99 protein-coding genes and 8 tRNA genes (1 of these 107 only partly in view) are annotated in these 114,471 nt (G+C 64.5%); 67 read left to right on the top strand and 40 right to left on the bottom strand.

The window, feature by feature from the left end; translation table 11 throughout:
- The 4 genes from AC1DE1_RS02790 to AC1DE1_RS02775 all read right to left on the bottom strand — a co-directional run.
- Positions 1–299, bottom strand: the 5' portion of a protein-coding gene (locus AC1DE1_RS02790; protein ID WP_477175747.1) for an amino acid adenylation domain-containing protein. Its footprint begins 6,145 nt before the window's first position; only the first 299 of its 6,444 coding nucleotides appear in the window; it begins with the start codon at positions 297–299; the stop codon falls past the left edge of the window.
- On the bottom strand, positions 296–7,546 hold the full coding sequence (locus AC1DE1_RS02785; protein WP_477178891.1) for a hybrid non-ribosomal peptide synthetase/type I polyketide synthase: 7,251 nt from the start codon (positions 7,544–7,546) through the stop codon (positions 296–298). The genes AC1DE1_RS02790 and AC1DE1_RS02785 overlap by 4 nt, the downstream gene beginning before the upstream one ends.
- A 35-nt stretch (positions 7,547–7,581) precedes the next feature.
- Positions 7,582–8,499, bottom strand: coding sequence for a cupin-like domain-containing protein (locus AC1DE1_RS02780; RefSeq protein WP_441603194.1), 918 nt, complete (start codon positions 8,497–8,499; stop codon positions 7,582–7,584).
- 380 nt (positions 8,500–8,879) lie between these two features.
- Positions 8,880–9,731, bottom strand: coding sequence for a hypothetical protein (locus tag AC1DE1_RS02775; RefSeq protein WP_477175745.1), 852 nt, complete (start codon positions 9,729–9,731; stop codon positions 8,880–8,882).
- A 167-nt stretch (positions 9,732–9,898) separates the two neighbouring features.
- Here AC1DE1_RS02775 and AC1DE1_RS02770 point away from each other — a divergent pair, with 167 nt between their 5' ends.
- Positions 9,899–10,627, top strand: coding sequence for a J domain-containing protein (locus AC1DE1_RS02770; protein ID WP_477178890.1), 729 nt, complete (start codon positions 9,899–9,901; stop codon positions 10,625–10,627).
- Between the two features lie 106 nt (positions 10,628–10,733).
- On the opposite strand, the gene AC1DE1_RS02765 is transcribed toward AC1DE1_RS02770, so the two are convergent.
- The 5 genes from AC1DE1_RS02765 to tviB form a co-directional block, all read right to left on the bottom strand.
- Entirely contained in the window at positions 10,734–12,134 is a 1,401-nt protein-coding gene (locus AC1DE1_RS02765; protein WP_441603197.1) for a TIGR03013 family XrtA/PEP-CTERM system glycosyltransferase, read from the bottom strand.
- A gap of 186 nt (positions 12,135–12,320) precedes the next feature.
- A complete protein-coding gene (locus AC1DE1_RS02760; RefSeq protein ID WP_441603198.1) occupies positions 12,321–13,076 on the bottom strand; it encodes a 4'-phosphopantetheinyl transferase family protein in 756 nt (251 codons plus the stop codon).
- A 16-nt stretch (positions 13,077–13,092) separates the two neighbouring features.
- Positions 13,093–14,751, bottom strand: a complete 1,659-nt coding sequence (locus AC1DE1_RS02755) for a GMC oxidoreductase (protein ID WP_441603199.1) — start codon at positions 14,749–14,751, stop codon at positions 13,093–13,095.
- A gap of 102 nt (positions 14,752–14,853) precedes the next feature.
- Positions 14,854–15,864: an NAD-dependent epimerase gene (locus AC1DE1_RS02750; protein ID WP_477175743.1), complete on the bottom strand. Its 1,011-nt coding sequence runs from the start codon at positions 15,862–15,864 to the stop codon at positions 14,854–14,856.
- 11 nt (positions 15,865–15,875) lie between these two features.
- Positions 15,876–17,153, bottom strand: coding sequence for a Vi polysaccharide biosynthesis UDP-N-acetylglucosamine C-6 dehydrogenase TviB (gene tviB, locus AC1DE1_RS02745; protein ID WP_441603201.1), 1,278 nt, complete (start codon positions 17,151–17,153; stop codon positions 15,876–15,878).
- 932 nt (positions 17,154–18,085) lie between these two features.
- On the opposite strand from tviB, the gene AC1DE1_RS02740 reads away from it, so the two are divergent.
- Complete coding sequence (locus AC1DE1_RS02740) at positions 18,086–18,805, top strand: tetratricopeptide repeat protein (RefSeq protein ID WP_477175742.1); 720 nt, start codon at positions 18,086–18,088, stop codon at positions 18,803–18,805.
- Between the two features lie 59 nt (positions 18,806–18,864).
- Here AC1DE1_RS02740 and AC1DE1_RS02735 read toward each other — a convergent pair whose 3' ends face one another.
- The gene (locus AC1DE1_RS02735) at positions 18,865–19,539 is read right to left on the bottom strand and encodes a DUF2076 family protein (protein WP_477175741.1); all 675 of its coding nucleotides are present in this window, start codon (positions 19,537–19,539) and stop codon (positions 18,865–18,867) included.
- A gap of 287 nt (positions 19,540–19,826) precedes the next feature.
- Between AC1DE1_RS02735 and AC1DE1_RS02730 the strand changes: the two genes are divergently transcribed.
- The 3 genes from AC1DE1_RS02730 (at position 19,827) to AC1DE1_RS02720 (ending at position 21,616) form a co-directional block, all read left to right on the top strand.
- On the top strand, positions 19,827–20,714 hold the full coding sequence (locus tag AC1DE1_RS02730; RefSeq protein WP_477175740.1) for an EamA family transporter: 888 nt from the start codon (positions 19,827–19,829) through the stop codon (positions 20,712–20,714).
- Between the two features lie 325 nt (positions 20,715–21,039).
- Positions 21,040–21,384 carry a YkgJ family cysteine cluster protein gene (locus AC1DE1_RS02725; RefSeq protein ID WP_477175739.1) on the top strand — a complete coding sequence of 115 codons (345 nt, stop codon included), beginning with the start codon at positions 21,040–21,042 and terminating at the stop codon, positions 21,382–21,384.
- A 109-nt stretch (positions 21,385–21,493) separates the two neighbouring features.
- Positions 21,494–21,616 (top strand): hypothetical protein, encoded by a 123-nt coding sequence (locus tag AC1DE1_RS02720; RefSeq protein ID WP_441603207.1) that lies wholly within the window; start codon positions 21,494–21,496, stop codon positions 21,614–21,616.
- Between the two features lie 143 nt (positions 21,617–21,759).
- On the opposite strand, the gene AC1DE1_RS02715 is transcribed toward AC1DE1_RS02720, so the two are convergent.
- Positions 21,760–21,969 carry a cold-shock protein gene (locus tag AC1DE1_RS02715; RefSeq protein WP_121879590.1) on the bottom strand — a complete coding sequence of 70 codons (210 nt, stop codon included), beginning with the start codon at positions 21,967–21,969 and terminating at the stop codon, positions 21,760–21,762.
- Positions 21,970–22,249: 280 nt separating this feature from the next.
- Positions 22,250–22,471, bottom strand: coding sequence for a hypothetical protein (locus AC1DE1_RS02710; RefSeq protein ID WP_441603208.1), 222 nt, complete (start codon positions 22,469–22,471; stop codon positions 22,250–22,252).
- A gap of 581 nt (positions 22,472–23,052) precedes the next feature.
- Here AC1DE1_RS02710 and AC1DE1_RS02705 point away from each other — a divergent pair.
- Positions 23,053–23,241, top strand: a complete 189-nt coding sequence (locus AC1DE1_RS02705) for a hypothetical protein (protein ID WP_441603209.1) — start codon at positions 23,053–23,055, stop codon at positions 23,239–23,241.
- A gap of 192 nt (positions 23,242–23,433) precedes the next feature.
- Here AC1DE1_RS02705 and AC1DE1_RS02700 read toward each other — a convergent pair.
- Positions 23,434–23,509, bottom strand: a tRNA-Ala gene (locus AC1DE1_RS02700).
- A 58-nt stretch (positions 23,510–23,567) separates the two neighbouring features.
- A complete protein-coding gene (rnd, locus tag AC1DE1_RS02695) occupies positions 23,568–24,686 on the bottom strand; it encodes a ribonuclease D (RefSeq protein ID WP_441603210.1) in 1,119 nt (372 codons plus the stop codon).
- Positions 24,687–24,790: 104 nt separating this feature from the next.
- Here rnd and AC1DE1_RS02690 point away from each other — a divergent pair, with 104 nt between their 5' ends.
- The 10 genes from AC1DE1_RS02690 to AC1DE1_RS02645 all read left to right on the top strand — a co-directional run bounded on the left by AC1DE1_RS02690 (position 24,791) and on the right by AC1DE1_RS02645 (position 35,942).
- Positions 24,791–26,731 (top strand): SUMF1/EgtB/PvdO family nonheme iron enzyme, encoded by a 1,941-nt coding sequence (locus AC1DE1_RS02690; RefSeq protein WP_477175737.1) that lies wholly within the window; start codon positions 24,791–24,793, stop codon positions 26,729–26,731.
- 221 nt (positions 26,732–26,952) lie between these two features.
- Positions 26,953–27,037, top strand: a tRNA-Leu gene (locus AC1DE1_RS02685).
- Positions 27,038–27,121: 84 nt separating this feature from the next.
- Entirely contained in the window at positions 27,122–28,414 is a 1,293-nt protein-coding gene (gene tig / locus AC1DE1_RS02680) for a trigger factor (protein WP_441603212.1), read from the top strand.
- Positions 28,415–28,451: 37 nt separating this feature from the next.
- The gene (gene clpP / locus AC1DE1_RS02675) at positions 28,452–29,081 is read left to right on the top strand and encodes an ATP-dependent Clp endopeptidase proteolytic subunit ClpP (protein ID WP_441603213.1); all 630 of its coding nucleotides are present in this window, start codon (positions 28,452–28,454) and stop codon (positions 29,079–29,081) included.
- A 106-nt stretch (positions 29,082–29,187) separates the two neighbouring features.
- Positions 29,188–30,483, top strand: a complete 1,296-nt coding sequence (gene clpX / locus AC1DE1_RS02670) for an ATP-dependent Clp protease ATP-binding subunit ClpX (protein ID WP_441603214.1) — start codon at positions 29,188–29,190, stop codon at positions 30,481–30,483.
- A 170-nt stretch (positions 30,484–30,653) separates the two neighbouring features.
- On the top strand, positions 30,654–33,170 hold the full coding sequence (lon, locus tag AC1DE1_RS02665) for an endopeptidase La (protein ID WP_477175735.1): 2,517 nt from the start codon (positions 30,654–30,656) through the stop codon (positions 33,168–33,170).
- A 325-nt stretch (positions 33,171–33,495) separates the two neighbouring features.
- A complete protein-coding gene (locus tag AC1DE1_RS02660) occupies positions 33,496–33,768 on the top strand; it encodes an HU family DNA-binding protein (protein WP_019465590.1) in 273 nt (90 codons plus the stop codon).
- Positions 33,769–33,788: 20 nt separating this feature from the next.
- Positions 33,789–33,863, top strand: a tRNA-Val gene (locus AC1DE1_RS02655).
- 9 nt (positions 33,864–33,872) lie between these two features.
- Positions 33,873–33,949, top strand: a tRNA-Asp gene (locus AC1DE1_RS02650).
- Positions 33,950–34,037: 88 nt separating this feature from the next.
- Positions 34,038–35,942, top strand: coding sequence for a SurA N-terminal domain-containing protein (locus tag AC1DE1_RS02645; RefSeq protein WP_477175734.1), 1,905 nt, complete (start codon positions 34,038–34,040; stop codon positions 35,940–35,942).
- 95 nt (positions 35,943–36,037) lie between these two features.
- Here AC1DE1_RS02645 and AC1DE1_RS02640 read toward each other — a convergent pair whose 3' ends face one another.
- A complete protein-coding gene (locus tag AC1DE1_RS02640; protein WP_441611252.1) occupies positions 36,038–37,294 on the bottom strand; it encodes a LysM peptidoglycan-binding domain-containing protein in 1,257 nt (418 codons plus the stop codon).
- Entirely contained in the window at positions 37,291–38,055 is a 765-nt protein-coding gene (gene gloB / locus AC1DE1_RS02635; RefSeq protein WP_477175733.1) for a hydroxyacylglutathione hydrolase, read from the bottom strand. The genes AC1DE1_RS02640 and gloB overlap by 4 nt, the downstream gene beginning before the upstream one ends.
- 223 nt (positions 38,056–38,278) lie before the next feature.
- Between gloB and AC1DE1_RS02630 the strand changes: the two genes are divergently transcribed.
- The 3 genes from AC1DE1_RS02630 to dnaQ are packed head-to-tail and all read left to right on the top strand — an operon-like array spanning position 38,279 to position 40,148.
- Positions 38,279–38,962, top strand: a complete 684-nt coding sequence (locus AC1DE1_RS02630; protein ID WP_477175732.1) for a class I SAM-dependent methyltransferase — start codon at positions 38,279–38,281, stop codon at positions 38,960–38,962.
- Positions 38,963–38,985: 23 nt separating this feature from the next.
- Complete coding sequence (gene rnhA, locus AC1DE1_RS02625; protein ID WP_441603220.1) at positions 38,986–39,429, top strand: ribonuclease HI; 444 nt, start codon at positions 38,986–38,988, stop codon at positions 39,427–39,429.
- Positions 39,426–40,148, top strand: a complete 723-nt coding sequence (gene dnaQ / locus AC1DE1_RS02620) for a DNA polymerase III subunit epsilon (RefSeq protein ID WP_477175730.1) — start codon at positions 39,426–39,428, stop codon at positions 40,146–40,148. The genes rnhA and dnaQ overlap by 4 nt, the downstream gene beginning before the upstream one ends.
- Before the next feature lie 15 nt (positions 40,149–40,163).
- On the opposite strand, the gene AC1DE1_RS02615 is transcribed toward dnaQ, so the two are convergent.
- The 4 genes from AC1DE1_RS02615 to lepB (AC1DE1_RS02600) all read right to left on the bottom strand — a co-directional run bounded on the left by AC1DE1_RS02615 (position 40,164) and on the right by lepB (AC1DE1_RS02600) (position 42,468).
- Positions 40,164–40,865 carry a PP2C family protein-serine/threonine phosphatase gene (locus AC1DE1_RS02615; protein WP_477175729.1) on the bottom strand — a complete coding sequence of 234 codons (702 nt, stop codon included), beginning with the start codon at positions 40,863–40,865 and terminating at the stop codon, positions 40,164–40,166.
- Between the two features lie 99 nt (positions 40,866–40,964).
- Positions 40,965–41,258 carry an addiction module antidote protein gene (locus tag AC1DE1_RS02610; RefSeq protein ID WP_477175728.1) on the bottom strand — a complete coding sequence of 98 codons (294 nt, stop codon included), beginning with the start codon at positions 41,256–41,258 and terminating at the stop codon, positions 40,965–40,967.
- A 345-nt stretch (positions 41,259–41,603) separates the two neighbouring features.
- A tRNA-Ser gene (locus AC1DE1_RS02605) sits at positions 41,604–41,693 on the bottom strand.
- A 100-nt stretch (positions 41,694–41,793) separates the two neighbouring features.
- Positions 41,794–42,468, bottom strand: coding sequence for a signal peptidase I (gene lepB / locus AC1DE1_RS02600; RefSeq protein ID WP_441603224.1), 675 nt, complete (start codon positions 42,466–42,468; stop codon positions 41,794–41,796).
- A 139-nt stretch (positions 42,469–42,607) separates the two neighbouring features.
- On the opposite strand from lepB (AC1DE1_RS02600), the gene AC1DE1_RS02595 reads away from it, so the two are divergent.
- The gene (locus tag AC1DE1_RS02595) at positions 42,608–43,033 is read left to right on the top strand and encodes a nuclear transport factor 2 family protein (RefSeq protein WP_477175727.1); all 426 of its coding nucleotides are present in this window, start codon (positions 42,608–42,610) and stop codon (positions 43,031–43,033) included.
- A gap of 63 nt (positions 43,034–43,096) precedes the next feature.
- Here AC1DE1_RS02595 and ppsA read toward each other — a convergent pair whose 3' ends face one another.
- Complete coding sequence (gene ppsA / locus AC1DE1_RS02590; RefSeq protein ID WP_477175726.1) at positions 43,097–45,469, bottom strand: phosphoenolpyruvate synthase; 2,373 nt, start codon at positions 45,467–45,469, stop codon at positions 43,097–43,099.
- A gap of 235 nt (positions 45,470–45,704) precedes the next feature.
- Here ppsA and ppsR point away from each other — a divergent pair, with 235 nt between their 5' ends.
- Together ppsR and AC1DE1_RS02580 are read left to right on the top strand one after the other, a co-directional pair.
- Entirely contained in the window at positions 45,705–46,520 is an 816-nt protein-coding gene (gene ppsR, locus AC1DE1_RS02585) for a posphoenolpyruvate synthetase regulatory kinase/phosphorylase PpsR (RefSeq protein ID WP_441603227.1), read from the top strand.
- 16 nt (positions 46,521–46,536) lie between these two features.
- On the top strand, positions 46,537–47,016 hold the full coding sequence (locus AC1DE1_RS02580) for a DUF1249 domain-containing protein (protein WP_441603228.1): 480 nt from the start codon (positions 46,537–46,539) through the stop codon (positions 47,014–47,016).
- A gap of 141 nt (positions 47,017–47,157) precedes the next feature.
- Here AC1DE1_RS02580 and AC1DE1_RS02575 read toward each other — a convergent pair.
- The 3 genes from AC1DE1_RS02575 to AC1DE1_RS02565 form a co-directional block, all read right to left on the bottom strand.
- Positions 47,158–47,234: transfer RNA gene (locus AC1DE1_RS02575), tRNA-Asp, on the bottom strand.
- 75 nt (positions 47,235–47,309) lie between these two features.
- Positions 47,310–47,385: transfer RNA gene (locus AC1DE1_RS02570), tRNA-Glu, on the bottom strand.
- 11 nt (positions 47,386–47,396) lie between these two features.
- Positions 47,397–47,472 (bottom strand) — tRNA-Ala (locus AC1DE1_RS02565).
- A 240-nt stretch (positions 47,473–47,712) separates the two neighbouring features.
- Here AC1DE1_RS02565 and AC1DE1_RS02560 point away from each other — a divergent pair.
- From AC1DE1_RS02560 to AC1DE1_RS02540, 5 genes are all read left to right on the top strand, one after another.
- Entirely contained in the window at positions 47,713–49,482 is a 1,770-nt protein-coding gene (locus AC1DE1_RS02560; RefSeq protein ID WP_441603229.1) for a cation:proton antiporter, read from the top strand.
- Positions 49,483–49,693: 211 nt separating this feature from the next.
- Positions 49,694–50,470: an FKBP-type peptidyl-prolyl cis-trans isomerase N-terminal domain-containing protein gene (locus AC1DE1_RS02555; protein ID WP_441603230.1), complete on the top strand. Its 777-nt coding sequence runs from the start codon at positions 49,694–49,696 to the stop codon at positions 50,468–50,470.
- Between the two features lie 163 nt (positions 50,471–50,633).
- On the top strand, positions 50,634–51,971 hold the full coding sequence (locus AC1DE1_RS02550) for a UDP-glucose dehydrogenase family protein (protein WP_477175725.1): 1,338 nt from the start codon (positions 50,634–50,636) through the stop codon (positions 51,969–51,971).
- 2 nt (positions 51,972–51,973) lie between these two features.
- A complete protein-coding gene (locus AC1DE1_RS02545) occupies positions 51,974–52,192 on the top strand; it encodes a SlyX family protein (RefSeq protein WP_441603232.1) in 219 nt (72 codons plus the stop codon).
- A 48-nt stretch (positions 52,193–52,240) separates the two neighbouring features.
- Positions 52,241–52,837 carry a DUF2058 domain-containing protein gene (locus tag AC1DE1_RS02540; RefSeq protein WP_441603233.1) on the top strand — a complete coding sequence of 199 codons (597 nt, stop codon included), beginning with the start codon at positions 52,241–52,243 and terminating at the stop codon, positions 52,835–52,837.
- A gap of 78 nt (positions 52,838–52,915) precedes the next feature.
- Here AC1DE1_RS02540 and AC1DE1_RS02535 read toward each other — a convergent pair whose 3' ends face one another.
- Entirely contained in the window at positions 52,916–55,015 is a 2,100-nt protein-coding gene (locus AC1DE1_RS02535; RefSeq protein WP_477178911.1) for a 3-hydroxyacyl-CoA dehydrogenase NAD-binding domain-containing protein, read from the bottom strand.
- A gap of 192 nt (positions 55,016–55,207) precedes the next feature.
- Between AC1DE1_RS02535 and AC1DE1_RS02530 the strand changes: the two genes are divergently transcribed.
- The 11 genes from AC1DE1_RS02530 (at position 55,208) to recO (ending at position 67,399) form a co-directional block, all read left to right on the top strand.
- Positions 55,208–55,708, top strand: a complete 501-nt coding sequence (locus AC1DE1_RS02530; RefSeq protein ID WP_046971628.1) for a hypothetical protein — start codon at positions 55,208–55,210, stop codon at positions 55,706–55,708.
- 1 nt (position 55,709) lies between these two features.
- Positions 55,710–58,271, top strand: coding sequence for a putative bifunctional diguanylate cyclase/phosphodiesterase (locus tag AC1DE1_RS02525; RefSeq protein WP_477178889.1), 2,562 nt, complete (start codon positions 55,710–55,712; stop codon positions 58,269–58,271).
- A gap of 277 nt (positions 58,272–58,548) precedes the next feature.
- Positions 58,549–59,145 (top strand): RNA polymerase sigma factor RpoE, encoded by a 597-nt coding sequence (gene rpoE / locus AC1DE1_RS02520; RefSeq protein WP_046971630.1) that lies wholly within the window; start codon positions 58,549–58,551, stop codon positions 59,143–59,145.
- Positions 59,142–59,786 (top strand): sigma-E factor negative regulatory protein, encoded by a 645-nt coding sequence (locus tag AC1DE1_RS02515; protein ID WP_477175723.1) that lies wholly within the window; start codon positions 59,142–59,144, stop codon positions 59,784–59,786. Before rpoE ends, AC1DE1_RS02515 begins: the two co-directional genes overlap by 4 nt.
- A gap of 111 nt (positions 59,787–59,897) precedes the next feature.
- Positions 59,898–61,385, top strand: coding sequence for a Do family serine endopeptidase (locus AC1DE1_RS02510; protein ID WP_477175722.1), 1,488 nt, complete (start codon positions 59,898–59,900; stop codon positions 61,383–61,385).
- Positions 61,386–61,676: 291 nt separating this feature from the next.
- On the top strand, positions 61,677–63,467 hold the full coding sequence (gene lepA, locus AC1DE1_RS02505; RefSeq protein ID WP_441603237.1) for a translation elongation factor 4: 1,791 nt from the start codon (positions 61,677–61,679) through the stop codon (positions 63,465–63,467).
- A 99-nt stretch (positions 63,468–63,566) separates the two neighbouring features.
- Positions 63,567–64,469 (top strand): signal peptidase I, encoded by a 903-nt coding sequence (lepB, locus tag AC1DE1_RS02500; RefSeq protein WP_441611248.1) that lies wholly within the window; start codon positions 63,567–63,569, stop codon positions 64,467–64,469.
- Positions 64,470–64,613: 144 nt separating this feature from the next.
- Complete coding sequence (locus AC1DE1_RS02495) at positions 64,614–64,991, top strand: DUF4845 domain-containing protein (protein ID WP_441603239.1); 378 nt, start codon at positions 64,614–64,616, stop codon at positions 64,989–64,991.
- A 15-nt stretch (positions 64,992–65,006) separates the two neighbouring features.
- Complete coding sequence (rnc, locus tag AC1DE1_RS02490; protein ID WP_441603240.1) at positions 65,007–65,663, top strand: ribonuclease III; 657 nt, start codon at positions 65,007–65,009, stop codon at positions 65,661–65,663.
- Complete coding sequence (gene era / locus AC1DE1_RS02485; RefSeq protein ID WP_477175721.1) at positions 65,660–66,601, top strand: GTPase Era; 942 nt, start codon at positions 65,660–65,662, stop codon at positions 66,599–66,601. The genes rnc and era overlap by 4 nt, the downstream gene beginning before the upstream one ends.
- 87 nt (positions 66,602–66,688) lie before the next feature.
- Complete coding sequence (gene recO / locus AC1DE1_RS02480) at positions 66,689–67,399, top strand: DNA repair protein RecO (RefSeq protein WP_477175720.1); 711 nt, start codon at positions 66,689–66,691, stop codon at positions 67,397–67,399.
- Between the two features lie 2 nt (positions 67,400–67,401).
- Here the strand turns inward: recO and AC1DE1_RS02475 are convergent, their stop codons facing one another.
- Positions 67,402–68,157 carry a response regulator gene (locus AC1DE1_RS02475; RefSeq protein ID WP_441603243.1) on the bottom strand — a complete coding sequence of 252 codons (756 nt, stop codon included), beginning with the start codon at positions 68,155–68,157 and terminating at the stop codon, positions 67,402–67,404.
- Between the two features lie 44 nt (positions 68,158–68,201).
- Between AC1DE1_RS02475 and AC1DE1_RS02470 the strand changes: the two genes are divergently transcribed.
- The 13 genes from AC1DE1_RS02470 to AC1DE1_RS02410 all read left to right on the top strand — a co-directional run bounded on the left by AC1DE1_RS02470 (position 68,202) and on the right by AC1DE1_RS02410 (position 80,723).
- Positions 68,202–70,223 (top strand): AsmA family protein, encoded by a 2,022-nt coding sequence (locus AC1DE1_RS02470; RefSeq protein WP_477175719.1) that lies wholly within the window; start codon positions 68,202–68,204, stop codon positions 70,221–70,223.
- A 47-nt stretch (positions 70,224–70,270) separates the two neighbouring features.
- Positions 70,271–70,873 carry a YdbL family probable chaperone protein gene (locus AC1DE1_RS02465; RefSeq protein WP_441603245.1) on the top strand — a complete coding sequence of 201 codons (603 nt, stop codon included), beginning with the start codon at positions 70,271–70,273 and terminating at the stop codon, positions 70,871–70,873.
- A gap of 82 nt (positions 70,874–70,955) precedes the next feature.
- On the top strand, positions 70,956–72,269 hold the full coding sequence (gene rlmD / locus AC1DE1_RS02460) for a 23S rRNA (uracil(1939)-C(5))-methyltransferase RlmD (protein WP_441603246.1): 1,314 nt from the start codon (positions 70,956–70,958) through the stop codon (positions 72,267–72,269).
- 67 nt (positions 72,270–72,336) lie between these two features.
- Positions 72,337–72,864: a CYTH domain-containing protein gene (locus AC1DE1_RS02455; protein ID WP_441603247.1), complete on the top strand. Its 528-nt coding sequence runs from the start codon at positions 72,337–72,339 to the stop codon at positions 72,862–72,864.
- Positions 72,858–73,880, top strand: coding sequence for a beta-N-acetylhexosaminidase (nagZ, locus tag AC1DE1_RS02450; protein ID WP_477175718.1), 1,023 nt, complete (start codon positions 72,858–72,860; stop codon positions 73,878–73,880). The genes AC1DE1_RS02455 and nagZ overlap by 7 nt, the downstream gene beginning before the upstream one ends.
- On the top strand, positions 73,877–74,425 hold the full coding sequence (locus AC1DE1_RS02445; protein WP_477175717.1) for a hypoxanthine-guanine phosphoribosyltransferase: 549 nt from the start codon (positions 73,877–73,879) through the stop codon (positions 74,423–74,425). The genes nagZ and AC1DE1_RS02445 overlap by 4 nt, the downstream gene beginning before the upstream one ends.
- Positions 74,426–74,451: 26 nt before the next feature.
- On the top strand, positions 74,452–75,033 hold the full coding sequence (locus AC1DE1_RS02440; protein ID WP_477175716.1) for an NADPH-dependent FMN reductase: 582 nt from the start codon (positions 74,452–74,454) through the stop codon (positions 75,031–75,033).
- Entirely contained in the window at positions 75,030–75,773 is a 744-nt protein-coding gene (locus tag AC1DE1_RS02435; RefSeq protein ID WP_477178888.1) for an S-methyl-5'-thioinosine phosphorylase, read from the top strand. The genes AC1DE1_RS02440 and AC1DE1_RS02435 overlap by 4 nt, the downstream gene beginning before the upstream one ends.
- A gap of 160 nt (positions 75,774–75,933) precedes the next feature.
- Positions 75,934–76,140, top strand: a complete 207-nt coding sequence (locus AC1DE1_RS02430) for a cold-shock protein (protein WP_026633225.1) — start codon at positions 75,934–75,936, stop codon at positions 76,138–76,140.
- A gap of 104 nt (positions 76,141–76,244) precedes the next feature.
- A complete protein-coding gene (locus AC1DE1_RS02425) occupies positions 76,245–77,270 on the top strand; it encodes a glycosylasparaginase (RefSeq protein WP_477175715.1) in 1,026 nt (341 codons plus the stop codon).
- A complete protein-coding gene (locus tag AC1DE1_RS02420) occupies positions 77,270–78,004 on the top strand; it encodes a copper homeostasis protein CutC (RefSeq protein ID WP_477175714.1) in 735 nt (244 codons plus the stop codon). Before AC1DE1_RS02425 ends, AC1DE1_RS02420 begins: the two co-directional genes overlap by 1 nt.
- Positions 78,005–78,136: 132 nt before the next feature.
- Complete coding sequence (locus AC1DE1_RS02415) at positions 78,137–79,315, top strand: MFS transporter (RefSeq protein WP_477175713.1); 1,179 nt, start codon at positions 78,137–78,139, stop codon at positions 79,313–79,315.
- Positions 79,316–79,358: 43 nt separating this feature from the next.
- Positions 79,359–80,723, top strand: coding sequence for an HdeD family acid-resistance protein (locus AC1DE1_RS02410; protein WP_477175712.1), 1,365 nt, complete (start codon positions 79,359–79,361; stop codon positions 80,721–80,723).
- Between the two features lie 4 nt (positions 80,724–80,727).
- Here AC1DE1_RS02410 and AC1DE1_RS02405 read toward each other — a convergent pair whose 3' ends face one another.
- From AC1DE1_RS02405 to AC1DE1_RS02385, 5 genes are all read right to left on the bottom strand, one after another.
- On the bottom strand, positions 80,728–82,497 hold the full coding sequence (locus AC1DE1_RS02405; RefSeq protein WP_441603255.1) for an ABC transporter transmembrane domain-containing protein: 1,770 nt from the start codon (positions 82,495–82,497) through the stop codon (positions 80,728–80,730).
- 69 nt (positions 82,498–82,566) lie between these two features.
- Entirely contained in the window at positions 82,567–83,163 is a 597-nt protein-coding gene (locus AC1DE1_RS02400) for an IMPACT family protein (protein WP_441603256.1), read from the bottom strand.
- Positions 83,156–84,022, bottom strand: coding sequence for a hypothetical protein (locus AC1DE1_RS02395; protein ID WP_477175711.1), 867 nt, complete (start codon positions 84,020–84,022; stop codon positions 83,156–83,158). Before AC1DE1_RS02395 ends, AC1DE1_RS02400 begins: the two co-directional genes overlap by 8 nt.
- Positions 84,019–84,573, bottom strand: a complete 555-nt coding sequence (locus AC1DE1_RS02390; protein ID WP_477175710.1) for an RNA polymerase sigma factor — start codon at positions 84,571–84,573, stop codon at positions 84,019–84,021. Before AC1DE1_RS02390 ends, AC1DE1_RS02395 begins: the two co-directional genes overlap by 4 nt.
- A gap of 146 nt (positions 84,574–84,719) precedes the next feature.
- Positions 84,720–86,153 carry a lipase family protein gene (locus AC1DE1_RS02385; protein ID WP_477175709.1) on the bottom strand — a complete coding sequence of 478 codons (1,434 nt, stop codon included), beginning with the start codon at positions 86,151–86,153 and terminating at the stop codon, positions 84,720–84,722.
- Positions 86,154–86,297: 144 nt separating this feature from the next.
- On the opposite strand from AC1DE1_RS02385, the gene AC1DE1_RS02380 reads away from it, so the two are divergent.
- Together AC1DE1_RS02380 and AC1DE1_RS02375 are read left to right on the top strand one after the other, a co-directional pair.
- A complete protein-coding gene (locus tag AC1DE1_RS02380) occupies positions 86,298–87,053 on the top strand; it encodes a YdcF family protein (protein WP_441603260.1) in 756 nt (251 codons plus the stop codon).
- A 173-nt stretch (positions 87,054–87,226) separates the two neighbouring features.
- On the top strand, positions 87,227–88,993 hold the full coding sequence (locus AC1DE1_RS02375) for a chloride channel protein (RefSeq protein WP_477175911.1): 1,767 nt from the start codon (positions 87,227–87,229) through the stop codon (positions 88,991–88,993).
- Positions 88,994–89,044: 51 nt separating this feature from the next.
- On the opposite strand, the gene AC1DE1_RS02370 is transcribed toward AC1DE1_RS02375, so the two are convergent.
- On the bottom strand, positions 89,045–90,103 hold the full coding sequence (locus AC1DE1_RS02370; RefSeq protein WP_441603261.1) for an NAD(P)-dependent alcohol dehydrogenase: 1,059 nt from the start codon (positions 90,101–90,103) through the stop codon (positions 89,045–89,047).
- A gap of 174 nt (positions 90,104–90,277) precedes the next feature.
- On the opposite strand from AC1DE1_RS02370, the gene AC1DE1_RS02365 reads away from it, so the two are divergent.
- The 6 genes from AC1DE1_RS02365 to AC1DE1_RS02340 all read left to right on the top strand — a co-directional run bounded on the left by AC1DE1_RS02365 (position 90,278) and on the right by AC1DE1_RS02340 (position 96,132).
- A complete protein-coding gene (locus AC1DE1_RS02365; protein ID WP_477175708.1) occupies positions 90,278–91,216 on the top strand; it encodes an AraC family transcriptional regulator in 939 nt (312 codons plus the stop codon).
- 67 nt (positions 91,217–91,283) lie between these two features.
- Positions 91,284–91,877: an HAD family hydrolase gene (locus AC1DE1_RS02360; RefSeq protein ID WP_477175707.1), complete on the top strand. Its 594-nt coding sequence runs from the start codon at positions 91,284–91,286 to the stop codon at positions 91,875–91,877.
- Positions 91,878–91,965: 88 nt separating this feature from the next.
- Complete coding sequence (locus AC1DE1_RS02355; RefSeq protein ID WP_477178887.1) at positions 91,966–92,739, top strand: tetratricopeptide repeat protein; 774 nt, start codon at positions 91,966–91,968, stop codon at positions 92,737–92,739.
- A gap of 156 nt (positions 92,740–92,895) precedes the next feature.
- Entirely contained in the window at positions 92,896–93,693 is a 798-nt protein-coding gene (locus AC1DE1_RS02350; RefSeq protein WP_477175705.1) for a lysostaphin resistance A-like protein, read from the top strand.
- 39 nt (positions 93,694–93,732) lie between these two features.
- Positions 93,733–94,437 (top strand): DUF4386 domain-containing protein, encoded by a 705-nt coding sequence (locus AC1DE1_RS02345; protein ID WP_477178886.1) that lies wholly within the window; start codon positions 93,733–93,735, stop codon positions 94,435–94,437.
- A 132-nt stretch (positions 94,438–94,569) separates the two neighbouring features.
- A complete protein-coding gene (locus tag AC1DE1_RS02340; protein WP_441603267.1) occupies positions 94,570–96,132 on the top strand; it encodes a S10 family peptidase in 1,563 nt (520 codons plus the stop codon).
- Between the two features lie 69 nt (positions 96,133–96,201).
- Here the strand turns inward: AC1DE1_RS02340 and AC1DE1_RS02335 are convergent, their stop codons facing one another.
- The 6 genes from AC1DE1_RS02335 to AC1DE1_RS02310 all read right to left on the bottom strand — a co-directional run bounded on the left by AC1DE1_RS02335 (position 96,202) and on the right by AC1DE1_RS02310 (position 105,251).
- The gene (locus AC1DE1_RS02335; protein WP_441603268.1) at positions 96,202–97,221 is read right to left on the bottom strand and encodes a TraB/GumN family protein; all 1,020 of its coding nucleotides are present in this window, start codon (positions 97,219–97,221) and stop codon (positions 96,202–96,204) included.
- 177 nt (positions 97,222–97,398) lie between these two features.
- Positions 97,399–98,982, bottom strand: coding sequence for an inorganic phosphate transporter (locus tag AC1DE1_RS02330; protein WP_477175703.1), 1,584 nt, complete (start codon positions 98,980–98,982; stop codon positions 97,399–97,401).
- Positions 98,983–99,115: 133 nt separating this feature from the next.
- Positions 99,116–100,546 carry an aldehyde dehydrogenase family protein gene (locus tag AC1DE1_RS02325; RefSeq protein ID WP_477175702.1) on the bottom strand — a complete coding sequence of 477 codons (1,431 nt, stop codon included), beginning with the start codon at positions 100,544–100,546 and terminating at the stop codon, positions 99,116–99,118.
- 23 nt (positions 100,547–100,569) lie between these two features.
- Positions 100,570–102,213: an acetolactate synthase large subunit gene (locus AC1DE1_RS02320; protein ID WP_477175701.1), complete on the bottom strand. Its 1,644-nt coding sequence runs from the start codon at positions 102,211–102,213 to the stop codon at positions 100,570–100,572.
- An 83-nt stretch (positions 102,214–102,296) separates the two neighbouring features.
- Entirely contained in the window at positions 102,297–103,679 is a 1,383-nt protein-coding gene (xseA, locus tag AC1DE1_RS02315) for an exodeoxyribonuclease VII large subunit (protein WP_477175700.1), read from the bottom strand.
- Between the two features lie 117 nt (positions 103,680–103,796).
- The gene (locus tag AC1DE1_RS02310) at positions 103,797–105,251 is read right to left on the bottom strand and encodes a phospholipase D-like domain-containing protein (RefSeq protein WP_477175699.1); all 1,455 of its coding nucleotides are present in this window, start codon (positions 105,249–105,251) and stop codon (positions 103,797–103,799) included.
- 118 nt (positions 105,252–105,369) lie between these two features.
- On the opposite strand from AC1DE1_RS02310, the gene AC1DE1_RS02305 reads away from it, so the two are divergent.
- The gene (locus tag AC1DE1_RS02305; protein ID WP_477178885.1) at positions 105,370–107,313 is read left to right on the top strand and encodes an acetyl-CoA hydrolase/transferase C-terminal domain-containing protein; all 1,944 of its coding nucleotides are present in this window, start codon (positions 105,370–105,372) and stop codon (positions 107,311–107,313) included.
- A gap of 9 nt (positions 107,314–107,322) precedes the next feature.
- Here the strand turns inward: AC1DE1_RS02305 and AC1DE1_RS02300 are convergent, their stop codons facing one another.
- Positions 107,323–108,060: a Crp/Fnr family transcriptional regulator gene (locus AC1DE1_RS02300; RefSeq protein WP_441603275.1), complete on the bottom strand. Its 738-nt coding sequence runs from the start codon at positions 108,058–108,060 to the stop codon at positions 107,323–107,325.
- Between the two features lie 177 nt (positions 108,061–108,237).
- On the opposite strand from AC1DE1_RS02300, the gene ispG reads away from it, so the two are divergent.
- The 7 genes from ispG to AC1DE1_RS02265 all read left to right on the top strand — a co-directional run bounded on the left by ispG (position 108,238) and on the right by AC1DE1_RS02265 (position 113,440).
- Positions 108,238–109,494 (top strand): flavodoxin-dependent (E)-4-hydroxy-3-methylbut-2-enyl-diphosphate synthase, encoded by a 1,257-nt coding sequence (ispG, locus tag AC1DE1_RS02295; RefSeq protein WP_441603276.1) that lies wholly within the window; start codon positions 108,238–108,240, stop codon positions 109,492–109,494.
- A gap of 7 nt (positions 109,495–109,501) precedes the next feature.
- Positions 109,502–110,233, top strand: a complete 732-nt coding sequence (locus AC1DE1_RS02290) for a class I SAM-dependent methyltransferase (protein ID WP_477175697.1) — start codon at positions 109,502–109,504, stop codon at positions 110,231–110,233.
- Complete coding sequence (locus AC1DE1_RS02285; protein WP_441603278.1) at positions 110,187–110,483, top strand: DUF1905 domain-containing protein; 297 nt, start codon at positions 110,187–110,189, stop codon at positions 110,481–110,483. Before AC1DE1_RS02290 ends, AC1DE1_RS02285 begins: the two co-directional genes overlap by 47 nt.
- Before the next feature lie 101 nt (positions 110,484–110,584).
- Positions 110,585–111,403, top strand: coding sequence for an HD-GYP domain-containing protein (locus AC1DE1_RS02280; protein ID WP_477175696.1), 819 nt, complete (start codon positions 110,585–110,587; stop codon positions 111,401–111,403).
- 60 nt (positions 111,404–111,463) lie between these two features.
- Positions 111,464–111,865 (top strand): DUF350 domain-containing protein, encoded by a 402-nt coding sequence (locus tag AC1DE1_RS02275; RefSeq protein ID WP_441603280.1) that lies wholly within the window; start codon positions 111,464–111,466, stop codon positions 111,863–111,865.
- Positions 111,866–111,871: 6 nt separating this feature from the next.
- Complete coding sequence (locus AC1DE1_RS02270) at positions 111,872–112,333, top strand: DUF1190 domain-containing protein (RefSeq protein ID WP_477175695.1); 462 nt, start codon at positions 111,872–111,874, stop codon at positions 112,331–112,333.
- Between the two features lie 3 nt (positions 112,334–112,336).
- Positions 112,337–113,440 (top strand): glutathionylspermidine synthase family protein, encoded by a 1,104-nt coding sequence (locus tag AC1DE1_RS02265; RefSeq protein WP_477175694.1) that lies wholly within the window; start codon positions 112,337–112,339, stop codon positions 113,438–113,440.
- A 21-nt stretch (positions 113,441–113,461) separates the two neighbouring features.
- On the opposite strand, the gene AC1DE1_RS02260 is transcribed toward AC1DE1_RS02265, so the two are convergent.
- Complete coding sequence (locus tag AC1DE1_RS02260; protein WP_477175693.1) at positions 113,462–114,421, bottom strand: GlxA family transcriptional regulator; 960 nt, start codon at positions 114,419–114,421, stop codon at positions 113,462–113,464.
- Positions 114,422–114,471: the final 50 nt, after the last annotated feature.

Genomic DNA, 114,471 nt, shown 5'->3' with positions numbered 1-114,471 from the left:
GCGGCGATGCATAATTCGCTGCCGTCATTGGCAAAGGTGGCGCGCAGTGCCTCATGGCGTTCCACCAATTGCTGCAAGGCGGTCTGCAACGCCTCGACGTTGAGATCGCCGTGCAACCGCAAGGACACCGACTCGTTATAGGCCAGCGAAGCTTCCGGCTCCAGCGTGGAAGCAAGCCACACCTCGCGCTGCGGCGCGGTAGCCGGCGCAACTCGCGCCAGCGTGGCACCCGCAAACGGATCGTAGTCAACCGCGATCGCGTCGGCATCGGGCAGTTGGGCAGGCTCGTTCGGGTTCATGCATTGACCCTCATGAACTTGCCCGGCACGTCGGGATTGGGCACGAACCACGCGGGGTTGCCGTCCTGATCCTTGCCCAGCCGCGCGCCGACCACCGGTGGGCGATTGGCGTCGATGGCCAGCGCTTCCACGCGCTTGTTGCGCGGCAGGAATTCCGCTTCCTGCATTTCCAGCACCGATTCCTTGTACGCCTTGGCGATGGCCTGGAAATCGTGTTCGGTGTGCGCGGTGGTGAAGAAGCAGGGGAAGTTGTCCAGCATGTGGATGCCGCGACTGCGGATCATGGCGAACAGCAGGTCCTGCAGCGGATGGTCTTCGGTGAAGTTGGTCTTCCACACCGAGGCGAAGTGCACCAGTTGCAGCGGCGCACCGACGCTGGCGCAGAACGCATTGAGCTCGTCCATCAGCAGGCTGGTGCGCGCGTTGAGGCGCTCCTGCAGCGCTGCGCCGTTCTGCTTGAGATGGTTGAGCACGGCATGCGCGGCAGCCAACGCCAGCGGATGGCGCACGAAGGTGCCGGCGAAATAGGTGACGCCCACGGTGGGAATGGAGGCATCGCCGTACTGCCAGCCGCCACCGTCCAGCGCATCCATGTAGCGACGCTTGCCTGCGATCACGCCGATCGGGAAGCCGCCGCCGACCACCTTGCCGTAAGAGGCCAGGTCCGCATCGATGCCCAGCACGTGCTGCGCGCCGCGCGGATGCGAGCGGAAACCGGTGACCACTTCGTCGAAGATCAGCAAGGCGCCGGCATCGGCAGTGATCGCACGCAGCTCCTTGAGGAAGTCGCGCGGCTGGAAATCCGGACGACGGCTCTGCACCGGCTCCACCAGTACGGCGGCGATGCTCGACGCGCGCTCGCGGATGATCTGCAAGGTTTCCGGCGTGCCGTATTCCAGCACCAGCACGTTTTCGGAGGTGTTGCGCAGGATGCCCGGCGCGGCCGGCACGGAGCGCAGCTTCTTGCTGCCGCGCACGATCACTTCATCGAAGATGCCGTGGTACGAGCCGGTGAAGATCACCAGCGTGTCGCGACCGGTCACGGTGCGGGCGATGCGGATCGTGCCCATCACGGCTTCCGAGCCGGTATTGCACAGCGCGGCGCGATCGAATCCGGTCAGCTCGCATACCTGCTCGGCCACTTCGCCGGCCAGTGGATGCTGCGGGCCGATCTCGTAGCCAGCATCGAGCTGGCGACGCACGGCATCGAGCACGAAATCCGGCTGCCAGCCGAACAGGTTCATGCCGAAGCCGTTGAGTGCATCGATGTATTCGTTGCCGTCCAGGTCCCACACCTTGGAACCCTTCGAGCGGTTCACCACGATCTGGTAGATCATTTCCTTGAGCAGCGGACGGAAGCCGTTCACCACGCGCGGATCGGCCAGGTGATCGCGGTGACGCTGGGTGTATTCCTTCGAGGCGCGCGTGCGATCGATATAGCGGCGCATGAAGGCTTCGAGGCGGGCGCGCTGGCGGTCGCTCAGATCCGTTTGATTGGAGTGGATGCGCGCAATCGCGCCGAAGGCCTTCTTCACATCGTAGGTGGTGTGGGCGAGCGCGGCCTCCTCGTCCTGCGCCGGCGCCTGGGCCTGCGCGGCCTGCGCCGTGGCTGCCACGGGAGCGCTCTGCACGGGCGCCGCAGCAACGGCGTGCACGGGTGCGGCAGCCGCCGGCACAGCTGCGATGCTTGCACCGGCGAGCAGCGCCAGTTGCTGCTGCATGATCTGCATCTGTTGCTGGATCAGGTCCTGCACGATATTGCCGGTGGCGGCAACCTGCATGACCGGCGCGACGATGGCGGCGGGAGCCACGGTCGCGCCGGCTGCAGCGGGAAGGGCGGGTGTGGCCGGAGCGGAGGCATCCGGCGGCAGCATCTGGTCGATATGCATGGCGAGGCGCTCGAAGGAGGAAAACGACTCCATCAATTCGCGGAAGGTGATCTTCAACGCGAAGGTCTTCTGCAGCTGCAGCGCGACCTGGGTCAGCGAGAGCGAATCCAGGCCCAGTTCCACGAAACCCGCACTGGGATCGACGCCTTCCAGCTCGCTGCCGGAGACATCCTCGAACAGCTCGGTGAGCTGTCCGAGCAGGCGGGTGTGACGGGCCGAGCCGGCGTTGGCGCCGGAAACGTTGACATCCATGGTGAGCTCCACAACGGGTGCAGGCGTAGGGGCAAACAACGAAACGACGTTGTCGGGGATAGCGGGCGGGGCGACGGCAGCCGCAGCTGCGGCCTCGACCCAGTAGCGTTTGCGTTCGAATGGATAGGTCGGCAGCAGCACGCGGCGACGATTCGTCCGTCGATCCAGCGAGCACACCGCAACGGGCAGACCGGCGCACCACAGCTCGCCCATGGCGGCCACCCAGGCCGCGCGCTCCACCGATTCGCTGTCGGCGAGGCTGGATACGATCTGATGCTTGCGGCTCGGCGCGTGCTGGCGTGCCAGCGTGCTCAATGCGTTGCGCGGGCCCGCTTCGATGAAGACACGCGGCTGGTCGCCCAGCTGACTCAGCAGTGCAGGCGAGAAGCGCACGGTGCCGCGTAGATGGCTGGTCCAATAATCCGGCGACATCGCCTCGGCGGCGCTGAGCGGCTCGCCGGTCAAGGTCGATATGATGGAGATCGAAGGTGCGGCCAAGGCGATGCGCTCCACTTCAGTGCGGAATGGTTCGAGCACCGGATCCATCATGGCGGAGTGGAAGGCATGCGAGGTTTGCAGCACGCGGCAGGCCACGCCGTCGGCTTCCAGCTGCAGGCGGAACGCATCGACTTGCGCGGCATCGCCGCTGACGACGCTGGCGTTGGGACTGTTTTCTGCCGCCAGTTGCAGTGCATCAGGCAGACGGGTGCGCAGCGCATCGGCACCGAGGCGCACCGACAGCATCGCGCCCGACGGCATGGCCTGCATCAGGCGGCCGCGGCGAGCGATCAGGCGTGCGCCATCGGCCAGGCTCATCACGCCGGCGATCACTGCGGCGACAAACTCGCCTACGCTGTGGCCGATCATCGCCGCCGGCACGATATCCATCGACAGCCAAAGCTTGGCCAGCGCGTATTCGATCGCGAAGGTAGCCGGTTGCGTCAGCGAGGTTTCACGCAGGGCGGCCGCATCGCTATCGAACATCCGCTCACGCAGATCGAAGCCGAGTTCGCCGCGCAGCGCTTCCGCACAATCATCGATGGCGGCACGGAAAGTGGGTTCGCTCTCGTACAGCGCCTTGCCCATGCCGGCGTACTGCGAGCCCTGGCCCGGAAACAGGAACACGACTTCCGGCGCGGGCTTGGCCGATTCACGTACGTTGGATGCGGACAGCTCGCGCAGACGTGCGGCAGCCTCTTCGGCGTTGCTGGCAACCACACAAGCGCGGTGGGCAAATGCCTTGCGACCGTGCAGCAAGGTGCTGCTGACGTCGCCGAGGTTGATATCCGGGTTCGCGGCCAGATGTCCGGCCAACTTGGCGGCAGCGGCAGTGACGGCAGCTTGCGTGCGACCGGAAAGGAACAACAGCTGCGGACCCTCGGCCGCATCCGATGGAGTCATCGCCGGCGCCTGCTCCAGGATCACATGGGCATTGGTGCCGCCCACGCCAAACGAACTGACGCCGGCGCGCAGGGGCTGCTCGCCGGTCGGCCACGCGCGCAGCGCATCGTTGACGACAAAGGGCGAGTTGGCAAAGTCGATCTTCGGATTGGTCGCCTGCACATGCAGCGACGGAGGCAGCACGCGGTCGCGCAGCGATAGCGCGGTCTTGATCACGCCGGTGGCGCCGGCGGCAATCACGGTGTGGCCGATATTGCTCTTGACCGAACCAATGGCGCAGTAGCCGCAGTCGTCGGTGTGCTGGCGATACGCCGTGGTAAGGCCTTCGATCTCGATCGGATCGCCCAGCGGCGTCGCGGTACCGTGGGCCTCGACATAGGAAATGCTGCGCGCATCGACGTCGGCATCGGCCAGCGCCATGGCGATCACGGCGGCCTGGCCTTCGCTGCTGGGCGCGGTAAAGCTCGCCTTGCCGCCGCCATCGTTATTGACGCCCATGCCGCGGATCAGCGCGAGTACCTGGTCGCCATCGCGCTGTGCGTCCGACCAGCGCTTGAGCAGCACCACGGCGGCGCCATCGCTGAACACCGTACCCTGCGCGTCGGCGTCGAAGGTGCGCGTGTGCCCATCCGGCGACAGCATCGAGCCTTCCTGGGCGACATAGCCGCTGCGAGGCGGGCAGGTGACCGACACGCCGCCGGCAATCGCCATCTCGCACTGTCCGGCGCGCAGGGCCGCTACCGCCTGGCAGATCGCGACCAGCGAGGTGGAGCAGGCGGTGCTGACGTTGACCGCAGGACCGGTAAGGTTGAGCTTGTGCGCCACGCGGGTGGCGAAGAAATCCTTCTCGTTGGCCAGCGATACCAGGAATGCGCCCAGCTTCTCGATCAGGTCCGGGCGATGCGTCAGGTGATGCTGGAAATACGTGGCGTGGTACATGCCGCCAAACACGCCCACCGGCGCGTCGTGGCGATCGGGCGTGTAGCCGCCGCGCTCCAGGCACTCCCAGCACAGCTCGAGGAAGATGCGTTGCTGCGGGTCCATCAATTCGGCTTCGCGCGGCGAGATGCCGAAGAACGCGGCGTCAAAGTCCTCGACGCCGTCGATGATGCCGCGCGCCGCGACGTAGGCCGGGTCGTTGCGCATCTCGGCAGGAATGGATGCGTCCAGTTCCTCGCGGCTGAAGTGCGTGATCGATTCGCGCCCCGCACAAAGATTGGCCCAGAACGCTTCCACATCGGCTGCACCGGGAAACCGACCCGCTGCCGCGATGATGGCCACCGGTTCACCGGCATCGCCCTGGCGGCCGCGTGACAGGCGCGAAGCGAGCGCCGACTTGTTCGCGCGCCCATCGATCAGCGATGCCAATGCGGCGGGCGTGGGATCGGCGAAGAAGGCAGGGATAGTCGGCGCCTTGGAAACGGTGGCGTGCACGCGTTCCATCAGGCGAACGGCCAGCAACGAATTGCCGCCGAGGTCGAAGAAATGGTCCAGCCGGCCGACCTGGTCGATCTCCAGTACCTCGGAAAACAGCGCGCAAAGCTGCTGCTCCCGCTCACCCAGCGGCGGCGTGTAACGGTCGGCCAGCTCAGGACGGCCACGTCCGGGCGCGGGCAGGGCGCGGCGATCGAGCTTGCCATTGGTAGTGACCGGCAGCGTGTCCATGCGCACATAGGCCACGGGCACCATGTAGTCAGGCAGCGTTTGCGCAAGCTGCGCCCGCAGCGCACGCGCGGTCACGGCGGCATCCTCGGCCACGAAATATGCGACGAGCCGCTTCTGGCCCGGTTGGTCCTCGCGCGCGAGCACGGCGCTGGCGCGCACGCCGGGCAGGTTCTGCAGCGCGGCTTCGATCTCGCCGATCTCGATGCGGTAGCCGCGGATCTTCACCTGGCCGTCGATGCGCCCGATGAAATCGATGACGCCTTCGGGCAGCCAGCGCACCAGATCGCCCGTGCGATACAGGCGGTGGTCGCCACCCGCGAACGGATCGGCAACAAAGCGCGCCGCGGTCAGTTCCTCGCGCGCCATATAGCCGCGTGCAACTCCTTCGCCACCGATGTAGAGCTCGCCGATCACGCCCGGCGGTACCGGCTCGCCACGCGCATTGACCACGTACAAGGTGGTGTCGGCGATGGGGCGGCCGATGGGAATGGCGCGCAGCGAGGCATCCAGCGGATTGGGAAGCCGGAACGTGGTGGCAAACGTGGTGCATTCGGTGGGGCCGTAGCCGTTGATCAGCATGGTGCCCGGCAACAGCGACTGCGCCTTGCGCATATGCGCGACGGAGAGCGCTTCGCCACCGGTGAGCAGCTGCTCGAGTCCGCGCAGGTGACTGCCGTCCTCGTCGATGATGGCGTTGAACAGCGCCGCAGTCAGCCAGGCGATGCGGGCTTGATGATTGCGAATGGTGGCAGCCAGGCCGGCGCCACTGGGCACGCGCTCGCCATGCACGATGCACGTGCCGGCATGGAGCAGCGCACCCCAGATCTCGAACGTGGCGGCATCGAAGCCCAACGGCGCCGCATGCAACACGCGGGGACTTTCACCGAAGTCCACATAGCGTACGTCGCGCACCAGGCGGATGATCGAGCGATGACGGATCTCCACACCCTTGGGCGTGCCGGTCGAGCCGGAGGTGTACATCACATAGGCGAGCGCATTGCCGTCGATGGCGGGCAAGGCCACATCGTCGCCGGATTGCATCAGGGCCGCGATATCCAGCACGGTCGCGGCCATGCCGTCCGGCACGTCGATGCCATCGGCGACGATGACGGCCGCGGCTTGCGCGTCCTGCAACACAAACGTCAGGCGCTCCGCAGGATAGGTGCGGTCGAGTGGCAGATAGGCGGCGCCAGCCTTGAGGATGCCAAGGATCGCCACGATCGCGGCCGGTGAACGGTCCAGCAGCAGGCCGACCACGGCTCCCCGTGTGACACCCGCATGGATGAGGCCGGCCGCAACGCGATGGCTGGACGCGTGCAATTGCGCATAGCTCAGCGCGCCCAGCGGACCATCCAGTGCGATCGAGTTCGGATGGGCAAGGGCGACATCGGCAAACAGCCCGTGCACGGTGTCTTCCGTCCGGCGCGGCATGGCCGTGTCGTTCCAGCCGGCAAGCACGCGCTCGAAGGTTTCCTGGTCGAGCGCGTGAATGGATTGGAGCGCATCCTCGTGGGCCAGCGCATGCAGCAGTTGCGACAGCGCGTGAGCAAGCGTGAGCAGCATCGACTCGTCGAATACGGCTGTGTCGTAGTCCAGTTCGATATGGTCGCCGCCGGGCGACAGACTCCAGCGCAGCGGCAACGACGTGCGTGCGGGAGCGTCGTCGCTCCATGCGCCAATGGCGCTGGCCGCGGCGTCCTCAGCCGCTGCGGGCGTGGCATGCGTGAGCAGCCACGCATCCACCGTGCCCTCACTGGGCACCTTGTGGAAGATATTGCCTTGCGCCGTGCCCAGCACGATTTCCGCCTGTCCCGTGAAGCGCGACTCCAGCAAGGCCAGTGCAGCGCGCCGCAGCAGCGCGGGTGCGGCGCCCAGGCGCGCTGCCCGTGCATCGAGGCTGTGCAGTACATCGGCGTCGATCGCCATGCTCAGCCGCTGCACCGAACCCGTGACCGGGACCGGCGTCTGGCGCACCAGTACGTCGAGCAGCGACAGTTCGCTGCTGGCCGACGAGGTTGCTGCGATGTTGTGCTGATTCATGGGCGTTCACCTGCGCGCGCTTGTGGCGCGATCGATCAACCGGCGATGGCGTAGTCCGCGCCGTCCGTATAAGGCTGCTTGCCGAGCGAGCGCCGCAGCCATTCGCGTGTATCGATGGCCGAGCGGAAACCCGCGTGCAACAGGAAGTCGAGCGCTGCGTTCTGCCCCACGGCCGGCGGAGCGATGCCCCAGCCGCGCAGGCGTTCGTGCGCCGCATGCAGCAGGCTGTCGCGGCGGGTGGCGTGGGTGTAGTAGGTGAAGCTGATGGTGACCGATGCGTTGTCGCCGTTCTCCACCATATGCGGGCTGGTCGAGGGCATGTACGCGCCCTGGCCAGGCTCCAGATGAAAGACCGTGGCGCGCTCGCGCAGGCTGTCGTCCCAGTGCAGGCGGTCGCGCTCGTGGCAGGCGTGGAAGCGATCCCGGGCTTCCTCGCTGGCGGCGACCGTGTCGCGGTGATCCCACACGTAGAGCGTCTTGCGTCCGCTCACCTGCAGGATGAAATTGTGTTCCTTGTCGAAATGGAACGGCGTCACCGTGTTCGGCGAGGTGATGAAGATCCAGCCGCCGCGATAGCACATGCCGGGATCGAGGCGATCCACGCCGGGCTTCACATCGTCGAGCACTTCGTCGACCAGCGAGCGATAGGTATCGTCCGTCTGCACATTGAGCAGCGACATCCAGGCCTTGGCCTGCTCGATCTGTTGCAGCGTGCTGGCGGCCGTCATGCGATTGGGATGGAGCTTGGGCGCCGTATTGAACGGCGTGCCAGGGGTGGCGTCGCTGCTATGCGTACGTACGCGGCCGCGCGATTCGAGGCGCTTGCTCAGCTCCACCAGCGAAGGCAACTGCAGCAGCGGGTGGTCCATCAGGCGATGGCGTATCGGCTGGATACGCCACGGATCAAAACCATCCCAGTCCACCTCAATCAGCCGGTCGGCATCGGCGCTCATGTTGTTTTCCCCTGAACAAGCGTGGTTCGCGTGACTGCGAGGTCTCAACCCATCCGGTGGTCGACGGTCGCTTTATGCAGCGAGGATCGAAAGCCGATCCGTTCACGTCGTGATGGCAATCCCCCGGAGCCTTGTTCCGTTGCCTTGTCATGCAACCGCGCTGATACATCGGAACAGGGCTAGTCTCCGTCGCAGGCGTTTTTGTGTGAATACGCCCTAAGCAGCAGGGCGGACGCAATCAATTACGCCGCACAGCCCCGACGGAATAGGCTGTTAGGGGTAGCCATGCAGCGATGGCGCGAGGTCATCAAAACGCACGGCGATGCTTGCACCGTAAAAGTGATACACGCCTGTTACAGGTGCGATCCGTCGCGGCGGTTTCAGGGTGCCTGGAAGGCGAATAGCCAGAGGATGGCGCCCTGTGCCGGCGAGTCGTTCCAGGTCACCGAATAGGTGCCGGCCTTGTCCACCTGCTTGATCGCCACCGCACATTGCACGCCGCTGTTGGGCGGCAGGTGCAGGTAGCTGTCGATCACCTTGAAGCCGTCGCCGGGGACGGCGCTCATGTTGTAGATGTAGGCCTCGCCCAGCCACACGGCCACCAGCGTGGCAGGCCCGGTGGTGGTGACCGTGCCGCTGGTGAGCGTGGTGTTGGTGGTGTCAGGACCGCCGGTCATGCCTTGCCACGCACGCGTGAGCTTGTTGGCGGCGCGGGCCGTTACGCCGGGCGTGGGGTAATTCTGTGCCACGTCCTGCAGCTTGCCGGCCTGGACGATTTCGATGAACGGAATGGTGATTTCGCCGTTCGGCGAACCGGCCTTGAGCACCTGGACGGTATGGCGCTTGCCGCCATGGGCGCCGATGGCGATAAAGGCGCGCGCATTGAAACGACCGTCGTAGCCGTTGTAGGTGACCGCATCACCCACCCGTTTCCAGGTATTGGCATAGCTGTCGGTGGGTTCGGCGTCGTTGTCCGCGTGGCCGGCCACCAGGACCAGCAGCGAGCTGCCGGCATCCTGTGTGTGTATCGCCGAAGTAACAGCCGGCGAGCTGCCGTCACCTTCGGACTGGTTGAGCATGGTGTGTGCGCCAAGCGCGGGCGGGTGCTGCATGGTCGACACCACATTGTCGAGGGTGGCCCAGGCGGGCAGGGCGACAACCAGCAGCATCGCCAGCAGAGCCGCGCGCGCGGGGCGCGCACGCGCAGATAACAAGGAGAAACCTGCGTGCATGGGTGCATTCTCCTGTCGCATTGGATTGATATTGTGATTCGTGATAGGTCGTGTCAAGCTCGGGGTCACCTGTCGAATGGACGGCCAAACGACGCGACAAGGTGACCGGCGCGAGCCACACGCAGTCCTCGCGCAACGATAGTCAGGCGCCATGGTTGGGGACAGTGGTGACGCACGAGACCGATTTTCTCGACCTGTACCGGCGGCTGGGTTTGAACCCCGGTTGCGGGCTGGACGAGTTGAAGCAGGCGTACCGGCGGCATGTCGGGGCAATGCATCCCGACCGCCACGCCGGGCGCCCTGCCGACGCGCGCATGGCGTCGCGCCTGCAGCGGCTCAATGCGCAGTACGGCGCGGCCATGGATTTTCATCGCCGCTACGGACGCCTGCCCGGCGCCCCGCAAAGCTCGACGTTTACCACCATGCCCGGCAGCCGCGACCTGTCCGGCACGGTGCGCGAGATGCCCGACCCGTTTGCCGCCCGCCGAACCGCGACGGCCGCCGATGCCACGCGGCACAGCGAGCCGGCCGCCGGCGGCCGGCGCTCGCACGCCCGGCTCGCCATGTTGTTGGTGATCGTGGCGCTCGGCACCTTGGGCTGGGCGATGCATGAGGCCTCGTTGTCTACGTCCGATGGCAACGACGACGACACCAGCGTGCAGGCCGGCACCGGCAGCGTGTCGCACGAGGCCGCGGCCGAGGGTGTCGTCCTGCACGTGGGCATGTCCGCCGCCGATGTACGTTCGGTCGAGGGCGAGCCGCTCGCCGTGCATGGCGAGCTGTGGGAATACGGTCCGTCGTGGATCCGCTTCGATCATGACGAAGTGGTGGAATGGCATAGCTCGCCGTTGCACCCCTTGCACACCGAAGCGCACGCCACCTCGCTCACCCGTTGACGCAGGACCGCACGGGTCGCCAGGCGGCTGCCACACGCGATCCGATGGTAGGTCAGATCTCATCGTGTGCCTCCACCACCCGGCGGCCCGTGCGGTCGATGTTGATTCAGCGCGCTCCGCGGCCAAACAGCACCACTTCCACCGTCTGGATAAGAATCAACAGATCCAGCAGCAGGTTGTGATTCTTCACGTAGAACAGGTCGTACTTGAGCTTCTCCGCCGCTTCCTCGACGGTAGCTCCATACGGATAACTGAGCTGTGCCCACCCGGCGAGGCCGGGTTTCAGGCAATGGCGCAGACTGTAGTAGCGGATCTGCGTGGCCAGATCGGCCACGAACTGCGGTCGCTCCGGACGCGGGCCGACGATGCTCATGTCGCCCTTGAATACGTTCCAGAGCTGCGGTAGTTCGTCGATGCGCAGCTTGCGGCTGATGCGGCCGACGCGGGTCACGCGGTCATCGTTCTTCGCGGCCCAGCGTGCAATGCCATCGCGTTCGGCGTCGGTGCGCATGCTGCGGAATTTCAGCAGGAGGAAAGTGCGCCCGTGCGCACCCACACGCTCCTGGCGATAGAGGATGGGCTGGCCCGCCCCGGATTCGATGGTGATGGCCAGCGCCTCCAGCAGCATCAACGGCCAGCACAGCAGCAACAGCAGCGCCGCCGCACCAAGATCGAAGCAACGCTTGCTCAGCTGACGCAGCGGTGTGGCGTTGAAGCCGCCGGAAAACACCAGCCACGACGGATCGAGGATGGTGAGCTGCAGCCGACCGGATTCGCGCTCGAAGAATGAGGTGAGATCGGTGATGGTGATGCCCATCTGGCGGCATTCCAGCAAGTCGTCCATAGGCATATGGCCGCGACGGTCGTCCACGCCCACCACCACTTCGTCGATCTGCTGGCGCAGCACCAGTACATGCAGGGGCAGGTTGGTGCGGATCAGGTGATCTTCGGGCACGGCCACCGTCTCGTCGATGCGCGGCACATAGCCCACCACGCAGAACCCGCGGCGATCGGTGCGGCGACGCATCTGGTTGTGGATCTGCGCCGCGCGATGGCCGGCGCCAAGAATCAGCACGCGGCGCTTGAGTGCCTCCACTTCCACCAGCTGGAGGAACAGCAGGCGGATGCCGAGCACCAGGATGAATCCCAGCAGCAGTGCGATGGCCAGCACGCCGCGGCCGACATAGGCCTGCGGTACCACGTAGTAACCGACGACCAGCAGGATGCCACCCAGCACGAAGGCCACGAACTGGCGCGCGAGCAGGCCGAAGCGCGTCATGCGGATATGCGCCTGGTACTGGCCCAGGGCAATCATGCCGATCACCAGGATGCCGGCGAACACCAGCGAGCGCTCGGGCAGGTGCACGGTGAACTCGGCCAGTTCATCGGCGTTGTGCGCGTAACGGATGTAAGTGGCAAGCGTCAGCGACATGGCCAGCAACATCAGCTCGCAGATGCCGAGCAAGGCTAGCCAACGCATCGATTGCCGGCGCAGAAAACGAAGCATCCGATCCCCCTACGTCCCCGAGTATGGCCACGTCCCGTGGCGCAATGAGGAGGCTATCGCGGCGCGTTCATAGGTGTCGATGCAACTTACGGAAGAGCGAAGGCACAGCCTGTTCGGCTGTCTCAGCGCTGTTACATCCACCCGTCCGCTCACGGCAAAGCGCACAAAACCAGACGAAAACTGCAGTCAGACCTGGTGCAACGAATGGCGTGCAATGTCGTCGGCGAGCGCGAGTGCACCCACCCAGCCAACCGGCATAGCCAAGGGAGAGAGACGGCAGGGCGGCACGTCCGTCATGCCGATGGGCGGCGCGATGCCGACGCCGATGGCGGCGTCGATCGATGACGGTGGCACGCGCAGACCTACTCCAAATGCCTTGAGCAGAGCTTCCTTGCGCGTCCACAGTTCGAGCAGTGCCCGCGTGCGCGCCTCACCGTCCAGTGTGGCGATCGCCGCCGCTTCCGCCGGGGTGCACAGCACGCCGGCGATGTCATGGAGGTTGGTGCGCGGCGGGAATCCTTCGATATCCACCCCGACCGCTGCGCCTTGCGCGATCGCCACCGCCACCATGGTGCCGCTGTGACTGAGGCTGGTCACCAGGCCGGTGCCGGGCAGCAAGGGCTGCCCGTTGGGTGAGCGCGACAGCTCCACCAGCGCGGGATCGATGTTCAGCGTGATGCCTAGCGCCACGCGCCAGTAGGCATGCGCGATGGTGTAGGTGTCCTGGTCCAGCGCGTGGCGAAAGCGCACGGCGCGCGCAGCTTCCGGAGGCGACAGCAGACTGGCTGCCTCGTTGCGCAGCTGCCACCACGGGGCGCTGTCGAACACGATGACGCGTGCCTCGTCCGCACTCGGCGGCGCGAAGCGGCAGGCGCGCAGCGAGGCCGCGACGCGATGCGTGAAGCGCGAAAAGGTGGCCTGGCGAAGCATGGTCGCGTGCATTCCGTTGTCTCTTTCCTTAGAGGATGCCGGCCATCAGCAGTGCTCGCAGCTCGTCCGCAAGCCTGAGGCTGAGGGCCACGATGGTGAAGGTGGGAAAGGCCCAGCCCCCGGTGGGGAAGACCGAGCTTCCCGCGATGTGCAGGTTGTCCATGCCATGCACTTTGCAGTCCCGATTGACTACACCCTTGCCTGGGTCGTCGGACATCCGCGTGCTGCCGATGTGATGCGCCGTCCCATGCACTTCGGGCGTGGTGTGCTGGTCGGCGAGCCAGGGCGCCAGTTCGAAATGGCCGTTGCACAGACGTGCCAGTTCGTTGCCGAACAAGCTGGCCGACGTGCGATAGGTATGGAGGTCCAGCGGCGTAAGTCGCCAATCCACGCAGACTTTGCGCTGTCCCAGGGCGTCGGTCTCCTCGCCCAGCGTGATGCGGCTGTCGCGATTGGGGGCCTGCTCGAAATAGCCGACCAGTTCGACGTGGCTGTTGCGCACCGCCGGACGGTCGGTCAGCTTGTGGACCACCGCCTTGGCGATGTCGCCGATGCCCAGGCCCAGCTTCAAGGCCGTGAGACCGATGTTGTTTGGCGCGGCGACCACTTCCGACGCCGGCGCATTGCGCAGCGCCGAGGACAGCAGGGCCTCCAGTTGCGCGTTTTCGTCCTGCATCGGCTTGCGCTTGATGGAACGCAGCTCCCGCAGGGCGCGGATACCTCGCGGCAGCGGGCCCTCCACACCGAACGGATGCACGCGGCCATTGAGTACGCGTTGAGATCGTTGGTAGTCGGGCGACAGCGCGATCTCCGGAAATGCCATGGGAGCGTTCTTGCCGTGCAGGCGTTCGTAGGGTGCGGTGACGCGGTGCGACTGCTTGGCCGTGAGCGTGCCCAGCGTGCCGCTGGGATGATCCATGAAATAGCGGCCGACCACGTCGCGCTGGTTGCCCAGGCCTTCGGGCACCACCGAGTTGGAAAGCAACAGCAGGCGCGCGTTCTCAATACCGCCGGAGGCGAGCACGTAGTGGCGGGCCCGCACTTTGCTGCGATGCCCCCCTAGCGAACCGATGGCCGCTTCCCGCACACGCGCGCCATCCTGCGACGGCAGGAGCTCCATCAGGTTGGCGTGCAGCAGCACCAGGATGTTCGGCGCGTCGTCGAGCACGTCGCGGTAGGCATCGCCAAACAGGATGCCGCTGCGCGCAAACAGCTGATTGACCAGCTTGTCGTCGTCGAAAGGCAGCACCGGCCGCGCAGTGGGTGCTGTGAATGTGCCCTCGGTAAAGCCGATGTCGCCAAGCTGGCAGAAGGAGAGGGCGCGTGCGTAATACGGTTCGAGTTCGTCGTAGCCGATCGGCCAGCCGCTATCGGGCACCCAGTCGCGTGGCTTGAGATCATCGCTGCTCAGCGTGATGCAGCCGCCGCCCCACAGATTGCAACTTCCACCGAATACCCGCATGCGCGAGGTGCTGGGATCGAAGTCGACATGGCCGGCCGAGCTGCCCTCGTACAAGGCCTGGTTGCGCTGTTCCGCGCCCATGCCGCCACTCTCGAGCAGGCAGACCCGTACGGACGTCCCAATGAAACTGTGAGCAATGGCGATGCCCGCAGCGCCGGCGCCGACGATGCACAGGTCGGCTTCGACATCCTCGGGATGCACGTCGCTCAAGTAGTCGATGATCACACCAACCCCCTAGGAATCCACGTTCTTCACAACAGTGTTATTCGTGGATCTGGTCCGTGGCGCAACGCGCAGTCGCTCCGGACTGTTGGCGGCCTTAGTCGATCACACGCGATAGTACTCGCGGTACCAGCGTACAAAGTTGGCGACCCCAGTTTCTACCGACACCTGCGGCCTATAGCCAACGGTCTGTATCAGGTCCGTTACATCGGCTTCGGTGTCAGGAACGTCGCCCGGCTGCAGCGGAAGCATCTCCATGATGGCCTTGCGGCCGAGGCATGATTCGAGCACTTCGATGTACTGCAGCAGTTCGACCGGACGTTCGTTGCCGATGTTGAACAGGCGATACGGCGCGACGCCGCTGGTGGCCGGATCGGGCTGGTTGCTGTCCCAGCGCTCGTCGATCGGCGGCACCTTGTCCAGCGTACGGATCACGCCTTCGACGATGTCGTCCACATAGGTGAAGCTGCGCTTGTGCCTGCCGTGGTTGAACACGCGGATCGGCTCGCCGGCAAGGATGGCGCGCGTGAAGAGAAACAACGCCATGTCCGGTCGGCCCCACGGCCCGTACACCGTGAAAAAGCGCAGTCCGGTGCTTGGTATGCCATACAGATGCGCATAACTGTGCGCCATCTGCTCGTTCGCTTTCTTGCTGGCGGCATAGAGCGTCAACGGATGCTCGGCCGACTTGTGCTCGGAGAACGGCATGGCCGTATTGGCGCCGTACACCGAACTGGTGGAAGCGAATACCAGATGCTCCACGCCGTGATGGCGGCAGCCTTCCAGAACGTGCAGAAAACCGGTGACGTTGCTGCTGATGTAGACGTGCGGATTCTCCGCCGCATAGCGCACGCCGGCCTGCGCGGCAAGATGGACCACGCGTTGCGGCCGGTGCACGGCGAAGGCCTGCTCCATCGCCGCGCGATCGGCCAGATCGGCCTGGATATGGGTATAGCCCGGATGATCGGCAAAGCGGGCGAGTCGCGCCTTCTTCAGCGTGACGTCGTAGTAGTCGTTGAGGTTGTCCAGGCCCACCACCTCGTCGCCGCGCTCCAGCAGACGCTGTGCGACATGGGATCCGATGAAGCCCGCTGTACCTGTAACCAGCACTTTCATGATGCAGTTCCTTAGAGACGGCCGTCGACCGCTTCACGCGGCAGCACGTACTTCACGTCATACACCACCGACGACGACTTGCCGAATGCGCGGATGCCGGTGGCGCCCAGGGCCGTGAACTGACGATGGCCCACAGCAATGATTACCGCGTCGTAGTCGCCGTTATTCGGTGCTTCGATAGGTTTGAGCGCGTATTCGTGTTCTGCCTCAGCCACATTGACCCAGGGATCGTGCACGTCGACATCGGCGTTATAGCCGCGCAAGGCATGCACGATATCGACCACGCGCGTGTTGCGCAGGTCAGGGCAGTTCTCCTTGAAGGCGAGGCCGAGCACCAGGATGCGCGCGCGCACCGGATTGATGCCTTTGCGCACCATCAGGCGTATCACTTCGCTGGCCACATAGGGGCCCATGCTGTCGTTGGTGCGGCGGCCGGCCAGGATCACGTCCGGATGATGGCCGACTTCCTGTGCCTTGTGCGTGAGGTAATAGGGATCGACGCTGATGCAGTGGCCGCCTACCAGGCCCGGGCGGAACGGCAGGAAGTTCCACTTGGTGCCAGCGGCCTGCAGCACTTCCAGCGTGTCGATGCCCAGCTTGTTGAACAGGATCGACAAGTCGTTGACCAGCGCGATGTTGAGGTCGCGCTGCGTGTTCTCGATCACCTTGGCCGCCTCGGCCACCTTGAGCGAGCTGGCCTTGTGGGTGCCGGCGGTGATGATCGAACCGTACAGGCGATCGACGAAATCAGCGGTTTCCGGCGTGGAACCGGAGGTGACCTTGAGGATGCTGGTCACGCGATGCTGCTTGTCGCCCGGATTGATGCGCTCCGGGCTGTAGCCCGCAAAGAAGTCCTGGTTGAACACCAGGCCGGAGCCCTTGGCCAGCAGCGGCACGCAGACTTCCTCGGTGCAGCCCGGATACACGGTGGATTCGTACACCACGATGTCGCCGCGTTTGAGCACCTTGGCCAGGGTCTCGCTGGCGCGGATCAGCGGCGTCAGATCCGGTCGCTTGGCCGAATCGATCGGCGTGGGCACCGTGACAATGTAGACATTGCAGTGGGCGAGGTCCGCCAGCTGCGAGCTGAAGCGAAGTCGTGGCGACTGCGCCAGCTCCTCGCGGTTCACTTCCAGCGTGTGGTCGATGCCGGCGCTCAGCTCATCGATGCGGCGCTGGTTGATGTCAAAGCCTACGGTGTCGTAATGCTTGCCAAATTCCACTGCCAGCGGCAGGCCCACATAGCCGAGTCCAATAATGGCGAGCTTGGTGTCTTCCAGATTTTGCATGCCGTTGTTCCGCTGTCCGTTGGCGAGGCGTGGATTCGACCCGCAGGTTATCCGATGGATCACCCGTTAGAGAACGAACGTGCAGCCCCCTGTGTTGATGCATGCGCTCAGCGGCAGGTGTGGTTGCACGAACCGCTGCAGGCGGCGAAAGGCTAACAGGGTGGCTGTGGTTTTCCGCTAGGCCAGAGGATGCTTATCGGATGGCGTATGTGCCGATGTGAACCGGCGCACTCGATGCGTTTGTGCTGACTGATGCCACGAGGGAAGGAAGGCCGCCAAGGCGGGTGACCGGAGGGTGATGCGGCAGACTCCTGCAGGATATTGCGAATGATTCACAGTCTTGTTAACGTGAAGGCATGATCGTGCCTGACGCCAAACGGGGTGCGTCGCTCGTTGTCTCGACCCGTCGGTGGTACGGCTGGCTGGCCTCTGGGAGCCGGCGTTCGACCGTGCGAAGGACCGGGCACGACCTCCGGGAGTCTGGTGGCCTTCCCGGGCAGGCCGTCCATCCACCTTATGGCCAGCTCCCGGGGCATGGCGCTGGCGCCGCTGAAGCACGACGTCGGCGATGGCTGCAACACCCGCGATCTCGAGACGATCATTCCCGGTGCAGCCATGCGACATCGAGGGAAACTCTCCGCGGCGAGTTCGAGTGCTTCGACCGCTTCATCCATTGAGCGCGCAGGTCCTTGCGAACCATGACGACAACGAAAAGGCTTGCGACGCGCACTCTGCGCGTCGGTGGCTGCGGCACGGGTCGGCCTGCGCACAGCAAATGCCAGTTTCTGATACGGTCATGCTGATCGTGATCGGGCGCGTCCGGCAAGTTGAGATCAGGGAAACACGATGCAGCTTCACCTCCCCGAAATGCTCAATGGCGGTGCGCTCGCCCAAAGCATCTACAACAATCTGCTGCGTACGTGGTCACACCAATGAGTCACCGACAGGGCGGTGCCACCGATGAATTTCCACAGCTGCTGAGGTGCGACCCCGCGCGCGCTTTCGCCATGCTGCGCGTGCAGGCGCTCGCAGGCGACCGCGCATCGCAACTGGCGCTCGGGCAGATGTATCTGGAAGGCATCGGCTGCGAACGCAATGGTGCCGAAGCGCGTTACTGGTTCCAGCATGCCGCCCATCAAGGCGAAGCGATGGCGATGAACATGCTGGGCCGCTGCCTGGAAAACGGCTGGGGCGGCGGTGCCGATTATGAATTGGCTGCCGTGTGGTACCGCGAATCGGCGGAACACGGCCTGGACTGGGGCATGTACAACTACGCCCACCTACTGGCGAACGGTCGCGGTATTCGCGCGGATCGTGCCGCTGCCTTCGAGTGGTTTACGCGGGCTGCCGAGGCCGGGCACGGTCGCGCCATGCATTTTCTCGGTCAGTATCACGAACACGGCTGGGAGACCGCGCCCGACGCAGAGCGCGCCCGCGAGTTGTATCGTCGCTCTGCCGAAAAGGGCGACTACCGCGGACAGTGCAGCTGGGCATCCGTGCTGGCCGAACAGGGGCGCATTGATGAGGCCTGCGATCTGCTGCTGCGCGTGCTTGCCACGGCGCCGGGGTACTTCGTCGAAGCACTGCGCGAAGAGTTGAGCCAGTCACGCCACGTGGAACTGCGCAAACTGAGCCAGACAGACGCGGTGTAGAGCGCAGCCAGTCGACGACCGGCTGCGCTCCCTACGCTCATGGACGTCAACGCCGAGGCTCAGGCCCAGCCGTTGTCGTCGAAGCCACCGTCGTTGCCGTCATCGAAATCGTTGGACGGCGTGAAGTCGTTCGACGCAAAGTCGTCGCGATCACGGTTGTCGCTCAGGCGATCGTTGTTGCCGTCGTTATAGGTGTTGTTCTCGGTGATGTTCTCGATCACGGTCGGTTGACCGCCGCCACCGAAGAAGCCGCCACCGCCGTGGTGGCCGCCCAGCAGGCTTTCGATACCGTCGAAAAGGAACATGCCGCCGGCAACACCGGCAGCGGTGGTCGCTGCCTGCGACAGGAAACTGGGCGCGGCGGGCGCGGGCTGGGCCGGTGCGCCGCCGAAAAGACGATCGCGCCAGCTCGGAGCAGCCTGCGGCGGCATCGGCTGTTGCGGCGGCACCGGCGGAGGCACGGCGCCCCAGGCAGATGCCTGCTGGCCGCCCAGGAAACTGCCCCCGCCCTGCTGCGAGGCGAGTTGGGCCTGAAGCTGGGAGATCTGCGCCTTGGCGGCATCGAGCGCCTGTTGCTGCAACAGACTGCGCTGCACCAGCAGATACAGCGCATCAGGCTGGGACGCCAGGCGCTGGCGAATCAGCGCATCGGCCTGCGGGTCCTTCGCCACGCTGCCGGCGGCGGCAAGGCGCTGAAGGAAATCATCGAGTAGCTGTTGTTCCTGCGGTGTCATGACAAACAAATCTCCAGGGGACGGCGAATGGCGAACACTGTGGCGACGATTTTCTTCGGCGTGCAGTGCCAAAAGTGTGCTCTCCACGCGTGACATCAAGGGCTATCTCGCTGTCGTTTTCCTTGCAGTCAGTGAATGCGCAAGCTCTTTCGACATCGGGCCGAAGCACCGATCCCCGCGATTGCTGACGCCTGCTGTCAGCAATGAGATCGATGGGCCGATGTGCATAGTGGGCATCGCAGGAGCCTGCAGGCATCATGTCGACATCGTTTGATGGCAACGGCCCCATGTCCCCACGTTCCGCAGTTGGCCCGCTCGCCCTGGCGATCGGCGTGTTGATGATCAGCATGGTCTCGTACCAATGCGGTGCCTCGCTGGCCAAGCATCTGTTTCCCGTAGTGGGAGCACAGGGCGCGACCGCGTACCGACTGGGCCTGAGTGCGCTGATCCTGTTGCTATGGCGCCGCCCATGGCGCCGGCTGGGGCATCAGCCGAACTGGGGCGCGTTGTGGGCCTACGGGCTTTCGATGGGCGCCATGAACCTGGTGTTCTACATGTCGCTGCGCACGATCCCTCTCGGCATTGCCGTGGCGCTGGAGTTCACCGGGCCGCTCGCACTGGCGTTGTTTCATTCGCGCCGGCTGATCGATTTCCTGTGGATTGCGCTGGTCGTCGTCGGCCTGGCCTTGCTGCTGCCATTGCAGGCGACGTCGAAAGCGCTGGATCCCATCGGCGTGATGTACGCGCTCGCCGCGGGCCTGGGCTGGGCGCTGTACATCGTGTTCGGCAAGAGGGCAGGTGATGCGCACGGCGCCGACGCAGTCACGTGGGGCACCTCGATGGGCGCCTTGCTGGCCATTCCATTTGGCGTTGCCCATGCCGGCAGCGCACTGTTGTCGCCCGCCTTGTTGCCTTACGCGCTGGGCGTGGCCTTGCTCAGTTCGGCGCTGCCGTATTCGCTGGAGATGATCGCGTTGACGCGATTGCCCGCGCGCACGTTCAGCACCTTGCTCAGTCTTGAGCCGGCCATCGCCGCGGTGGCCGGCGTCGCGTTGCTCGGTGAGCGACTCACTGTCCTGCAATGGCTCGCCATCGTGGCGATTATTGTGGCGGCGGCGGGCACGGCGTTGAGTGTGCGACGCGTTGAAGTGAGCGATCCGCCCCTGGTGAATTGATCGACGCGAGCGATCGCGGTTGCACCGACGGCGCGCTGGAGCACGCATCGTCGTCTCACGCACGGATGCCTTCCGCGCCATCACATTTGCCTCGCCACCATGGTGTAACATGGCGCCGCAAGTACTTCCTCGCTTCGCGAGTGATGTGCGGCGTTCTCAAGACCGCACGCTTCGCTCCCTTTCACTTGTGCCCCGTTGTTGCGGGGACGCCCCTGGGAGCATCCATGCCAGGCTATTGCACGCTTCACGACTTTGTTCCCGCCGGGGAGCAGGGCTATTTTTCGCACGCTGTTGCCGGCGCCTGCGCCGACAAGGCGGTGCACGCATGACCGCGTCGCAACTCTCGCCAAAGAAGGTCTCCGGTTGCTCGACCTGCGATGCAGTGTGCTGCCGACTCACCGTCGTGCTGCAACCCGAAGACAAGATTCCTTCGCACCTTACCACGCAGTTGCCCAGCGGCTTGCATGTAATGAAGCACGATGAAGACGGCTGGTGCGTCGCGATCAATAGCACGAAGATGAATTGCGGCATCTACGAGACCCGCCCGTCGATCTGTCGCCGCTTCGTGATGAATGGGCCTTATTGCAAGGCCGTTCGCACCGAATATGCCGAAGAGCGTGCTTTGGCGGCCGAGCAGGCGCAAGCTTCTGTCGTAGGCAAGGTCGCCTGATCTTGCTGCCGGTCGCGAACGTCGATCCGGTGCATCCGTAGAACGTACGTGTCGATGGTGCAGTCAGCGCACTCGTCATCCTTCCCACTTGAAACTAACGAGGACTCCCTTGCCAAAGCCGAACTATTCCTTCGAGAAGCGTCAGCGCGAAATTGCAAAGAAGAAACTGCAGGACGAAAAGCTCGCCAAGAAAAAGGCAGCGAAAGACGTCGCGGTGCCCGAGAAGCGTTAACTCGCTTGAGTTGGTTTGCTGGCGGCTGCATTTGACAGATGCAGCCGATGACTCGCTACAGCCTTGCCCAGCTGAGTCATCCGAAAAAAGGCCAAAAAAAAACCCGGCTCAAGGCCGGGCTTTTTCTTGGTCGGACGGCTAGATCAGACGATCTGCACGTTCTCGGCCTGCAGGCCACGCTGGCCCTGGGTCACGATGAACGACACGTTCTGGCCTTCCTGCAGGCTCTTGAAGCCCTGCGACTGGATCGCGCGGAAGTGGACGAACACGTCCTCACCGCTCGAACGGCTGATGAAGCCGAAGCCCTTGGCATCGTTGAACCACTTGACCGTACCGGTTTCTACCTGAGACATGATTTTTTCCTTGAAACGAATGAAGCCGCAGAGCGGCGAAAAAGCTGGTCACAAGGCGGAAACGGGTACAACGGTGTAGGTAACTTCAATCTACAGCATCGGGCCACATTTATGGTGACCCTTGAAACTCAGCCCGCCCACAGTAGGGGGCAGGGCTTGAAAAAGCAAATGAATAATGACCGCGCGTTCACTTGCATCGCTTGTAAATGCGCCGTTTTGCGGCGGGAAGCGAGTCTGCGCACCGTTCTTGGCCATGCGCACTCAATGTTTGTCGCGCTCGTCAGCTCGCCGGATAAGGCATGCCATGTTGGGTGCAAATCCAGTCGATGGTGCCCAGCAGCCAGTCCGTATCCTCGGCACAGGAATGTGCAAGCACGTCGGAAAAAATGCATTCCGTCGATTGAAAGAAGTCCGCGTCGGTGGGGTGCGACGCATGCAGCATGGTGATCGATGCGTCGAGCCGACTCATCGTTTGACGCAATTGTTGACGTGACTGGTTCATGGCCTGGCCTCCGCCATTGGGCATGGGAGGCAGAGAAACGTCTCTCTCGGCGGCGCCGAGCGCACCCTGTGTCGCTCTTCTGCCGTTCGAATCTGCGCGCATCGCCGTTAGTTGAGGGTTACGAACAGCGGGGCACGCAGGGCCGGCGTTTAGCGCCTTGCCTGCAGGGTGCCGGAAAACCTAACAATCGATCGCCCAACAGAGAGTATGGTCGGAGGGGTCATGGAACATCCGAAGCGCACCGCGGGTGCGATGTGTTCCTGGGCCACTCCGGGTGAGGGATTCGCATGATGAACCCCCGCAAGATCCTGACCGCCGGGCAATGGACGTTGTTGCGTCATGTGGCGACGGCCTGTCCGTTGCCATTGAGGGCTACCGGTGGTCTTTGCGATCTCCGCTGCCTGCTTAAAGAAGGCTTTGTCTCCGTCAGGGACGCCAGAGTATGTGCAACACGGACGGGAATTGAGGCTCTTTGGTATCACTGCCTGCACTAAGTCGTCGCTGATTGGTTCCTTATGCAGTCATCGTTGTGCCCAGCCTCGGCTGGTGGGCATGCATCCGTCACCTTCCAAGGAATTCTCATGAAGCAACCTACTGAGCCGCTCTCTCTGGCCCGTATCCACGACGTCTACAGTGGAACTTCAGTCAAGCGGGAATCGAGTGACAAGAAGCTCAGCTATCAAACCACGCAGCGGTTTGCGCGCGAAGCCAGTCATCCCGGCCTGGCGCCGGGTCGTCCTCTCGCACCGAACACGCGTCATCGGCGCTAACCGCGCTGGTTGCATGGCGTGACGATTGGGGTATGGGCTGTCGTGCAGATCACGACGGCTGCATACCCCTTCGTTTATGCGCAAATCGCCTTGGTCGAGCGGCCTTGTCCGGCGCCTGGCGACTTCACGGTGTCCCAAAACAAAACAGCGCTTTACGCCGAGTGGCATAAAGCGCTGTTGTTTTGTAGAGATTGGTGGAGCCAGGGAGGATCGAACTCCCGACCTCGTCATTGCGAACGACGCGCTCTCCCAGCTGAGCTATGGCCCCACACGAGCGGAAGATAGTAGCAGCGCCGTTTGGGGTTCGCCAAGCCCCTGCCAGGACCTTACGGGAGCAGGGCGCTGAGCGGTTCGAGAAGGATCTGGCGACGCCAGCCCTCGAGGAATTCGGGCCACTGCGCAGTCACCACGTATTCCTCGAGCACCTTGCGCGGACACAGCAGGCCCGGGGGCAGGTCCAGCTCGCTGGCGGCCTTGTCCACGCAGTCCTTCATGGCGGGCAGGGCACGTTTTGCTTCCCCCTGCGGCGATTCGGGAATGGTTGCGGTCGCCGCGATTTCGTTCTCGTCCACCGGGCGCAGCAGCAGCTCCAGCAGTTCGGTGCGTTGCGGCGAGCGCAGCGCGCGCTGGCCGCGCGTGCGGCTGTCGAGTTCGGCAGCAGAGTGCGGTAGTTGTTGCACCAGGCTCATGGCGGCGGCGTCCTCCAGCAGCCAGGGGCGCGGGCGATCGAGCGTGCGCGCGGACTGGTCGCGCCACAACAGGATGCGGCGGAGCAGGGCGCGCTGGTCGGGGCGCCAGTCCGAGGCACTGCGAAAACCACGCTGCGGCTGGGGATCGCCTTCGCGATAGCAGGCGCGTTGCTTGAGTCGCTCGCAGTCTTCGGCATGCCATGCCGTTCGGTCGCGCTGGATGAGTCGCTCGGCCAGCTGTTCGTGCACTGGCTTGAGATAGACCACGTCCAGGGTGGCATAGGCGCGTTGCGATTGGGTCAGCGGACGCTGCAGCCAGTCCGAACGCGTTTCGCCCTTGTCGAGCTCGGCGCCGGTCAACTCGGCCACCAGGGCACGATAGCTGATGCCCAGGCCCATGCCGACGAAGGCTGCCGCAATCTGGGTATCGAACAGCTGGCGCGGACCATGCGGCAGGAACGGCGACAAGGCCTCCAGGTCTTCGCTGGCGCTGTGCATCACGGTCACCACATCGCCGCCGCCGATCTGCGGCTGCAGCGCATCGCCCATGTCAAAGGCCACCGGGTCGACCAGCGCGTAGCGCCCATTCCAGCCCAGCTGGACCAGGGCCAGCTGCGGATAAAAGGTATTGCGTCGCATGAACTCGGTATCGAAACCCAGCGCGGCATCGCCCGGCAGATCCGCGAGCCAGGCCTGCAGATCGTCGCGACGCTCGATCCATGCGGCGTCGGGCGCCAGGGAAGATTCTTGATGCATGCGTGATCCTGAGTCGGGACGTGCGTCTGTGCATTGTCCTGACATCGGTTTGTGCCTATGGTTTAGATCGCCCACCATAGCAGGCCGCCCAGGGACGCCCAAACATGCCGAGCAAGGAAACCGTACGACGACAGCGAGCCCTAGGCGGAGCCCTGGGTGTCGTCGTGCTGGCGCTCGCACTGGTCTATCACTTTTTCCCGCGCGTGCTCCACGTTGAGCCGTCGGCGACCGCAACGCATCGCGCCATGAACCTGGGGCCGGCGGCGGCTGTGGCGCCGGCGACGAGCACGCGGCCTGAGCCGTCCGAAGTGGATGCCGGTCCGCCGCTGACGCTGGCGCCCACCGATGTGGTGGTGGCGCGACTCAGCAAGAAGAACACCAACCTGCCCGAACAGCTCAGTGCCGATACGCCCGAGGTGGAGGCCTTGATGACGAAGGCCGACAAGGCCCTCAAGGCCGGTCAGCTGGCGGGCAACGAAAACAGTGCCGTGGCCTTGTATGAGCAGGCGCTCAAGCTCAAGCCCGACAGCCGCCGTGCCGCCCAGGGTTTGTTTGAAGTGCGCGAGCGGCTGGTGGCAGAAATCAACCAGAGCGTGGCGGTGGGCGATGCGGATGCGGCCAGCGATCTGCTCGACACGCTCAAGCTCATTCCCGACGCCACCGACGACGTGAACCAGCTGCAGGCAAAGCTGAAGACCCTGAGCCAGGTTCGCCCGCTGTTGGCCAAGGCGGCCACGCTGCTGCAGCAAGGCAATGCGGACCAGCCGCCCGGCAACAATGCATTGGAGCTCTATCGGCAGGTGCAACAGCTGGATCCGGACAACGCCGTGGCCGCCCAGGGCACCCTGCAGGTGCAGCGCGCCGTACTTGACCGCGCCCTGGCGGCGGTGGCGCAAAACGACTTCAAGGCGGCCGACCAGGCACTGACAGAGGCTGCGCAAATCGCACCGGACTCTCCCGCCATGCGCGATGTGCATACGCGCGTCGATACCATGCGCGTGGCCCGGGCCAATGGATTGCTTGGGCAGGCGCGGTCCGCGCTGGACTCGGGCAACCTGACCATGGCTCAGCAACTGGCCGACCAGGCCAAGGCGATCAGTCCCGATCTGGCCGGGCTCGACGAATTTGGCGAGCGCATTACCAATGTGCGCCTGTATGCCAGCTACAAACCGGGACAGGTCTTCACCGACCGGTTTGCCGACATGCCCGGCCAGACGCCCTCGATGGTGGTCATTCCCACCGGCAGCTTCCAGATGGGCGCGCCCGACAACGAGGCTGGCCGGGAAGATGCCGAGACGCCGCAGCACGAGGTCAGCATCGGCAAGGGCTTTGCGCTGTCGCGCACGTCGATCACCGTGGGGCAGTTCCGCGAATTCGTCCGCGCCAGCGGTTATCAGCCCGACTCGATCAAGCTCGGCGGGGCGAGCGTCTATGACGAGGGCACCGGCGCGATGCGCGACGACACCAGCGCCAGCTGGCAGGACGACTACGCCGGCCGCAATGCCGATAGCCGGCTTCCCGTGGTCAATGTGTCGTGGAGCGACGCCAAGGCCTACGTGGACTGGTTGAGCCAGCGCACCGGCAAAACCTATCGTCTGCCCAGCGAGGCGGAATTCGAATACGCCCTGCGTGCCGGGACCACCTCCCGTTACTGGTGGGGAGACGGCACGCCCAGCGGCAAGGTCGAGAATCTCACCGGCTCGGGAGATCGTTCGCCCAGCGGCCGACGCTGGAGCAATGCGTTCCAGGGTTATCGGGACGGCTACTGGGGCCCGGCGCCGGTGATGAGTTTCGCGCCCAACGCCTTTGGTCTGTATGACATCGACGGCAACGTATCGGAGTGGGTGCAGGACTGCTGGCACGACAGCTATCTGCGCGCGCCGCGTGATGGTGGCGCCTGGGTAAATCCGGGCTGCGGCTCCCGTGTGGTCCGCGGCGGTTCCTGGGGCAGCTCGCCCGAACAGGTGCGCTCGGCCTACCGGCAGGGTGTCGATGCCAGCGTGCGCAGCGGGAGAGTCGGCTTCCGCGTCCTGCGCGAGCTCTAGAGGCAGCGCGGGACGCGGCACATCAGAGCTTTCTGCAAGGGCGCTTGCCCGCTTGTGCTGCGCCCCACGCGACCCGTAAAATGGCCTGCTTTCGTGTAAGGGAATCATCGACTTAGGGGCGGAGCGCCCGGAGGCTGGCGGGGCGGGGCGTACGGGCATTTTGCCCGTCTATTCCCTTGGAAATCCGATGCTTACGGAAACTTCCTCTTAGTAGTTCTGATGCGAAAGTGGCGGAATTGGTAGACGCACTGGATTTAGGTTCCAGCGGGTAACCCCGTGAGGGTTCGAGTCCCTCCTTTCGCACCATCCCTTGAGTTTTTCTTTTTGCAGGCGGCCCCGGGCCGCCACGCGCCTTTGACGGGCGCACTTACAGGTACACCAGGAGACGTCATGCAGGTTTCGGTTGAAAACGTCGGCAAGCTGGAGCGCAAGCTCACGGTGAAATTCCCCGCGGAGCGTTTCGAGTCGCAGGTGAATGCTCGCATCGTCGAAATGGGTCGCACCGTGCGCCTCAAGGGCTTCCGTCCGGGCAAGGTGCCCACTGCAGTGATCCAGCAGCGCTTTGGCGACCAGGTGCGCGGTGAAGTGCTCTCCGACCTGATCGGCAGCACGCTGCGCGAAGCCGTCGCCCAGGAAAACCTGCGTCCGATCGCCAACCCGTCGATCGACACCACCGGTCGTCCGGTCGAAGGTGAAATCGCCTACACGGCCACCTTCGAAATCATGCCGGAATTCCCGGAAATCGACGTCGCCACGCTCGCCGTGACCCGTCCGGTCGCCGAAGTGACCGACGCCGACATCGAAAAGATGATCGAGACCCTGCGCCTGCAGCGCCGCAGCTTCGACGATGTCGAGCGCGCCTCGGCCGAAGGCGATTTCGTGATGTTCGAGTACTCGGCCCAGGCCGATGACTACCGCTTCCCGGCCGAAGGCCTGGAGCGCGCCGGCAGCGTGCTGGGTTCGGGCACCCTGTTCAAGGCGCTCGATGAAGTGCTGACGGGCCGCAAGGCCGACGAGGAATTCGACGCCGAAGTGGCCTTCCCGGCGGATTTCCGCAACGAGAACCTGGCCGGCAAGACCGCCCAGTGCCACTTCAAGATCATCAAGGTGCAGGAGCCGAAGCTGCCGGAAGTAAACGGCGAATTCGTTGCCCTGTTCGGCATCGACGATGGCGACCTGGAGAAGTTCCGCAAGGAAGTCCGCGCCAATCTCGAGCGCGAGCTCAAGGCCACCCTGATGGCCCGCCTGAAGTCCGAAGTGGCTGAAAAGCTTGCCGATGCCCACCCGGACATCGACGTGCCGAACGTGATGGTGCAGTCCGAGGCGCATGCCCTGGCCCAGAACAGCATCCCGCGCGGCCAGCAGGTTCCGCCGCAGCTGATCGAGGCCGCCACCCCGGTTGCCCGCAAGCGCGTCATCGCCGGTCTGCTGATGGGTGAGATCGCCCGCAAGCAGTCCCTGGTCATCGACCGCAGCCGCGTGGCCGAGCAGCTGGCCGCCATCGCCTCGACCTACGAAGAGCCGGAAAAGGTCATTGAACTGTACAATCGCGACCCCCAATTGATGTCTGGGCTGCAGAATCGCGTGATGGAAGACCAGGTCGCAGAATGGGTGGCGGATCACGCCTCCACCACTGTGCAGAATCTTGGCTTCGACGAGGTGATGCGCCCGGTCAACGCCTGAGGCATTCTTCAGGCCAATACACCGGAGAGCGACACGCATGGCTATGGACCCGATCCAAAACCTCAACCTGGTACCGATCGTCGTTGAGCAGACCGCTCGCGGCGAGCGCTCGTACGACATCTATTCGCGCCTCCTCAAGGAGCGCGTGATCTTCCTTGTCGGCGAGGTGAACGATCAGGTGGCCAACCTGCTGGTCGCGCAGATGCTGTTCCTYGAGTCCGAAAATCCGGACAAGGACATCCATCTCTATATCAACAGCCCGGGCGGTGCCGTCACCGCCGGGTTGGCGATCTACGACACCATGCAGTTCATCAAGCCCGATGTCAGCACCATGTGCATCGGCCAGGCCTGCAGCGCCGCGTCGCTGCTGCTGATGGCTGGCGCCAAGGGCAAGCGTTATTCCCTGCCCAATTCGCGCGTGATGATCCACCAGCCGTCGGGCGGCGCCCGCGGCCAGGCGACCGACATCGAGATCCAGGCCCAGGAAATCCTGTACCTGCGCCGCCGCCTGAACGATATCTACGTTCAGCATACCGGCCAGCCGCTGGACAAGATCGAGCGGGACATGGAGCGCGACCGCTTCATGAGCGCCGAGGCGGCCAAGGAATATGGCCTTATTGATCAGGTCCTCGATCGCCGCGCCGTCGAGACGGTGAAATCCAGCTGATTTCACGTTCCTGGTACCAGGTTTGCAAGCGGTTCCGCGTCTCGCTGCAGACGCGGAACCCTGTGCTATTCTCAAACCGCAATCGATTTATCAGCAGGATCCAGGCATGAGCGACGACCGGCAGGGCCGTTCCAACGACAGCGGCAAGATTCTCTACTGCTCCTTCTGCGGCAAGAGCCAGCATGAAGTGCGCAAGCTGATCGCGGGTCCCTCCGTGTTCATCTGCGACGAGTGCGTAGAGCTGTGCAACGACATCATCCGCGAAGAGCTTGAGGAAAAGGCCGCCTCCGGGCGCAGCCAGCTGCCCAAGCCCCGCGAGATCATGGAAACCCTCGACCAGTACGTAGTGGGCCAGACCCGCGCCAAGAAAGCGCTGGCCGTGGCTGTGTACAACCACTACAAGCGCATGGAGTCGCGTTCCAAGAGCGACGATGTCGAGCTGGGCAAGTCCAACATCCTGCTGATCGGGCCGACCGGCTCGGGCAAGACGCTGCTGGCCGAAACGCTTGCGCGCCTGCTCAACGTGCCGTTCACCATCGCCGACGCCACCACGCTGACCGAAGCCGGTTACGTGGGCGAGGATGTGGAAAACATCATCCAGAAGCTGCTGCAGAAGTGCGACTACGACGTCGACAAGGCGCAGTCGGGCATCGTGTACATCGACGAAATCGACAAGATTTCGCGCAAGAGCGAAAACCCGTCGATCACCCGCGATGTGTCCGGCGAAGGCGTGCAGCAGGCGCTGTTGAAGCTCATCGAAGGCACGCTGGCTTCGGTGCCGCCGCAGGGTGGTCGCAAGCATCCGCAGCAGGAATTCCTGCAGGTGGACACCAAGAACATCCTGTTTATTTGCGGCGGTGCGTTCGCCGGTCTGGAGAAGGTCATCCAGCAGCGTTCGGATTCCACCGGCATCGGCTTCTCGGCCGAAGTGCGCAGCAAGGAGCGCAGGGAAAACCTGGGCAAGGTGCTCGCCGATGTGGAGCCGTCGGATCTGGTGCGCTACGGCCTGATCCCCGAGTTTGTCGGCCGCCTGCCGGTGGTCGCCACGCTCGACGAGCTCGACGAGCCGGCGCTGGTGAAGATCCTCACCGAGCCGAAGAACGCGGTCACCAAGCAGTTCAAGAAGCTGTTCGAAATGGAAGGCGTGGAACTGGAGTTCCGCCCGGAAGCGCTGCAGGCGATTGCCCGCAAGGCGCTCAAGCGCAAGACCGGTGCACGCGGTCTGCGCACCATTCTCGAGTCGGTCTTGCTGGACACCATGTACGAGCTGCCGTCGCTGGAGCACGTCAGCAAAGTGGTCGTGGACGATGCCGTGATCGAAGGCCAGGCCGAGCCGTATCTGATCTATCGCGGCAACCTCAAGCAGCCGCGTGCAGCGGGTGAGGGTGGCGACGCCGCCTGAGCAGTTCACGCGCTTGAGTGATCCCATGGCCTCGGCAGATTTGCCGGGGCCATTTTGTTTGTGCCGCCGCTCATGCACTTGTGTGAGTGACCCTAAGGCACCACTTGACGTACAGATGCACCCGGCGCAGTGTCGGTGCAAAGACGACACATCACGAGAGATTCTCTTCGATGGCAAAGACCGCCCCCAATCCCCAAGCCACCGGCGCCACCCTGGATGCGCTTCCAGTGTTGCCGCTGCGTGACGTGGTGGTTTATCCCCATATGGTCATCCCGCTGTTCGTCGGACGTGACAAATCCATGCGTGCGTTGGAGCGCGCGATGGAGGGTGAGCGTCAGATCCTGCTGGTGGCGCAAAAAAGCCCGGACATCGACGATCCCAAGATCAGCGACCTGCACCAGATCGGCACACTCGCCGGCGTGCTGCAATTGCTCAAGCTCCCCGATGGCACCGTGAAGGTGCTGGTCGAGGGCCAGTCGCGCGTCGAGATCGAAAATTACAACGAAGACGGCGGCATGCTGACCGCTACGTCGCGCGTGATCGAGCCGGTGTACAGCTCCAAGGAACGCGAGCTCGACGTGGTGTCTCGCACGCTGATCTCGCTGTTCGAACAGCTGGTCAAGCAGAGCCGCAAGCTGCCGCCGGAAGTGCTGGCGACGCTGTCGGGCATCGATGATCCCTCGCGCGTCGCCGACTCGATCGCGGCGCACTTGTCCGTGCGCATGGCCGACAAGCAGAAGGTGCTGGAAACCTCTGACGTGGGGCAGCGCCTTGAATTGCTGATCGGCCTGGTCGACGGCGAAATGGATTTGCAGCAGGTGGAAAAGCGCATCCGCGGCCGCGTCAAGTCGCAGATGGAAAAGAGCCAGCGCGAGTACTACCTCAACGAACAAATGAAGGCCATCCAGAAGGAGCTCGGCGAGAGCGAGGAAGGCCCCAACGAAATCGAAGAGCTGCAAAAGAAGATCGAAGCCGCTGGCATGCCCAAGCCCGTGCTCGCCAAGGCGCGCGCGGAGTTCGGCAAGCTGCGCCAGATGTCGCCGATGTCGGCCGAAGCCACCGTGGTGCGCAACTACCTCGACTGGCTGGTGGGCGTGCCGTGGAAAAAGCGCAGCAAGGTCCGCAAGGATCTGCAGCTGGCGCAGGAAGTGCTCGACGCCGACCACTTTGGCCTGGAGAAGGTCAAGGAGCGCATCCTCGAGTACCTCGCCGTGCAGCAGCGCGTGAACGCGATGAAGGGCCCGATCCTGTGCCTGGTCGGTCCGCCGGGCGTGGGCAAGACCTCGCTGGGTCAGTCGATCGCCAAGGCGACCAATCGCAAATTTGTCCGCATGAGCCTGGGTGGCGTGCGCGACGAGGCCGAGATCCGCGGCCACCGTCGCACCTACATCGGCTCGATGCCGGGCCGCATCGTGCAAAATTTGAACAAGGTGAGTTCGAAGAACCCGCTGTTCGTGCTCGACGAAATCGACAAGATGTCGATGGACTTCCGCGGCGATCCGTCCTCGGCGCTGCTGGAAGTGCTCGATCCCGAGCAGAACCACGCCTTCAACGACCATTACCTCGAGGTTGATCTGGACCTGTCCGAGGTGATGTGGATCGCCACGGCCAACTCGCTCAATATCCCGGGCCCGCTGCTGGACCGCATGGAAGTCATCCGCATTCCGGGGTACACCGAGGATGAGAAGCTCGGCATCGCGCAGAAATACCTGCTGCCCAAGCAGCTGAAGGCCAATGGCCTGAAGTCGGACGAGCTGAGCATCGACGAGGAAGCGGTGCGCGACATCGTGCGTTACTACACGCGCGAATCGGGCGTGCGCAACCTCGAGCGTGAGATCTCCAAGATCTGCCGCAAGGTGGTCAAGGAACTCACCCTTGGCCAGATCAAGAAGGCTGCCTCCAAGGGTGCCGCAGCGAAGCCGGTCGCAGCCGTAAAGACGGCCAAACCCAAAGCCAAGACGCCGGGTCGGGTCGCGGTCACGTCGGCCAATCTCGAGCAGTATCTGGGTGTGCGTCGCTTCGACTTCGGCCGCAAGGAATTGCAGAACGAAGTGGGCCTGGTCACCGGTCTGGCCTGGACCCAGGTGGGCGGCGACCTGCTCAGCATCGAGGCCTCGGTGATGCCGGGCAAGGGCCGTCTGGTGCATACGGGCCAGCTGGGCGACGTCATGAAAGAGTCGATCCAGGCGGCCTTGTCGGTGGTGCGCGCGCGCGCCGATCGCCTGGGTATCGAGCCGGATTTCCACGAGAAATACGACATCCATATCCACGTGCCCGAGGGTGCGACGCCGAAGGACGGCCCGAGTGCTGGCATTGCCATGTGCACGGCGCTGGTGTCGGTGTTGACCAAGGTGCCGGTGCGTTCCGAAGTCGCGATGACCGGCGAGATCACCCTGCGCGGCCGCGTGCTGCCGATCGGTGGCCTCAAGGAGAAGCTGCTGGCGGCGCATCGCGGCGGCATCACCACCGTGATCATTCCGGAAGAAAACAAGAAAGACCTTGCCGACATTCCGGACAACATCACGTCCTCGCTGGATATCCATCCGGTGCGCTGGATCGACGAGGTGCTGGACATCGCGCTGGAGCGCCCTCTGCATCCGCGTCAGGCCGCCGACGGTGACAAGCCGAAGGTGGACACGCCGCACGAGGAGGCGCAGGACCAGGAGGCTTACACGCGGCCTCATTGATCCGTGACAAGCATCACCAAAGACGGGCGGGAAACCGCCCGTTTTTGTGCCTGGATCACAGCCCGCTGTGCCGCTGTCGCATAGCGTTTCAGCACACACTTTGCAAGCGTTCGCGGACCATGCTGAACCGCGCGAACCCTTGGTATTGCTTGTCATTGCGGACCCTTGGGGCCACTGGTATAAAGGCGACACCGCAGCCTGACGCCAAGCATGGTGCGCAGTGATGCGGGATTGCTTGGTGATGTCCCGGTGTCTGCCATGAGGTGACGTCGCCTGGTCCCAGAATGACCATGCGGGCTGCATAACCGTTTAAGGGAGTGTCTCAATGAATAAAACCGATCTGATCAATGCCATTGCCGAGAAGGCCGAACTCACCAAGGCTGACGCCGGCCGTGCTCTCGAAGCGTTCTTCGAGACCGTGCAGAAGGCGCTGAAGAAGGGTGACGATGTGTCGGTGGTCGGCTTTGGTACCTTCACCGTGCGCAAGCGCGCTGCCCGTACCGGTCGCAACCCGCGCACCAATGAGACGATCAAGATCAAGGCCTCGAAGGTTCCGGCATTCAAGGCTGGCAAGACCCTCAAGGATGCCCTAAACTAAGCGGCTACTTGCTTAGTTTCGGGTGCTTAGCTCAGCGGTAGAGCGTCGCCCTTACAAGGCGAGGGTCGTAGGTTCGATCCCTACAGCACCCACCAGTAATAAGTGGAGCGGTAGTTCAGTCGGTTAGAATGCTGGCCTGTCACGCCGGAGGTCGCGGGTTCGAGTCCCGTCCGCTCCGCCACAGTTCGCAAGGGCGCCCGTGTGGCGCCCTTGCCATTTGCGTACCCCGCACTTTGTGCGCCGAACAACGAGAGCCCGGGAACATCTCCATGCTGCAGGCATTGCGTACCAAGCTTCACGGATGGCCGTCCATCGTCATTCTGGGTATTTGCGTTTTCGCCATCTCGTTTTTCGGCATCGAATCGTATTTCTCATCGCGGAACGACACGTATGTCGCGATGGTCGGAAAGCACGAAATCAGCCAGCGCGATTACCAGGACCGCGTCAACGAAGCGCGCCGGGACGCCATGGCTCGCGCAGGCGAGCAGTTCGATGCGGCCGAGTTCGAAAAGCCCGAAACCAAACGCCTGATCCTCGATCAGCTGATCAACGAACAGCTGCTGCGCCAGACCAACGACGCACTCGGCCTGCGGGTTTCCGCCGTCGAGCTGCGTGACCGCATTTCCAGCCAGCAGGCTTTCCTGGTCAACGGCCAGTTTGATCCGGCGACCTATCGCGCCATTCTCGCTGCGCAGAACATGACGCCGGCGATGTTCGAGAACAGCCAGCGCGCATCGCTTGAGCCGGGCATCTTGCCGCGCGCCATCATCGCCAGCACCATCGTCACCGACGCCGACATGGACCGTTACCTGGGCCTGCTGTACCAGCGTCGCGACCTGCGCTGGTTCGCGCTGCCGCGTCCCACGCTGACCGACACGGAAGTGACTGACGCCCAGCTCGATGCCTATTACAAAGAGCACCAGGCCGACTTCATGAGTCCGGAGCAGGTCTCGCTGAAGTACATCGAGGTCAATGGCGCCGATCTGAAGATCGATGCCCAGCCCAGCGAAGACGAGCTCAAGAAGCGTTACGAAGATCAGAAGCAGCGCTTCGTGCAGCCCGAGCAGCGCCTGGTCTCGCACATCCTGGTGAACGTGCCCAAGAACGCCACGCCGGATCAGCAGAAGGCCGCGTTGGCCAAGGCGGAAAAGATTGCCGCCGAAGCGACCACGGACAACTTCGCCAAGCTGGCCGAACAGGACTCCGACGACCTGGGTTCCAAGCGCTCGGGCGGCGACCTGGGCTGGCTGGAGAAGGGCGTGACCAACGCCTCGTTCGACTCCGCGCTGTTCGCCTTGCAAAAGGGCCAGATCTCCAAGCCGGTGTTGTCCGACGAGGGTTACCACGTGCTGTGGCTGCGCGATGTGCGCAGCGGCGATGCCAAGCCGTTCGCCGAAGTGCGCGATCAGATCGCCAAGGATTACCTGAGCACCGAGCGCGACCGCCAGTACAACGAACTGGCCGGCAAGCTCACCGACCAGACGTACCAGAACCCCTCGACGCTGGACCCCGCCGCGCAGGCGCTGAACCTGCCGGTGAAGACCACCGAGCTGTTCTCCCGCAAGGGCGGCCAGGGCATCACGGCCGATCCCAAGCTGGTCCAGGCCGCGTTCTCCGATGACGTGCTGCTCCAGGGCAACAATTCGAGCCTGATCGATCTGGGCTCGGATCACGCCGTGGTGGTGCGCGTGGACAAGCACCTGCCGGCTGCAGCCCGCCCGCTGGCCGACGTGCGTGACCAGGTGCGCCAGAAGATCCTCGACGAGCGTACGGCTGCTGAAGAGCAGAAGCGCGCCGACGCCTTGCTGGCCCGCGTGCAGAAGGGCGAAGACATGCAGGCAGTCGCGGCATCGGCCGGTGCGACCGTACAGGCTGTGCCGGAGGCGATCCGCATGCAGCAGGGCGTGGCTCCGGAGGTGCTGGAGCAGGCCTTCCTGCTGCCGCATCCGGCCGCCGGCAAGGCGCAGTTCGCCCGCGTCGCGCTGCACGATGGCAGCTATGCCCTGGTGGGCGTGGACAAGATCCAGGACGGCGACCTGAGCAAGATCTCCGCCGAACAGCGCAGCACGCTGCGTCAGCAGATGGGCCAGGCTTACGGCATCCTCGCCACGCAGGCCTACATCGACGCGCTGAAGGCGAAGACCGAGATCAAGATTGCCGCCGATCGCATGTAAGCGAGTTGCCGGCAGACAGAACAAGGGCGACCCATGGTCGCCCTTTTTTTATGAGGTGACGGCGCGTGATGCGGGCGCCGTCAACGAGCCCGGCTTCAACCCGGTGCGCTGATCTTCAGCACCTGTCCGGGCTTTACCACCGCGCCTTGCAAGTGGTTCCACAGTTCCAGCTGCTTGATGTCCACCGAGTAGCGACGCGCGATGGACCACAGGCTCTCGCCGGATTTCACCGTGTGGGTGCGTTTGGTTGAATTGGCCTTGCCCGATGCTGCGCTGCTGTCGTCATCCTGATCGGCCGCGCTCAGTGCCGCGCCCAGGGGCGGAAGCGTCGCCGTGCCCGGCACGGTCTGGGCATTTGCGTTGCTCTGTGCCGACAGCGAATTGCGGAACTGCTGCACCTTGTTGCTCGGCAGCATCAGATAGGGCGAGGCGTTGGTGTCGACCACGCCATTGCGAAACGCCGCATTCATGTCTTTCAGATCATCGGTCGACATGCCGGCATGGCTGGCAGCGCGAGCGATCGGCATGGAGTTGTCGATGTCTACCTTGACCAGCCGCTGCTCGGAAGGCAGCGTCGGCAGGCTGACGTTGAAGCGATCGGGTTCGCGGATGACGCAGGCGATGGCGAGCAGCTTGACCAGATGCTCACGCGTCACCGGCTTCACCGGCATCTTCGGGATCACCGGTTCGTCAGGCGGCGCGCCATGTTGGCTCACTACGCGCTTGATGCCGAACTCGCCTGCATTGAACGCATAGTCCACCAGTCGCCAGTCGCCGAGGTCGTCGTGATAGCGGCTTAGCAGCGCCATGATGGCGTCGGTGGCTGCGGGTACATCGAGGCGGCCGTCGAAGTTCCGGTCGACGCGTATGCCCATGGCATTGGCCGTGGACGGCATGATCTGCCACATGCCCGAGGGCATGCCTTTGCCGCCGGAGATCGGGCGATATTGGCTTTCGACCCAGGGAATCAGGGCAAATTCGCCGGCCACGTTGTGTCGCGCCGCCACCTGTTGCACATAGGCCAGGCGCGGAGCGGCGGCCGCGATCTGATCTTCGAAGCGCTGCGGGTTGCTGGTGTAACGGCGAGCCCACGCGACGATGTTCGGGTCGGCATCGCAGTCGGCCATGGCGAAACTGTTGCGCAGGTTCTGCCAGATATTTCCATCATCCACCACGTTCGCTGCGGCAGGCGCAGGTGCCGGGCGAATGGTGGTGCCGTGCGAGGATCCGGTTTGCGGTGCCGGCGTTGGAGCGGGAGTCGGCGGCGCCTTCTGCGCGGGGCCGGTAGCGCACGCCGCCAGGAAGACCGACGTGGCGAGGGGCAGGGGACGCAGGCGGCGGCTGATCTTCATCCGGTAAACACATCCTTGTTGGCCCGCAACGCCGCAAAACGCGCCACGCGATCGCCGGCCACGCCATGGCGTTGGCTCCATGCGATCACGGCATCGTGGTCCGTGCGGAGGAAGGGGTTGGTCGCATGCTCCGTGGCAAGCAAGACAGGCAGACTGGGTTGGTCGTGCGCTCGCAGTGCGGCCACTTCCTGCTGGCGCGCTGCAAGTGCGGGGTTGTGCGGCTCGATGGTTTGCGCAAAGCGCGCGTTGGCGGCGGTGTATTCGTGGGCGCAACACACCAGCGTGTTGGCCGGCAGCGCCGCCAATCGATCCAGCGACGCGAGCATCTGCCCGGGCGTACCCTCGAACAATCGCCCGCAGCCCATGCTGAAAAGCGTGTCGCCGCATAGCAGGACGCCTTCGCCGGTATAGGCGATATGGGTAGTGGTGTGCCCGGGTACGGCGATCACTTCAAAACGTGCTGACGGTGTGGCCAGCGTCACCACGTCGCCGTGGTTCACGCGATGCGTGGCGCAGGTGATGCGTTCGTCGCGCGGTGCATAGACCGGCACATCGTGCCGCGCAAGCAGCGCATCGACGCCGCCGATATGATCATGGTGATGATGCGTCAGCAGGATGGTGCAAAGCTTCAGGCCGCGCTGCATGAGCGCCGCCTCGACCGGCAGGGCATCGCCTGGATCCACGACGATGGCCTGTCCGGCGTCGTCGTGCAGCACCCAAATGTAATTATCGGCAAGCGCCGGTAACGGTACGACGTGCAAGGAGTGGTCCCTCCGCGGTTTCGTATCGACTGACGCAGGCCCTCCTGGCTTGCGCGAGTGGCCGACTATAAAGCCCCGATTTGGCTCGCTCGTTAGTGAGACGTTAACTGCTGGTGGGGAGGTTCAGACTTGCGGCCTCAGCCCTGGTATCTCTGTCGACCAGGACACGTTGTCGCCGGGCTGCCGGTACACTGTGCGTATCGATATGACCGGCCGGCCACCCATGTCTCAGCGTGACCAAGACATCTACAGCAGTGCCCCGTTGCGTAACCTGCTGGCCGAGGAGAGCGTGGCGCTGGCGCCCGGGCTGCAACGCTGCAGCGGCACCCACGCGCTGCTGATCAGCGTCTCGGCGGACGACAGGCCTCCGGTGCTGCCGCTGCTGGGCAACTGGACGCGGCTCAGCGTGGCAGGTGGGCAATATGCTGGCGACCTCACGGCGCGCGCGGACGAGCCGCTGCCGTTCGTCGACGATGCCTTCCATCTGGTACTGCTGCGCCATGCGCTCGAAGTCTCGACCACGCCGCAGGACATGCTGGAGGAGGCCTCGCGCGTGCTGGCGCCCGGCGGCGTGCTTGCGCTGACTGGCTTGCATCCTTTCAGTGCGTGGCTGCCCTGGATGATGTGGCGTACCCGCGGACATGCGCCCAGCATGCACTCGCCCTTGTTGCTTGAGCGCTGGGTGCGTCGCCGTGAGCTGGATATCGAACGTATCGAGCGCGTCGGACGACTGTGGCCGAGCAGTCATGCGGGGCTCGATGCCACCCATGCGCTGGGCGGTGGCTATCTGCTGATCGCCCGCAAGCGTCGCCGCATGGCGACGCCGATTCGACTGAAACCCAAAACATTGCCGGCCACGGTCAACGTGGGACTGGCACCGGGTGCCCGACGCAATGCGGCATCCTGACTATTCGCAAATTGATGGTGACAATGACTGAAGTGCAAGCTTTTACCGATGGCGCCTGCCTCGGCAATCCCGGACCTGGCGGTTGGGCAGCGCTGCTGCGCGCCAAGGGCACCGAACGCATGGTCTCAGGTGGTGATCCGGCCACCACCAATAATCGCATGGAACTCATGGCGGCCATCGGGGCGCTCGAGGCGTTGACGCGACCGTGCAAGGTCGCCTTGACCACCGACTCGCGCTACGTGATGCAAGGCATCGAGGAATGGGTGCCCAAGTGGCGCGCGAACGGTTGGAAAACCGCCGACAAGAAACCGGTGAAGAACCAGGACTTGTGGGAACGCTTGTCCAACGCCACGCAGATCCATCAGGTGCGTTGGCATTGGGTCAAGGGTCATAACGGCCATGTCGAAAACGAGCGCGTGGATGTGGCTGCGCGCGAACAGGCCGAACAGTACAGGAGCAAGCCATGAGGCAGATCGTTCTGGATACCGAGACCACCGGTCTTGAAGTCCGTCAGGGCCATCGCCTGATCGAAATCGCCTGCGTGGAGATGATCGAGCGTCGTCCCACCGGCAAGTACTACCAGACTTACCTCAATCCCGATCGCGCCATCGACGAAGGCGCGCGGCAGGTCACCGGCATCGAGGACGAATTCCTGCTCGACAAGCCGCGCTTCGCGGACGTGGTGGAGGAATTTCTCGCCTTCGTCGATGGCGCCGAGCTGATCATCCACAACGCCACCTTCGACGTCGGCTTCATCAATGGCGAACTGGCGCGCCTGGGGCCGTCGTTCGGACGACTCGAGGACCGCAGCAGCATTCTCGACACGCTGATGATGGCGCGCGAGCGCTATCCCGGGCAGCGCAACAGCCTCGATGCGCTGTGCAAACGACTGGGCGTGGACAATTCGGCACGTGACCTGCACGGCGGCCTGATCGACGCCCAGCTGCTGGCGGACGTCTATCTGGCGATGACCTCGGGCCAGGTCGTGCTGGATCTGGGCTTCGTTGGCGCGCAGGAGCAGGGCACGACGGTGACTCTGACGCCGGTGGTGCTGGATCGTCGTCCGCGCGTGCTGTATGCCAGTACGGATGAAATCGCCACGCATGAAAAGCGCCTCGATGGGCTGGACAAGAGCGCGGGCGGAACGTCGGTATGGCGTCGCGTCGAGGCGATCACGATTCAGTGAGCGCCATGCCCGCGATCAGTTGACGCGGGCGAGTATCACGGTGACGTTGTCGCTGCCGCCGCCATCGAGTGCGGCGAGCAGCAGATGCTCCGCGCTTTCCTGGGCAGACAGATCCTGGCGCGAGACGATGTTCGCAATGACGGCGTCGCTCACTTCTTCAGTCAGCCCGTCGCTGCACAGCAGGAAGCACATGCCGTGTTCCAGCTTTCCTCGCGCCATGCCGATGTGCAGTTGCTCGGCCGCGGTGATGCCCAGTGCCTGGGTAATCACGTTGCGATGGGGATGACGCGCTGCCTGCGAGGCGTCGAGCGTGCCTGCGGCCACCAGCTCCTGCACCAGCGAATGATCGTGGCTCACCTGGCGTAGCGTTTTCTGCCAGAGATACACGCGGCTGTCGCCCACCCATACCACTTCGTAGCTGTCCGCGTGCAGGCGGATTGCGGCGATCGTGGTGCCCATCGGCAGCGGGTCGCGAAAGCTGCGGCTGTGCTGGATCAGTCGTTCGTCCGCCGCTCGCACGGCTTCGACCAGATTGTGGCCGCGCATCACCAGGTCAGCCACGGCGTCGCGCACCAGTGCGGCAGCCACTTCGCCGTGCTGGTGCCCGCCCATGCCGTCGGCCACGAGAAAAAGGCCGAGCGAGGCGTCGGCGTAGTAGGTGTCTTCGTTCCGCGTGCGGCGCAGGCCGACGTGGGTTCCGTGTCCGAATTCGATCATGAGGTGCCTGGTGTGGCGGTGCGAGGCGAGCATGACGGATTGGGGAGGGATGCGTAAAGAAGCTTCTGGGTTCTAGCGAGTTCGTGTGGTGTGTTCGTGTTAGGCGACCGCAGCATGGAGCTTGATGCCAACGGCGCGTAGCACTTTCAAAATGGTGGCGAAGTCCGGGCTGCGCTCGCCCGAGAGCGCCTTGTACAGGCTTTCGCGAGATAGACCAGCATCTCTGGCCACCTGGCTCATGCCTTTGGCGCGGGCGATGTTGCCTAGAGCACTAGCAATAAACGCGGCATCGCCGTTGCTCTCTTCGATGCAGGCGTCGAGATAAGCGGCGCAGTCTTCGGACGTGGTTAGGTAGTCAACCACGTCATAAGGGAAGGTTTCCGTCTTCTTCATGGTCGGGTCGCCTGTTTTGCAAGTTGCTTGCGAGAGCCGGCGGCTGTGCGATCGCCGGAGTCTTTGTAGACCATGATGAGCTGAATGTAGCCGGCGGGCTACAGGTGAGCGATTGAGCTGATGTAAGAACAGGGCCTGCTTCGTTGCGCGTTTTTGGTCGCGGGAGGGGTGGGATTGTTGGGTCCATCCATGGACCCAACCCCTCCGCGCTGCGCGCTACGGGGCCAGCCTGCGGCTGTCCAAATTTGCTCCTGGCAAATTTGTCGAACCGGTGGGTTCTCATCGAGTCCACCCTCTCCGCCAGGCACAAAAAAAMGCCCCACGAAGGGGGCGTTTTTTTGTGCCTGGCGGAGAGGGTGGGATTCGAACCCACGGTACGCTTACACGTACGCCTGATTTCGAGTCAGGTACATTCGACCACTCTGCCACCTCTCCAAAGATGTGCGTGTGGTCCACGCGAGCCGGCGATTTTACGTGGTGTGGGGATGGCTGGCAATGGGGGTAGGGCGATTTCTACTCGCATGAGCGCAATCGGCTAGCGCAGTGCGGTGCCCCAGCGGTCGCCGCGTGGCAAATAGTGGTTGCCCGGATCCAGTGAGAGGGCGACGCGGGTGGCTCGGCCGGTGATCTCATTGCGCGGGAAGAAACCGAAATAGCGCGAGTCGGCGCTGTTGTCGCGGTTGTCGCCAAGCAGCAGGTAGTGGCCTGGTGGCACGGTTACCGGGCCGAAATCGTGGGTGTGCCCCTGGGCGGCGATCGACCAGCGCACGGCGTGGCTGAGCTGGCCGGTGTTTTCCATGGCGTACAGCGCGGGGTCTTCGCGGTCGTCGCGGATGCCGGTGACCTGGGTGTAGCGGTAGTCCGCAGCCTTGCCGTTCACATAGAGGTGGTTCTGCAGCAAGGCGATCTGGTCGCCAGGGACGCCGATCACGCGTTTGACCAGGCGCTCGCCAGCGGCGCTGGAGTCCAGCACCACGATATCCCCGCGTTGCGGGTCGGCGCGGTGGATCAGCGACACATGGGTGAACGGTACGCGCAGATCGTAGGCTGCCTTGTCGACCACGATGCGGTCGCCGATTTCGATGGTCGGCTGCATGGAGCCGGTGGGCACCACGTTCCAGTCGGCGACGGCGCTGCGGAACATGAACATGCAAAGCATGAAGGTGAGGAAGCCCTTGTTGCTTGCCAGTAGCCTGGTCAGTCGTTGCATGGACGTGCCCCTCCGCTCGCGTTTCTGTGTGGACCGCGCCGCGTACCTTTAGTTTCATGCCTGAAGAGAGCAAGCAAAGACATGCGCGCCCGGCCGCCGGGAGCGAAGCTTTTCCCACGAGGACACTTGGGAGAGCGATATGAATTCAGCAAGCCTGGTACTTCTGGCGGCTGGCCTGGTTGGTTCGGCACACGCAGCGCCATCGCCGCGAGCCGTTGTGCAGGCGATGTTCGACGCCTTCAATCGACACGATGCAGCGGCGATGGCCCAGCTATATGCGAACGATGCCAGGCTGGCCTCTTCCGATTTCTGTGCCGTTCGCAACGGGCCGACCGAAGTGCTGCGCACGTATCGCGAGTTGTTTGCGGCGTTTCCCGATATTCGCGACGAGATCGACCAGGTGGTGGTGGAGGGAGATCATGTGGCGGTGCGTTTCGTCGCCAGGAGCGGGCAGGGAAGTTCGGCACTCGCCATGCCGATTGCCACGTTTCTCACCGTGCAGCAGGGGCTGATTCAATCCGACGAGAGCACCTTCGATACGGGTGGGCGGGCCTGTACGCCTTGATGCCGCGCAAAAAAGAAGGGCGGTGTCGCCACCGCCCTTCGAGTCACCCATGCCTAGGCAGAATTACGCGGCCTTGCGCTTGGCCAGGCGTAGCCAGGTATCCACCACCGTGTCCGGGTTGAGCGAGACCGACTCGATGCCCTGGTCCATCAGCCACTCGGCAAGATCCGGGTGGTCGGATGGACCCTGGCCGCAGATGCCGATGTACTTGCCCTTGTCGCGGGCGGTCTTGATGGCCATGGCCAGCAGCTTCTTCACTGCCGGGTCGCGCTCGTCGAACAGGTTGGCGACGATGCTGGAGTCGCGGTCCAGGCCCAGGGTGAGCTGGGTGAGGTCGTTGGAGCCGATGGAGAAGCCGTCGAAGATGTCGAGGAACTCGTCGGCCAGCAGGGCGTTGGACGGCACTTCGCACATCATGATGACCTTGAGGTCATGCTCGCGCTGCTTGAGGCCGTTCTTGGCCAGCACCTCGATGACCTTGCGGCCTTCGCCCAGCGTGCGCACGAACGGAATCATCACCCACACATTGTCCAGGCCCATCACTTCGCGCACGCGCTTGACGGCCTTGCACTCCAGCCCAAACGACTCGGCAAAGCCCGGATCGACATAACGGCTGGCGCCGCGATAACCGATCATCGGATTCTCTTCATGCGGCTCGTAGCGCGAGCCGCCGATCAGGCCGGCGTATTCGTTCGACTTGAAGTCGGACAGGCGCACGATCACCGGCTTGGGATACACCGATGCCGCGATGGTGGCGATGCCTTCGGCGAGGCGATCGACGTAGAACGACACGGGATCGGCATAGCCGGCCATGCGCTCGTCGATCTTCTTCTTGGTTTCCGCGTCCTGCTTGGCGTATTCCAGCAGCGCCTTGGGATGCACGCCAATATGGCTGGCGATGATCATTTCCAGGCGAGCCAGGCCGATGCCAGCGTTCGGCAGCATGCCGAAGTCGAACGCGCGCTCGGGGTTGGCCACGTTCATCATGATCTTGAGCGGCGCGTCGGGCATGTCGCCGAGATCCGCAGTGACGCGATCGAACTTCAGCAGACCCTCGTAGATCGTGCCGGTGTCGCCTTCGGCGCAGGACACGGTAACTTCAGCGCCGTCCGGAATCAGCTCCAGCGCATTGCCCGTGCCCACCACGGCCGGCACGCCCAGTTCGCGCGCGATGATGGCGGCGTGGCAAGTGCGGCCACCGCGGTTGGTGACGATGGCGGCGGCACGCTTCATCACCGGCTCCCAATCGGGATCGGTCATGTCGGCGATCAGCACGTCGCCGGTCTGCACCTTGTTCATGTCGGCCAGCGAGCGGATCACACGCGCCTTGCCCGAGCCGATCTTCTGGCCGATGGCGCGGCCTTCGGCCAGCACCTTGCCCTTTTCGTTGAGATGGAAGCGCTCCAACTGCGTGGCATGCGCACGCGACTTCACCGTTTCCGGACGGGCCTGCACGATGTAGAGCTTGCCGGTGTTGCCGTCCTTCGCCCACTCGATGTCCATCGGGCGGTCGTAGTGCTTCTCGATGACCAGCGCCTGCCGGGACAGCTCCTGCACGTCTTCATCGGTGATGCAGAACTTGTTGCGCAGTTCCGCCGGCGTTTCTTCGATGCGCACGCGCTCGCCGGGCTTGTCCGAATACACCATGCGCTGCTGCTTGGCGCCGAGGCTGCGTCGCAGCACAGCCGGCTTGCCGGCCTTCAGCGTGGGCTTGAACACGTAGAACTCATCGGGATTGACCGCGCCCTGCACGACCATTTCGCCCAGGCCGTACGAACCGGTGACGAACACCACATCGCGGAAGCCCGACTCGGTGTCCAGCGTGAACAGCACGCCGGAGGCGCCCACGTCCGAGCGCACCATCAGCTGCACGCCGGCGGAGAGGAATACGTCTTCGTGCTTGAAGCCCTGATGCACGCGATAGGCGATGGCGCGGTCGTTGTAGAGCGAGGCGAAGACTTCCTTCACCTTGTGCAGCACGTCCTCAATGCCGACCACGTTGAGGAAGGTTTCCTGCTGGCCGGCGAACGAGGCGTCGGGCAGGTCTTCGGCGGTGGCGGAGGAGCGCACGGCCACGGCGATATTCTCGGCGCCGGCATCCTTGCAGAGCTTGGCGTAGGCGTCGCGGATGGCCTTGTCCAGATCCGCCGGCAGCGGCGTCTCGGTGACCCATTCGCGGATTTCCTTGCCGGCAGCCGTCAGGGCCATCACGTCATCGACGTCGAGCGAGGCGAGCCGCTCCTGGATGCGCTTGGCCACGCCGCTCTTGTCGAGGTATTCCTGGAACGCGTCGGCGGTGGTGGCAAAACCACCCGGCACCGACACGCCGAGCTTGGCGAGATTGCCGATCATCTCGCCGAGCGACGCATTCTTGCCGCCAACCTTGCCCAGGTCGGTCATGCGCAGCGTGTCGAGCCAAAGCACCAGATCGTTCAAGGGAGTCTCCTCGAGAGCTCGTAGGGTTTCAAAAGTGGCGGTAGCCCGGTTTCGAGGAGAAATCGGGCCACAAAGAACTGGTATTGTCCGCTGCCGATGGTGCGAAGCACAAGAAGACCATTCGGGTGAAAACCAGCGCCAACGCAATACCAGTCAGCCGTGAGTCAAGCAAAGACAGGCTTTTCACCTTGCGCTAAGGTGAGGGCCAAGAACCACCAGGGACTTTGGATCAGCCATGCAGCGAACCGTTTTCTATATCTCCGATTCCACTGGTATTACGGCGGAAACAATCGGCAACAGTATTTTGGCCCAGTTTGAGGGCGTGCAGTTCGACAAGCACCGCTTGCCGTTCATCGACGACGCCCATAAAGCCGAGGCGGCAGCGCTGCGCATCAAGACCCGTTACGCGCAAACCGGCGAGCGTCCCATCGTGGTCAACACCATGGCCTCGCGCGAATTGTGCGAGATCGTGGCCGAGAGCGGCGGGTTGATGCTGGACGTGTTCGCGCCGTTCATCGGCCCGCTGGAGGATGAGCTGGGTGCCAAGCGTTCCGGCGCGGTGAATCGTTCGCATGGCCTGGTGGACTTCGACAAATACGAGGCCCGCATCAATGCCACGAACTATGCGCTGTCACACGATGACGGTATTGATGTGGACTATGCTCAGGCCGACCTGATCCTGGTGGGGGTGTCGCGCTCGGGCAAGACGCCAACATGTCTCTACATGGCCTTGCATTACGGTGTCAGCGCCGCCAATTACCCCTTGACCGACGACGACCTCGACAAACTCGAACTGCCGGCGCGCTTGCGTCCGTATAAGGATCGGCTGTTTGGTCTCACCATCGACCCCATGCGTTTGGCGCAGATTCGCGAACAGCGGCGCGCCGGCAGCCGTTATGCGACGCTGGAGCAGTGCCGCTGGGAACTGGCGCAGGCCGAAAAGCTGATGCGCCGCGAAAGCATCCCCAGCCTCAACACGACGCACGTGTCCATCGAAGAGATTGCGAGCAAGATCTTTGACCGCTTCGGAATCGAGCGGACCATGTTCTAAGGAGTTCGTACCGCCCATGAGTGCCGTATTAGACAGTCGCCAAGCCTTATTGCCAGGACGTTTCGGCTTCCTCATGGGGCTTTACGCCGAGAACTACCATCGGCTGGTGCGGCTGTTTACGCCGCAGGAGCTGGCCCCGGGGTTTTATCTGTCCAGCGTAGACGATGGCCTGGATGTGCGTTTGCAGGTGCAGGAACGGCATCCGTATACGCTGGAGCTCGAGCTCACCTACAACTTTGTCGATGCGCACACCGGCCAGCCGTCGCCGTCGGCGCAGTTACGCATGTACACCGACGCCCATGTGGCCGAGGCTTTGCACTGCCATCCAGGGCGTCACCTGTGGCAGGTGCTCGGGCCGTTCCCGCCGGCCAATACGGTGCTGCAGCACCGGCTGCGCATGAATGGGTTTCTCTCGCGCTGGCTGGAATACCTGGCGGAGCAGGGGCATTCGAAGGGGACGCTGGAGCGGCTGGAATCTCAGCACGCCGCGGACTGATCCATGTGGGAGCGCACCCTGTGCGCGACTTGGGCCATCACGGCGCCGCTTCGTAGGTTTGTCGCGCACAGGGTGCGCTCCCACGGAAAACCTTGAATCGCAGGCAACAAAAAACCCGCCAATGGCGGGCTCTTCGTAAAGTGGCGGAGCGGACGGGACTCGAACCCGCGACCTCCGGCGTGACAGGCCAGCATTCTAACCGACTGAACTACCGCTCCACATTTTTTACTGCTTCCAGCACTGCACCAACTTGGATTTCGTCCTTGACCACTCTTGCCGTTTTATCGGTAGAGTGGCGTCCCCACGGGGATTCGAACCCCGGTCGCCACCGTGAAAGGGTGATGTCCTAGGCCTCTAGACGATGGGGACGTATCTAAATTTGGTGGAGCCAGGCGGGATCGAACCGCCGACCTCCTGCATGCCATGCAGGCGCTCTCCCAGCTGAGCTATGGCCCCGTGTGCCTCTGGAAGCCCGAAAGAATAGACAGGGATCGAGATTTCGTCAAGCGTTCGTCGTGAAAATATTTCAACTTTTCTTCACGAATGAATCACAACAAGCAGTTAGCTGCGCCTGAGTTTGCCGCGTGTTCGATGCTAGCGCCGATTTTGTCGCTCTGATGATCCGCGTCATCACGTAGTGCTGTGCATCGGGTGCGCGATTGTTAGTCTTGCGGAACGCTCCGACGGATTTCATTGATGCACGATTTGCACTTCATCCAGGACCTCGCGACCGTCATGCTGATCGCGGGCCTGACCACGGTGATTTTCCAGCGGCTGCGTCAGCCGGTCGTGCTTGGATACATCATCGCCGGCGTGCTGGTGGGGCCTTATACGTTTCCCGTGGTGTTCATCCACGACGAGCAGACCATCCGCACCTTGTCCGAGCTCGGCATGATCCTGCTGCTGTTCGCCCTGGGCCTGGAATTCAGCCTGAAAAAGCTGCGCGAGGTAGGCGGCGCCGCGCTGGTCGCGGCGGTGTGCGAAATCGTGCTGATGTTGTGGCTGGGCTACGAGATCGGCCGCTTCTTCGGCTGGAGTTCGATGGATGCGCTGTTCCTCGGCGCGATGCTTTCGATGTCCTCGACCACCATCATCATGAAGGCGCTCGATGATCTGGACCTCAAGCGCGAGCGCTTCGCGCAACTGATGTTCGGGATCCTGATCATCGAGGACGTGATCGCGATCGTGCTGATGGCCTTGCTTACCGGCATCGCCAGTACCGGCGGTCTGGAGGCCAGCGAAGCGATGGCTGCCGTCGGTCGCCTCACGCTGTTCATGGCCGTATCGCTGGTGGTCGGCCTGCTGCTGGTGCCCCGCGTGATCGATTACATCGCGCGCGTCAGTCGCGACGACGTGCTGCTGGTGGCCGTGCTCGGGCTGTGTTTCGGCTTCTGCCTGCTGGTGACCGAAATGGGTTACAGCGTGGCGCTGGGCGCCTTCATGATCGGTGCGATCGTGGGCGAATCGCAGAGTGTGGAGCGGATCGAGCGCATCATCGGGCCGGTGCGCGACATGTTCAGTGCGATCTTTTTCGTCGCCATCGGCATGCTGATCGATCCGGCCATGCTCAAGGAATACTGGCTGCCCATCATCGTCGTCACCACGGTCGTGGTGCTGGGCAAGGTCATTACCTGCAGCTTTGGCACATTTGTGGCGGGCAATGACGGGCGCACCTCGTTACGCGTGGGCATGGGGCTGGCGCAGATCGGCGAGTTCTCTTTTGTCATCGCCTCGCTGGGACTGACGCTCAAGGTGACCAGCGGGTTTCTCTATCCGGTGGCGGTGGCGGTATCGGCCATCACCACGTTTCTCACGCCTTACCTGATCCGTGCATCGGATCCGTTGGCCAGTGGGCTATCGCGTCGATTGCCTCAGGGCCTTACCGGCCTGCTGAGCGCCTATACGGACTGGATGGGCAACCTGAGCCTGGGCGGGCAGGGCGTGGTGGTGGCCAAGATGATCCGTCGCCTGGTGTGGCACGTGATCATCAATATGATGCTGGTGGTGGCGGCGTTTCTGATCATGTCCTACCTGTATCGCCGCGGTTTCTTCCATTGGGATTGGCTGGCCGACAGCCCGCAGGTAAAGCGCAGCCTGGCCTGGTCAATTGCGGCCATCGTCTCACTGCCGATGATTGTGGCGGCGTATCGCAAGGCCTCGGCGCTCGGCATGCTGCTGGCAGAGTTGAGCATTCCCGAACGCATTGGTGGCGCTTACAACATGCGCATCCGCGCCGTGATGGCGCGTTTCATTCCGCTTGCGACCATGTGGGTGCTGGGCCTGCTGGTGGCGGCCCTGGCCTCGACCATCCTGCCACCGCGCGAGGTGGCGATTGTATTGGTGCTGGTTTTGCTGCTGCTTGCGTGGCTGCTGTGGCGCCTCCTCGTGCAGGTCCATGCGCGACTTCAGGCGGCTTTGCGCGACACCCTGGATAAACCGGGGCGGTCAGGGGAGGGCCATGGCTGATCCTGAGCGGCGCGGGCCTACGGGAATGCGCGTGCACAATTCGTAAAAATCCACGTTTTTCGTCGAAACGTGAACTTTTAATCACGACTGACGGTCATACCGCCACTATCGTTGCCAAGACTAAGCAAGCACCGCACAATGCGGGGCCTGCCTCCATCGGGGGGGCCTTAAGTCCGGTAGCGCCGGCATATCCAATACGAGGGAGTTCTACATGAAGCATTTTCTGCGTCCCACGCTGACGGCGGCCGCGCTCGCTGTTGCTCTGGGCTCGACCGCTGGCGTGCACGCACAGGCCGCGAAGCCCGCAGCCGCCCCCGCCGCAGCAGCTCCGGCTGCCGTGGACAAGACCAAGGCCAGCTACGTGGTCGGTTGGGATCTGGCCAGCTCGCTGCCGCCGCTGGTTCGCGCTGAAGTGGATCCGGCTACGGTCGCTCGCGCGCTGCAGTCCGCCCTGTCGGGCCAGAAGCCGACCATGAGCGAAGCCGAAGCCAAGCAGGTTCGTGACGCGTTCGTGGCCAATCTGCAGGCGAAGGCCAAGGCCGAGTACACCCAGGTCGCCTCCAAGAACCAGAGCGAAGGCGCTGCTTTCCTCGCCAAGAACAAGACCGCGCCGGGCGTGAAGACCACCGCTTCGGGCCTGCAGTACCAGGTGATCAGCCAGGGTACGGGCGCCCGCCCGGGTCCGAGCGACACCGTGCAGGTCAACTACGTCGGTTCGTTCGTGAATGGCGAAGTGTTCGACGATTCGTCCAAGCATGAAGGCGGCGGCGCCGCTTCCATCCCGCTCGCTGGCGTGATTCCGGGCTTCCGTGAAGGCATGCAGCTGATGCAGGTTGGCGGTCACTACAAGTTCTTCATCCCGTCCAACATCGCCTACGGCGCCCAGCCGCAGAACGGCTTCCCGCCGAACTCGACGATCATCTTCGACGTCACCCTGGTCAAGACCGGCCCGACGGCCGCTGCTGATCAGGCTGGCGGCGCGAAGTAATCGCCACCAAAGCTGGTTGAACCATCCACGGGGCGCGAAGCAATTCGCGCCCCGTGTCTTTTGTGGCCGGCGGCTTTTGGTCGCGGGGCGGCGCTTGGTCTGCAGCCGTGGTCAGGGCGGGCCTGTTAGAATCGGATTCTTGTCTCCTGGAGTTTTCACGACAATGAAGGTCACGATTTTCGGCACCGGCTATGTGGGTTTGGTCACCGGCGCCTGCCTGGCGGAAATGGGCAACCACGTAGTCTGCGTTGATATCGACGCGGGCAAGGTGGAGCGCCTGAAGAACGGCGACATCCCCATTTATGAGCCGGGCCTGGAGCCTCTGGTCAAGCGCAACCATGCGAGCGGACAGCTGGACTTCACCACCGATCCGGCTCCGGGCATTGCGCATGGCCAGGTCGTCTTCATTGCCGTGGGCACGCCGCCGGACGAAGACGGCAGTGCGGATCTTAAGTACGTGCTCAGCGTGGCGCGAACGGTCGGTCAGCACATGGACCGTTACACGGTGGTAGTGAACAAGTCGACCGTGCCCGTGGGCACGGCGGACAAAGTACGCGACGCGATCGCGGGCGAACTCGCCAGGCGCGGCGTGTCCGTCGAGTTCGACGTGGTGTCCAATCCGGAATTCCTGAAGGAAGGCGACGCAGTGGAAGACTGCCTGCGCCCCGACCGCATCGTCATCGGCAGCTCCAGCGAACGCGCCATCGGCGTGTTGCGCAAGCTGTATGCACCGTTCAATCGCAACCACGATCGCACGGTGGTGATGGACGAGCGTTCCGCCGAGCTGACCAAGTACGCGGCGAACGCGATGCTCGCCACCAAGATCAGCTTCATGAACGAGATCGCCAATATCGCCGAGCGGGTGGGTGCGGACATCGAGCTGGTGCGCCAGGGTATCGGTTCGGATCCGCGCATCGGCTACCACTTCATCTATCCGGGTGCGGGTTACGGTGGCTCGTGTTTCCCCAAGGACGTACAGGCGCTGGAGCGCACCGCGCGCGGCGTCGGTTACAGCGCCCGTTTGCTGGGTGCGGTGGAGTCGGTGAACCACGATCAGAAGACCAAGCTGTTCGAGCTGATTTCGCGTCACTTCAATGGCGAACTCGCGGGCAAGACGATTGCCCTGTGGGGCCTGGCCTTCAAGCCGAACACAGATGACATGCGCGAGGCATCGAGCCGCAACCTGATGGAGGCCTTGTGGAAGGCGCGCGCCAAAGTGCGCGCGTTCGATCCGGAAGCACGCCACGAGACGCATCGCATCTATGGCGATCGCGACGATCTGGTGCTGTGCGACAGCGCCTATCAGGCACTCGATGGTGCCGACGTGCTCGCGATCGTGACGGAGTGGAAGGCCTTCCGCAGTCCCGATTTCGTCCGCATCCGCAGCATGCTCGCCGAACCGGCAGTGTTCGATGGCCGCAATCTCTACGATCCGGCCGCGGTGGAAGAGGCGGGCCTGGCGTACTACGGTATCGGTCGCGGTCGCAGCCTGAGGCAGTGAGCATGTCCGACGACACCTTGCAGCAACGATTGACGGAGCTGGAAGTGCGGCTCACCTTTGTCGATGACACGGTGAACGCGCTGGCTTCAGCCGATGCGGAGCTGTCGATGCGTCTGGCTGCGCTGGAGGATGTCATTCGTGGATTGCGCAGCGAGCTGTCCTCGTTGCGTGGTTCGCAAGGGCATGATCCGCACAGCGAGCCACCGCCGCCGCACTATTGATCGATCTCTCTCTTTTCGTAACAGCACTACAGCAAGCGAGTTTCAACCATGGCCGATTCCCTGCGCGATCAGCTGCTCAAGAGCGGCATCGTCAAACAGGTCCGCGAAGAGAAGCGCCCGCCGGCGCCGCCCGCTGGCAAGTCTTACCCGCAGCGCCAGGGCGGTTCGCCGTCCAAGGGCGGCAAGCCGGGCCAGCACAAGCCGCACGGCAAGCCTTCCGGCCCCAAGAGCCAGGAGGAGATCGACCTGGCCAAGGCTTATGCGATCCGCGCACAGACCGAAGCGAATGAGCGCAAGCGTGCCGAGCAGGCGGCGGCCGAGGAAGCGCGTGTTCGTCGCGAGCGCAAGCTGAAGATCCAGCAGTTGCTGGACGGCAAGACCTTGAACAAGCCTGACGTCGATCATGTTCGGCATTTCGAATACGGCGGCAAGATTCGCCGCGTGCATGTCGACGCTGATCAACTCAAGGCGATCAATGCGGGTGAGCTTGGCGTGGTGCAGCAGCAGGGACGTTACCTGGTGGTGACGCGCGAGCTTGCCGAACAGGTGAAGGCGGTCGACGCCAACCAGATCGCCTTGCTGGTGGAGCCGGGCAGCACTGGTAGCGTCGGCGAAGATGGCGTGCCGGATGATTTGATGTGGTAAGCGGATCGCTTTAAGCACGCCGACAAAAAAACGCCCGGTCGATGCCGGGCGTTTTTTTTTGGTGCATACGAGGGTCGATCAGGCGTCGGCATCGTCACCTTGCGCGTCACCGGTGGGTAAATCGAAACCCGTCTTGGCGAGCGTCGGCAAATCCCAGCCGTTCTTCGGCGTGAAGCGTTCGCCATAACGCTGGGCGAGGCGTTCGAGTTTGCCCTTCACCACGGCGGCGCCTTCGCTGCGCACGTACTGGATCGGACCGCCGCGGAACGGGGCAAAACCGGTGCCGAAGATCACGCCGGCATCGAGCAGGTCGGCATCGTCGACCACCTGGTCGGCCAGGCAGGCTACGGCTTCGTTGACCATGGGAAGGATCATGCGGTCCTGCAGGTCGGCGGGAACGGCATAGTCGGGATCGACTTCCGGTTTCACGGGCTTGCCGTCCTGCCAGACATAGATGCCCTGACCGTCCTTCTTGCCACGTTTGCCGGCAGCCAGCTTGTCTTCCAGGCCGGGCGGCAATTCCAGTCCAAGGAAGGGAGCGAGCTCCTTGCCGACGGACGCACAGACGTCCAGGCCTACCGTGTCGGCCAGTTCGATCGGGCCCATCGGCATGCCGAATTTCTTTGCTTCCTTGTCGAGCACCGGGCCCGGCACGCCTTCGCTGTACAGACGCATGGCTTCGAGCAGGTAAGGCATCAGGATGCGATTGACCAGGAAGCCTGGGGTTCCTTTGACCGCCACCGGCAACTTGCCGATAGCCTTGCAGAAGGCGAGCGCGCGCTGCTCGGCGTTCGCATCGAGCTGATCGTGACGTACCACTTCCACCAGCGGCATCTGCGCCACCGGGTTGAAGAAGTGCAGGCCAAGGAAGCGCTGTGGCGCCTTCAGGCCGACGCGCAGTTCGTCCAGCGGAATGCTCGACGTATTGGTGGCGAGCAGTTCGTTGGATTGGAACTGCGGCTCGATGGTCGCGTACAGCGCCTTCTTCGCCTCGGCATTCTCGAAGATCGCTTCGATCGCCAGGTCGGCCGTGGCCACGCCTTTGCCTTCCACGTCGGCGCGCAGGCGACGAACCGCCGCATCGACCTTGTCGGCCGTCTTGAGCTTCTTTTCGTAGAGCTGGCGGGCGCGATCCAGCGCGGGCTGGATGAACTTCATCTCGCGGTCCTGCAGCGTGACCTCGAAGCCCTTGAAGGCCGCCCAGGCCGCGATATCGCCGCCCATCACGCCAGCGCCGACTACGTGCACATGCTTGATGCCGTGCTCGATACCGCTGCCTTGACTCTTCATGCGTTCCTGCAAGAAGAAGATGCGGATCAGGTTCTGCGCCGTCGAGGTTTCGGCCAGCTTGGCCACCGAGCGCGCCTCGAGCTTGAGGCGTTGCTGGATGCTGGCGCCTCCGCGTTTCCATACGTCGATCAAGGCGAACGGTGCGGGGTAGTGCTCCTTGCGTACCTTGGCGGCCGTCTGTTTGATCACCATCGGCGCGAGCAGCTGGCGCGCCAGCCAGGTGTTGGTAGCCCAGGCTTTCGCGCGCAGGGCGAACGGGCGTGCATGCGGGCGACGCAGCAGGGCGCGGGCCTCGGCCAGCAATTCGGCGGGCGGTGCGAGCCGGTCGACCACGCCCAGTGCCAAGGCGCGTTTGGCCGACAAAGCCTTGCCGGTAAGCATGACGGGCAGGGCATCGGTGGCGCCGATCAATCGCGGAAGGCGGGCCGTGCCGCCCCAACCCGGATGGATGCCCAGCATCACTTCGGGCAGCCCGATGCGCGTCTTGTCGTCATCGGCGGCGATGCGCTGGCGGCAGGCCAGGATCAGTTCGGTGCCGCCGCCCATGCAGGCGCCATGGATGGCTGCCACGGTGGGGCAAGGCAGGCGGGCCAGCGATTCGTACACGCGCTGGCCGTTCTCGATGTTCTCCAGCACCGTGCCCTGTTGGGCGTAGGTGACGAATTCCTTGATGTCAGCGCCTACGGCAAAGCCGAACGGCTTGGCCGAATGGATCAGCACGCCGGCCGGCTTCTCGATGGCCAGGCGCTCCACGATCTGGCCCAGTTCGTCCAGCACGTCGCGCGAAATGGAGTTGACCTTGCTGCCGGCGCGATCGAGGGAGAGGGTGACGATGCCGCTGTCATCCAGGCTCGTCTTCCAATGATTGAAGCGCAATCCTTCGAACATGGGGATAAAGAGAGTGGCCACGAGGCCTTGCACCATACCCTCCCGTAGCGAGGATTGCGAGACGACCCGGGGGAGGATGAACACCCTGTAAAAACCCGTGCTGTGCGCTGCCGCATGAAATGCGCCACCGTTTCCGGCGAGGCTGGCTCCCTCCCTATGCGAACCGCCGCAGAACACGTAATTTAGACCGGAATGAATACCTCCATCGCCACTCCCGCCAGCCCCTTGCAGGGCGGCGCCGAAATCCTCGAGCGCATCCTCGCGGCCCGGGGCAATCTGATTGCGCTCGAGGGCGGCGACAAGGTCGGCCTGGTCGGGCTGCTGCGCCCGCTGGTACGGCGCAGCGGACAGGCCGTCTACTTGTGGAATCCGGAGTTGGGACTGGGCAACCTGCGCGAGGAGCATGTCGGCTTGCCCGGCTCGCAGCGCCTCAACATCGCGCTGCGCTACATGCTGCAGAGCAATCATTTCGGCATCTATCTGCTGCAGCGCCTGCCGCTTCCGCTGCCGATGGCCGACGCCACCTTGCTGCGCCAGCTGGCGCGCGCCACCTCCGGGCACGTGCGCCGCGTGGTCATGCTCGATCCGCCGGAGTCCTTCGTGGCCAGTTTCAACGACGTGCTGGTGCGTCTGAGCTGCCAGTCCGAGCCCGCCCAGCGTCCGCGCCTGCGCGACGGTCGTTGGATCCTCTGATATGACGAGCAACGCGGGCATCCTGGTCGTTGCCGCGCAGCGTGAGCTGCGCCGAGCCCTGTTCGACACGTTCGATCGTGACGGGCATTTCGTGGTGCATTCCGCCCGCGATGCCACCCACGCAGGCATCCTGCTCGAGGGTCGGCCGCCGCTGGCGCTGATCGTGATCGTGTTCGAGGGCGATGGTCGCGAGGGCATGGCGGGCATCGATGTTTTGCGCGGCGTACCGGCCTGCATCGGGGCGCCCATTCTGGCCGTGCTCGACGACGCAGCCGTGCTCAAGCCCAATGTATTGCCAGCGGGCATTGCCGATTGGCTGTATGCCTCGCAGATCGAGCACGAACTGCTCTCGCGCTGGCAGCGGGTCCATCGCATGGTTGCACGACAGGACAGCAGCGGCGAAGGCCTGGCAACGGCAACGGGTGGCGACTATCGCTTTGCCTTCGACGAGGTCGACAGCGAGTGGTTGATCGTCGACCCCGTGCGTGGCCAGCTGGTCGATTTCAGTCCGGCCGTAGCGCGCAACAGCGGGCTAGGCGATCACGAATTGCGCGGCCGGCCGCTCAAGGACGTGCTGGCCTTCAAGGACGCGACCATCGAGCAGGTGATTGCCGAAGGTTCGCGCCAGTGGCATGCCGGCCGTCGACGTTCATCGCGTGGTGCCGATGCTGGCGAGGCCAGCGCACGAGCGATTCAGCACGCCGGTCGCGATGCTGTCGCCTTGATGTTCCGCAGCGATCGGGCCAGTGCCCGCGCCGAAGTGGCGCTCAGCTTGCTGGCGCGCATGTTCGCCGCCGGCAGCGGCGACGAAGGCATCACCGAGGCGGCCCGCCTCCTGTTCGAGGAAATGGGCCTGGACTATGTCGCGGTCTGGTCCGCGCGACCCGACGAAGGCGGTGCGCCGGTACAGCTCGTGCAGTACTGGCGTGGCGACGAGCAGCTGTGGCCAGGGCCGCATCTGCAAAGCTCGTTGCGGCTGGTGCTGTCGGGTCAGGCCATGCTGCATCAGGCCGACGCCGGACGGCTTGCGCCGATGGATCCCTTGCTCGCGCAGCTGGGTCTGGCCGGTTTTGCGGGCTGGCCGCTGCAGGACGAGCGACGCACCGTGCTGGGCGCCTTGCTGGTCGGTACGCGCCAGCCGCTGCCGGCGCTGGACATCGTGCAGCCTGTACTTCGGTGCGCCGCGTCGCGATTCGCGCACGCGATCGAGTTGCGTCATACGCGCGAGCAAGGCCGCGCCGAAGGTCTGCTCGATGCCTTGACCGGCCTGCCCAATCGCCTGTTGTTCAACGACCGACTGGATACGGTGATCCGCGAGGCCAATCGCACGGGCGAGTGCTTTGCGTTGCTGTTCGTCGATCTGGATCGCTTCAAGACCGTCAACGACACACTGGGTCACGCGGTCGGCGACCAGGTGTTGCTGACCACCACGCAGCGCTTGCGCGGCAGCGTGCGTGCCTCCGATACGGTGGCGCGCTATGCCGGCGACGAATTCGTGGTGATCCTGCGTCATATCGTCAAGAACGAAGACGTGCTGCGCATCGCCGAGAAGATCGTGCAGGTGATGGGTGCCCCTTTGCGCATCGACGACGGCACGGAGCTGCAAGTGACGGCGTCGATCGGCGTGAGCTTCTTCCCCGACGATGCCCCCGACGCCGATACGCTGCTCAAGCACGCCGACGAGGCGATGTATGCCGCCAAGAGCCTGGGCCGCAACAACTATCAGATCTTCGAAGGCAGCGCCGAGCAGTCGCAGCAGCAGAACCTCGCGCTGAAATCCGGCCTGCGCCATGCCGAGCACAAGGGCGAGCTGCGCGTGTTCTACCAGCCGCAGGTGGATGCGGTCACTGAAGACATCGTGGGCATGGAGGCGCTGGTTCGCTGGGAGCACCCGGAACTGGGTTTCATCGGCCCGGGCTTCTTCATTCCACTGGCCGAGGAAACCGGGCTGATCGTTTCCATCGGCGAATGGGTATTGCGCGCGGCCTGCCGGCACGCCCAGGAATGGGAGCGCCGCTTCGGTCTCGGCCTGCGACTGGGCGTGAATCTGTCGGCGGTGCAGCTGATGCAGCCCAACCTGCTGGAAGTGGTCTCGGCCGCGCTCGATGAAAGCGGGCTGGAGGCCAACCTGCTGGAAATGGAGATCACCGAAAGCATCAGCATCAAGGCCGCGCCCAACCTGGTGGAGAACCTGCAAGGCCTGCACCGGCTAGGCGTGCGCATCGCGATCGACGACTTCGGCACCGGTGCCGCTTCGCTCGATTACCTGCGCAAGCTGCCGGCCGATCGCATCAAGATCGACCAGAGTTTCGTCAAGAACATCGGCGTGGATCCCGATGACGAGGCTATCGTGCGCGCCACCATCGAGATGGCGCACCGCCTCAAGCGTGGCGTAGTGGCCGAGGGCGTGGAGACCGAGCAGCACATGGAATTCCTGCGCGCCAACGACTGCGATGAACTGCAGGGCTTCCTGTTCTGCCGTCCGCTGCCGCAGCCGGTGTTCGAGAAGCTGTTGCTGGAGCGCCAGCGCCTGCTGGCCGGCATCAGCGATGCCGCCGCATGACTTGCGTGCGCCGCGAAGAGCCCCATACTCAAGGGTAGGGCGCCCGATGCGCCCGTGGGCCGCACTGCTGGGGCGGTGGTGGTCCTTTCGTCATGACCGGTGCTCCCTTAGGAGTGCCCATGCGTTTCCACCATCGGTGTCGCCGCGTTGGCGCACTTGTCGTCCCGGGGATGGGGGTCACTCTGAACTAGAACGTGAAGTTCTTGTCTGAGCAGCTCGCATCCATTCACAAGGCATCCCAGGGCGCGTGGCAGCATCGACGAAGGAGATGGCCCGGATGGGCGAAAATGAACTGGACAGCGCGCTGGTCGAGCGCGTCCAACAGGGGGACAAACGGGCCTTCGATCTACTGGTGCGCAAGTACCAGCACAAGGTCGTGGGCCTGGTCTCCCGTTATCTGAAGAACCACGCAGAATGTGAAGACGTGGCCCAGGAGGCCTTTATCCGCGCATGGAGGGCGATCGGGTCGTTCCGTGGCGAGAGTGCTTTCTATACTTGGCTGTACAAGATTGCCGTCAATACGGCCAAGAACCATCTGGTGGCCATGAGCCGCCGCCCGCCGGCCGACGATATCGCCATCGACGATGCCGCTTTCGTCCCCGGCGCCGACCGCATGCATGAGAGCGCCACCCCCGAGCGCGAACTCATGCGACAGGAAATTGAACAAACGGTATTTTCCACTGTCCAAGCCTTGCCTGAGGAATTGCGCACCGCGATCACCCTGCGTGAAGTGGACGGCCTCAGCTACGAGGAAATCGCCGAGGCGATGGGCTGTCCGATCGGTACGGTACGTTCACGTATATTTCGGGCGCGCGAAGCTATCGATGAAAAATTGCGGCCGCTGTTGTCGGACCGCGAGGGCAAGAACCCATGACAGATCATCAACGCGAAAACCTTTCTGCTGGCATGGACGGGCAACTGTCCAAGGAAGAATTGCGCTTTCTGCTGCGCCGGCTCGATCACGATGCGTCGCTGCAGCAGGAGTGGTCGCGCTATCACGTCGCCCGTGACGGTCTGCGTCGCGAGTTGCCGGCGCTGGCCTCCGCGGATTTTGCTACCCGCGTGATGCAGGCGATCGAGCGCGAAGGCGTCACCGTGCAGCAGGGCAAGCGGCGGCATTGGCTGCACTGGTCTGCCGGCGGCGCGATTGCCGCTGGCGTGGCTGTGGCCGCGCTGATGGTGGCCCAGCCGGCCGGGCAGGGCGCTGATCGTCTCTCGCCGCAAGTCGCTTCGGCAGCGGCTCCGGCCGCACAAGGCAACACCCAGGTCGCGCAGGCGGAAACGCCGGCCGTGGCGCCGCCGGGGCTCAACGTCTATTCCGAAGTGCCGTACAAGATGAGCCAGCAGGCCTCGGCCACGCTGGAGGGTGACAGTGGCACGCCGCTGTATTCGCGCAACAGCCTCACGCCCTACCGCGTCGCACGCTATCCGGTCGTCAGCAATGGCGATGGCCGCTATCTGCTGCTGATTCACCCGGACCAGCAGCCCGCGCAGTCCGCCGCCGGACCGCAATGATCCCAGGCCGTGTGTCCCTTGCCGCGGCCTGATCGTTCCCTTTCACCTCTCCATGCCTGCCTGATCTGCGGGCCGGCATGGTGTGCCCGAGACGCAGAAGGAGAGTAGTGCATGAATCGACTTGTCTTGCGGACGCTGTCGTGCAGCGTCTTGATGAGTTTGGCCCTGGCCGGCGGTGTGCAGGCCCAGAACGCGGCGCCGGCGGTGTCGGGTCTGCCCGATTTCACCGGCATCGTGCAGAAGAACGCGCCCTCGGTGGTGCATGTCGAGGCCAAGTTCAACGGCAAGAAGCAGACGAAGGCCCGTTCGGGCGCGCGCGGGATGCCCGATGCGCCGGACGATGACGACGATCCGCAGATGGACATGCTGCGGCGCTTCTTCGGCATGCCGATGATGCCTTCGCCGGAAGAGCAGCAGCACACTTCGCTGGGCTCGGGTTTCATCATCTCCGGTGATGGCTATGTGCTCACCAATAATCACGTGGTGGACGGCGCCGACACGGTGACCGTGCGCCTGCAGGATCGCCGCGTGCTCACGGCCAAGGTGGTGGGCAGCGATCCGCAGTACGACATCGCCCTGCTCAAGGTGGACCCGAAGGGCGGCCTGTCGCCGGTCTCGATTGGCGACTCGCGCACGCTCAAGCCGGGCCAGTGGGTGTTGGCGATCGGTTCGCCGTTCGGTTTTGATTACACCGTGACGCAAGGCATCGTCAGTGCGGTGGGACGCAACCTGGGCAGCCAGGATCAGCCGTATACCTCCTTCATCCAGACCGACGTGCCGATCAATCGCGGCAATTCAGGCGGTCCGCTGTTCGATCTGCAGGGCCGCGTGGTCGGCGTCAATTCGCAGATCTATTCCAATACCGGCGGTTACCAGGGCGTGGCGTTCTCCATTCCGATCGATGTGGCCATGAACGTGGTCAAGCAGATCAAGGAGAAGGGCTATGTGTCGCGCGGCCAGCTGGGCGTGATGGTGCAGCAGGTCAGCGACGACATGGTCAAGGCGCTGAAGCTGGACAATGCGAGCGGCGCGGCCGTGACGCAGGTGAACAAAGGCAGCGCCGCCGACAAGGCGGGCATCCGTCCAGGCGATGTGATCCTCGCGTACAACGGCCAGAGCATCAATCAAAGTGCGGACCTGCCGCCGCTGGTGGGCCAGACGCCCCCGGGCAGCAAGGCCACCCTCGAGATCCTGCGTGACGGCAAACGCGAGAATGTGCCGGTCACCGTGGCGGAAATGCCGCGCGACAAGAACGCCAAGATGGCCGCCGCCGACACGGAGCAGCCGGCGGCCAAGGCGGCGGCCAGCGCCCTGGGCCTGTCCGTTCAGGATCTTGACGGCGACAGTCGCCAGCAGCTTGGCCTCAAGGCTGGCGAAGGCGTGGGTATCAGCCAGGTGAGCGGTGCGGTGGCGACGCGGGCCGGCTTGCAGCCGGGCGACGTGATTCTGATGGTCAACCAGACCAAGGTGGGCACGGCAGCGGCTTTCCGCGAGGCCACCAAGGGCGCGAAGCCGGGCGATACCGTGCTTTTGCTGGTCCGCCATGGCGACCAGAGTGGATTCATCGGGCTGACCGTGCCCGGTGGCAAGGACGACTGACGTCACCGTGGCGGCGATGGCAGTCGCCGCGCGGTGACGGGTCGTGTTCCGGTCGCGTAGGGCCGGAACCAGCGGAGCGATGGGCGCTTGGGCCACCATCGCTCTTTTGGGAGGGATCGCGTGACGCCTCGCAACGAGGCGTTCCGATCTCGCTTATCCCCTTGAGATAGCCCGCTTTTCCCGATGCCCGAAGTGGCACGGTTCCATGCGATAATGCTGGGTTCGTGTGACCATCCCGGTCATGCGCTGCCTGCGCGTACCGCAGATCAGTGAACGCCGCTAGCGTGCTCCATGGAACTGATTCGAAATTTCTCCATCATTGCCCATATCGATCACGGCAAGTCCACCTTGGCGGACCGCATCATCCAGATCTGCGGCGGCTTGACCGAACGCGAAATGGAGGCGCAGGTGCTCGACAATAATCCGATCGAGCGCGAACGCGGCATCACCATCAAGGCGCAGTCGGTGTCGCTGCCGTACACGGCGCGCGACGGCAAGACGTATCAACTCAATTTCATCGACACCCCGGGACACGTCGACTTCTCTTATGAAGTCAGCCGCTCGCTGGCTGCGTGCGAAGGCGCGCTGCTGGTGGTGGACGCTGCGCAAGGCGTGGAAGCGCAGTCGGTGGCCAACTGTTACACCGCAGTGGAGATGGGGCTGGAGGTCGTGCCGGTCCTCAACAAGATCGACTTGCCGACGGCCGACCCGGAGAAAGTGAAGGGCGAGATCGAGGCGGTGATCGGCATCGATGCCGACGACGCCGTTGCGGTGAGCGCCAAGACCGGCCAGAACGTGGTGGAAGTGCTCGAGGCGATCGTCGCTCGCATTCCGCCGCCGAAGGTGGGCGATACCGATCGCCTGCAGGCGCTGATCATCGACTCCTGGTTCGACAATTATCTGGGTGTGGTCTCGCTGGTCCGCGTGATGCAGGGCGAGATCAAGCCGGGCGACAAGCTGCTGGTGATGTCCACCGGCCGCTCGCATGAAGTGAGCGAAGTGGGTGTATTCACGCCCAAGCGCAAGAAGCTCGACAAGCTGTCCCCGGGCGAAGTGGGCTGGATCAATGCGTCGATCAAGGACGTGCACGGCGCGCCCGTGGGCGACACGCTGACGCTGGCGGCCAAGCCCGCCGAGAAGCCGCTGGCTGGCTTCCAGACCATGCAGCCGCGCGTGTTCGCCGGTTTGTTTCCGGTATCGGCCGACGACTATCCGGCGCTGCGCGAGGCGCTCGACAAGCTGCGCCTGAATGACGCCGCGATGTTCTTCGAGCCGGAGAGCTCCGAGGCCATGGGCTTTGGTTTTCGTTGCGGCTTCCTCGGCATGCTGCACATGGAGATCGTGCAGGAGCGCCTGGAGCGCGAGTACGACCTGGACCTGATCAGCACGGCGCCGACCGTGGTGTACGAGGTGCTCAAGAGCGACGGCTCGATCTTGATGCTGGACAATCCGGCCAAGCTGCCGGCGTCGCATCTGATGCAGGAAATCCGCGAGCCCATCATCGTCGCCAGCATCCTCACGCCGGCCGACTACATCGGCAACATCATCACGCTGTGCGAGGAAAAGCGCGGCGTGCAGCGCTCCATCCAGTACCTGGCCACCCAGGTGCAGATCACCTATGAAATGCCGCTCGCCGAAGTTGTGCTCGACTTCTTCGATCGCCTGAAGTCGGTGTCGCGTGGCTATGCATCGATGGACTATCACTTCGAGCGCTTCGAAGCCGGCCCGTTCGTGCGCGTGGACGTGCTGATCAATGGCGACCGGGTGGATGCGTTGAGCCTGATCGTGCACCGTGTCCATGCCGAGCGCCGTGGTCGCGACCTGGTCGAGCGCATGAAGGATCTGATTCCGCGCCAGCAGTTTGACGTGGCCATCCAGGCGGCCATTGGTGCTCAGATCGTCGCGCGCTCCACCGTGAAGGCGCTGCGAAAGAATGTGCTGGCCAAATGCTACGGCGGCGACGTCAGCCGCAAGAAGAAGCTGCTGGAGAAGCAGAAGGAAGGCAAGAAGCGCATGAAGCAGGTGGGCCGTGTGGAGATTCCGCAGGAAGCCTTCCTTGCCGTCCTGAAGGTGGATAAGTAAAGCTGAGCTTGTTGCAGCGATGGCGGGACGCCTTCTGGCGCCCGACCGATCGATGGTTCCCTGTCACACCCTCGTTCCACTGCTCCTGAGGAGCTTTCAATGGATTTTGATTTTTCGGCGATTCTGCTTGGCCTGACTGTGCTGTTCGGCGTGGTATGGGGTCTGGACCGCCTGTTCTTCTACAAGTCGCGCAAGGCCAAGGCCGACGCGGCAGGCAAGGAACCGCACGAGCCGGTGGCGGTGGACTGGGCTCGCTCGCTGTTCCCGGTAGTGCTGGTGGTGCTGGTGCTGCGCTCGTTCGTGGCCGAGCCGTTCCGGATCCCGTCCGGTTCGATGATGCCGACGCTGGACGTGGGCGACTTCATCCTGGTCAACAAGTTTGCCTATGGCCTGCGCCTGCCGGCCTTCAACAACAAGTTCGTCAGCCTGGGCGAGCCCAAGCGCGGCGACGTGGTGGTGTTCCGCTTCCCGGGTTATCTGTGCGAAGACGGCGGCAAGCTGGTACGCAGCGGCGACCAGAGCTGCGCCGATCCGCATGCCCCGGTGCCGAACCAGAACTGGATCAAGCGCATCATCGGCATGCCGGGCGACCGGGTCGAGATGCATGGCGACCAGCTGATCGTGAACGGTGAACCGGTGGCCGCAGACCTCATCGGCCCGTACGAAGGCGATCCCAAGCGCGCCGAGTCGCGCCTGATGCTGGAAATGGGCGCCACGGTGTGGAACGAACACCTGCCGAACGGGCTGGGCGGGGTGGTCAACCATCTGACCGCGCGCATGCCCAACTACGCGGTGCCGCCGCCGCTGCCCAATGCGCATGTGCCGCTGGTGGTGCCGCAGGGCTGCTACCTGGCCATGGGCGACAACCGCTACAACAGTACCGACAGCCGCTGGTGGGGCTGCCTGCCGGAGCAGAACCTGGCCGGCAAGGCCTTCCTGATCTGGCTGAGCTGGACCGGCTCGAGCGTGGCCTTCCATCGCATGGGCACGGTCATTCATTAAAAGCGTGACGGGCATAGGTACGCGCCCGGTGTCGTTCGAGCCAGCTTGGCGCGACAATGCACGCGCCAAGCCGCCTCCGGGGCGGCTGGGTGGCGTCTTGCCAGTTAACCGGGTATCGCCGTAAGGCGGCATAGCGAGGGGACTATGAAATCGAAGCAAACGGGCATCACCCTGATCGGGTTTCTCGTCGTATTGATGGTCGTGGCGTTTTTTGGCTACATGGCCATGAAGCTGGTGCCGGCCTATACCGAGTTCATGGGCGTGACCAAGGCCATGAACCAGCTGGCGACTGAAGGTGGTCCCAAGTCGGTAACCCAGGTCCGCAACGACCTGATGAAGAAGCTGGATTTCCAGTACGTGAGCGACGACACCATCACGCCGCAGGACATCACCATCAAGCGCACTGGCAATGCCTCGTCGCTCAATATCAGCTACGACAAGCGCATTCCGTTTATGTACAACATCGACTTCCTGTTGCACTTCGAAAAGAGCGTGGCGCTGCAGGGTAATGTCGAAGGTTAAGCACAGGCCCAGGATTTGACCAAGCTCGCCTATTGTTTTCGTGATCCTGCCCTCGCAGTACTGGCGCTGACGCATCGCAGCGCCGGGAAGCCCAACAACGAGCGGCTGGAATTCCTGGGCGATGCCTTGCTTGGTGTCGTGGTTGCCGAGCTGCTGTATGAGGCTCACCCGAACGCGAGCGAGGGCGAGCTGTCCCGCTTGCGCGCGCAGCTGGTGAACGGTCAGGCACTGGCCGTCATCGCGCGCGAACTGGAGCTGGGCGATGAGCTCAAGCTGGGCTCGGGTGAATTGAAGAGCGGCGGTTTTCGCCGCGATTCCATCCTCGCCGACGCTTTCGAGGCCCTGTTGGCGGCGGTGTATCTCGACGCTGGTTTCGAGGCGTGTCGCAACGTGGTGCGCGGCCTGTTCGAGCCGCTGGTGGCGGCTATTCCGCGCTCTTCCAAGGACGCCAAGACCCGCTTGCAGGAGTTGCTGCAGGCGCACGGCTGGCCCTTGCCGCAGTACGATCTGATCGACAGCCATGGCGAAGACCACGCCAAGACCTTCGATGTCTCGTGCGAAATCAACGAACCGGCACCCATCCGGGCCGAGGGGCATGGCACCAGCCGCCGTGCCGCTGAACAGGACGCCGCTGAAACCGTGCTGCGCCTAATGCAGGAAGTGAACTCATGAACGACAACGACGAACTCGATCTCGGCGCGCCGGCCGAACTTCCCCACGACGATTTTCGCTGCGGCACCGTAGCGCTCGCGGGGCGTCCCAACGTGGGCAAGTCCACCTTGCTCAATGCGCTGATCGGGTTTCGCCTGTCCATTGTCAGCCCGCGTCCGCAGACCACCCGTCACCGCATCCTCGGCATCGCCACCAGCGAGGCCGGCCAGATCATGTACGTGGATACGCCGGGCCTGCATCGCGGCGCCAAGCGCGCCATGAACCGCAGCCTCAACCGTGCCGCGCGCTCGGCGATCAGCGAAGTGGATGTGGTGGTGCAGGTGATCGAGGCGGGACGCTGGACCGATGAAGACGAGGCGCTTTACGACGCCCTGGTCGAGCAGAAAGTGCCGCGCCTGCTGGTGATCAACAAGGTCGACCTGGCCAAGGACAAGACCACCATGCTGCCCTTCGTGGCGGAGCTGATGGCACGCCACAGCTTCGATGAAGTGCACTACGTCAGCGCGCTCAAGGAGAAGGGGCTGAAGGAGCTGGAGTCAGGCATCCTCAAGCGCCTGCCGGTGCAGCCGCCGGTGTTTGGCGAAGACGAAGTCACCGATCGAAGCGAGCGTTTCCTCGCCGCTGAAATGGTGCGCGAGCAGCTCATGCTGCGCCTGGACCAGGAGCTCCCGTACGCCACCACGGTGGAGATCGAGCAGTTCAGCGATCGTCCCGATGGCATCGCCGAAATCCACGCGGTGATCTGGGTGGAACGCGATGGCCAGAAGGCCATCGTTATCGGCAATGGCGGTGCGCAGCTCAAGGCGATCGGCACGTCGGCGCGTCGCCATATGGAGCGCACCTTCGAGCGCAAGGTTTTCCTTCGCCTGTGGGTGAAGGTGCGCGAAGGCTGGGTCGACGACGAGACCATGCTGAAGAAATTCGGGTACACCGATTGAGCCTGCGCATGCGTGGCTCTGCCTGGTATGCCTGACCATCGCAGGTCAGGCGCGATCATCCACTGATTGGGTCCGACAGCCACCGCCATGCGTATCGAGCAGCAGCCGGCCTATGTGCTTCATTCGCGGCCTTATCGCGAGACCTCGCTGTTGCTTGAATGCCTGACGCGCGACCACGGACGCCTGGGCATCGTGGCGCGTGGCGTGCGGCGCGAGCGTGCCCGGGTGCAGCGTGCGCAACTGGAGCCTTTCCAGCGGTTGTCGCTGGATCTGCTGTTGCGCGGCGAACTGGCCACCTTGCAGACTGCGGAACATACCAGCCCGCCGTTGCGTCTGATGGGTGATGCCGGTCTTGCGGGGCTTTATCTCAATGAGCTCTGCGTGCGGCTGACCGGTCGCCAGGATCCCTTGCCTGATTTGTTCGAGGCGTATGCGCGTACCTTGCCGCGCCTTGCGGGTGGCGAGCCGTTGGCCTGGACGCTGCGGCGTTTCGAGCGCGACCTGCTCGAAGCCATCGGCTATGGCCTGCAGCTGGAAGTCGAAGCGGAGTCCGGCGAGCCGCTGGAACCGACGCGGCTCTACCGCTATGTCGTGGAGCAGGGGCCTGCACCGTGCCGCCCGGGAACGGCGCATGCCTTGCGCGGTGTCGATCTGCTCGCCCTGGCCGGCGACGAGATGCCCGATACCGCTGGACTGTCTGCCCTGCGCAGCATGATGCGCGAGGTGATCCGCTTTCATCTGGGCGGTGGGGAGCTGCGGGCGTGGCACGTGCTGGGTGCGGCGTTGTCGCGTCGCTGAGCTCAGGCGGTCGTTTCGCCGCCCAGCGCTTCGATGGTGGCCAGCAGCGAGCGACGAAAGCGCGACAGCGGCGCCAGCGAACCGGAATGCTTGAGCTTGAGATGGCGCTGCAGCAACGTTGCCTGGACGCCGAGCGCCGCTGCGCCGCAGAAGCCGCAGGACGAACGCAGTCGATGCATGCGATCGGCGAGTGCTTCGGTATCGTCCAGCAGCGCATCAAGATCCTGATACAGTCCCGCCAACTCCGCGCGTAGCAGCGTGCGCATCGCCCTCACCACATCCGCGTCGCCCATGGTGGCGATCGCCTGCTCGTCATCCAACAACGGCACGGCGGCAGCGCCCGCATAGACCAGCGCGAGGATGCGACGCAGGTCGGCCAGGCTGCAGGGCTTTTGCAGCACCTCGCTGAATTCTGCGGAAAGCAGGCGTTGCCGTTCGATGACATCCATCTCGGCGCTGGTGGCGACGGCGGTGCAATCGCTGGAGCGTGCCTGCGGATCGTGGCGCAAGGCGGTGAGCACTTCCTCGGCGCCTGCGCCGGGCATGCGGCAATCCAGCAGGAGCAGGTCGAAGGCCTCGTGGCGTGCCATGGCAATCGCCGAAGGGCCGTCATGGCAGGCATGCGCATGCAAACCGAGGCTGCGCAGGGCTTCCACCAGGAAAAGACGGCTGCTCGGGTCGTCGTCGGCCACCAGGGCGCGGACGGTGATGGGCGCGCTCCGATGGCCTGAAGGCTCGCTGGAAAGCGTGTGTTGCATGACTTGTCCGTGTCGTTCAGCTGATTTTGGCAGAATGGCGCTTCATGCGCCCCACATCAAGCCAACTTATTCTCACTCTCTGCATGCTCTTTTGGGCGTGCTGGTCGCTGCCAGCCCGCGCCGATGTTGCGCTGGGCGCCAAGACGGTGACCGTTCCCGGGCTGAAGATGCAGGGCGTGCAGTCGCAGATCGGCGAAGACGGGGAGGGTGGCCTCAAGCTCAGTCTGCGCGCGGCCAAGGCCGACGTACCGGCGATGGGCTGGAAGCGCGTCGGCGTGGACCTGCAGGGGGTGCTCCAGCGTGACACCCATATGCGCTGGTTGTTCGATGGCACCGCCCAGCTTGCCGGTGCTCCGGGCGCGGCACTGAGCAACGCCAAGGTGTCGATGGTGATCGACGAGGCGGCCAATACGCTGCAGATCGACCTGACCCAGGGCGCGATCCAGGCGAGCACGGCCTTGCCGCTGGACCAGCCGACCCACGCCCAGATCAGCCTCAAGGGCGTGCCGCTGGCCTGGTTGCAGGGCTTGTTGAGCACGGTCTGGTCCGGACGAGCCACCGGCGGCAAGCTTGATGCGGACATGGCGCTGGATATTCAGGACAAGGGCCTGCAGGCGTCGGGTCAGTTCGCGCTGAACGGCGGTGGGTTCGATACGCCTGGTGGCGCGCTGGCCGGCCAATCGGTCAATGGCAACGGTCGACTCAACCTCGACACGACCAGCGCACCCACCCGCATCGACCTGGATGCCAGCCTGCGCGGTGGCGAGCTGCTGTTGGGCCCCATCTATGCGCGACTGCCCGATCACCCCGTGCAGCTGAGCCTGTCCGCCGCGACGCGCAACGGCGCGGTCGATTTCAATCGCCTGCGCGTGGCCGATGCCGATGCCCTGCAGCTTGAGGGCGCCATGTCGTTCAACGCCAAGGGCGACCTGCAGCAGCTCAAGCTCGATCGCCTGCAGTCGCGCTTCCCGGCGGCGTACCAGCGGTACGGGCAGGCATGGCTGGCGACGCTGGGCTTGCGCGACATGCGCATCGATGGCGAGCTAAGCGGCAATCTCGATCTGGGCGCCGATGGCCTGCGCAGTTTTGCTTTCGACACCGACGGGCTGGACGCCGCCGATGCCGACGGGCGCCTGGCCGTGAAAGGTTTGCGCGGCGGTCTCGATTGGAATGCCAGCAACGACCGCCCGGTGACCTCGATGTCGTGGCAGGCCCTGCAGGTCTACCGCATACCCAACGGTGCCACGCAGTTGCGCTGGCAGAGCAAGGGTGGCGCCTTGACCCTGCAGCGCGCGGTGGATATTCCGGTGCTGAACGGGCGTGTGCATGTGGGCGATCTGGCGTGGCGCCCGGCCGCTGCGAAGGGGCGCCGACTGGAAACCTCGCTCGCTTTCGCCGGCATCGACATGGCCTCGTTCTCACGCACCATGGGCTGGCCCGAGTTCCCGGGGACCCTGGGCGGCGCCATTCCCGCCTTGCGCTGGGTGGATGATCGCTTTGAGCTCGAGGGTGGCCTGTCGGTCAATGTTTTCGATGGCTTTGTCGACATCACGCGACTGACTCTGCAGGGGCCCTTTGGCCCCAGTCCCGTGCTCACCGGCGACGTGCAATTGCGCCAGCTCGATCTGGCTGCCATGACCAGTGTGTTCGACTTCGGCAGCATCACCGGCCGTATGGACGGCTCCGTCAATGAGCTGCGCCTGGTCAACTGGAACCCGGTGGCGTTCAAGGCCAACCTGCTCGCCGGCAGCGGCGGGCGCATCAGTCAACGCGCCGTGAACAACCTGACGGCCGTCGGTGGCGGCGGCGTGGCAGCCGGTTTGCAGGGCGCCGTGCTCAAGTTGTTCAAGACCTTTGGCTATAAGCGCATCGGCCTCAATTGCACGTTGCAAGCGTCGGTATGCCATATGGGTGGCCTCGACAACGATGCCGATGGCTACACTATCGTCGAAGGCAGCGGCTTGCCGCGCCTGCAGGTGATTGGTCACCAGGCGCAGGTCGACTGGCCAACGCTCGTCCGTCGATTGAAGGCGGCTATGGAAGGCAATGGACCGGAAGTCCACTAGGGCAAAGCACGCCTTAGACCCATCCCCACCCCCAAGGAGTCGAAATCATGCGCAAGCTCGTCTATGGATTGCTGACCACGCTGCTGGTCGCGCTGGTGGGGTGCGTCACCATCAATGTCTATTTTCCTGAAGCGGCCGCGCAAAAGGCCGCCGATCAGTTCATTGGCACCGTGCTCGACAGTTCGGCGCCGGCGCAGCCGGCCAAGGACGACCAGCCGGCACCGCCGAAGAAGAACAACCAGCCCTCGGCCATGTTGCTCGACCTGCTGATTCCCGCCGCCTACGCGGCCGATGCGCCGAACCTGCGCGTGCAGACGGCGACCACGGAGGCGATCCACGGCCGCATGCAGGCGCGTTTCCGCGACACGCTGACGCCGCTCTTCAATAGCGGTGCGGTGGGCTTCACCCAGGATGGGCTGGTGGCCGTGCGTGACGCTGGCAAGGTGCCGCTCGACCAGCGGGCGGGCTTGAGCGCCGCGGTGGCGGACGAGAATCGCGATCGCAATGCGCTGTACCGCGAAGTGGCCAACGCCAACAACCATCCGGAATGGGAAGCGCAGATCCGCGCCACCTTCGCCAAGGGCTGGATCGAGCGGGCGCGGCCGGGCTGGTATTATCAGGACCCCTCGGGGGCGTGGAAGCAGAAATAAGCTCATCGCTCCTCATCACCCGATCAACGCGCCCGGGTCCTGCTGATCCGGGCGTGCGCGTTTTTGGAAGACAGTTGCCACGATGAAAGAATTCGAAGCCACCATCACCGACCTCAGCCACGACGGCAAGGGCGTCACCCGCATCGACGGCAAGGCCGTATTCGTCAGCGGCGCGCTGTTGGGCGAAGAGGTCAAGCTGCGCATCCGCAAGCGTCATCGTCACTACGACGAAGCGGAAGTGGTGGAACTGGTGACCCGCTCGCCACATCGCGTAGAGCCGCGCTGCCGTCATTTCGGCCAGTGCGGCGGCTGCTCGCTGCAACATCTGGATGCGACGGCGCAGATCGAAGTGAAACAGCGCGTGCTGAAGGACAACTTCGAACGCATCGGCAAAGTGATGCCAGAGCTGTGGTTGCCGCCGCTGACCGATGAGCCCTGGGGTTATCGTCGCAAGGGACGCCTGTCCGTGCGCTCGGTGGCGAAGAAGGGGCGCGTGCTGGTGGGTTTTCGTGAAGAGAGCAATCCGCGTTTTGTCGCCGACATCACCCAGTGTGAAGTCGTGCATCCGGCGCTGGGTCCCAAGATCGGTTTGCTGGCCGAACTGGTCAGCAGCATGGATGCCGCCTCCGACATTCCGCAGATCGAGTTCGCCGCCGGCGACGATGTGGTGGCGCTGGTGTTCCGCCACATGCAGCCGTTGAGCGAGCGCGATCAGGCGGCCTTGATTGCGTTCGGTCAGCAGCATGGTTTTGCGATTTACCTGCAGCCGGGCGGCGTGACCAGCGTGCATCCGCTGTGGCCGGAGTCGCCGCGGCTGGCCTTCAACATCCCCAGCGACAATGCCGCGTTCGCGGACGTGGAGCTGGAGTTCCGCCCGCTCGATTTCGTCCAGGTCAATGCCGGCATGAATCGCCGCATGATGGCGCGTGCGATGGAGCTGCTCGATCCGCAGCCCACGGATCGCGTGCTGGATCTGTTCTGCGGCCTGGGCAATTTCACGCTGCCGATTGGTCGCCGCGTCGCCGAGGTGGTCGGCGTGGAGGGCGAGCATGGCCTGGTCGAGCGCGCTGCGGAAAACGCCGCACGCAACGGCATCACCCACGCCCGCTTCGAAGTGGCCAACCTGTTCGAAGATCAGCGTCACACCCACTGGGCCAAGCAGTCGTGGGACAAGCTCTTGCTCGATCCGCCGCGCGCCGGCGCTGACAAGGTGCTGGAGTATCTGCCGCACAAGGAGACCAGCCGCATTGTCTATGTCTCGTGCCACCCAGGTTCACTGGCGCGTGACGCCGGCATCCTGGTGCAGAAGCATGGGTTCCGCTTGAGTGCGGCCGGCGTGATGGATATGTTCCCGCATACGGCGCACGTGGAGTCCATCGCGCTGTTCGAACGCTGAGCCAGGGCAAGGAAGGCGGGACGCCTTCACCGCTCCGTCACATCCCTCCCCAATCATCGGTTGACGCATGGGCATCGAGATCGAACGTAAATTCCTCCTCAGCGATGACAGCTGGCGAGACGCCGTGAGCGAAAGCGAGCGCATCGCCCAGGGCTATCTGGTCAGTGCGCAGGCGCTGCACGACGGTACCGCGCGGGCGTCGGTGCGCGTACGCCGCACCGGGGATCGTGGGTGGCTCAATATCAAATCGGCCAAGCTCGGCATCGAGCGCGCCGAGTTTGAATACCCCGTGCCCATCGCCGATGCCGAGCAAATGCTCGCCGAGCTGTGCGACGGTGTGGTGGAGAAGATCCGGCATCACGTGGTCGTCGACGGCGTGCTGTTCGAGGTCGACGAATTCTTTGGCGACAATGCGGGGCTGGTCGTGGTCGAAGTGGAATTGCCCAGCACCGACGCCTCGTTTCCGCGCCCCTCGTGGCTGGGGCGCGAAGTGAGCCACCTCCCGCGCTACTACAACGTCAACCTGATCGCGCATCCGTATGCGCGCTGGACGTCAGACGAGCGTCAGGCGGCCGGGGAACCCACCTCATGCTGATGATCGGCCTGGCAGGCGCCACACTCGCTGCGTCGGAGCATGCATGGCTCAAGGCGCCCGGCGTTTCCGGCGTGGTGCTGTTCTCGCGCAATTTCAGTACGCGCGATCAGTTGATGAAACTGATCGACGATATTCGCGAGGTCGGCGGCGACGACATGCTCATCGCCGTGGATCAGGAAGGCGGCCCGGTCCAGCGTTTCCGTGAGGGCTTCACGCGCCTGCCGCCGTTGTCGGCGATCGGCGCCGTGTACGACCGCGATCCGGAAGACGCCATCCGCCTGGCCGAAGAACACGCCTGGGTGATGTCCAGCGAGCTGCGCGCCAGTGGTGTGGATTTCAGCTTTGCCCCCGTCGTGGATCTGGCGCGCGGCAACGCTGCGATCGGTCTGCGCGCGTTTCACGCCAATCCCGCGGTGGCTGCCGAGCTTGGCCAGGCCTATGTGCGCGGCATGCACCTGGGCGGCATGGCGGCGGTGCTCAAGCATTTTCCGGGTCACGGTTCGGTGGCGGCGGATACGCACAAGGCCACGGCAGTGGATACGCGTCCCTTGGACGTGATTCGTCGCGAAGATCTGCTGCCCTTCGTCGAAGGCATGGCGGCGCACGCCGAAGCGGTCATGGTGGCGCACGTGGTCTATCCCGAGATCGACGCACAGCCGGCAGGTTTTTCCTCGCGCTGGATCAAGGACATCTTGCGCAACGAGCTGGGCTTTGGCGGCGCGGTGATCAGCGACGACATCAGCATGGCCGCTGCTGGCGCGGCAGGCGGCGTGGCCGGTCGCGTGCATGCCCATCTGGATGCAGGCTGCGACCTGGTCCTCGCCTGCTTCCCCGACGTGGTGGACGAGGCGATTGCCGCTGTGCAAGACCGCGCGGCCACCTCGCCCGAACGCATCGCCGCCCTGCGCGGCGACGTGGCCTCCACCTGGGACGGCCTCAACGACAACCCCCAGCGCGAACGTTTCATCGCGCGCATCGCGGCGCTGCACGCCGTGGAAGGACAAGCTTCGGCATGAGTACATCCACCCCTTCACTGGCCACGGCGCTTGCAAGCGCTGAGCTGTTGTTTGATCGCGCGGCGCTGGAGTCGGTGATCGTCGACATGGGCCGCGATATCGATGCCGCCCTCGATGGCGAGCGCGCCGTGTTTCTCACGGTGATGAACGGCGCGCTGATTTTTGCCGGTCATCTCGCACTGTCCATCCGCACCGATGTCGAGTTCGACTATGTGCATGCCACGCGCTATCGCGGCGCCACCTCGGGCAGCGAGCTGCACTGGCTGCGCGAGCCGGCGGTGGATCTCGCCGGCCGCACCGTGCTGCTGGTGGACGACATCCTCGATGAAGGTCATACCTTGAAGGCCGTGCGCGACGACTGCATGCGCCGCGGTGCACGCCGCGTGCTGGTGGTGAGTCTGTGCACCAAGCAGCACGACCGCCTGGTCGACGGCATCCAGGCCGACTTCAACGGCGTCCAGTTGCCCGATCGCTATGTGTTCGGCTTTGGCATGGACTACCACGAGCAGGGTCGCAATCTGCCGGGCATTTACGCGCTCAAGTAAGGCGACGATCGACCACGGAGTCATGCATGAATGTTTTGGGGATTTCCGGCAGCCTGCGCGAGGCTTCGTTCAATACCGCGCTGCTGCATGCGGCGCAGGAGCTTGCGCCGGCCGGCATGAACATCGTGATGCATCGCCTGCATGACCTGCCGATGTTCAATCAGGACGTGGAAGAGCAGGGCGATCCGGAGTCGGTGGTCGAGTTCAAGAACGCCATCGATCGGGCCGACGGGCTGCTGATTGCCTGCCCGGAATACAACGGCGGCATCACCGGCGTGCTGAAGAATGCAGTGGATTGGGCTTCGCGCACCGGCAAGGCGCGCAAGGTCGCCGCGCTGACCGGCAAGACCGTCTGCATCATCGGTGCGAGCCCGGGCGTCACCGGCACGGTGCGAGCGCAGGACCAGCTTCGTCTGATCCTGCGCCGCGCAGGCGCCCGCACCGAGCCGCAGGGCGACGTGCTGGTGTTTCATGCGCACACCAAGATCGTCGAAGGCCAGTTGAGCGATGAGCGCACGCGCGAGGCACTGACTCGCCATCTCGCAGGCTTTGCCGAGCGGCTGGCGGCGACACCGAACGAATTGAACGCATATAGGAACGCATCGTGAGCATCGATCTGGCCGTCATCGGCGGCAGCGGTTTGTACAACTTCCCGGGCCTGGAGAACGCCTCGCGCCATCGCATCGACACGCCGTTCGGCGCGGCCTCGGGCGATGTGGTGACGGGTGATTTCGCCGGCCGCAAGCTGGCCTTTCTCGCCCGTCATGGCGAGAGCCACACGGTGCCGCCGCATCGGGTGAACTATCGCGCCAACCTGTGGGCGCTGCACTCGCTGGGTGCGCGCCGGGTGGTCGGGGTGAACGCCGTGGGCGGCATCCGCGCCGATATGGGTCCGCGCGTCATCGTGGTGCCCGACCAGATCATCGACTACACCCATGGCCGCTACACGAGTTTTTGCGATGTCGAGGGCGCCGAGGTGCGTCATATCGATTTCAGCGAGCCGTACACCGAGTCGCTGCGTCGCGAACTGATCGACGCGGCGGCCAAGGCTGACATCGCTGTCATTGATGGTGGTTGCTATGGCGCGACCCAGGGTCCGCGCCTGGAGACCCGGGCGGAGATCGCCCGCATGAAGCGCGACGGCTGTGACCTGGTCGGCATGACCGGCATGCCCGAGGCCATGCTCGCCCGCGAACTGGAGCTGCCTTACGCCTGTCTCGCGCTGGTTGCGAACTTCGCCGCCGGTTGTGGCGACGAGGCGGAGATCAGCATCGAGGAAATCTTCGCCCACCTGGCAGCGGCCACCGCCGAGGTACCCCGCATCCTGGGTGTTCTGCTCAAAAGCTGAGCAACCGGTACGGTTTTGATCGTGTCAAAGTGGTCACCATATTGCGCTTTGCCATAAAACATGTTGATACTTCCGTTGTGCCAGGGGCGGCGGACCAAGGGGTCAAGGTGGTTCAGCGCTTACCGTGGTGCATCCAGTCCATGATTCAGAGGTTCACGCAATGCGTTTCGGTACGGTCAAGTGGTTCAACGACGCCAAGGGTTTCGGCTTCATCGCGCCTGAGGACGGTGGGGAGGACGTGTTCGTCCACTTTTCGGCAATCAACTCCAAGGGCTTCCGTAGCCTGCAGGAAGGTCAGCGCGTGAAGTTCGAAGTCACCACGGGCCCGAAGGGCGCCCAGGCTTCGGGCGTCGAAATCGCCGGCTAATGTCGGCGAACCGGCGCCAGCGCCGGTCATCGTTGTGAGGAAGCCCCGCGTCGCAAGGCGCGGGGCTTTCTTTTTTTGTGTGGAGTGGTTGGAGTGGAGGGGTGATGACGGATCGTAGAGGGTTTCTGAAGGCCTCCGTGCTGGGGGCCTCCGCGGTGGCACTGGCGGGTGGCGCGCATGCGCTGGCCGGCGCCAGTGGGACGAGCAAGGGCAGCACGGGTGCGCGCGTGATCTCGACCTGGGACTTCGGCGTGGCCGCCAACCAGGCCGCGTGGGGCGTGTTGTCGAAGGGCGGTGGGTCGCTGGACGCCGTCGAGGCGGGCGTGATGATCCCGGAAGCGGATCTGAAGAATCACAGCGTAGGCCGCGCCGGCTATCCGGATCGCGACGGCCACGTCTCCCTCGACGCCAGCATCATGGACGCCGACGGCAGTTGCGGTGCGGTGGCGGCGCTGGAACACATCGCCCATCCGATCCAGGTGGCGCGCCGTGTCATGGAGCGCACGCCGCATGTCTTGCTGGTCGGCGACGGCGCGTTGCAATTCGCGCTGGAGCAGGGCTTCAAGAGGGAAGAACTGTTGACCCCCGAGTCCGAGGCGGCGTGGAAGGAGTGGCTGAAGACGGCCCACTACCAACCCTCGGCCAATAGCGAAGTGCGCGACTACGGCAAGACCGGCATGCCCGGCGGCAAGGGCAACCATGACACCATCGGCATGCTGGCCATCGATGCCAACGGCCGCCTGGCCGGTGCCTGCACCACCAGCGGCATGGCGTGGAAGATGCGCGGGCGCGTGGGCGACAGTCCCATCATCGGGGCAGGCCTGTACGTGGATGGCGATGTCGGCGCGGCCACCTCGACCGGCGTGGGCGAGGAAGTGATCCGCAACGTGGGCAGCTTCCTGGTGGTGGAGCTGATGCGTCATGGCCGCTCGCCGCAGGACGCCTGCCGCGAGGCGGTGATGCGCATCGTCAAGCGCCGGCCCGCGGCGTCGAAGGACCTGCAGGTCGGATTTCTTGCCATGAACAAGCACGGCGAAGTGGGCGCGTTCGCGATCCAGTCCGGCTTCTCGTATGCCGTATGCGACGCGACCAAACAGGATGGGTTGGTGCCGTCCAAGAGCGTGTACTGATGGCACGACGCCTGCTCGAAGTCGCTGCCAATTCGCTGGCCTCTGCGCTGGCCGCGCAGGCGGGCGGTGCGGACCGGGTGGAGTTGTGCACGGGCCTGGAGCTGGGCGGGCTCACTCCATCGATGGCGCAGATCGCCCAGGTGCGCGAGCGCCTGAGCATCCCGCTGTACGTGCTGATACGTCCGCGTGCCGGCGACTTTCTCTACAACGATGACGAGCTGGACGTGATGCAGCACGACATCGAGACCTGCCTTTCGCTGGGTTGCGATGGCGTGGTGTTCGGCGTGCTCGATGCCGAGGCGCGCATCGATGTGGCGCGCTGCAAGCCGCTGCTTTCGGCGGCGGGCGGCATGGGCGTGACCTTCCACCGCGCGTTCGACATGACGTGTGATCTGCCTCGGGCGCTGGAGGATGTCGTGGCCTTGGGGGCGGAGCGCGTGCTCACTTCCGGCGGTGCGATAGCGGCCATCGACGGGGCCGATACGCTTCGCCAGCTGATCGACCAGGCGGCCGGCCGCATCGTGGTGATGCCGGGTGCAGGTGTCCGGGCCGCCAATATCGCTGAGCTTGCCAAGGCGACCGGCGCATCGGAACTCCACGCTTCGGCCAAGGGCGTGCTGCCGTCGGGCATGCGTTGGAGCAATCCGGCCTTGACCGATATGGCCGCTGGCGAGGTCCGCAGCGACGTGGATGAAGTGCACGCCCTGGTTGCTGCGCTCCACTCGAAGGCCTGATTTGCTGTCATTCAGACCGATGGCGCCTTAAGCTCGAACCGCGTCACCCTTCCTCCAGAGAGTCCACGGCATGGATGAGCGGAGCAGGCGAGGTGTTCGAGCGGCGCCGGCCCCGGCGCTGGGCGTGCGGCCATGAGTGCGCCGCAGGAGACTGCCGTCTCGGCGACGCTCGTCCTGGGCCGCTGGCCCCGTTTGCTGTCCACCGCGGCTGTCATCGTGGCCGCCACCATCTTCGGCCTGAGCTATAGCCTCTCCGCCCCGCTGATCGCCATGAGCCTGGCGGCGAGCGGGCACTCCGGCAGTTACATCGGCCTCAACGCGGCCATGCATGCGCTGGGCGTGTTGCTGATCGCGCCCGTGATGCCGACCCTCGCCGCACGCTTCGGCGCGCGGACACTGGCCGTGGCGGCCCTGGTGGTCACGGCCGTCGTGCTGGCTGCGTTCGCACGAGTCACTGACGTGGCGTGGTGGTTTCCGATGCGCGTGGTGCTCGGCATGGCTGCCGAAGTCCTATTCGTAATGTCGGAAACCTGGACCAACGTGCTCAGCACCGAGCAGGCACGCGGTCGCACCATGGCCGTCTATACCGCCGCACTGTCGCTGGGCATGGTGCTGGGGCCGGCCTTGCTGTCGGTGCTGGGCGTGGATGCGGGTGCATATCTCGCCGGTGCGGCCATCGCGCTGGCGGCGGTGGCGTTCATCCTGCCGCCCTGGGTGGTGGCGCCCCGGCGCAGTGTGCCCGAGCGCGCGCAGCCCCTCCGCTATATGCGCCTGGCGCCGATTGCCTTGGCCACCACGGTGCTCAATGCAGGGGTAGAGACTGCCGGACTTTCCTTCATCTCGTTGTATGCCACGCAGCTGGGCTGGACACAGGCGCGTGCCATGCAGCTGATCTCGGTGTTGATGTTCGGCGCCATCGTGTTGCAGCTGCCCATTGGCTGGCTGGCCGACAAGGTCGATAAGCGGCGCCTGGTGCTGGCATTGGCTGCGATTTCCGCGCTGACGGCGTTGTTCTGGCCGTTCGCGTTGCGCGAGACATGGCTGGCGTTCGCCGTGGTGTTCGTGTGGGGTGGACTGTTCGTGGGCATCTACACCGTGATGCTGGCGATGGTAGGCAGTCGCTTCCAGGGCAACGATCTGGTGGGCGTCTATGCCGTGATGGGGCTGGCATGGGGCCTGGGCGCGCTGGTGGGACCGACACTCGCGGGCGTAGCGATGGGCGTGAATGCGCTGTTCGGCTTGCCGGGCATCATTGCGCTGGGTTGCGCGGGGTTTGCGGTGTTCCTTGCGAGGTCGCGCAGCGAAACCTGAGGGGCGCCGCGTCCGCACGTGGTTCGAACGATGGAGTCGTCACATGGTGCAGTTGGGCTTGCTTCTATTGGGCAGCGATTTCATCCGGCGGCGCTGGCTGATTCTGGCCATCGGGGGCATCGCCTGGGCGGCGCTGGGCGTGGCGATCTTTATCGATGCGCTGGACAACGTGCTGTATTTCCCGGTGCACGTGTTCGGCTATCTGCTGGTGGTCGAGGCCGTGGTCACGCTGGCAGTGTCCTCGCCCCGGCCCGGTACCTCGGCTGCACTGCGCAAGGCGCGCGGCGTAGTGTTCCTGATCCTCGGCTTGTTGATCGTCGACCCGCATCATGCGGCGAGCGTGATCCTGGCGATGGCCTTCGGTCTCGCTTTCCTGCTCGATGGCATCTTCCGGATCGCAGCGGCGCTGGTGGTGCGCTTTCGCGGTTGGCGGCTGTCGTTGCTCACCGGTCTGCTCGAGGTGGGCTTTGCCGTTTTCATGGTCGAGCCGTATCCGACGTTCTACGCGGGCACGGTGCCGTACTGCATCGGCATGGGCCTATTCCTCTCCGGCTGCGGCATGTTCAGGCAGGCCTGGCGACTGAAGAAACTGCCCGATCATGCCGTGCTTTCGTGGCTGTTGATGCGTGACATGCCGGTTGCCGATGCGGGCTTCACGCCCGAACTGCTGGATGAGGTCGCGGGCGACCTGGTCGTTTACGTGTGGACGCCGACGGGCTCCGTCGACGACGCCGTGCCACAGCCACTGGTGGATCGCTATATCGCTGCGGTGGACGCGAAGGGCGTGATTTCCACGGGGCACGCGGCGCTGGGGTGCCCGCCCGATGTGTACGTCAGTCATTATCCGGCTGTCGAAATCGATCGCTCCAGCGGCGATTTCACCCGCATGCTGCGCGCCACTGCGATCAACGACGTGCCCGGAAAATTCCAGCCCAGCTATGCGCAGGAATCCGCCGGCTGGTGCGAATCGAACGCGGAAGTGCGTTTTGATCGCTACGACCGCCAACGCCTGCTGGCGTTCTGGAAGCGCTACCGCGAAGACGCCACGTACAACCTGACCAGCCGCAATTGCAGCAGCACGGTGGCGCATTGTCTGGAGGCCGCGCTGGAAGGATCGTCGGCAAAACGCGGCTTCCTTCGAACCATGGTCAATCCGGAACTCTGGGTCGCCGCCCAATTGCGCAAGCGCGCCGAGGCTATGGCCTGGACCCCGGGATTCGTGCTTGATTACGCCCGCGCACTCAAGGCCGCCATCCATCCCACGCCGCTGGGGTGGTACACGTTGATCGCGTCAATCAAACGCTTCTGGCGTTACGCGCGGATGATCCGTCGCGGTGAGCCGATGAGCGCCGCGTCATTAGGTGACAAAACGAGCATTCACGCTGAGCGAAAGCGCTCGATCGAGTGATGCCTCAGGCAGTGAACTGCAGCCTCGCCAGTTCCGCGTAGAGACCGCCTTCGGCCAGCAGGCTTTGATGCGTGCCCTGGGCCACGATGCGGCCGCCGTCCATCACCACGATGCGATCGGCGCGTTGCACGGTAGCGAGGCGGTGGGCGATGACGAGGGTGGTGCGGCCTTTTTCGAGACGCTCCAGCGCCTGCTGGATGGCGGCTTCGGATTGGGCATCGAGCGCGGAGGTGGCTTCGTCCAGCAGGAGCAGCGGTGCGTCGCGCAGGATGGCGCGGGCGATCGCGATGCGCTGGCGTTGGCCGCCGGACAGGCGTACGCCGCGCTCGCCGAGTTCCTCGCCGTAGCCCTTGCCCATCGCCATGATGAAGTCGTGCGCTTCGGCAGCGCGGGCGGCATCGCGCACTTCCTCATCGTCGGCATCCTGGCGACCGAAGCGGATATTCTCGGCCGCGCTGCCGCCGAAGATCACCGTTTCCTGCGGCACCAGTGCGATGGCGCCGCGCAGTTCGGGCAGGGCGAGTGCGCGCAGATCGATGCCATCGAGTGTGATGCGTCCGCTCTGCGGATCGTAGAAGCGCAGCAGCAAGGCGAACACCGTGCTCTTGCCCGCTCCGGAAGGCCCAACCAGCGCCACGGTCTCACCGGGGCGAATGCTCAGGTCGAAGTCGTGTAGCGCAGGTGCGTCGGGTCGGGACGGGTAATGGAACTGGATGTGTTCGAAGCGCAAGGCGCCTTCCATCGGACGAGGCAGGAACGTGGGTTGCGCGGGGCTGGTGATCTCTGCGCGCTCTTCGAATAGTTCGCCAATGCGTTCCATCGCGCCTGCCGCACGCAGCACGTCGCCCCATACCTCGGAAAGCCCGGCGAGCGAACCGGCCGCGAGAAACGCGTAGATCACGAACTGCGCGAGCACGCCGACATCGAGCGTGCCGGCCAGCACATCACGCGCGCCGGCCCACAGCACCAGCGCGATGGCGCCGAAGAACAGCACGATGACGGTCGCCGTGAGGATCGATCGCATGCCGATGCGTTGCCGGGCGGTGGCGAGCGCGCGGGCGATGGCGCCGCCGTAACGCGCACTTTCGATATCCTCGCGCGCATACGCCTTGACCGCTGGCGCGGCGTTGAGCGTTTCATTGGCCACTGCCGCGGCATCGGCAAGCCGATCCTGGCTGGCGCGTGACAGCTTCTGCACGCGGCGACCGAAGACCAGGATGGGCAGCATCACGGCGGGAATCACCAGCGCGGTGAGGCCGGCCAGTCGGGGGCTGGTCCAGACCATCATGGCTGTGGCGCCCAGCAGCATCACGGCGCTGCGCAGCGCCACGGAGATGCCCGAGCCGATCAGCGCCTGGATGACTTCGGTGTCGGTGCCAAGGCGCGAGATAAGTTCGCCCACGCGGCTGCGCTCGAAAAAGCCCACATCGAGGCGGATCACATGCGCATAAAGTTGAGAGCGCAGCGATGCCAGCGAACGCTCGCCCAGCAAGGCGATGCAGTAGTAGCGCGCCGCCGTGGCAAACGCCAACACCAGGGCCACGCCAAACAAGCCCAGGAAGGTGGCATTGATGGTGGCGAGGCTGGAATGGCCAAAGCCCTGGTCGATCATGTGCCGCACGGCCATCGGCAACACCAGCGTGGCGCTCGAGGAGATCGCCAGAAACACCAGCCACCCGCCGGCCAGCGCGCGATGGGGTCGCACGAACGGCCACAGCTGCATCAGGGTGCCAATGCGACGTGCAGGGCGCTGAGTGTCGGCGGTTTCGCTCATGAGTTCTCGTCGTCGGCATCCGCGCCGGGCTGGCGCATCTGTTTGAAGGTGGGGCGACTCGCGCCTGATTCAATCCAGGCGGCGTGCACGGTGACGGCCTCGGCTGAGGTCGTTGACCAGCGCCTGTGCCTCGTCGGCATGCCTGTCGGGCAGCTGGATCTCCAGCGCGACCCCTTGCGCATCGAAGCTTTCCTGCACGATCTCGGCGTCGAACTCGCGCAGGCGGGCCTTGAGCAAGGCCAGTTCGGCGAAGTCGCAACGCAGGCCCAGTCGCGCCATGGCAACCAGGGGAACGCGATCGGCGCGACGCAGGCACTCCGCAGCCGTGCCACCGTAGGCGCGCACGAGTCCGCCGGCGCCCAGCTTGATGCCGCCATACCAACGCGTGACGACCACCACGGCGCGATCGATACCCTGGCCTTCGATGGCTTGAAGCATCGGGCGTCCCGCGGTGCCGCCCGGTTCGCCGTCATCGTTGAAGCGATAGTCCTGGCCGATGCGGTAGGCCCAGCAGTTGTGCGTCGCTGCCGGATCGCTCACCTGGCGTACGAAGGCCAGCGCCTGTTCGGGCGTCTGTACGGGTGCCGCCTGGGCCAGGAACCGACTCTTCTTGATGTCCTCGCTGTGCTGGCAGGCAGCGGCCAGGGTATGCAGCGGATCACTCATGGTCGGGCAGTTGCGCTCGCAGGTCGTCGGGCAAGGGCACGTCCGGATGTGTCTGCTGGAAGGTGGTCAGCCGCTGCACGCCTTCATCGTGGCGATGCAGGGCGAACAGCTGGCGGATCTTCTCCAGCTCTTGGGCTGGCGTATCGGCCGCGTTGGCTGCCGTACTGTCCGGCGAAACGGCGGGGGCAGACATGTCCTTCATCGCCGTTGCGCGCTGGCTGAGCGCGCCGGAGGCGGCCGTGGCCCGCATCGCAGCCTGCGGTGCATAAGCGGATGGGGCGGCTTGCGCGACGGGCGCAGGTGCTGCCGGCGGCGGCGCCGCCGCCATGCGGTCCTCGTTGATGGCTGCCAGCGGTGCCGCTTCCGTCTCGGAGGTGGGTGGTTGCGCAGTCGCGACGACCGGCGCCACCACTTTCGGCTTCATGGCGGAACGGATGTTTTCCCGCTTCGCTGCCGTCGGCGCCGCGATGCGCGTCGCCGGAGCTGCAGCCGCCAAGGGTGCGGCAGGGGCGTTGACGACCTGCGCGTCGCTTTGACTGGACGCCACCTGCGCCGGTTCGGATGCGGGCGCCGCGCTGACGGCAACAGTGCGCGAAGCAGGGCCCTGCGGCACGTTCGCGGGTTGTTGCACCATGCGCCAGCCCAGCCCGGCAGCCACGACCAGGACGGCCACACTGGCAACGGCTACCGGCCAGCGCGTCACACCGCTGCGCTTGTCGGCGCGCACGGCGTCGGCCGCCGCGCGCTGGATCGCGCCATCGAGGGCGGGCGATGGTTCCTTGCGCGGCAGGCTGCGATAGAGCGACTTGAGCTCGTCTTCGCCGGGCAGCGCGTCGTTGTCGTGGTCGTGCGTATTCATTCGGCCAACTGTTCGCGCAAACGGTTCATGGCATAGCGCAGGCGCGACTTGGCAGTCTCGCGTCCCACGCCGGTGACTTCGGCAATCTCCTCCACGCTCAGTTCGTTTTCCAGGCGCAGCAGCACCGCGGTGCGCTGCTCATCGGGCAGTTGCTCGATCGCCAACTGCAAACGCCGGCGACGTTCGAACTCCGACAGCAGGTGCTCGGGTTGTTCGCGTTCCGGTGACGCGGTTACTTCGAATACCCGCTCGGCTTCCTCGCCGGTGGCGAGCGGGCGCTTGCGGCGGTAGCTGTCGATCAACAAGTTATGCGCGATCTGCAGTAGCCAGGTGGTGAATTTGGCTTGCGGCACATAGCGCGCGCGCGCGGCCACCACGCGACTCCAGGTCTCCTGGAAAAGCTCCTCGGCCAGCTGGGGATCGCGCGCCGCGCGCAGCAGGAATCGATAGAGCGCGGCCCGGTGCCGGGCGTAGAGCGCATTGAACGCCGCAGCCTCGCCCCTGGCATAGGCAAGCATCAGCGTCGCATCGTCGTCCACAGGGGCATCCATGGGCGGCGAGGTTAAGCCAAACCGGGGCTTGGGGTAAGCAGGCGGGTCAGTGGCAGGCGTCCATTGAAGTGTCGGGTTCAGGAAAGGTGGCTGCATTCCCATGTAACGCAGGCCATCGCCACTTGGGGTTTGGCCGTGCACGGAGGTCAGGGGATGACGTCACCTGCTACAGGGTGCGAGAAATCCTCAGGCCCGCTTTTCTGGGTGAGCCGGAACACGCCTTCGCGCACGTGGCGTGGCAGCACCACATCGAGCACGGTGGTCTGGTGCGGGGCGAGGATCAGGAACAGGTCGTCGCTGGAGGCCGAGCTGGCGATGGCGTGATGCACGAGTCCGTCCAGATCAGCCGGTTCGATCGTCGCGCTATAGGGCCGATGCCCGCTCATGGCGGCACGCAAGGTGCGCCGGCTGTTGTCCGGGTCGGCGACGCGGCTGGTGCCGGCGAGCAGGCCATGGTTGAGGAAGAAGGTGATCACGTGTCCCTGCCGGCTGTTCGCCTGGCGGTCGAGCATGAAACCCTGTGGCATCCAGTCGGGGTTCGGCGGCAGGCCGGCCTCGAACAGCCAGCGTGCGCCAAGCAGCGGCTCACCCGCCTCGTCGGTGAGGCGAACCACCAGCATGCTGCGTGGATCGTGGATATGGACGCGGGGCGAGAACGGACCTACGGGCTCCTTTTCCACCCGCTCGGCGTCGCGCTGTGCATTTTCCGCATCGAAGGCGTCGCACAGTTGGTGGTAGCCGGCCACGTCGCGCACCTGCAGGCAGCGGAGCAGCGCGTCCACCGTCGCTTGCGGCGCGGCGGCCATCACGCCTTGCCCGAGGCCGGAGTGCGCTGCGCCCGGGATCAGCTTGAACGCGGTGCGCGGCGCGACCGTGGCGTTGATGGCCAGCGTTGCGTCGTTGCTGCTGCCCTGGCGCGCGAGCACGGCATGGCGCGCATTGAGATTGGCGGCCGCGATGCGTACGACGCCGTCCGATCCGTCTTCGCCGGTATAGCTGTTGATATGGTCGTAGAGCGATCGATCAGGTCGGTCGCCGGTGAGCACGAAGAGGAACTGGCCGCGCTCGGCCGCATCATCGCCGTGGATATGATCGAGGTTGAGCGACAGCGATTCGCTGCTGCCCAGTTCCAGCCAGTCGAGTATGCGTTGCCCGGGTTCCACGCCACCGGCCCAGGCGCGCAGGCGGCTCAGCACGCCTTTGCCGAGTTGGGCGAGGGCGGAGCCGAAATTCGCCGGCGCGAGCATCATCAGGTGGGTGAGGCGGATGGTGCTGAAGGCGTGCGGTCGCTCGCGCTGCGCACGCAGCCATTCGCGCACGACGGGGCCGCCGGTGGAGTGGGTGATGCAAACGAAACTGGCGTCCTGCAGATGCAGGTCGCGCAGGGCGTGATCAAATCCACGCACGACGTCGGCCATGGTGACCACGTCGTCGAAACTCACGTATTCCGATAGCCAGATGTCGGCCACCGCCAATGCGATGCCTGCGGATGCGGCCTGCGCCTGGAGACGCTGTGGCAGCAAACCATAGGTTGAAGTATTGGTGACGCTCCAGCCGTGCACGAAAACGAGTGTGGTCATGTACCGGTCCCTGCGGTGTCACATTGTCCGCTCGCCAGCATGCTGGCGTGTTCCCAGGCGACAGGTCGATCGACCCTGCGCTATCGCCTCGCCATAGCGTAAGGCCCTAAGATGCCATGCCTTTCCATGGAGCGGGGAATCCGCATGCTGGCCGTTCTGTTCGTGCTGCTGCTGTTGATCGTGTGGCTGTATCGCCTGCGCTGGCGCAAGACCGCGCGCGCGCTGTTGATCGCGAGCCTGCTGCTGTTCTTCGGCATCGGTTGCGGCGCACTGCCACGCTGGCTTTCCGACGGGCTGCAAGCGCCATACGAAGTCGATCCGGCGATTGCGTGGACGCCGCGCAATGCCATCGTGGTGCTTGGCGCGGGCACGGCGGTGGACGAAGGCCATCCGTTGCAACCTTCCTATTTCGTCAATGGTCGCCTGTTGCGTGCCGCCCAGCTTTATAGCGCGTGCAAATCCGCCGGCAAGGAGTGCCGCCTGGTGGTGAGCGGTGGCGATTCGCAAGACCACGGCGAGGCCGAGGCGGTGGTGTATGGCCGGGCACTTCGCGCGCTCGGCATTCCCGCGGCGGATTTGTCGATTGAATCTCGCAGCATGAGCACGTGGCAGAACGCGCAGTTCAGCCGTCCGATCCTCGCCGAATACGCGCCGCAGCACATCGTGCTGGTGACCTCTGGCATTCACCTGCGTCGATCGCTGTTGTACTTCGCGCACTTCGGCATCGTGCCGCAGCCGGTGGCCGGCGACTGGGTCAATGCGCGCAGGGAACTGGCGCCCGACTCGTGGAACTTCATGCTGATGGATGCCTCGCTGCACGAGTACCTGGGCATCCTGCGTTACCGGGTCTACAACGTGCTGGGCTGGAATGCCCCGAAGGCGCCGCCGCTGGGTGCCTGAGGCGCCCGATAGCCGTTCATTTTCCAGCCAGCTACTGAGCGCGTATCCGCGTAACCTTGCGCGGCTTACCCACGCCGGTCGCTTCCATGCCCTCCGAACTGCCCACCGATCCGCACTCGCGTGCGGCGCTTCCGCTTGCCCCTTCGCTGGATCCGACGCTGACCGCGGCGCATATGCCGCGCCATTTTCGTCCGCTGGAGCGGCGCGTGCTGTGGATCTGTTTGCTCGCCATGCTGCTGGGTTCGGCGGTGGCGCTGGTGGCGCGGTTGCTGACTGGGTTGATTGGACTAGTCACCAATCTCGCATTTTACGGACGCCTCAGCACGGAATTCAGCAGCCCGGCAGGCAATCATCTGGGCCTGTGGGTGATTGCGGTGCCGGTGGTCGGCGGCCTGATCGTCGGCGCGATGGCGCGCTGGGGTTCGCGTGCCATTCGTGGTCACGGCATTCCCGAGGCGATGGAGCAGGTGTTGCTCAATGAAAGCCGGATTCCGCCGCGCATCACCTGGCTGAAACCGGTGTCGTCCGCCATTGCCATCGGCACCGGTGGTCCGTTCGGCGCCGAAGGACCGATCATCGCCACCGGCGGTGCATTGGGGTCATTGATCGGCCAGCTGTTGCGCGTCACGGCGGACGAGCGCAAGACACTATTGGCGGCCGGCGCCGCAGCAGGCATGGCCGCGGTGTTCTCCGCGCCGATCTCGTCCGTGTTGCTGGCGATCGAATTGCTGTTGTTCGAACGTCGCGCCCGTTCGCTGATTCCGGTGGCGCTGGCGGCGGTGATGGGCACAGCAGTTCGCTACCTGCTGGAAGGCAATGAACCGATGTTCCCGATGCCCGCCATCGCCACGCCGGCACTCAGCGCCGTGGTGGCCTACATCGTCATGGGCATCGTCACGGGCGTGGTCAGCGTCGGCATCACCAAGCTCACCTACGCCATTGAAGACGGCTTCGAGAAACTGCCGATTCACTGGATGTGGTGGCCGGCCATCGGTGGCGTGGTGGTGGGCGTGGTGGGTTACTTCATGCCGGCCACGCTGGGTGTGGGCTACGGCAATATCGCGGCGCTGATTGCCGGGCAGGTCGGTTTCGCCGGCATGCTCGCGCTGTGTCTGATGAAGCTGCTGTCCTGGTCGGTGGCGCTGGGCAGTGGCACCTCGGGCGGCACGCTCGCCCCGCTGTTCACCATTGGCAGTGCGATGGGCGGTGTGTTCGGCCTGCTGTGCGTGAACTGGCTGCCATGGTTGCAGGTGGATCCGCGGGTGGCGGCGCTGGTGTGCATGGCCGCGATTTTCGCAGGGGCGTCGCGCGCTTTTCTCACCTCGGTCGTTTTTGCGTTCGAGACGACCCAGCAGCCGCACGGCCTGCTGCCCTTGCTCGGCGCCTGCGCGGCGGCATACCTGGTTTCGGGTTTGTTGATGCGCAACACCATCATGACCGAGAAGATCGTCCGTCGCGGTGTGCGCGTGCCGGACGAGTACACGGCCGATTACCTGGAGCGCCTTGCTGTTGGCGAAGCATGCAGCCGAGACGTCGTGAGCCTGCGCGCCAGCGAGACGATTGGCGAGGTGCAGGCATGGCTGTCGACGGAACATGCACCGGCCAAACATCAGGGCTTTCCGGTGGTGGAAGAGCAGGGCCGCTTGCTGGGCGTGGTGACCCGCCGCGATCTGCTGCGCGCCGGCTCGCCGCTGGATGCGCAAGTGCGTTCGCTGCTGCATCGTCCGCCTCTCGTGGTGCGCGAAGACCACACGCTGCGCGAAGCCGCCGATCATATGGTGGAGGCCGACGTCGGCCGCCTGGTGGTGATGGATCGCCAGGGACGCCGGATGGTGGGCATCATCACCCGCGGCGATCTGCTCAACGCGCATGCGCAACGACTGCGTGAAGCGCATGAGGCCAGCCGTCATCTCGGCGGAAAAACAAAACCGGCCGTGTAAGGGCCGGTTTTGCGGGGCATCCGGGCGGCTTGTGCTGCCCGGGTCAGTACATCAGGCAGCCTTGAGCGAAGCCATGTCGATCACGAAGCGATAGCGCACGTCGCTGGTGATGACGCGCTCGTAGGCGGCGTTGATGTTCTTGATGTCGATCACTTCAATGTCGCTGACGATGTTGTGCTCGGCGCAGAAGTCGAGCATTTCCTGCGTTTCGGCGATGCCGCCGATGGCCGAACCCGAGATCGAGCGGCGACCCAGCAGCACCTGCGCAGCGTTCACCGGAGGATCGAGCGGCTGCAGCTGGCCGACCAGGCAGATCACGCCATTGACGGCGAGCGTGGCCAGGTACGGGTTGAGATCGTGCGGGTTGGGCACCGTGTCGAGGATGAACTCGAACTGGCGCGACACGGCGGCCATCTGCTTCTCGTCGGTGGACAACACCACATGGTCGGCGCCCAGGCGGCGTGCTTCCGCTTCCTTGCCCGGCGAGCGGGTGAACAAGGTGACGTCGGCACCCATCGCCTTGGCGAACTTCAGGCCCATGTGGCCCAGGCCGCCCAGGCCGATCACGGCGATCTTGCTGCCCTTGCCGATATTCCAGTGACGCAGCGGCGACCAGGTGGTGATGCCGGCGCACAGCAGCGGCGCGGCAGCCTTCAGGTCCAGCTTGTCGGAGATCGACACCACGAACTTGTCCGACACCACGATGCGCTCGGAGTAGCCGCCGAAGGTGGGCATCTTGTCGTGGCGATCGATGCCGTTATAGGTCCAGGTGGCGCCTTCCACACAGTACTGCTCGAGGCCGGCGTTGCACGAGGCGCAGTGCTGGCAGGAGTCGACCATGCAGCCCACGCCCACCGTGTCGCCCACCTTGAACTTGGTGACCTCGGGGCCGACGGAGCTGACGCGGCCCACGATCTCGTGGCCGGGCACCATCGGGTAGAGGCTGCCGCCCCATTCGTCGCGCGCCTGATGGATATCCGAGTGGCAAACGCCGCAATACAGGATGTCGATCACCACATCGTTCGCGCGCGGATCGCGGCGTTCGAACTGGTGAGCGGCCAGCGGCGTGGTGGCGGACTGGGCGGCGTAGCCGCGGATGGAAAGCGTCATGGCATGACTCCTTGGGGACGGGACAGCAAGGCGAGGAGTATGGGCGCCCGGTGTATGGCCCGGGTAGCCGATTCCTGCGAGATGATTGCCTGATCCTGCAAGGTCGTGGCCCAGGGGCTCGCCATATGGCGGAGGAACAGGCAATCTCGTCCTGCAGAAATGGAGCCTAAGTCCATGAATGAAAAACCTTCCATTCCCGGCTCTTCGGCGCGACTGGCGCAAGATCGCGAGGAATTGACAGCCATCGTTGAACGATTGGCGGCGGCTGATGGCTTGCACACCACGGTTTGGCCAGCCCTGACGCTGTTTCGCGCCAACTCGGTTGGCGTGCCGACCTGCGCCATGTACGGCCCGGGTCTGGGCCTTGCGCTGCAGGGGGCGAAGCAGATCCTGCTCGGCCAGCAAACGTTCCTGCATGAGCCGGCCAACTACATGGTCAACGCGGTGGATGTGCCGGTGTCCTCGCAGGTGGTCCGGGCATCGGACGATGCGCCGTGCCTGTGCCTGACCTTTCGCCTGGATCTGCAGTGCATCCGCGAGCTGCTGCCCGGCGTGCAGTTGCGCCGCAGTGCCGTCGCGTCTGCGCCCGGTCTTTCGATGAGTCCGCTCGATGGCGGGCTGCTCGATCCGCTGCTGCGCCTGGTTCGCCTGCTCGATACGCCGCGCGACCTCGAGGTATTGGGTCCCTTGATCGAGCGCGAACTGCTGTACCGATTGTTGACGGGCGAGCAGGGTGCGTTGCTGGCGCAGATCGCCACGTCCGGCAGCCAGGGTCATCAGGTGTCGCGCGCCATCGACTGGCTGCGGCAGCACTACGACGAGCCCTTGCGCATCGATGAGCTGGCGATGCGGGTGAACATGAGCACCTCCTCGCTGCATCACCATTTTCGCGCCATTACCGCGATGAGTCCGCTGCAGTATCAGAAGCAGCTGCGTTTGCACGAAGCCCGTCGCCTGCTGCTGGCCAGCCAGTGCGATGTCGCCACGGCGGCGCATCAGGTGGGCTATGAAAGTCCCTCGCAGTTCAGTCGCGAATACAGTCGCCAGTTCGGCGCGCCGCCCTTGCGCGACGTGGCGCGCCTGCGTCCGACCGACGCCGAGTCGGTCGCCTGAGGGCACTTGACGCCCGCGCGGCGCGCACCGAGCATGCGCCGCGCTGACATCAGGGCCAGGGAATGCCATGAATCTCGCTTTGTTCGATTTCGACGGAACCATCACCACGCGAGAGATGTTCCGGCCCTTCATCGAATTTGCCGTGTCGCCGCGCCGACGCGCCCTTGGCGGCGCGCTGCTTGCCCCGATGGTGGCTGGCTACAAGCTTGGCTGGGTGTCGCCCAATCTCATGCGGCGCAGTGCAGTGCAGCTGGGTTTTCGTGGCGTGGCGGAAACGCGTGCCTATGCACGCGGCGAGCAATTTGCACGCGATGTATTGCCGGGCGTGCTGCGTCCGCAGGCGCTGGAGCGCATCCAGTGGCATAAGGCGCAGGGCGATCGCGTCGTCGTGGTATCCGGTGCGCTGGACGTCTATATGTCCCATTGGTGCCGCACGCATGAGCTGGAACTGCTGTGCTCCCAGCTTGAGGCGCGCGACGGCCAGCTGACCGGTCGCTACCGCGGCGAACAATGCGTGAACGCGGAAAAAGCGCGCCGCGTCCGCGCCGCCTATGACCTGGCCGCTTATCCGGTGGTCTATGCCTACGGCGATACGCCGGAGGATCAGCATCTGCTTAGCATCGCCCACCGTCGCTATTTTCAGTGGCAGGAAGTGAGCTGATCGATGGCTGGCGCCGGCTCTTCACATGGCGTGAATGGGTCTGGTCATGAAATGCACGAGAGAGCTCTGGACACCCTCGGAGGCACTCATGAAGACGCAATGGATCGGTATCCTGGTCGTCGCGGTTCTTCCGCTTTCTCTGGTTACGAGCCATGCGGCATCCATGGACGACAAGGCGTCGCAGAAAGTCCTGGCCGCCATGGACCGCACGTCCACCTGGGGGCACCCCGATCAGTATGGCGAATTTGTCGGGATGCGCGCCTATGCAAGCGGCAACTACGCCAAGGCGATGAAATATTTCGAGATTGGCGCGCGCTATGCCGACAAGCTGTCTCAGCTCAGCATCGGCTTGATGTATTTGCACGGCGAGGGTGTCGCCAAGGATCCTGTCACCGCGTATGCGTGGCTGGCGCTGGCCGCGGAGCGGAAATTTCCGCGCTACGTAGCCACCCGCGCTGCCGTATGGAATCAGCTGGACGCCAGTCAGCGTCAACAAGGAAGCGTGCTGTTGGATCAACTGTCCGGCGAGTACGGCGATGCGGTGGCGAAACCGCGCATGGAGCGGGCGTTGCGCGAGGCCAGGACCGGGATGACTGGATCGTTGGTTGGCTACGGTGCGCCCGAGGTCAGCTCGCTGACGCTGGCACAGTTTGCGGCGGCCAACCCCTCCCTGGGCGACCTCACAGGGCCACTGCCGTCCTGCGGCGCTGAATCCATCGACGGCGCGCCCATCACGGGTTGCGGGAATATTTACGTGGCCTGGCGCTGGGACCCCAAGCAGTACTTTCGCATTCGCGATGCGGCCTGGTACGGCACGGTGACCGTGGGTGAGCTGGAGCGGGATCAGGGCATACCGCACTGAGGCTACGGTTCTCGGATCAAAGACGTTGTTCGATCGCCCAGTCTTCGACGATCTCCCGGGCACGGGCGGGCGACGCTCTGCCCCAAAGGTCATTCTTGCGGTGAACCACGGGCCGGAGTGAGAGTAGGGCGTTCGTCCCATCGGCCAGGAGGGCATATGCAGGCGTCGCATCCCGCAGTTGTTTGGGCCAAGGCGGTCGTGGTGATCGCGGTGCTGTTCGCTGCGCTGTCCGTGCGCGACCTGGCTTTGATGGTGGGCCTGAACATTCCCGGCTTGCCCATGTCGTCCTTCGGCGGCTCCAGCATGGACAACCTGCTGGCGGTACTGTTGGCGCTCGTTGCTTTGCTGGCCTTGCGGTCGCGGCGGAGTGGGCCATCGGTTCCGCGCCTCTTGGGTCTGCACTCGAACGGATGGAAGGCGCCGCTGCTGGTACTGCTGGCCACGCTGCCGTTCTGGATCGGTTGCGCGGTCACTGGCACGTTGCAGGCGACCATCGACTGGCGGGACATCCTGTTTACGGCCTTGTTGTTTCCGCTGGCCGAGGAGCTGGTGTTTCGCGGCTTCGGCTTCATCTTCGTACGTCGCGGCCTCGGGTGGCGGATGCTGCCGGCCGTGCTGGTGCAGGCCCTGGTGTTTGGCTGGGTGCATTGGGTGGGCATGCAGGACAGTGAGCTGGCTTTGCAAGTCTTCGCCATCACCTTCGTCGGCGGCATCGTGTTCGCGGTGCTCGACGCGATGGATGGTTACACGCTGTGGTGCGGCGTGATCTTCCACTGCTCGCTCAATGCCGCGTGGGATGTCTTCGATGTGGCGCCATCGGCCGCGACCGGCTGGCTGGGTAATGGCCTGCGTGTCTTTAGCGCGCTGCTGGCCATCGGGATGGTCTGGATGCTGCGGCGTCGGCAGGTGCAGGCAGGGCCATCAACATCGATGCCGGTTTCTGCATCCCGATAATCGGTACGATGAGTCACGCATCTCTGGGGAATGCATCCAATGACAACGCTCAAGCGTGACGCGCGCATTGCCGGTCTCATCTACCTGGCACTGACGATCACCGCGCCATTCCGGCTGATCTATATCCCGAACACGCTTTTTGTCCACGACAACCCGGCCGCGACGGCCGGCAATATCGCGGCGCACGAGTTGTTGTTCCGGCTTGGCATCTTTGGCGACCTGCTGACCGGCGTGATCAGCCTGTTGCTGACGTTCACGCTCTACCAGCTGTTCAAGGGCGTCAACAAAACCTTGGCAGGGCTGATGTTCGTGCTGGGCTTCATGGATACGCCGCTGTATTTCTTCAACGTGCTCAATGATGCGGCGGCGCTGCTGCTGGTCAAGGGCGGCCCGATCCTGACGGCGTTCGAGCCGTCGCAGCGCGAGGCGCTCGCGGCGCTGTTCCTGCGCCTGCACGGCATGATGATTTCGTGTGCCGAGATGTTCTGGGGCTTGTGGCTGTTCCCGCTGGCGCTGCTGGTGATCCGCTCGCGCTTCCTGCCGCGCTTTCTGGGTTACTGGCTGATCCTCAACGGCTTCGCCTATCTGGCTTTGTGCGTGACCGGCGTGGTGTTGCCGGCGTACGAAGACCTTATCTCCAACGTGGCCTTCCCGCTCCAGCTGGGCGAGCTGGCCTTCGTGTTGTGGATGGTGGTGATGGGCGCGCGGCCGCGCGGCGATATTGCCGCGGTGCCTTCGTCCTAAGGCGTCGGCCCGCATCGCAAGGTCTTGACCCTGTCTTACGGCACTGGTCACCCGGTGCCGCATGACGCATCTATGGTGTTTCGCCCGCGCGATAGCCGGTCGAGTCCCATGAGTCCCTGCGTGAGAGTGTCGATGAATCCTGATTTGGCTGTACGAGGTCGTTTCGCCCGTGTGGGGCGTGGAGCTGCGTGGTGCGCAGCGGGTGTGTTCGCGCTGGGCCTGGCCTTGTCGCCGTGGTCGGCCATGGCGGCCGAAGGCAAGGATGCCAAGCCCGCGGCCGAAGCCGCCGACAAGAAGTCCGACAGCGATCTGCCGCCGCTGCCCGCCGACAAGACCATCAAGCAGAGCGTGCGCGTGGGCGGCCGTACGCTGTCCTACGAGGCGACCGTCGGCACCATCGAGGTGCGCAACGCCAAGGGCAAGAAAATCGCCGACGTGGTCTACACCTCGTACGTGGTGCCGGGCAACGACCCGCATCGTCCGGTGACCTTCGCCTTCAACGGTGGTCCGGGCGCGTCGTCGGTGTACCTCAACATGGGCGCCATTGGTCCCAAGCGCATCCAGTTTGGCGTGGATGGCGATGCGCCGTCCGATGCGGCGATCACCAAGGACAATCCCAACACCTGGCTCGACATGAGCGACCTGGTGTTCATCGATCCGGTCGGCACGGGCTTCTCGCGTTCGCTGGAAGACGACGAGCAGACCAAGAAGGATTTCTACTCCACTGAAGCCGACATCAAGTATCTGTCGCGCGTGGTGTACGACTGGCTGGTCAAGCACGGCCGCCTGCGCGCGCCCAAGTACGTGATGGGCGAGAGCTACGGCGGTTATCGCGCCCCGCGTATCGGCTATGAGCTGCAGACGCGCATGGGCGTGGGCGTGAACGGCCTGGTGATGGTGTCGCCGTATCTCGATCCGGCCGCCATCGGCGATGGCGATGCCTTGTCGCCGCTGCCGTGGATGATCAACCTGCCGTCGATGACCGCGGCGCGCCTGGAAAGCCAGGGCAAGCTCACGCCGGCTGCGATGAACGACGTCGAGACCTATGTGCGCACGCAGTTCGTCACCGACTTCCTGGCCGGCCGTTCGGACCCGGGCGCGATCGGTCGCATGGTGCAGAAGGTGTCGGCGTATACGGGCCTGGATCCGGCCGTGGTGTCGCGACTGGATGGCCGTGTCGACATCGCCACCTACCTGCGCGAAATCCATCGCAACGACAAGAAGATCGGCAGCGTGTACGACTCCAACGTCACCGCCTTCGATCCGTTCCCGGGCTCGGCCGATCGCCAGTCGGGCGATCCGATTCTCGAAGCGCTGCTGGCGCCGACCACCAGCGCGATGGTGGATTTCGTGACGCGCGAGGTGGGCTGGAAGACGGACGCGCACTACGAAGCGTTGTCGTACGCCGTCAACAAGGCCTGGGACCGCGGTAACGCCGACGACAAGCCGGTGGCGGACCTGCGCAAGGCGATCGGCAACGATCCGAACATGAAGGTGCTGATCGTGCATGGCTACAACGACTTGTCGTGCCCGTTCTTCACCTCGCGTCTGATCATCGACCAGATGCCGACGTTCGGCCAGGCGCAGCGCGTGAAGCTGGCGGTCTATCCGGGCGGCCATATGTTCTACAGCCGTCCGGGCAGTGCCGAATCGTTCAAGGCCGACGCTGCCACGCTCTACCGCAGCAGCAAGTAAGCTTATCGATGCACCAGAGCGGGCCGCGCTTCCCAAAGGAGCGCGGCCTTTTCTTTGCGCCGGCCAGACTCAGAGCAGTGTGTTGTCCGGCTGGCGCACGATGTAGCCGCGCGCCTTGAGCTTGGCCAGATAGCCATCCGTCGACAGCAACTGCTCCATCGACAGCACGGCGACCGTCTGCCGGTTGCGGATCAGCGCGGCCTCAGCGGCATTCATCCAGGCCGACTCGATGCGCTGGGGCAGGTCGGGAATATTGAGCTGCTTTTCGAAATCGCCGTTGATGGCCGACACGATGCAGGGCTCGTAGTTCTTTTGCGGCATCAGGCTCTGCAGGGTCTTCATGTCGCCGGTGGCCCAGGCGTTGGCGCGCTGGGTGAGCTTGGGCATGTCGTGCTCGACCAGTTGCATGGTCTCGTCCAGGCAGGCGATGCCATTCTGCTGGTCCTGGTCGATGCTGGTACTGGGCGGCGCCCGGGTGACCAGCAGTTCGTAGCGCACGGCGATCACGCGGTTGCCATGCTTGCGCGCGAGCTTCTCCACCATGGCGGCCACGTCGATCTCGTTGCTCAGGTCGTCCTTGGCCAGCGCTTTCTCATAAAGCTGCTGGGCGACGATCATCGGGCGCATGAATTCCAGCGCATCGTCGTCTTGCAGATACTGATGGCGCAGCGCCAGCCAGCGCGTATACATCTCCGGCGGCAGCAGGCGCTGCAAGGTGGCGCCGCCCGGATTGAGCTTGGCCGACGGCTGCAGGGCAAGCCGGGAAAACAGGCTCGACGGCATCTTCAGGCGGGCCGAAGGAGCTTCGAGCAGTTCGGAGGAACGCCCCAGCGCTTCCTCCAGTTTGGTCCATTGCCACTCGGCGTGTTTGGGCAGCGGCGACAGCGTGCCGACGATCCACAACACATGGTCGCCGCGTCGCACTTCCCATAACTCAGGGCCGGGTTGCTCGCCGCGTACGGTCACCGTCTGCAAGTCGACTGCGGCCGCTGGCGCGGGCGTCGTGGCGGCGGGGGTGGGGATGTTCTGCGCCTGCGCGCCGCTGATAAACAGCAACGCGCCAAGCCATAAGGCAGTTCTTGCGTGCATCCGGCAAGCTCCTTGAAAGGACGCGACGGCTAAAGCCCGCCAAGGCGGGCTCCCTGTTGCCATGATAGCCGTGCTTGCGACGCCCGATGCGGTGCGCGGAGGCGGCCATGGCCATCCGGCGTGGACGGTCGGTGCACTCCGGAGGGCGCCGAAACGACGCCCTAGCTACCTAAACGCTCAAAAGACCTGGCGGAAGACAATGTACAGGCCGCCGGCCAGCAGGATCGAGGCGGGCAGGGTGAGGATCCAGGCCATCAGCAGGTTGCGCACAGTGGCCCATTGCAGGCCCGAACCGTTCGCCGCCATGGTGCCGGCCACGCCCGAGGTGAGCACGTGGGTGGTGCTGACCGGCAGGTGGTACATGTCGGCCGCTTGGATCAGCGTCATGGCCACCAGTTCGGCGGACGCACCCTGCGCATAGGTGAGGTGCTCCTTGCCGATCTTCTCGCCCACCGTCACCACGATGCGCTTCCAGCCCACCATGGTGCCAAGGCCGAGCGCGAGCGCCACGGCCACCTTCACCCAGGGCGGGATGAACTGGATCGCCTGCGTGCCCAGTCCGCGCCAGCTGGTGAGCGTGGCAGTCTGTTCCTTGCTGAGGCCCGGCTGTGACAGCACCAGCGGAATGGCGGCGTTGGCCAGGTAGATGTCGTTGCGCACGTTGCCCATCTGTTCCGGCGGCACCGACTTGAGCGAGGTGCGATTGCCGACTTCATGGTCGATCTGCGCGATCAGCTGAGCCAGCGCAGGCGCCGTGCTGGGCTGGGCCGTGCGCTGCTGCACGGCGGTGGTGATGACGGCGCGCGGGTCACCGTCGAAGGTCACGCTGCCGGCGAGGCTGCCGAGCACATGCTGCGTATCCACCGACACCTGGTGGAAGGTCTTCACCTCGCCACCCGACACCGCACCGTTCAAGGCGTACGCGGTAGGCACCGTGCCGATCAGGATCAGCATGATCAGGCCCATGCCTTTCTGGCCGTCGTTGGAGCCGTGGCTGAAGCTCACGCCGGTGCAGGTGAGCACCAGCAGGGCGCGGATCGGCCACGGCGGCGGCTTCTTGCCTTCGGGGGCGCGATAGAGCGCGGGAATCTTCACCAGCGCCTTCAACAGGTACATCAGCAGGCCGGCCAGCAGGAAACCGGCGATGGGCGAAAACACCAGGCCGCGGAACACGTTCATGGCGGCATCCCAGTTCACGCCGCTGGTGCCGCTGTGACCGGAGATCAGCTGATTGGCCAGGCCGACACCGATGATCGAACCGATCAGCGTATGCGACGAGGAATTGGGCAGGCCGAAATACCAGGTGCCAAGATTCCACAGGATCGCCGCGATCAGCAGCGCGAACACCATGGCGAAGCCCGCCTGTCCACCCACCTGCAGGATCAGCTCCACTGGCAGCAGCGAGACCACGGTGAAAGCTACCGCGCCGGAGGACAGCAACACCCCGAGAAAGTTGAACGCGCCCGACCAGATCACCGCCATATTGGCCGGCATGGAGTTGGTGTAGATCACGGTGGCCACCGCGTTGGCGGTGTCATGGAAACCGTTGACGAATTCGAAGCCCAGCGCGATCAACAGCGCGACGCCGAGCAGGAGAAACGGTGCCAGCGATTGGGAGCGGACCGCCGAGAGGTCCTGCACCAGATGGAGTCCGGCATAACCGGCGCCGATCAACAGGATCACCCCGAAGATCAGCGCAAACAGTCGACCCGATCCCTGGCGTGCTGGTGCGGCGGAGACGACTGCGGCTTCGGTCTGCATGACATGCCCTCGGTGTCGGTCTCCCGCAAGCTAAGCACTGGCGCAAGACAGATACGTGACAGTCAGAGGGCGGTCCGCCGCGCCTGCATCGATCAACGCAAGGGCGCGGCGGCTGGTCGGATGAATCGGGAAATCAGCGCTCGCGCATCACCATGAGACGCACTTCCGTCATGTCCTCGATGGCCCAGCGGATGCCTTCGCGGCCGATGCCGGACAGCTTCACGCCGCCATAGGGCATGTTGTCGACGCGGAAACTCGGCACGTCGTTGACGACCACGCCACCTTGTTCCAGCTCGTTCCAGGCGCGCATGGCGTGGGCCAGGCTGTCGGTGAAAATGCCGGCCTGCAGACCGTATTCCGAATCGTTGACCAAGGCCACGACCTCGTCGAATTTCTTGAAGGGCGCGAGCAGGGCGAATGGCCCAAACGCTTCGTTGCGATAGGCCTTGGCGCTGGTGGGCACGTTTTCCATCAGCGTGGCCTCGAGCATGGCGCCGTTGCGCTTGCCGCCGCACAGCAGCTTGCCGCCGGCCTTGCGCGCTTCCTCGATCCAGCCCTGCAGGCGTTCGGCAGCTGCCTCGTCGATCATCGGGCCGAGAAAGGTGTCTTTCTTTTTTGGATCGCCGGCCTTGAGCTTTTTCACGGCGGCCACCAGGCGCTTTTTCACTTCGTCATACAGCGACTCGTGGATGTAGATGCGCTGCACGCTGATGCAGCTCTGGCCGGACTGATAGAGCGCGCCGAACACCAGGCGGTCGATCACATAGTCCATCTGTGGACCCTGGTCGGCATCGACGATGCACGCGGCGTTGCCGCCGAGTTCCAGCGTCACTTTCTTGTGGCCGGCGCGGGCTTTCAGATCCCAGCCGATCTGGCTGCCGGTGAAGGAGAGCAGCTTGAAGCGCGGATCTTCCACCAGCGGATTGGCATGCTTGCCATCGAGCGTGAGCACCGAGAACGCGCCCTTGGGCAAATCGGTTTCGGCCAGCACTTCGCCGATGATCAGCGCGCCGATCGGCGTGCGCTCGGCGGGCTTGAGCACGAAAGGGCAGCCGGCGGCGATGGCCGGCGCGACCTTGTGCGCCACCAGGTTCAGCGGAAAATTGAACGGCGTGATGAAAGACACCGGTCCAAGGGGCACGCGCCTAGTGTAGCCGTGATAGCCGTCCAGGCGCTTGGCGATCTCCAGGTTGATCGTTTCGCCATTGGTACGCACGGCTTCTTCGGCAGCGATGGTGAAGGTCTCGATCAGGCGCTGTACTTCGCCGTCGGAATCCTTGATCGGCTTGCCTGCTTCCACGCACAGCGCATAGGCCAGTTCTTCGCGTCGCTCCTGGAAGCGCTGCGCGCAGTGCTGCAACACCTGTTGGCGCGCCCAGGGCTTGAAGTCCTGCATGGGTCGGGTGGCTTTCACCGCGGCGGCGATGGCTTTCTCGGTGGCCTTGGCATCGGGTACGCACACACGCGTGGCGACCTTGCCGCTGTATTTGTCCAGCACGTCCATCATTTCCTTGGACGTCTGCGGCTGGTTGGCGAGGTAATACGGATAACTCTTGGCAAGCATGGATGACCCCGATCCGTGGATGCTCAGACGGCGGCGCTGAGCTTGGGAATTTCTTCGTTGAGAATGCGGTGATTATCGGAATAGTCGATCATCAGATCGATCAGGTGTACACCGCCGGCGTTGAAAGCGCGTTCCAGCGTGGGCAGGAATTCCTCGGCGCTGCCGGGGCGATGGCCGCGTGCGCCGTGCGCTTCGGCAAAGGCGACGAAATCGGGATTGCCAAACACCATGCCGTAGTCGGCGTAGCCCATCTCGGCCTGCTTCCACCGGATCATGCCGTAGGCGTCATCGCGCAGCAGCAGGATCACCAGGTCCTGTTTCAGGCGCACACAGGTTTCCAACTCCTGCGCATTCATCATGAAGCCGCCATCGCCGCAGATGGCGAGCACCTTGCGCTCGGGATAGACCATCTTGGCCGCCATCGCCGAGGGCAGGCCGGCGCCCATGGTGGCGAGCGCATTGTCCAGCAGCACGGTGTTGGGCTGGCGCGCACGGTAATAGCGCGCGTACCACAGCTTGTACATGCCGTTGTCCAGGCATAGCACGCCATCGTCGGGCATGAAGCGACGCGTGTCGTCGACCACGCGCACCGGGTGCATCGGGAAACGGTTGTCGCAGGCGTGGTCTTCCAGTTGCCTGTGGAAAGCGTCGCGCACGCGATCGAAATAACCGAAGTCCCAGTGCTCCTGCGCCTGCAGCGCATCGGTGAGGCGTTCGATGGTGTGCGCGATATCGCCTACCACTTCGATCTGCGGGAAATAGACCGCGTCCACTTCCGCGCTGGAAAAATTGATGTGGATGACGGTGCGGCGGCCCTTGCGCATGAAGAATGGCGGCTTTTCCACCACGTCGTGGCCAACGTTGATGATCACGTCGGCGGCATCGATGGCGCGATGGACGAAATCGCCATCGGAGAGCGCCGCATTGCCAAGCCAGAGCGGGTGATCTTCATCGACCACGCCCTTGCCCATCTGGGTGGTGAAGAACGGAATGCCCAGCTTGTCGATGAAGTCGCGCAGCGCCACGGTCGTGCGCTGCCGGTTCGCGGCAGCGCCAATCATCAGGATGGGATGCTTCGCGCGGGTGATCGCTTCGGCGGCTTGCACCAGTGCCGCATCGTCCGGTGCAGGGCGGCGCGCATATTCGGTGGGCAGCAGGACGGCGTCTTCGACGGTGTCGCGCGCAATGTCTTCCGGCAGCTCCAGATGCACAGCCCCGGGACGTTCTTCCTCGGCGCGACGGAAGGCTTCGCGGATGCGGGCCGGTATGGTCTGGGCCGATACGATCTGGCGTGTGTACTTGGTCAGCGGCTGCATCATGTCGACTACGTCGACCAGCTGGAACAAGCCCTGCTTGTGCTCGCGGATCGGCTTCTGTCCGGTGATCATCATCATCGGCATGGCGCCGAGCTGGGCGTAGGCAGCGGCAGTGACCAGATTGGTGGCGCCGGGCCCCAAGGTCGCAAGGGCGACTCCGGCTTCGCCGGTGAGTCGTCCCCAGGTGGCGGCCATGAATCCAGCGGCCTGCTCATGGCGAGTCACGATAAGGCGAATGGAGGAGTCGCGTAGTGCTTCGACGAAGTCGAGATTCTCTTCGCCCGGCACGCCGAAGATGCTGTGCACGCCCTCGGCTTCCAGTGCTTTCACGAACAGTTGCGCCGCCTTCATGCCTCGCTCCTCGTGCTGAAGGCGCTGAGCATGCGGCAGGGATCGTTCACGTCGCGTGAGGCGGCGACGCACCCGGGACGCGGCTAGCGTTTGCTGGTGGAATCATCCTTGCGCACGACCAGGGGCAGCTCGCCATCGGCAAGTCGTGCGCGTAGCGGCGTGCCTTCATCGATACCTTTGGACGATCGCACCACCGCGCCGTTTGCATCGAAAATAATCGAATAACCGCGCTCCAGCGTGGCCAGCGGGCTGATCGCATGCAGGGCGCGGCCGGCTTGTCGCAAGTTGAGGCGTTCGCGTTCCATCCTGCGTTCGATGGTGCTCAGCAGGCGCTGACGCAACTCGCCGAGGCGACGCTCGATCAGCATCAGGCGCAGTCGCGGATGTTGTGCGAGCAGTCGCGCATGGGTGCGCTCCAGCGCATTGCGTCGCCGCTGCGATTGTTCGCGCTGCACGCCGAGCAGGCGCCGATGCAGATGCAGCAGTCGTTCGCGATCGCGCGCCAGCCGTGCCTGCGGGCGCTGGGCCTGCAGGCGGGCGAGCAAGTGGTCCACCCGCTGGATGCGCGCCTGCAGGCGACGCTGTTCGAGCGTGCTCAGTCGCTGCTGAAGTTGCTGCAGATGGCGACGCTGGGCGATCGCATCGGGCACCAGCAGTTCGGCTGCGGCCGAGGGAGTAGGCGCCCGAAGGTCGGCCACGAAGTCCGCGATGCTGAAATCGATTTCGTGACCGACCGCGGACACCACCGGCACGGCGCTGGCATAGATCGCCCGCGCCACCTGTTCGTCGTTGAAGGCCCAGAGATCTTCCAGCGATCCGCCGCCGCGCGTCAGCAACAGCACGTCGTAGCGCCCGCTGTTCGATGCCTTGCGCAACATCTGCACGATGGCTGGCGGCGCTTCGCGACCTTGCACGGGTACGGGCAGTACATCGACCTCGGCCAGCGGCCAGCGTCGCGACATCACGCTCAGTACGTCGCGGATGGCCGCGCCCGTGGCCGAGGTAATGACGCCGATGCGCCGCGCGTAACGGGGCAGGGCACGCTTGCGTGCCGCGTCGAAGAGGCCCTCGGCATCCAGGCGCGCCTTGAGCTGTTCGAACTCGCGCTGCAAGGCACCTTCGCCAGCGGGCTCCATATGTTCGGCCACCAGCTGAAATTCGCCGCGCGGCTCATACAGGCCCACCCGTGCCCGCACCAGCACATGCATGCCGTCGGCGGGGCGGAATTTCAGCCAGGTGCTCTTGGGCCGGAACATGGCGCAGCGCACCTGGGCGCCGGCGTCCTTCAGGGTGAAATAGATATGTCCGGAAGCGGGGCGGGCGACGTTGGACAGCTCGCCTTCGATCCAGATCAGCGGCAGCGCATCTTCCAGCAGGTCCCGCACCAGCCGGTTGAGCGTGCTGGGCGTGAGGATGTGGCGCGGCGGACCGGCCTGGTCGTTGCTGGTGTCATCTGGCGAGCGCATGAAGGGGTGAGCCTAACATGAGTTCCGGCTGGCGAATGCAGGGATTACATCCGCTTGGGTCACTTAGCGCAGCCTGGGACTCAGGCATGCGGTCTATCTATATGGTTCTGCTTAAGTTCATGCTTGATCATCCGGCTCGCCGGCCAGCTGCTGGTGCCGACGCCGCGTGCGCCAGGCCCGGATGCCGAAGTTGAGCGCGAACCATGCGGCCACTACACCCAAGGGCCAGGCAATCACGGCGGGCCACAGGATAGCCACCACGGCGATCACTGCAAGCGCCAGGGTGCCGATGATCAGCGGCCCGGACGCGGTGTCGCCCAGCACCCGCCGATCGGTCAGCGCGGCGCCCACCGTATTGGCGATGCGCAGCGCGCCGGCGGCCGCACGCCCCGAGCTGCCGCCAACATGGCGGGGACGCTGCGCAGGCCGGGTATGGCTTTGCACATGCTCGCCCTGGCGCCGCCAGCGGCTGGGTGCCAGCACGATCTCGGTGGCGTTCTCAAGATCGCGCTCGTACTGCGTCGCCAGTTGTTCGGCAAAATCGGTGTCTTCGAACGCCACGTCGATCTCGCGATTGCTCAACCAGCTGGCGACGTTGAGGTTGGATGAACCCACGCGCGACCACAGACCATCGGCCACGGCGGTCTTGGCGTGCAGCATCGAGCCATTCCACTCGAACACGCGCACGCCGGCTTTCAGCAGGGGGCGGTAACCCGAACGCGACATGCCCGCCACCACGGGGATATCGCTGCTGCCGGGCACCAGCAGCCGCACGTCCACGCCATCGCGAGCGGCCGCTGCCAATGCCTGCACATACGGAGCGATGCCAACGAAGTAGGCGTCCGTCAGCCATAGCCGCTCGCGCGCCATGGCGGCGATCAGCTGGTCGAGGCGGTACATGCCGGCGGTTTGCGGTTGGGTGGCGATCAGGCGCAAGGCCACCGAACCGGCCTCGCCGGCAACAGGCGCAGCCGTGAACGCGCCCAGCGGCGTGCCGATGCTCGACCAGCTTTCGACGAAGGCGTTCTCCAGTTCGGCGACGACCGGGCCACGCAGGGCCACGCCGGTGTCGCGCCAGGGGTCCACCTGTTGCGACGGATCGCCCAGCCATTTCTCGCTGATGCACACGCCGGAAAGAAAACCATGCTGCCCGTCGACCACGAGCAGTTTGCGGTGATCGCGGCTCACCCAGCCGAACGGCTTGCCCAGCTGCGGCGGGTTGAAGGAGCGCACCTGTCCGCCGGCAGCGCGCAACGGCGCCCAGAAGCGATCGCGCGACTGCCCCTTGCAGCCCAGCCAGTCATACACCACCGCCACGAACACGCCACGTTGCGCACACGCCACCAGCGCTTCGCGAAACTCCTGTCCGACCGCGTCGTCGCGAATGATGTAGTTCTCCAGCAGCACGCGCTCCTTCGCACCGCGGATGGCAGCCAGCCAGGCTTCGTAATGCGCGGCGGCATCGATCAGCAACCGGGCGTGGTTGCCCCCCATCAGGGGCGCGCCAGCGGCTCGGCTCAACGCCTGCTCGGCCAGCAGGCGTGCATGGGTGGATGCGGTGGGTCGGTTCATGGCGTCAGTAGGGCATGCCGGCGGGTCTTCTTCAAGCCGCATTCACTTGGGCCATGCGACCAATACGCTCCATCATCCGGTCATGTCGCTCCCATGAATTCTCTGTCATGTTCGCTCCATGTCGCCTGAGCAATGCCATACCGACGCCGAGGCGTGTGCGCAGCAGATCGCTGAGCGGATCGGCCCGGATCTGCGCGTCGCCGCGCCGCTGGGCTTGGGCAAGCCACATGAACTGCTGAACGCGCTTTACCGGTTGACCAAGGCGGATACGTCGCGCTCGCTGGCCCTCTATACGGCCTTGTCGCTGACCCGCCCGCGCCCAGCGCCCGGGCTGGAAGCGCGATTTGTGGGACCGTTCTCGGAGCGCCATTTCGGCGCCGACGCCGTGGACCCCGAATATGCCGTCGACCAGGCACGCAACCAGTTGCCGTCCAATGTCGCGGTGCACGAGTTCTACATGCAGTCGGGTGCGCTCCTGCATGCGGGTGGCGCACAGCGCAATTACATCAGTCAGAACTACACCCATGTGGCGCGCGATCTTGCCGTGCAGGACATCAATCTGCTCGTGCAGCTGGTAGCGCGGCGTGAAACGCCCGAGGGCGTGCGCTACAGCCTTTCCTGCAATCCGGACCTGACCTTCGACTTTATCGATCGCGTCGTGCAGTCGGGCAAGCCGCGCCCCTTGTGCGTGGCCGTCGTGCATCCGGACCTGCCGTACATCACCGGCCATGCGGAAGTGCAGCGCGATTACTTCGACGTCGAACTGCACACCGCGACGGCGCCGCCCTTGTTTGCCGTGCCGCGCCAGCCGATCGACCTGGTCGAATACGCGCTGGGCATCCACGCCAGTGCGCTGGTGCGCGACGGCGGTTGCCTGCAGATCGGCATTGGCGCTTTGTCCGATGCGCTGGTCTATGGCTTGCGTTGGCGGCAGGAAGACAACACGCAGTGGCGACGGGCCCTGGTGGCGCTCGATCCGCGCGGCGGCACGCACGCCCTGGCAGCACGCATGGGCGGCCTCGCGCCGCTGCGCGCAGGCCTGTACGGCGCCAGCGAAATGGTGATGGATGGCTTCATGCACCTGCAGCGTGCAGGCATCCTCAAGCGTCGCGCCTGGGACAATATGGCGATGGAACGCGCTGCCGCCTGCGGCCGGCTTTCACCTGAAACGCCGGGCGGCCATTATCTGCGCGGCGCTTTTTTCCTAGGCACGCGTGAGCTCTATCGCTGGCTGGCCGAACTCGATGCGAGCGATCCGGATGCGCTGGACATGTGCCGCGTCTCCAACGTCAATCAACTGTACGGCGATCACCAGATGCTCGCCTCGCTGCAGCGGCGCGGTGCGCGTTTCTTCAACACCTGCATGATGGCGACCCTGCTCGGCTCGGCTGTTTCCGATGGCCTGGAAGACGGCGAAGTAGTCAGTGGCGTCGGCGGGCAATACAACTTCGTGGCGATGGCGCATGAGCTGGCCGATGGCCGCTCCATCCTGTTGCTGCGCTCCACGCGGCAGGGGCGTGGCGGTGTTGAAACCAATATCCGCTGGAACTACGGACACACCACGATTCCGCGTCACCTCCGCGACTTGTTCGTCACCGAATACGGCGTGGCCGATCTGCGCGCCAAGACGGACAGCGAGTGCATCGAGGCGATGCTTTCCATCACCGATGCGCGCTTCATCGATGCCTTGTGTGCGGAAGCGAAATCGCACGGCAAGCTCGCGGCCGATTTTCAGGTGCCCGAGCGTTGGCGCGATAACCGGCCCGAGGTTCTGAAGGAAGCGCTGGCGCCGTGGCAGGCGAAGAACCTGCTGCCGCCGTTTCCGTTCGGCAGCGATTTCACCGACGTGGAGCAGCGACTGCTGCCAGCTTTGCAGTGGCTGAAGCTACGTGGCGGCACCTGGCGCGGCAAGGCTGAAATTTTCCGTGCAGCGATGGCGCCGGGAGCGCCGGTCGGTGGCGAGGACGAAGCGCTGGATCGCATGGGGCTGGCTCGCCCCGGCAGTCTCGCCGACCGCCTGCAGCAACGTGTGCTCAAGGCCGCCTTGCGCAGGACGGCCTGAGTTTTCCGCTTAATGCATCAACAGCGACAAACCCTGTTCGCGCAAAGCCGGCAGGTTGAGCAGGTGCAGACCCTGGCGATCGGCACGTACGCAACCGCGCTCGCGCAGGCGGCCGAGCAGGCGGCTCACGGTTTCCGTGGTCAGGCGCAGATGGTTGCCGATATCCGCGCGCGACATCGGCAGCGGCAGATAGTCGGCCGGCAGGCCGAGCATCACGCGTCGGTCGCGCAGATCGACCAGGAAGGCCGCAAAGCGCTCCTCCGCCATGTAGTTGCCGCTGCTCAGTTGCAGGCGCGAAATGCGCTGGCTGGCCGACTGCACCAGATGCCACGGCACCTCCGGCTGCAGGCTGGCCATATGGCGCACGGCGGGGTAAGGAAAACGGCAGAACTGCGTCTTGCCCAACGCCACCACGGCGTTGTCGTGGACTTCGCGCTCCATGGCGTCCAGTCCGATCATTTCGCCCGGCAGGTGGAAGGCCAGTACCTGCTCGCGGCCGGCCACGTCCACCGCCACGGTCTTGGCCATGCCGGTCTGCACCGCGTAGAGCGCACGGAATGGCGACATCGGGCGATAGAGGTATTCGCCGGTACGCAGCGGCCCGATGCGTTCAGCTATATGACGCAATCCTGACAGCTCGGGGCGGTCGTAGCCGCTGGCCTGGCAGACGGCGGCGTGACCGCAGCCGGCGCAGGATGGCGAGGGAGCCATGCGCTGGGCGCCGTCCTGGCGATGAGTCTGAAGCATGGGAGGGCACTCCTGTGTCGTGCGTGGGGCATGGCTTTATGATCCTCGTTCAAGTCATAGGAGTGGTTCCAATGCGCGTTTTTGCCGCATCGCATCCACCCGTGTGACGCTTGCTAGGGAGCCCCCGGCCGTTCGGGTATCCTTGGTCTGTTGCCGCCCCAGAACCATGACCTGCTTATGAGCGACTCGACTTCTACCCCGCGTCACGCCCAGTCCGCCTCGCGCCGCCCCAGCGTCGGCGTCAAGATCGGCAAGATCACGGTGGGCGGCGGTGCACCCATCGTGGTGCAGTCGATGACCAACACCGATACGGAAGACCCGGCCAGCACCGCCAAGCAAATCGCCGAGCTGGCGCGCGCCGGTTCGGAGCTGGTGCGCATCACGGTGAATACGCCGGCGGCGGCGGCGGCGGTGCCGCGCATCCGCGACAAGCTGGCCATGATGGGCGTGGACGTGCCGATCATCGGCGACTTCCACTACAACGGTCACCAGTTGCTGGAAGCGGAGCCGGCCTGCGCCGAAGCGCTGGCCAAGTACCGCATCAATCCGGGCAACGTGGGTTTCGGCAAGAAGAAAGACAGCCAGTTCGCTTCCATCATCGAGATGGCACTGCGTTACGAGAAGCCCGTGCGCATCGGCGCCAACTGGGGTTCGCTCGACCAGAGCATGGTGGCCATGCTGATGGACGAAAACCATCAGCGCGCCCAGCCCTGGGATGCCTCGCACGTGGCCCGCGAAGCGCTGATCCGCTCGGCGCTGGATTCGGCCAAGCGTGCCGAGGACATCGGCCTGGCGCGCGATCGCATCATCCTGTCGTGCAAGGTGTCGGGCGTGCAGGAGTTGATCGCGGTGTATCGCGATATCGCCGAGCGTTGCGACTACGCCTTGCACCTCGGACTCACCGAAGCCGGCATGGGTTCCAAGGGCATCACCGCCTCGTCGGCGGCGCTTGCGGTGCTGCTGCAGGAAGGCATCGGCGACACCATCCGCATTTCGCTCACACCCGAACCCGGCGCGTCGCGCACGGGCGAAGTCATCGTGGCGCAGGAACTGCTGCAGACCATGGGCCTGCGCGCGTTCACGCCGCTGGTCACCGCGTGTCCGGGCTGCGGCCGCACCACCAGCGAATTCTTCCAGGTGCTTGCGCGCACCGTGCAGGATCATGTGCGCGAACAGATGCCGCTGTGGCGCGTGAAGTACGACGGCGTGGAAAACCTCACACTGGCCGTGATGGGCTGCGTGGTAAATGGACCGGGCGAATCCAAACACGCCAATATCGGCATTTCGCTGCCAGGCAATGGCGAGGCGCCGTCGGCGCCGGTCTTCATCGACGGCCAGAAGGCCATGACTTTGCGCGGCGAGCATATCGCCAGCGAGTTCATCGGCATCCTCGACAACTACGTCGCCAGCAAGTACGCCAGCCGCGCCGGCTGAGCTGTCCATGGCAGCCGGTTCGAGTGAGGCGCTGATACTCGATGCATGGCACGCCAACGCGCAGGCCTGGGAACGTGCCGTGCGGGAAGGGCGCATCGCCAGCCGCAAGCTGGTCACCGACCAGGCCATCGTGGAAGCCGTGCTGTCGCGCTCGCCACGCACGGTGATCGACCTCGGCTGTGGCGAAGGCTGGCTGGCGTGGACGCTCGCCCACGAAGGCGTGCAGGTAGTGGGCGTCGATGCCATTCCCTCCCTGGTGGAAGCGGCGCAGGCGCAGGGCGGCGGCGACTTCCGCGTGATCTCCTATGAGGAGGTGGCCGCGGGTGCGCTGACCGAGCGCGCGGACGTGGTCGTGTGCAATTTCTCCCTGCTGGGCGGCGCCTCGGTCGACGCGCTGCTGTCGGCGGTGCCTGCGCTGCTGGAGCCGGGCGGCGTGCTGCTGATCCAGACCCTGCATCCCCTGACGGCCGATGTGCAGCCCTATGCCGACGGCTGGCGCGAAGGCTCCTGGGTGGGCTGCGGCGAGGGCTTCGAGCAGCCTGCGCCCTGGTATTTCCGCACCCTGGGCAGCTGGGTTTCGACCCTGGAGGCAGCCGGGTTGACCCTGCTAAGCCTTCAGGAGCCCATTCATCCTCACACTGGACGGCCCGCGTCCGCTATCTTCTTGGCAGGGGCACGTCAGGGGGACGGGGATGAACAGGCATCGCGCCGTAGCGTTTCGCGCCACCGTACAGAATGATCACCAGCGGCCGTGGCTGGTGCCGCTGCCGTTTGATCCGGTCAGCCAATGGTCGACACCCGCCAGGCCGCTATGGAAATGCGGCCACGGGCATCGCGTGCGCGGCAGCGTCAACGGACGCGATTTCCGCGGCGCCGTGGTCGAGCGCTCCGGCACCTTCTGGCTGCAGCTGGAGGAATCCTATGCGGCCGTGGTCGGGCTCGTCGCCGGCCAGTTCGTCGACGTGCTGATCGAGCCTGAGGATGCCTGAGTAGTGTGCGCCGTGCGGCAACTTGGCAAACTGCCGGACGGTATGCTCGGGCCCGTGGAGAGCGCGCCGACGATACGGTAGCGGCTCGTGCAGGAGTGTCAGTGACGGTCAAACCCCAAGTTCGCATCGTTGCCATCTATGTCTCGGTGGCCTTGTTGTGGGTGCTCTTCTCGGACCGCCTGCTGCTTTCGCTCAACCTCGAGGAGCGCACCCTCAGCTTGCTGCACACCCTCAAAGGGTCGCTGTATGTGCTGGTGACGGGGGCGCTCCTGTATTGGCTGATCGACCGCACCGTTCGCCGCATGGATCGCCTCAACCATCAGCTGTTCAGCGGCAATGAGCAGTCGCTGCGCGCGCTGGTGTCGGCGATGGACGTGCGCCACAAGGAGACGCGCGATCATTCCGAACGGGTCATGCGCATGACGGTCGCGCTGGCCCGTCGCGTCGGACTCGAGGGGGATGCGCTTCGTCATTTGCGCTTCGGCGCCTTGCTGCACGACATCGGCAAGCTGGCGCTGCCCGATGCGGTGCTGATCAAGCCCGGCCCGCTGACGCCGGAAGAAACGACGTTGATGCGCACGCATACCGTGCTCGGACGCGACCTGCTGATGCGCACTGCCTTCCTGCGGCCTGCGATCGACATCCCCTATGCGCATCACGAGCGCTGGGATGGCAGCGGCTATCCGCGTGGCCTGCGCGGTGAAGAGATTCCGCTGGCCGCGCGCATCTTCAGTGTGGTCGATGTGTGGGATGCCTTGAGTTTTCCGCGCGTGTACAAGCCGGCGTGGCCGGAGCCGGAAGTGATCGACTACCTGCGCAATGCCGCGGGCGGGCAACTGGACCCCGGCATCGTGAGGCTGTTCCTGGATCACTATGACGAACTGAAGGCGATCGGACTGGAGCAGTTGCAGCTGGACTGAGGCAGGGCCCAGCGGGCTACACTGCCGCGGACGCCCGGGATGGGCTGGACAGGGGACGTTATGTTGCCGGATCTTTCGACGCTGCCCGCGTTTGCAGCGTATTTTGGTTTGGGTGTGCTTTTTCTCGTGGTGTTCTGCACCGTCCATATCTGGCTCACGCCGCAGCGCGAGATCGTGCTGATCCGCCACGGCAACCAGGCCGCGGCGATCAGTCTCGGCGGCGCGCTGACCGGTTTCGTGCTGCCCCTGGCCAGCGCCATGGCGCATAGCGTGAACCTGGTCGATCTGGCGCTATGGGGACTGGTGGCGTTGATCGTGCAGTGGCTTGCCCACCAGGCGATCCATCTGCTCATTCGCAACCTCGCCACCCAGATCGAGGAAGACAACCGCGCCGTCGCCATCTTTGCAGCCGTCGTTGCCATCGCCGTTGGCCTGATCAACGCTGCAGCGATGACCTGGTGACGGGCCATGAGCGACTTCGACAAGAACGATCCCTTGCGTGGACTTCGTGTGGGCGTGAAGCCGCCGCAACGTCCCGACGCGACGTTCCGTCCCCTGCCTGCGCGTAACCAGAAGCGCTCGCTGGCGGTACCGTTGATAGCGCTTGGCAGCGCCACCCTGGTGGGTTTGTCCGTGCTGGGGCATGGCCAGGATGTGCAGCGCAATCGCTATGGCAGCTACGAAGACTGCGTGCACGACTATTCCACCGGGCAGTGCGAGATGGATACGTCGGTGAGCGGCTCGGGCGGCCTGCACTACTACGGTCCCTGGTATCGCAGCGGTGGTGCCGGTGGCGCGCAGGATCCGGGGCCGGGGCGGATGCGCAGTTCGCCGGGCAGCGTCGCATCCTTCAGCGCGCCTTCCAGTGTGGAGCTCGGCACGCGCGGCGGCTTCGGCTCGTCCGGGCGCGTTTCGGCGCGGGCGAGCTGATCGATGCAACGCGAAACCAGCGTGCCGCGCAGCGATTGGCAGCAGCGACTGGAGTCGCTGGGTTTCAGCTTCCATACCATCGACGGCCAGCCCTACTGGCGCGAGGATGTGCGTTACGCCTTCGAGGCGGACGAAGTCGACGAGATCGAGGCGGCCACCAACGAGTTGCATGCGCTCTGCCTTGAGGCCGTCGATCGCGTAGTGCGAACGGGGCGCTATGCCGATCTGGGTCTGGGCGATCGCGCCGCAACGCTGATCGAGCGCAGCTGGTGGGATCGCGAGCCAGCGCTGTACGGGCGCATGGACCTGTCCTATGACGGCAACTCGCCGCCGCGCCTGCTGGAATACAACGCCGACACGCCCACGGCACTGTTCGAGGCGTCGGTGGCGCAGTGGTACTGGCTGGAGGATGTCGCCAGCGATGCCGACCAGTTCAACTCCATCCATGAAGCGCTGGTCGAGCGCTGGGGCGGGTTGCCCAACGCTTCGCGCGTACACTTCGCCGCGTGTTACGACAGCGCCGAAGATGCGCTGACCTGCGACTACTTGATCGATACATGCATGCAGGCCGGCCATCGCACCACCGCATTGGACATTGAGCAGATCGGCTGGTCAGGCAAGGATTTCATCGATCTGGACAACGCCCCGATCGAGCGGCTGTTCAAGCTCTATCCGTGGGAATGGATGCTGGCCGAGCCGTTCGCCGAGCACTTGCCGCAGACGCGCCTGCGCTGGTTCGAGCCGGCCTGGAAGATGGTGTTGTCGAACAAGGCGATCCTGCCGCTGCTATGGGAATACTTTCCCCATCATCCGAATCTGCTGCCCGCCAGCCGCCGTCGTGCGGATATTCAATGCACCGTGGTGCGCAAGCCGTACTGGGGCAGGGAAGGCGCAGGCGTGGTGGTGCTGGGCCGGGACGATGCCGGTGGCCCGACTGCCGAGCCCTGCATCTATCAGGCATTCGCGCCGCTGCCGGTGTTCGATGGGCGACATGCGCTGGTGGGCTCATGGGTGGTCGGCGATCGGGCCGTGGGCATGGGCATGCGCGAGGACGTCGATGCCATCACGCGCAACACCAGCTGCTTCGTGCCGCATCTGTTTCGCTGAGCCGTCGACCGCGGCGGTGCCTTATTCGCGGGGCGCGCTGAAGGTGCGCCGATAGTTGGCCGGCGATACGCGATAGGCGCGCTGGAATTGCTGCCGCAGCGTGACGGGCGAGCCAAGGCCGATGTCGGCAGCAATGCGTTCCAGCGGGCGCCGCGTGGTTTCCAGCAGGCGTTGCGCCTCCGCCAGTCGTTGCGACAACAACCAATCGCCGAAGCTGCCTCCGGTCAATTGACGGAAGTGGCGGGTGAACGTGCGCCGGCTCATGGCGGCCTTGGCGGCGATGGCGTCCAGATCGTGCGCTTCGTGCAGATGGCGCTGCACATGTTCCAGCAGGCGCGCCATGCGGCGGTCGGCCGGCGCCTCGGCCACGGGTTTCTCGATGAATTGCGCTTGCCCGCCACGCCGCACCGGCGGCACCACCATGCGGCGCGCAATGCGATTGGCGACTTCGGCGCCCAGCAGCTGGCGCACCAGGTGCAGGCAGCAGTCGATGCCGGCCGCCGCGCCGGCGGAGGTGACGATATTGCCTTCGTCGACGTACAGCACGTCGGCGTCCACCTGGATCTTTGGAAACTGTTCCATCATCGGCTCCGCCCAGGCCCAGTGGGTGGTGGCGCGGCGGCCGTCGAGCAGGCCGGCATGGGCGAGCACATACGCGCCCATGCACAAGCCGACCACACGCTTGCCGCGCGCGGCGGCCTTGCGCAGGTGTTGCAGCAACGCGGCGGGAGGAACTTCATCCGGATCGCGCCAGGACGGCACGATGATGATGTCCGACCGACCCAGTTCATCCAGTCCGTAAGCCGTGCCAATGGTGAATCCCGCGGCGCTCGAAATCTGCTCGCCTTCGGCCGAGCACACGCGCAGGCGGAACGGCGAGGCACCTTCCGGCGTGGGCGACTGGAACACCGCGCAAGGCACGGAGAGATGGAAGGGGAGGATGCCCTCGAAGGCAACCACGGCGACGCGGATCGTGCGCATGACTTCGATTCCTGTTGGCCCGATACCATCGATAGTTGTCCTTCGGGCCA

It is taken from the genome of Dyella sp. 05T440 (assembly GCF_056395965.1).
The sequence above is the reverse complement of the archived record's forward strand: the minus strand, read 5'-3'. Positions and strand labels throughout refer to the sequence as shown.

Coding starts and splice junctions, on each gene's coding strand:
- AC1DE1_RS02785 (WP_477178891.1), bottom strand. CDS start 7,546: ATGAATCAGCACAACATCGCAGCAACCTCGTCGGCCAGCAGCGAACTG.
- AC1DE1_RS02780 (WP_441603194.1), bottom strand. CDS start 8,499: ATGAGCGCCGATGCCGACCGGCTGATTGAGGTGGACTGGGATGGTTTT.
- AC1DE1_RS02775 (WP_477175745.1), bottom strand. CDS start 9,731: ATGCACGCAGGTTTCTCCTTGTTATCTGCGCGTGCGCGCCCCGCGCGC.
- AC1DE1_RS02765 (WP_441603197.1), bottom strand. CDS start 12,134: ATGCTTCGTTTTCTGCGCCGGCAATCGATGCGTTGGCTAGCCTTGCTC.
- AC1DE1_RS02760 (WP_441603198.1), bottom strand. CDS start 13,076: ATGCACGCGACCATGCTTCGCCAGGCCACCTTTTCGCGCTTCACGCAT.
- AC1DE1_RS02750 (WP_477175743.1), bottom strand. CDS start 15,864: ATGAAAGTGCTGGTTACAGGTACAGCGGGCTTCATCGGATCCCATGTC.
- tviB (WP_441603201.1), bottom strand. CDS start 17,153: ATGCAAAATCTGGAAGACACCAAGCTCGCCATTATTGGACTCGGCTAT.
- AC1DE1_RS02740 (WP_477175742.1), top strand. CDS start 18,086: ATGAGTCACCGACAGGGCGGTGCCACCGATGAATTTCCACAGCTGCTG.
- AC1DE1_RS02735 (WP_477175741.1), bottom strand. CDS start 19,539: ATGACACCGCAGGAACAACAGCTACTCGATGATTTCCTTCAGCGCCTT.
- AC1DE1_RS02730 (WP_477175740.1), top strand. CDS start 19,827: ATGTCCCCACGTTCCGCAGTTGGCCCGCTCGCCCTGGCGATCGGCGTG.
- AC1DE1_RS02725 (WP_477175739.1), top strand. CDS start 21,040: ATGACCGCGTCGCAACTCTCGCCAAAGAAGGTCTCCGGTTGCTCGACC.
- AC1DE1_RS02715 (WP_121879590.1), bottom strand. CDS start 21,969: ATGTCTCAGGTAGAAACCGGTACGGTCAAGTGGTTCAACGATGCCAAG.
- AC1DE1_RS02710 (WP_441603208.1), bottom strand. CDS start 22,471: ATGAACCAGTCACGTCAACAATTGCGTCAAACGATGAGTCGGCTCGAC.
- AC1DE1_RS02705 (WP_441603209.1), top strand. CDS start 23,053: ATGAAGCAACCTACTGAGCCGCTCTCTCTGGCCCGTATCCACGACGTC.
- rnd (WP_441603210.1), bottom strand. CDS start 24,686: ATGCATCAAGAATCTTCCCTGGCGCCCGACGCCGCATGGATCGAGCGT.
- AC1DE1_RS02690 (WP_477175737.1), top strand. CDS start 24,791: ATGCCGAGCAAGGAAACCGTACGACGACAGCGAGCCCTAGGCGGAGCC.
- tig (WP_441603212.1), top strand. CDS start 27,122: ATGCAGGTTTCGGTTGAAAACGTCGGCAAGCTGGAGCGCAAGCTCACG.
- clpX (WP_441603214.1), top strand. CDS start 29,188: ATGAGCGACGACCGGCAGGGCCGTTCCAACGACAGCGGCAAGATTCTC.
- lon (WP_477175735.1), top strand. CDS start 30,654: ATGGCAAAGACCGCCCCCAATCCCCAAGCCACCGGCGCCACCCTGGAT.
- AC1DE1_RS02660 (WP_019465590.1), top strand. CDS start 33,496: ATGAATAAAACCGATCTGATCAATGCCATTGCCGAGAAGGCCGAACTC.
- AC1DE1_RS02645 (WP_477175734.1), top strand. CDS start 34,038: ATGCTGCAGGCATTGCGTACCAAGCTTCACGGATGGCCGTCCATCGTC.
- AC1DE1_RS02640 (WP_441611252.1), bottom strand. CDS start 37,294: ATGAAGATCAGCCGCCGCCTGCGTCCCCTGCCCCTCGCCACGTCGGTC.
- AC1DE1_RS02630 (WP_477175732.1), top strand. CDS start 38,279: ATGTCTCAGCGTGACCAAGACATCTACAGCAGTGCCCCGTTGCGTAAC.
- rnhA (WP_441603220.1), top strand. CDS start 38,986: ATGACTGAAGTGCAAGCTTTTACCGATGGCGCCTGCCTCGGCAATCCC.
- dnaQ (WP_477175730.1), top strand. CDS start 39,426: ATGAGGCAGATCGTTCTGGATACCGAGACCACCGGTCTTGAAGTCCGT.
- AC1DE1_RS02615 (WP_477175729.1), bottom strand. CDS start 40,865: ATGATCGAATTCGGACACGGAACCCACGTCGGCCTGCGCCGCACGCGG.
- AC1DE1_RS02610 (WP_477175728.1), bottom strand. CDS start 41,258: ATGAAGAAGACGGAAACCTTCCCTTATGACGTGGTTGACTACCTAACC.
- lepB (WP_441603224.1), bottom strand. CDS start 42,468: ATGCAACGACTGACCAGGCTACTGGCAAGCAACAAGGGCTTCCTCACC.
- AC1DE1_RS02595 (WP_477175727.1), top strand. CDS start 42,608: ATGAATTCAGCAAGCCTGGTACTTCTGGCGGCTGGCCTGGTTGGTTCG.
- ppsR (WP_441603227.1), top strand. CDS start 45,705: ATGCAGCGAACCGTTTTCTATATCTCCGATTCCACTGGTATTACGGCG.
- AC1DE1_RS02580 (WP_441603228.1), top strand. CDS start 46,537: ATGAGTGCCGTATTAGACAGTCGCCAAGCCTTATTGCCAGGACGTTTC.
- AC1DE1_RS02560 (WP_441603229.1), top strand. CDS start 47,713: ATGCACGATTTGCACTTCATCCAGGACCTCGCGACCGTCATGCTGATC.
- AC1DE1_RS02555 (WP_441603230.1), top strand. CDS start 49,694: ATGAAGCATTTTCTGCGTCCCACGCTGACGGCGGCCGCGCTCGCTGTT.
- AC1DE1_RS02550 (WP_477175725.1), top strand. CDS start 50,634: ATGAAGGTCACGATTTTCGGCACCGGCTATGTGGGTTTGGTCACCGGC.
- AC1DE1_RS02545 (WP_441603232.1), top strand. CDS start 51,974: ATGTCCGACGACACCTTGCAGCAACGATTGACGGAGCTGGAAGTGCGG.
- AC1DE1_RS02540 (WP_441603233.1), top strand. CDS start 52,241: ATGGCCGATTCCCTGCGCGATCAGCTGCTCAAGAGCGGCATCGTCAAA.
- AC1DE1_RS02535 (WP_477178911.1), bottom strand. CDS start 55,015: ATGTTCGAAGGATTGCGCTTCAATCATTGGAAGACGAGCCTGGATGAC.
- AC1DE1_RS02530 (WP_046971628.1), top strand. CDS start 55,208: ATGAATACCTCCATCGCCACTCCCGCCAGCCCCTTGCAGGGCGGCGCC.
- AC1DE1_RS02525 (WP_477178889.1), top strand. CDS start 55,710: ATGACGAGCAACGCGGGCATCCTGGTCGTTGCCGCGCAGCGTGAGCTG.
- rpoE (WP_046971630.1), top strand. CDS start 58,549: ATGGGCGAAAATGAACTGGACAGCGCGCTGGTCGAGCGCGTCCAACAG.
- AC1DE1_RS02515 (WP_477175723.1), top strand. CDS start 59,142: ATGACAGATCATCAACGCGAAAACCTTTCTGCTGGCATGGACGGGCAA.
- AC1DE1_RS02510 (WP_477175722.1), top strand. CDS start 59,898: ATGAATCGACTTGTCTTGCGGACGCTGTCGTGCAGCGTCTTGATGAGT.
- lepA (WP_441603237.1), top strand. CDS start 61,677: ATGGAACTGATTCGAAATTTCTCCATCATTGCCCATATCGATCACGGC.
- lepB (WP_441611248.1), top strand. CDS start 63,567: ATGGATTTTGATTTTTCGGCGATTCTGCTTGGCCTGACTGTGCTGTTC.
- AC1DE1_RS02495 (WP_441603239.1), top strand. CDS start 64,614: ATGAAATCGAAGCAAACGGGCATCACCCTGATCGGGTTTCTCGTCGTA.
- era (WP_477175721.1), top strand. CDS start 65,660: ATGAACGACAACGACGAACTCGATCTCGGCGCGCCGGCCGAACTTCCC.
- recO (WP_477175720.1), top strand. CDS start 66,689: ATGCGTATCGAGCAGCAGCCGGCCTATGTGCTTCATTCGCGGCCTTAT.
- AC1DE1_RS02475 (WP_441603243.1), bottom strand. CDS start 68,157: ATGCAACACACGCTTTCCAGCGAGCCTTCAGGCCATCGGAGCGCGCCC.
- AC1DE1_RS02470 (WP_477175719.1), top strand. CDS start 68,202: ATGCGCCCCACATCAAGCCAACTTATTCTCACTCTCTGCATGCTCTTT.
- AC1DE1_RS02465 (WP_441603245.1), top strand. CDS start 70,271: ATGCGCAAGCTCGTCTATGGATTGCTGACCACGCTGCTGGTCGCGCTG.
- rlmD (WP_441603246.1), top strand. CDS start 70,956: ATGAAAGAATTCGAAGCCACCATCACCGACCTCAGCCACGACGGCAAG.
- AC1DE1_RS02455 (WP_441603247.1), top strand. CDS start 72,337: ATGGGCATCGAGATCGAACGTAAATTCCTCCTCAGCGATGACAGCTGG.
- nagZ (WP_477175718.1), top strand. CDS start 72,858: ATGCTGATGATCGGCCTGGCAGGCGCCACACTCGCTGCGTCGGAGCAT.
- AC1DE1_RS02445 (WP_477175717.1), top strand. CDS start 73,877: ATGAGTACATCCACCCCTTCACTGGCCACGGCGCTTGCAAGCGCTGAG.
- AC1DE1_RS02440 (WP_477175716.1), top strand. CDS start 74,452: ATGAATGTTTTGGGGATTTCCGGCAGCCTGCGCGAGGCTTCGTTCAAT.
- AC1DE1_RS02430 (WP_026633225.1), top strand. CDS start 75,934: ATGCGTTTCGGTACGGTCAAGTGGTTCAACGACGCCAAGGGTTTCGGC.
- AC1DE1_RS02425 (WP_477175715.1), top strand. CDS start 76,245: ATGACGGATCGTAGAGGGTTTCTGAAGGCCTCCGTGCTGGGGGCCTCC.
- AC1DE1_RS02420 (WP_477175714.1), top strand. CDS start 77,270: ATGGCACGACGCCTGCTCGAAGTCGCTGCCAATTCGCTGGCCTCTGCG.
- AC1DE1_RS02415 (WP_477175713.1), top strand. CDS start 78,137: ATGAGTGCGCCGCAGGAGACTGCCGTCTCGGCGACGCTCGTCCTGGGC.
- AC1DE1_RS02410 (WP_477175712.1), top strand. CDS start 79,359: ATGGTGCAGTTGGGCTTGCTTCTATTGGGCAGCGATTTCATCCGGCGG.
- AC1DE1_RS02405 (WP_441603255.1), bottom strand. CDS start 82,497: ATGAGCGAAACCGCCGACACTCAGCGCCCTGCACGTCGCATTGGCACC.
- AC1DE1_RS02400 (WP_441603256.1), bottom strand. CDS start 83,163: ATGAGTGATCCGCTGCATACCCTGGCCGCTGCCTGCCAGCACAGCGAG.
- AC1DE1_RS02395 (WP_477175711.1), bottom strand. CDS start 84,022: ATGAATACGCACGACCACGACAACGACGCGCTGCCCGGCGAAGACGAG.
- AC1DE1_RS02390 (WP_477175710.1), bottom strand. CDS start 84,573: ATGGATGCCCCTGTGGACGACGATGCGACGCTGATGCTTGCCTATGCC.
- AC1DE1_RS02385 (WP_477175709.1), bottom strand. CDS start 86,153: ATGACCACACTCGTTTTCGTGCACGGCTGGAGCGTCACCAATACTTCA.
- AC1DE1_RS02380 (WP_441603260.1), top strand. CDS start 86,298: ATGCTGGCCGTTCTGTTCGTGCTGCTGCTGTTGATCGTGTGGCTGTAT.
- AC1DE1_RS02375 (WP_477175911.1), top strand. CDS start 87,227: ATGCCGCGCCATTTTCGTCCGCTGGAGCGGCGCGTGCTGTGGATCTGT.
- AC1DE1_RS02370 (WP_441603261.1), bottom strand. CDS start 90,103: ATGACGCTTTCCATCCGCGGCTACGCCGCCCAGTCCGCCACCACGCCG.
- AC1DE1_RS02365 (WP_477175708.1), top strand. CDS start 90,278: ATGAATGAAAAACCTTCCATTCCCGGCTCTTCGGCGCGACTGGCGCAA.
- AC1DE1_RS02360 (WP_477175707.1), top strand. CDS start 91,284: ATGAATCTCGCTTTGTTCGATTTCGACGGAACCATCACCACGCGAGAG.
- AC1DE1_RS02355 (WP_477178887.1), top strand. CDS start 91,966: ATGAAGACGCAATGGATCGGTATCCTGGTCGTCGCGGTTCTTCCGCTT.
- AC1DE1_RS02350 (WP_477175705.1), top strand. CDS start 92,896: ATGCAGGCGTCGCATCCCGCAGTTGTTTGGGCCAAGGCGGTCGTGGTG.
- AC1DE1_RS02345 (WP_477178886.1), top strand. CDS start 93,733: ATGACAACGCTCAAGCGTGACGCGCGCATTGCCGGTCTCATCTACCTG.
- AC1DE1_RS02340 (WP_441603267.1), top strand. CDS start 94,570: ATGAATCCTGATTTGGCTGTACGAGGTCGTTTCGCCCGTGTGGGGCGT.
- AC1DE1_RS02335 (WP_441603268.1), bottom strand. CDS start 97,221: ATGCACGCAAGAACTGCCTTATGGCTTGGCGCGTTGCTGTTTATCAGC.
- AC1DE1_RS02330 (WP_477175703.1), bottom strand. CDS start 98,982: ATGCAGACCGAAGCCGCAGTCGTCTCCGCCGCACCAGCACGCCAGGGA.
- AC1DE1_RS02325 (WP_477175702.1), bottom strand. CDS start 100,546: ATGCTTGCCAAGAGTTATCCGTATTACCTCGCCAACCAGCCGCAGACG.
- AC1DE1_RS02320 (WP_477175701.1), bottom strand. CDS start 102,213: ATGAAGGCGGCGCAACTGTTCGTGAAAGCACTGGAAGCCGAGGGCGTG.
- xseA (WP_477175700.1), bottom strand. CDS start 103,679: ATGCGCTCGCCAGATGACACCAGCAACGACCAGGCCGGTCCGCCGCGC.
- AC1DE1_RS02310 (WP_477175699.1), bottom strand. CDS start 105,251: ATGAACCGACCCACCGCATCCACCCATGCACGCCTGCTGGCCGAGCAG.
- AC1DE1_RS02305 (WP_477178885.1), top strand. CDS start 105,370: ATGTCGCCTGAGCAATGCCATACCGACGCCGAGGCGTGTGCGCAGCAG.
- AC1DE1_RS02300 (WP_441603275.1), bottom strand. CDS start 108,060: ATGCTTCAGACTCATCGCCAGGACGGCGCCCAGCGCATGGCTCCCTCG.
- ispG (WP_441603276.1), top strand. CDS start 108,238: ATGAGCGACTCGACTTCTACCCCGCGTCACGCCCAGTCCGCCTCGCGC.
- AC1DE1_RS02290 (WP_477175697.1), top strand. CDS start 109,502: ATGGCAGCCGGTTCGAGTGAGGCGCTGATACTCGATGCATGGCACGCC.
- AC1DE1_RS02285 (WP_441603278.1), top strand. CDS start 110,187: ATGAACAGGCATCGCGCCGTAGCGTTTCGCGCCACCGTACAGAATGAT.
- AC1DE1_RS02275 (WP_441603280.1), top strand. CDS start 111,464: ATGTTGCCGGATCTTTCGACGCTGCCCGCGTTTGCAGCGTATTTTGGT.
- AC1DE1_RS02270 (WP_477175695.1), top strand. CDS start 111,872: ATGAGCGACTTCGACAAGAACGATCCCTTGCGTGGACTTCGTGTGGGC.
- AC1DE1_RS02265 (WP_477175694.1), top strand. CDS start 112,337: ATGCAACGCGAAACCAGCGTGCCGCGCAGCGATTGGCAGCAGCGACTG.
- AC1DE1_RS02260 (WP_477175693.1), bottom strand. CDS start 114,421: ATGCGCACGATCCGCGTCGCCGTGGTTGCCTTCGAGGGCATCCTCCCC.